The sequence below is a fragment of the Alteromonas gilva genome, from assembly GCF_028595265.1.
GTDB classification, from domain to species: domain Bacteria; phylum Pseudomonadota; class Gammaproteobacteria; order Enterobacterales; family Alteromonadaceae; genus Alteromonas; species Alteromonas gilva.
Map to the genome: position 1 here is coordinate 2,305,940 of NZ_JAQQXP010000001.1, position 115,343 is coordinate 2,421,282.

Sequence of the window (115,343 nt, forward strand, 5' to 3'; positions counted from 1 at the left end):
TCAACGATCGCCTGACAACTATCGCTCAGGATTACGCGACCCTTTTGAGTGGCCATGTTCACCTGGCGAATTGTTTTCCCGGCACACCGCTTAACATCGCCATAGAAGTACCGGAGTTTGACCCTGACGCTTACAATGCATCGGTTAAAAATCACCATCTGGAAGAAATGGAACATCACAGCAAACGATTTTCGATACCTCTGGATAATTGCCATGTGAAAGAAGGACTGCCAGAAAGAGTCATTCCGCAAATTGCCAGGGATCTGGACGCCGAGCTGGTAATTATTGGCACCGTAGGCCGGGTTGGTTTATCTGCGGCGTTAATCGGCAATACCGCCGAACACGTTATAGACGAACTCAATTGTGATGTACTGGCAGTGAAGCCAGAAGGTTTTGAAAGCCCTATCAGCTAAAAAGCATGACCAGCGGCAGTTATCCGTTGCAGGCGCGTCTTTTTTCGGTTCTTTTCTTTACTGAGGATGACGCCTGCTATGCCCTTCACGTATAATGCCGCCATTGTAATACGGGTCAGCAACTATCATGAGTTTACAGGTTAACAGCGCTTCTGCCGCCACAAAATCAAAACAAAAATACAGTTTTAACAAGCTACAGAAACGCTTGCGCCGCAATGTGGGCAAAGCCATCGAAGATTTTGCCATGATCGAAGACGGCGACAAGGTAATGGTGTGTTTGTCAGGCGGTAAAGACAGCTATACCATGCTTGATGTATTGATGTACCTGCAACGCATCGCGCCAATCAGTTTTGAAATCGTAGCGGTAAACCTCGATCAAAAACAGCCCGGTTTTCCCGAACACATTTTACCCGGGTATTTAGATAGTCTGTCCGTTGATTACAAAATCGTAGAGGAAGACACCTACTCGATTGTTAAAGATAAAATCCCCGAGGGCAAAACAACCTGTTCGCTTTGTTCGCGGTTACGTCGCGGCATTTTGTACCGCACCGCCACAGAGCTCGGCGCTACCAAAATAGCCTTGGGCCATCATCGTGACGACATGTTAGAAACCCTGTTTTTGAATATGTTTCATGGCGGAAAGCTCAAATCCATGCCACCGAAACTGGTCAGTGACGATGGTAAACATGTGGTGATTCGGCCTCTGGCTTACTGTAATGAAGCCGACATCGAAAAATACGCCTCAGCGGTTGAATTTCCTATTATTCCTTGTAACTTATGTGGTTCACAGGAAAACTTGCAGCGACAGAACATCAAAATGATGTTGCAGGACTGGAATAAGCGTTTTCCGGGCCGCATAGAGTCAATGTTCAGGGCGATGCAAAATGTCACTCCGTCACATCTTGCCGATAGCAAGCTTTACGACTTTAAAACGATTAAAGCAAGCGGCAAGCCTGAGCCAGAGGGTGATATAGCGTTCGATACTCCTGAATTTAAAGATGAAAACCGTTCTGTACAACCTGCACAGTCCATCAATATTGTAAACTTGACGGAATAGGTGTGTTATGAAAATCGGCATTGCGCTAGGTTCTGGAGCCTCCCGGGGCTGGGCACACATTGGCGTTATCCAGGCACTCGAAAAGCTCGGTGTTAAAATCGATGTCGTGGCCGGCTGTTCAATTGGCGCCTACGTTGGCTCAGCCTATGCCAGTGGCCGACTTAACGAACTGAAAGAATGGGCCTCCTCGCTCACAGAATGGCAAACCTTAAGTCTGATGGGAATAGGAATTCGCCGTGGTGGTCTCGCCAGTGGTCAGAAGGTCTTCGACAAGTTGTCGAGTGATTTTTGTGCCAGTACCTTTGAGTCAATGGAAAAGCCCTTCGCCTGCGTCGCCACTGATTTGTATTCTGGCCGCGAAGTTGTGTTTAATACCGGTGATGTGGGTAAATCAGTACAAGCGTCCTGCGCAATTCCAGCCTTGTTTTCGCCCATTGCCTACAATGATCGCTGGTTAGTTGACGGTGCGGTGGTTAATCCTGTGCCGGTAAATTTATGCCGGCAGTTAGGCGCTGATTTTGTTATTGCGGTGAATCTTAATGCAGATTTCAGGCCCCTGCGTATTGCCCGGGAAACCGCCAAGCACGCCGAAACTCAGGAGCGCAATGAACACTTTTTCAAGAAAAGTCAGGATGTTGTACGTCAGTGGTTTTCGCCAGAACCCAAAGACAACAGTAAACAAGCGCCAGGAATTTTAAGCGTGATGAGCAGTTCGCTGGAAATCCTACAGGCGCGCGTAACACGATCACGACTGGCCGGTGAGCCGCCTGATATATTAATTGAGCCACCGTTGTCAGATGTTGGTTTAATGGAGTTTCACCGCTGTGCAGAAATGTGTGAAATAGGCGAACAAGTAGTGATGCGTCTGGCCGAACAGATCCGTTATCAACTGGTGTTAGACGAGGTGTTGCCTCCCTCATCGGTAGACAACGAGCCTGAAAACCCGGACGAGCCCCCAACCAGCGAGGCGAGGATCCCTACAGAAGACTAGCCTTAGTCTTCTGCTACCGCCGTGATCCTAAGCGGAGCGGCGGGTAAATCGAGCGCGTTGCCCTGCTCCAGCCAATCGTTATCAAGAATCAACGTGCCATTGATGATGGGCGGCGCTCCCGCAAGGGTTTGGTTAAGTGATTTATCTGCAAACTGAATCTTAAGGCCACTGACCGCCGGCATCATAAAAGAAAGAAAACCGCCCATATCATCAAAAAACGTATCATATTGCGCTTTAATTAAGGCTAACTCTGCACTGCTGTACTGCTTTTTAACGTACTCAGCGGTGGTCTCAAGCTGAACAGACATATCGCACAGATTCGCAGGCTCATCCAAATCGATGACAATGGCTGCGTCTGCCAGCTTAAGCGCCTTTTCTTTAGGCACTAAAAAACGCTGCTCTGGTGACACCGCTAATGGTAAATCCACTTTCTGGGTGACAATCGTGGCACTATTAATGTGACACAATGCTTTGTTGCGAACATGCATAAAACCAAATGCAAACTGCAATGCAGAGGTACTCTCATCACCAATTTTACTCACGTGGCTATAAAAGCGCTTGTACTCAACCTCGATCTGTTCGGCCAGGGTTGAGTGACTTGCAACAAGTAACGGCAGCAGCAATAAAAAACGTTTCATTCGGTAATTAACTCTTGGTTGTAGCGGATCATACTTTGCAATTCATTAACGTAGGCGGCGCCACGTTCTGAGTAACTCATTAGCCCCTCTGCTAAGGCAAGACCGGTAACCGGCAGCTGTGCGCGGCGCAATGATGCTCTGATGTGACGCAGCTCGCGGTAAGCGCTGTGTCGATTGATATTGCGCATATAGGTATAGGTAGCAATGGATAAGTTAGGGAATTTTGCCACTTCGTGCGATGCACCGCTATTTCGACGCGAGGGTACAAACCCGCATCCTTTTTGGTAACACCAAAGCCCATAAAAGTTATAACCATCCTGGGCGAAGCGCGACGTTCCCCAGGCAGACTCGTTTGCTGCCTGCATAAGGACCAGCTCTAACGGCAGAATGTCGACCTTGTTGAGCAAATCAGATATCTGTCGCTCGGCCGGAATATCTTCATCGACACGGTATTCTTCGGCCAACCAGATAAGCCGCTCGTTATCCTCTTCAGTGAGGTGATTACCTGCGTTAAGACGCCGTTGCAGTGTTTGCAGGTAATGTCGCAAACTCAGCAGGTAATTATTTTGTTTCTCAACTTCAGGTTTGAGATAGGCAAAAAATGCCTCTTTTTTTTCTGTGGCGTCTTCGATTGCTTTAAAATTTGGTACCGGCTTTTCGGCTTGTTCGGATTCTGGTACATCAAGGATGTCCGGCTCTGTTGTACTCGTCATCCAGGCAATGATCACAACTACCGCCATAATAGCAATAGCAATTAATACAATCTTGCTGGTTTCCCGTTTATGCATCGAGTATAGAATCTCTCGCTTTAGTGTGTGTATTGGTGGGTTCACCGTAGCCAAACAGGTCAACATACAACCGCCCCATAATAAGCGAATACATTGGCCCTACCCATAATATCGCCAGGCCCATAGTAACGAATACCAGTATAAACATCAGTAGGAACACCAATAATATCAATGTAAATGGCAGTAAATATCGGTTTACAACGCGAGTCGACAACACAATAGACTGCAACAGCCCTGCACGTCGGTTAGCCAGCAGTACCACAGAAAACTGAGTCACCATATACACATAGATACCGGGCAATATAAGCAAATTCAAACCTACCTGAACCAACAAACTGATCAGTAAATTGGCGGCGACTAACACAAGGATGAAGGAAAAATACTGCCCTAATTCGCGCAGCTGAGCGCGCTGTCCTGCAGCTATTTTTACGCCGATCATGCGAAAACCTACCAGCAGTGGCGACATCAGAACTAACATAATAATGTCTAACATTCCCGCGCGGCTGCTTTGCATACTTTCAACGGATGTCACATCCAGTTCCAGCAGGTTAAAAAGTAAAAATGTTACGCCAATGCCGATTGCCATGAGAACGCCGGTAGCACGCAGCATAAGACCCAGGTTGTCTTTATAACGTGCCTGACCTTCACTAAACAAGGCCTTAAGATCGAACTTATACTGGCCCGCTAACGCACGCTGAAGATTATCAGTACTGTCTGACAATTCACGGTTAATGCTCAAGTTAATCTCTCTTTAATGTGTTCGCGGGGAGTATATCACTGTGGGATAGCTGCGCCCAGTCAGCAAGTGCGTCGCCGATGCTTCTTTATACACTTACTAACTTATGAACGTCACTCATCTATATAGTAATTAAGCGAATAGCCAACGCGATCAGCACCACACCCATTAAGCGATCGAGCCAGTAGCCCTTATCGCCGATTAAACGGGCGACCCGTGAAGTGCTCAGCAGGTAAGAAAGAAAGCAAAACCACGCTCCGGTAGCTACCGCCAGGTAAATGCCGTAGATAGCTTTCACGCCAACGGGCGTATTGACATCGATGATAGCGGTAAAAAGCGACAAAAAAAACAGCGTCGCTTTGGGGTTCAGTCCATTGGTTAAAAAACCACTCAGCAACGCTTTTCGCAGGGTTACAGGCTTATTGTTGGCAATGGTTTCTACCGTTGCTGCGGAATCAGACGGGCCACTGCGCAGTGCACCATAAGCAAGGTATAAAAAATACGCAGCAGCCAAATAGCTAATGGCTGAGTAGAGCCAGGGCGTAGTTTTGATCACTATACTCAAGCCCACAAGGGAGTATGCCACGTGCAGCAATATACCCAGCCCGACGCCCACACTGGCATACATAGCCAGGCGTCTGCCATAGCTAATGCTGTAGCGCACAACAATGGCAAAATCAGGGCCCGGACTGGCCACAGCAACTAAATGCACCAGCGCAATAGTGATAAACTCACTGAAATATTCCATCAACCAAACCTACTAACAATAATCGCGGATAAAATGTGACACAAAATCAGGTAATACTTTACCTGCCTCACCGACAATGTTCTCATCAAAAAGACTATTTTGTTGGCTGGGTTCAAGATTTATTTCGATGGTTCTGGCACCACCGTCGGCTGCCATGGCGACAAAATTAGCCGCCGGGTAAACCTGCCCTGATGTGCCAATAGCAATAAACACATCGGCTTGTGCCAGAGCGATAATAATGTCATCCATGTGCATAGGAACTTCGCCAAACCAGACGATGTCCGGGCGTACCTTTGCTCCCGGAATACAGCAGCGACACTCAGTGGTTTCATCAAAACTCTCTAACCAGCGGATAGCTTGACCAGACTGGCAGCAACGCGCCGATAGTAATTCACCATGCATGTGCAGGACTTTATTGCTGCCCGCCCGTTCGTGAAGATCATCGACATTTTGGGTGACCAGTAAAAAGTGTTCACCCAGCGCCTGCTCGAGCTCAGCAAGCGCCCGATGCGCAGCGTTTGGTTCCACACCAGGAGTCTGCAACTGAGCCCGCCGCTCGTTATAAAAGCGGTAAACCCTATCGGGATCGGCGGCAAAGCCCTCTGGGGTAGCAACATCCTCGACACGGTGATTTTCCCACAGCCCGTTGCTATCCCTGAAGGTTTTAAGCCCTGATTCTGCTGATATGCCGGCACCGGTGAGCACCACTACTCTGGGTTTATAGCCATCAGACATTAGCATTCTCCACTGGCAAATGGTGATTGCCTCCCCATTCTGACCAGGAGCCGTCATAGACAGTGACATTGGTCGCGCCTGCTTCTAAGGCCGCGATACCCACCACGCAGGCCGTGACGCCCGACCCGCACGAACAGATTATAGGCTGGCTTAAATCAATATTACGAGCGTTGAAAAACGCTTTTAATTTGTCGGCCGGCTTGAGCGCCAGCCCAACATCAAGTAAGTCGCCAAACGGGACGCTGTAAGCGCCAGGCATGTGCCCACTGCGCAGTCCCTCACGGGGCTCAGGTGCCGTGCCGTTAAAGCGTCCGGCGCTGCGGGCATCCAAAATTAGCGGACTAGCAGATTCACTAGCTTTTAACACCTTATCGCTGTTACAAAACCACGTGGGCTCTACAACGGGTTGGTAGGTCGCAGGTGAACGGCTTGTAAGCGAAGATGACACGGGATAACCGGCCGCTTTCCAGGCTGGCAGACCACCGTTAAGCACCTTTACGTTTTTATGACCAAGGCTTTTTAACATCCACCACACGCGTGGCGCGCAAAACATACCCAAATTATCGTAGATCAGAACATGACTGGTGTTTTCAATGCCCAGCCGGCCAAGCTGCGCGGCCAGCTTGTCGGGCGCAGGCAATGTATGGGGCAATGGCGAAGTGTGATCACTCCCCTCGCCGTCTAAATCAAATTTCACTGCGCCTGGCAGGAATCCATCATTGGGATCGTCGGCCTTGCCGGATACCGGATTCGTCATCGACGCAAACAGCACAACATAAGAAGATAAGTCGTCGGGAGTAATATCATTTACGGAAATGAGTCTCGGCACTGCAGTATCCTCTTGGTGTGATAACAAAATAACTGACATGCATACCAGCGGCTGCGTTAACAGCGCTGGTCGTCCGCGAGCAGCCTTAACTGACCGCGGGATTCACACGATTATGCCAAATTTACGCGTATTGGTTAAATTATTTATGTAATAACAGAAAGATATGACACTGCGCCTGATGGTAAGGCACGTCTGGATATACACTGACGCGCTCAACAATAAGCGGAAAATCACCGCTTTGCTGGTTGGTTTCGGTTAAATAGTCACTCGTTATGTAATTGGCTGCAGCCTCAACGGCACGCTCACCGCCCACCACGTTTAACCTGGCATAACGTCCGGCAGGAATGACGTCAAAGCGCATGTCTTCATCGAGTTCGACCGCTCTGGCTGGCCTTTCACAGACCACGTCAAAACAAAAATCGGCGGGATTTACCGAATGTGGATCGTTATGCCAGAAGTTAAATGTTCTGTATGTGGCCGGTGGTAATTTGTTTGCCCGACGCCAACTGATAAAACGCTGAATACTGCCCTGGAGTCTGCCAGGGTGGCCGGTATGACGCAAAGCACACACCTTAATGGGTGACAGCGACACGATTGAAACCTGTTGGTGAAATGCGTTTGATGATGTCATGGTAGGAACGTCCTGTTGCCATCGTTGTATATAAGACTGAAGTGGCGCAGGCGCTGCAAGCGACTGCGTTTTAAACTGACCTGGCGAAACGCCGGTCACGCGCTTAAACGCGCGGCTAAAACCATCCGGCGACTGATAACCACATTCGAGGGCGATATCCGTGATACTCAACCACTTGCGGTACATTAACAAATAGTAACCACGCTGAAGGCGGATCAATTCGTGTAATTTACCGGGCCCGATACCCAGCTGTTGTTGGCACAAACGCTGAAAATAAAACGGGCTGTAGCCAGCCACCTGCGCCAATTCATTAAGCGTAACGGGTTGATCGTGTTGGGTATGCAGATAATCCAGTATTTTTTGCACGTGTGTGTCCTGCTTGTCAGTGCTTTGCATTACTCTAGCAAATCAGAAATTAGCCCGCCCGACAGATCTTGCGCTTTTATTTAGCACCTGCACGCCTGGCCCGGCCGGACGGGTGAAAATGCTAGATTTATGCTTTTCTACCAGTATTTTTGAGCGACACTGCGTTTTATAGCGCTTTTTTTATATAAGTTATTCACTTGAATGACTTTTCTAAATGCCAAATATAGGCTTTACTTTAAAAGGTATGACTCGGAATTCATGGTTATTAAGCGCTACCTGAGCACGCAACTGTGTAGTTTTTCGAGTAAAGCCAATTCTGATCACAAGGACGAGTAATGAAAACACTCATTAAATTACCGGCTCTGGTATTAATCAACGCGTTTGGGCTCAAACAGGCCGCCGTGCTTGTGATAAGTATCAATCTGGCAGGCTGTATGTACTTAGCACTCGGGCCCTCACCTTACTTGTCAGTGAACCTGGGCTGTGCACTGTTGATGTCGTGGCTGGTGCTGGCATTGGTGTATTGCGTACTACAAGAGATTCTTATTATTGATGAGGTATTAGCAGATGCCACAAAAAACCATGATCAGTTGCATTTGATCACCGGCAAATCGCGTATCCTCAACAACCACTTAAAATCTGTGTTTGACCTGTCGAAAGAAATATCCCGGGATCGCGACAAACTCGAAGAATACTTCTCCGAAATGAAATATTCATCATTACAGATGATCGATTCTGCCAATAAAGTGTCAAAAAATGCCACTGAGCAGTCTGCGGCTACCGAATCTACCGCCGCTGCAGTTAATCAATTGACCGTATCACTGGGTGAAATTGTTGAAAAATTTGAACTGGTTAATGATGCTGCTGAGCGCGCCAGCGACTTTGCTCAACGAGGCGCTCAGGACATTAATCAACTCGTAACTGAGTTTGCCGCAGTACAGCGTGAAGTAGATGAAACACAGCAGGCTATTATTATCCTTGGAGAATCCATTGAAAGCGTCTCGACTCTCACCACAGCGATCCAGGGCATTGCTGAACAAACCAATTTGCTGGCATTAAACGCGTCTATAGAAGCCGCTCGGGCTGGCGATATGGGCCGGGGCTTCGCGGTTGTGGCTGACGAAGTGAGAAATCTGGCGGCAGATAGCCGTAAGACCGCAGACACGATAAATTCACATATGGGACAACTGACCAGTCAACGCATTCTCGTTGCAGACAAAATGCAAGCGGTTACGGCACATGCCGAGTCCTGTTTAAATAAAGCGCACAATGCGGCAGAAATGCTTACTCAAATAGATGCCGAATCGGCAAATTCAAAGGCACAAATTATTGAAGTGTCATCAATTACCACGCAGCAAAGCAAAGCCACCGAAGAAATATCAAAGAGCATTGAACGTGTGGTAGAAGGCGCCATAGAAAACGCCAGTATCGCGCAGCAAACGTCGACCGTTGCCGATTATTTGCGCACGCTGTCACTGCGTTAGGAGGCTCTTAATGAATATGGTTATAGCAGTTACACTTGTTATCGTTGTAGTAGTGGTAATAAAACTTAAATTAGTAAAAAACAAGCGGAGCAAGCTATTTAAACAAACCCTGTTTTTGCTTGGTTTAATTAAACATATCATTGGACTGAGCCAAAAACACCGAGGATTGATAGCCACTTACTTGCAAGGTAATCAGTCAGTAGCGGGCGATATTCACGTATTACGAGGCAAAATACTCAGTGCCACAAAAGAAGCCCGGCAAAGCTATATACTCAACGCCGAAGGCCGCTGGCAAAGTTATGTTGATCATTGGCAACGTCTAGAATCAACCAGCATGACACTCTCTCTAGCCGACAGTTTTAACCAACATACCAGCCTTATCGAAACCTTGCTGTACCTGCTACAGGATATTGCAGAACACCTTGAGTTTGCTGATGATCAACAAAAGCTGGCCGGTTCGCACTTTTTATGGAGTGAGTTTCCGCAACTTGTAGAATACATTGGCCAGGCCCGGGCCGTTGGGGTTGCCACAGCAACGAAACAACAGTCAACACAGATTGACAAGGTGAAACTCGGCTACTTATGCAACAAAATCGAGACCATGGCCAACGCCGTCTTTAATAAAATGAGCAGCCGGGCACAAGCATTTAAAGGCGATGAAATCACCCAGGCAAAACGTGCCTGCGAACATCTCGTCGAAATCATTAACGAGCAGTTAATTGTGCCTGATACCGTAACCCTCGCCGGACCGGACTATTTTGCATTAGCGAGTCAAACCATGGAGCAGTGTAATCATATTCTGGACAACGAAATGAATAAACTGACGGCAGATTACGTGTAACCATGCCGTCCGGTTTCACAATTCAGGCTGCTTAACTGCTCAACGTTAACGCGTATAATCGTGCCTGAGATCACCTGCAGACACGCATATCAAACCCGCGACAGCAGTACAGAATAAATCCTATTCAGGCGCGTCAGGATATTTTACACATTTGTTACACCAAAAAACCAATTCACTCCAGACGACTGTATTTATTAATTTTTTCTGCCATGGCCCATATCTTGCTGAAATACTAATTAATGCTATACCCATGTTGAAAGCTGTATTTTAGATAAACTTAATAATCCAAGGATATGTGGTATGAAATTGTTTAAAACGCTACCGATTCTGGCTCTCGCCGGAGCTGCAACCTTTGCAAATGCCGGTTTAGTGGTCACGCAAACGAATGATGCCAACGCATTAGTCAATTCGTTAAATAATGGCCTGGCCACTACTGGTGAGAGCACTATCGGTGCCTCCGATGCCTTCGGTACCTTTACCGGTGGCCTGAGTGCGGGTCTTGGCTTTGACGCCGGTATTATGTTATCAACAGGTAACGTCACCGCTGCAGTTGGCCCTAACACTGAAAGTGCTACAGGATCTGACTTTACCGGCGGCGGTGACAGCTACCTTGATAGCATGGTTCCGAATTACTCAACGTATGATGCCGCTATTTTGAAATTCAGCTTTACCTCCACCACAGGCAGCATGTTTTTTAACTACATCTTCGCTTCAGAAGAATATCCTGAGTTTGTTGGCCAGGGTTATAATGACGTATTCGCGTTCCTGGTTGATGGCGTTAATGTCGCCAATGTTCCGGGTACATCAACGGTTGTTGGTGTGGATACGGTTAACGCTAATGTCAACTCAACTTATTATAACGACAATAGTCCATCAGCTCCGTCCTATGATATTGCGTTTGATGGCTTTACTGACGTATTCACTGCCGGAATATCGGGTCTGACTATTGGACAGACTTACGAAATCGAAATGAAAATTGCCGATGTTGGTGATGGTATTCTTGACTCTGCAGTATTTATTGAGTCTGCAAGTTTTAGTGACATAAACCCTAACGAAGTACCTGAGCCTGCGCCATTGGCTCTTATGTTGACAGGTATTGCAGGGTTACTATTTGCTCGCCGACGCAAAGATTAAACATAACTAAGCCCTTATCTGAGGGCACCGCTGTTGTATTGCTACCTCAGCCTCATCCCCCCAAATGTTGTAAGCGCCTGAACTACAGGCGCTTTTTTTATCTTCTATTTACTCCAGTAGCACACCGTCAACGCCACCACGGGTTTAACACGAACAACAAGTGGCCACCTGGCAGCAATAACAAAAACCATTGTTAAAGACTATAGTTACTAACAGGCTATCACCCGTTTTAAGTTCAAACCGGTTAACACTTAGTTGCAAAGGAAGTCTGTTTTGGGCACTTCTGTTTTAAACAATATGTGGCGTAGTATTTTACCAGCGCAGGGAGTTGTTTTATTGGCGTTAAGTGGAGTCTGCAGTGCTAAGAGTGTAGTGCCCTACTTAAATGTCATCACTGATAGTTCCCTGGTACTTAATGGCGGCGTAAACCGGTCATTCACTAACCGTTTCCTTATCGATAGCGGTATCGCATACACCAATGATACACATACCTTATTTGCCAGTGTACAGTGGCAACAAGGCTCTGACGGCAGTAAGGCAGTTGGGGATATTCAGGTGTATTCAAACATAGATGCACAAAATTTTAGCCGCATTTACGAAGCCTACTACCGCTACGACGCAGATAACTGGTATCTGGTATTGGGTAGAACAGATGCAAACTCAACGTTTGCAGCGCCAGAGCATGCTACGGAGTTTATTAACTCCTCCATGGGGTTTAGTCCTACCATTTTTGCTTTACCAACCTACCCTACACCGGCATTTGGTGTGCTGATGGCAAAACAACTTAATGAGAGTTTACGCATGTCTGCCGGTATTTACGACGCCGCTGACAATGATTTTACTGAACAGTTTTATATCGGTGAAATAGCGTACCAACTGGATGAGGATAATCAGATAAAGCTCGGCTACTGGTATGATACAACTGCCGCTGCATCTTTCAATGCAAAACAACTTTACAAAGCAGGACGAGGGCTCTATGCCATTACTGATAGCGAGTTCAATATTGGCTCGCAATCTATTCAGTCGTACCTACAACTAGCCTACAGTGACCCACTGTACAGTGAAATAGAATGGCACCTGGGTATCGGCGCAAATATTCATTCCCCTTTTAACCAAACAAACCATATCGCCGGTGTAGCAGTCACCAGCATAAAGCTCAGCGATTACCTGACGACACAAGCACCGCACGAAACCGCATTCGAAGCGTTCTATAAAGCGCAGCTCACCAGCACAATAGCGGTGAAACCTGATCTGCAATGGATACTCAATCCATCAGGGCGTCGGGATATACATGATGCCCTGGTGTTTACCCTTCGGCTCGAACTTTCATTTAATTAATTTTTGAGTAAGGTAACTTAAAGCAGAATGCGGTTCATCTGGATGATGATGGGATAGTTAACAGAACGAGAAGAATGCTTACCACCCATTTATTGTGGGCAGAGCCAATGTTTTTTTCTGTGAAGTATTAAACAGGAATAAATGGTGCCCGGGGCCGGACTTGAACCGGCACGCTGTTACCAGCGAGGGATTTTAAATCCCTTGTGTCTACCAATTTCACCACCCGGGCTTAGGGTTGCACGTGATGTGCTGGTGCGGGCTTGGTTGCCCTGAAATTACTTAAACAAGTAATGGAGGCGGAACCCGGAGTCGAACCGAGATCCACGGATTTGCAATCCGCTGCATAGCCATTCTGCCATTCCGCCTTAGACTTGCGTTGTGACGTAGGCCGTCTTAAAGCAAACGCAAACCATTCGAAAAATTGGAGCGGGAAACGAGATTCGAACTCGCGACCCCAACCTTGGCAAGGTTGTGCTCTACCAGCTGAGCTATTCCCGCGTCATTTTTTTGCCTGATATGCTGTTTAGCTCGTTACACTTATTACCCTGGAGTAATTACGCTTTAGCGCTGTGTTTCGTTCTAGTCAGTATGTCCTGCTTCGAATGTGGGAGGCATTCTACCTGCCCCAACGAATGTGTCAACTACAAAAAATACCATTCGCCGCTATTTTCACCAAATTTGAATCGTTTGCTCATAAATCGGTCATTTTCCTGACAAAAAGTTACTTTTTAACCGCTGAAAGGTGCGGCCAGGCGGCTCTTGTGTAGCTAATCATCGACCACACCGACAGCCACGTAGCAATGTATAACAAGATATAACCCAGGCTTACCCAGTAAATAGTAACGCCCATAAAGGTTTCCAGGCCCGACAATAAGCCAATCAGGGCTAACATTTGTGCTGTGGTTTTGGCTTTACCAATAAAAGACACCTGCACGGTGTCGCGAACCCCTTGTGAGCCCATCCATTCTCTGAGCGCCGAAACATAAATTTCGCGGATTAACAGTAATATTGCCGGAATCGTGATCCACACCGAATCATAGGAATGGGTAATCATCAGCAGCGCTGCTGCGACTATGAGTTTGTCGGCCACCGGGTCGGCAAATGCGCCAAAAGGCGTCGACTGCTGCAGTTTTCTGGCCAGATAACCATCGAACCAATCTGTGATTGCCGCAAACCAAAAAATAAAGGCGGCGGCCTCGTGCGCCCAGCGCCAGTCAAGAAAATATACGCATACGAAAATGGGAATAAGAACTACCCGGATTAAGGTAATTACATTTGGGATCGTCCACATAAACTACTCGGGGTTATCCTTATTAATGCCTCTATTGTCACACGATACAGTGTATTAAGAAACTGCCAAACCTGGTTCTACTATAAAAGAATTTTTAAGCGTGTAAATGGTCATATATGGTTTCGGCCAATTCATCGCTGATCCCCGGCACACTGGCAATTTCATTTCGGCTGGCACGCTTAAGCCCCTGTAAGCCGCCCATATATTTGAGTAGCGCCTGACGACGTTTAGCGCCAATACCGGGTATAGACTCCAGCGTGCTGGTGTTTTTTACCTTCTGACGGCGGTTACGGTGACCACTGATAGCAAACCGGTGCGACTCATCACGAATATGCTGTATTAAATGCAGCGCCGGGCGATCGGAGCTAAGCGGAATGGTTTCATGGCTATCAGCCAGAATGAGTGTCTCCAAACCGGGTTTACGGGTAGTGCCTTTAGCGACGCCTATCAACAACGGTTTCTTATCGTGAGGCCAGTCGGCAAAAAAGTCCTCAGCCTGGGACAACTGCCCTTTACCACCGTCGATAAACAGAATGTCGGGGATCTTTTCCGCGTCCTGCACATTTTTATACCGCCGTTTCAGTGCCTGGGCCATGGCGGCGTAATCATCACCGGGGGTAATACCGTCGATATTGTAGCGACGGTAATCACTTTTCAGCGGCCCTTCCCGATTAAATACCACACAGGATGCCACGGTTTGCTGGCCAGAGGTATGGCTGATATCAAAGCACTCCATACGCTGGACAGGTGAGTCCCACTCCAATACCGATTCTAAATCGATGTAACGGGCAAACACGGATTTCTGTTGACCATATTGAGCATCGAGGGCGTTTTGCGCATTATTTTGAGCCAACTGCAAATACTGGCGTTTTTCTTCGCGGGCTCCCCGGTAAAAACGCACTTTGTGCCCCGCTTCCTGGTTGAGGAGATCGGCAATTGCGGCCTCATCGGACAAGGCCTGAGGCAATACAATTTGTTTGGGAATAATCTTGTTTCCGGCAAGATAAAACTGCAGTAAAAAGGCTTCGAAGATTTCGCTCTCGGAGGTGGTCGACGGAATCTTCGGGAAAAAGGCCTTACTGCCCAACAACTGACTGTCGCGAATAAACATGACCTGAATGCACGCCATCCCTGCCTTGTAAGCAAAACCAAAGATGTCCATTTCGTCTTGTGTACCCGCTACCCACTGGCGCTCCTGTACTTTACGCAGTGCAGTAATTTGATCGCGATACCGGGCTGCTGCCTCAAAATTCAGTGCCTCGCTGGCCGTTTCCATTTTATCGGCCAGAGAGTTAATGACCTGCTGGTTTTTTCCTTTCAGAAACATGCGCAGCAGTTGTACCTGCTCAGCGTACTCTTCATCGCTGACATAGCCTTCTACACAGGGCGCAGAACAACGCTGCATTTGATATTGTAAACATGGTCTGCTGCGTGCCCGGTAATAGCTGTCTTCACACTGACGCACCGGAAACAGCTTTTGCATAGAGCGCAAGCTTTCCCGCACTGCACCGGCACTGGGATACGGACCAAAATACTCGCCTTTGCGTTTTTGCGGACCACGGTGAAAATCCAGTCGCGGGTGCTCGTGGGCCGATAAAAAGATAAACGGGTAAGACTTATCGTCGCGCAACAGCACGTTATAACGCGGACGATATTTTTTAATAAAGTTGTTTTCGAGCAGAAAGGCTTCGGTTTCGCTATTTACAACGGTGACATCCATGCTGGCAATCTGACTAACCAGCGCCCGGGTTTTGGGGCTATCAACCTGTTGCTTAAAATAGCTCGACACCCGGTTTTTTAGATTTTTAGCCTTGCCGACATAAATCACTTCTTCAGCCGAGTTATACATACGGTATACACCCGGCTGATGAGTTAACGACTTCAAAAATGCGGCAGAATCAAATTCAGTCATTCAGACCAATCAGTTACTAAGACAGTTCAATGAGTTTGTGGCGCAATGCCAAATGCGTAAGTTCTACGTCGGTACTAATCTCGAGTTTGTCAAACAAGCGGTAGCGATAAGTGTTTACCGTTTTTGCTGCAATGTGCAGTTGCTGGGCAATATCAGGCACTTTTTGACCCCGGGTAATGCGGATCGCAATATCCAGTTCCCGGCCCGACAAGTCAGAAAACGGATTGTCGTTGTCGGGGTTAAGCTTGCTCATTGCAATCCGTTGCGCGATTTCAGGGCTTAAGTACTTTTGCCCGGCGGCGACTTTATAAATGGCATTGATCATTTCCTGCGGTTCAGCGTCTTTGGTTAAAAACCCGAACGCGCCGGCCTGGATAACCTGTGAAGGTATAGGATCTTCTTTTTGCATCGACAAACCAATGACTTTGGTATTCTCGCCTATGCGCAAAATTTGCCGGGTGGCTTCAAGGCCCCCGATACCTGGCATATTTAAATCCATCAGTACGACATCAGGCGCCAGTTTCCGACAGTTTTTTACCGCCGTTTCACCGTCTTTCGCTTCGCATACTACTTTGAAGTCGGCAACGTCTTCAAGAATGCGTCTGATCCCCGTTCTCACCAGGTCATGATCATCTACAAGCGCTATCTTGATCATGGCTTACTCACTTTGGCTGTTATACTCATTATGCTTATGAAAGTGTCCAATCCCCTGCTCGTCTTAAAAAGTACCAAGCCTACTGCACTGTTTCCTGTGCTGCGACTGGCCATAATAATCAATATTTAGCGTAAAGGTAAGTGTTAATCTGTATTTGCTTAATCGGTTAGGTATGAGCGTTAAAGCGACCGGCAAAATGTAAACAAAAATCACGCACATATCACGCAAATATAAAGTAAAAACAAACGCGATATTCGCGTAATGAATCAACTCAGCTACACTATAGTGCTTGAAGGTCGCATATTTTTAGGTCAACACAAAACAACATTGCGAGTACTTTATATTTGCAACAACAAACAGGTTTGCGTCGTTCTGACCGGCCAATAGTGTGTACCGTGGTCAGACGAAAACAGCTTATACTACTGTTACTTAGGTTAAAGAATAGTATCGTATCAGGATAGCCGATGAAGAATGCACCACAATTGCCGGATGAAAATGAACGAATAAAAACCCTGCAAAGTTTAAATGTGTTAGATACGCCGCCGGAAGAGCGGTTTGACCGAATTACCAGGCTGGCAGCCAAGGTGTTTCAGGTGCCAATTGCCCTGGTATCACTGATTGATTCTGAGCGGCAATGGTTTAAGTCTTCTCAGGGATTAAATGCGTGTGAAACCGGACGCGATATTTCGTTCTGCGGCCATGCTATAGAACACGACGATATTTTCGTCATCGAAAACGCCACCGAAGATTTTCGTTTTTTTGATAACCCACTGGTAACGGGCGAGCCCCACATTCGCTTTTATGCTGGCTGCCCCCTTGTGCATCCAAATGGCCAGCGGCTGGGAACCTTGTGTCTGATAGACCAAAAACCCCGAACCTTAACTGCAACCTTACGCAAAACACTCAATGATCTGGCTGCCGTTGCCCAGCTGGAGTTAGTTGAGCAGCAGACAAACCAACTCGACAGTGAAACGGGCTTACAAAATAAACAAGGATTCATCGACATTGGAAAGTTGATTTTGCCTGCCTGCGAGGAATTAAAACTGCCCGTATCAATCGCACTTTTGCAAATAAACGGCCTCGAAACTAACACGCCCCCGGCGCAATACAAGTCTGTTCTGAGCAATCTTATTGGCGCGTTTAACCAGGAATTTCGCAGTTCAGATCTGGTCGGCCGGTATAACCACAATACGTTTTGCGCACTGGTCACTAATGCAGGTGAAGAGAGCACGGCAATAAAGGCGGCTAATGTGAAAACCTTAATTAATGAGAAGTTACGTAATGCTTCACTGATTGAAGGACTTAGTGTAAACACAGCGGTTGTAGAGAAACAGCAGAAAGTAACCCTGGAGCACTTGATAAGTGTCGCATTTAAGCAGCTCAACGAACAGCCCTAGCTGAGTTTTTTGATGAGTATTGCGGCGTTACTGGCGACTAATTTTTCACCCCGGACAGTGGTTTAGCGAACCAAAGTCAATTGAGAGTTATATGGATTTAAATCATTTAAAAACCTATCACAACATTGTCTCAGACCAATTGACTTCCTTTGATAAAAAAGTAAAGCAGTTGCTGTCGCTTGGACTGCAGGTGTTAAACGCTGAAGTGGGCGTGGTAAGCAGAGTGGTAAACGACTTTTACACCATCGTTTTTGTCTCACCGAACGCTTACAAGTTGCAAGCCGGAACACGACTCGACGTGGCAAACACGCTTTGCACATTCACCTTAAAAAATAATGATATCACTTACCTGACGGCAGCAGATGCACCAAGCGATATTAACCACTTTAATATTACCAGCCTGAAACCAGAAACCTACATAGGCGCCCCTATTTATAACGGTCAGGAAACCTACGGCACCATTAATTTTATTTCATCTACCCCCCGCACAACGCCCTTTAACGATGACGACATTGAAATCATCACGCTCATCGCGCGCTGGATAGGCGCAGAACTGCAACGTAATCGAACCTATCAAATCCTGTACAGCAAAAACCAGTTGTTAGAGCGCTTAGAAGAAGTCGCCAAAATTGGCACCTGGGAGTTAGATCTGGTTAGCGAAGAGTTAAAGTGGAGCAGATACACAAAGGTAATACACGAAGTGCCGGCCAATTACCTACCGCAACTGGCCATGGCCATTAATTATTACAAGCAGGGTAAAAGTCAGAAAACCATTATCGCCGCGATCGAGCAGGCAAAGGCCGGCGGTAAACCTTTCAGCGTCGAAGCTCAGCTGATTACGGCCAAAAACAATACTATCTGGGTAGCGGCAAAAGGTCAGGCCGATTTTATAGACGGCCAGTGCGTGCGACTATTTGGTACTATTCAGGATGTCACAGAGTCTGTTGCGCAGCGTCTGGAGCTGGAAAAACAAAAACAGGCTGCCCAGCATTTACTCGGACAACGAACCAAATTGTTCGCTAAGGTGAGTCATGAACTGCGCACCCCATTAAATGGGGTCATCGGCATGCTTACCGCGGCACTGGATATGGACGATGCTGACGCTCGTAACGAAAAGCTCACCGTTGCCTTACGCTGCGGTGATTTACTGTTAGACATTATCAATGAAGTACTGGACTACTCAAAACTCACCCACGGCGATATGGGGTTAGAACCATCTGAGTTTCAATTAAATCAGATATTTCTCGATCTGGTTTCACTGTACGCGCCCCTGTGTGATACCAAGCCCGTCAAACTTACTCATAAATTGTTAATTGAAGATGACTTATGGGTTCATTTTGATTCCACCCGCCTGCGGCAAATTGTGGCAAACCTGCTCAACAATGCGGTGAAATTTACCGAAACAGGCACGGTCAAATTATGGGTGTCAGCCACACGCGACAATGATATTTGCAAGCTCATCATTAAAGTCGCGGACACCGGTGTCGGCATGTCGTCAGAGACGCTGAACGGTCTTTTTGAGCCATTCTCGCAAGGGCCTAAAGGCACCGCTCAACAATACGGTGGTACTGGTTTGGGCTTGTCTATCGTAAAAGAATTAATCACCTTAATGGAAGGGACCATTGACGTAAAAAGCGATATTGACCGGGGCTCCATGTTTACCGTCAGCCTCAGCGTACCGTTAGCGCAATCCCAACCTCAAACCGAAAATACGACTATTGAAAGCCTTGTCGATGCATCGGCATTAAACATCCTGGTGGTGGATGACAACGAGATAAATCGCTTAGTCATGGACGCGTTATTACAGGAGTTTAACGCCCAGCCAGACTTTGCTGTAGACGGCGAAAACGCCGTGTATAAATGCCGTTCGAAGTCTTATGACGTGATTTTTATGGACTGTTTTATGCCGGTTATGGATGGCTTTGAAGCCACAAGGACCTTAAAAAGTAAGGCGATTGTGGGCAAGCACTGCAAAATTATTGCGTTAACGGCAAACACTTCTGACGCTGACAAGCGAGCCTGTAAAGCAGCCGGCATGGATATGTTTTTGTCGAAACCGGTAAAAATTGAAGCGATACAAAAAGTGCTTGAGCGCATTATATAGCGGCAAAGAAATGGCGTTAAGCTAAGCCAGAGCTTACGGCAATAAAAAACCCGCAACATGTGCGGGTTTTTTAGAATGTGGCGGAGAGTGAGGGATTCGAACCCCCGGAAGGTTTAACCCTTCGTCTGATTTCAAGTCAGGTGCATTCAACCGGACTCTGCCAACTCTCCGTAAGTGCTGCGTATTCTAACGATATTTTTGGCTCTGTAAAGCGTCAAATATAAATTTCTGCCATCTTATCCTGCTAAGTGTCGACCTTTTAACCAAACCGGTTTGAAAGTAGCCATTCGCTTTGGCCAGGACGGTCACGCTATCGATTATTCTCTGTCACAATCTAAAAACTGTAAAAAGAGCAATTTGCAAACTAAAACCCATAATAATCCAGCAACGCTATTTCAACGTAGAGATTGTCATTCTGTGAGCGATATTATAAACCACTAAGGTTATGCGATTCATTGCCTGGTAACGGGTGCTCAGCGCGACAAACCAATATCACAAACGTCTTGGAGAGCATGATGTCAACATTAACACGCCGTCACTTTATACAACTCATGGGAGCGAGTACGTTGATAAGCTCCCCTCTCCTGCGTGCTGCGGTGCCTAAACGCAAAATAGGCGTTGCCTTGTTAGGACTGGGTGGTTACAGCACGGGTTTACTGGCTCCAGCGTTACAATCAACCAAACATTGTGAACTGCGCGGTATTATTACCGGCAGCCCGGAGAAGGTTCCCCAGTGGCAACAAAAATATGGCATTCCCGATACCAATGTCTACTCCTATGCCACCATGGCAGAGATCGCCAACAACCCGGATATTGATGTCATATATGTCGTCACCCCCACTGCAACCCATAAAGATTTCGCCGTGCGCGCGGCAAACACAGGAAAACATGTGTGGTGCGAAAAACCCATGGCGATGAACGAAGCTGAGTGCCAGGCCATTATTAATGCCTGCCGTAAAAATAATGTCATGCTGTCGATTGGCTATCGCATGCAGCACGAACCCAACACTCGGCGACTGGCCGGTTACGCTGCTACCTCACCGTATGGCAAAATCACCGGGCTGGAGAGCTTCGCCGGGTACGGTGGTAATGGTTTACCGCCAGACAACTGGCGCATGCAAAAAGCCATGGGCGGCGGCGCACTCTACGATATGGGTGTCTATGCAATCAATGGTGCCAGGTTTATCACCCGCCGGGAGCCGATTGCTGTAACAGGAGAGGTATTTATGGACCACCCCGCCTTTAACGAGGTCGACAACACAACCTTGTTTACCATGGATTTTGGTGATGGGCTGATGGCCGATTGCGGCACCAGCGTTGTGGAGTCGTTTAACCGTCTCAAAACAACCTGTGAAAACGGCAGTTACCAGCTTAAACCAATGCAGTCCTACTCCGGTGTGGAAGCAACAACCAGCGACGGTCGGCACTTCCCGGCGATAAAAGGGATGCAGCAAACCCTGCAAATGGATAACGATGCACTGGCCATTTTGGGCCGGGGCCCCGCTTTGGTTTCTGCCGAAGACGGCATGCGCGACATTCGTATTGTAAACGCTATACGTAAAGCCGCCGAGACCGGTAAAACCGTAACGCTGTAAAAGCTGCTCAATTAACAGTGCTGGCTTTTGTGTTTGATAGGCAATGCCAGCTATGCCAAAGCAAAAGTCTGCTATATTAGCGCTGGTAAAAGTAATAATTTTTAAGCAATAAAAAACCCGCAACATGTGCGGGTTTTTTAGAATGTGGCGGAGAGTGAGGGATTCATTCGTGCCATCCGTGGCACTCACCCTGCGGGCAGCCTAACGGCTGTGCAAATCGACGTCCTGTCGATTTGTCAAACCCCAAACGGGGGTTCTCACCCTCACAATGAGTCGTAGCATTTTATTTAGCGCAATAAAAAACCCGCAACATGTGCGGGTTTTTAGAATGTGGCGGAGAGTGAGGGATTCGAACCCCCGGAAGGTTTAACCCTTCGTCTGATTTCAAGTCAGGTGCATTCAACCGGACTCTGCCAACTCTCCTTGAGTGATGCGAATCTTAATGAAATTTTTATGACTGTAAAGTGTTAATTTAAAAAAACGGGCCCGGATGACGGAGTTTTAACCAATTCAGCTCATGGATTAACCTGTCCGGGGCTCAAATAAAATATTTCATTGCATTGATAGGCATTAGCTATTGAAAGTTGGAACTAAAACCCATACAAATGCTCTAAGCTATAGCGTATTATAGTGTTGAAACATTTTTGCCTGTCCTATTGGAGGAAACAATGGATAATCGTTCGGTGTATACTAGTGCATCAAGACCTTCGGTATTAGAAACCAATAAAGTTTTACGTAATACTTACATGCTTTTAGGCATGACACTGCTCTTTAGTGCATTGTGTGCTGGTATCACATATGCTATCGTCATTACAAAAATGACCTCATTAGTGATGACGATTGGTGCCTTTATTACTTTATTTGTGGTTCACAAAAAAGCTGATTCAGCGTCTGGTATTTACTGGATTTTCCTGTTTACCGGCTTACTTGGCGGTTCATTAGGACATATGCTCAGCTATTACGTAACAATTCCGGGTGGCCCGAAGTTAATTGCCCAGGCTCTGGGTGGTACAGCGCTAATTTTCTTTGCGTTGTCAGCTTATGTGCTAACGACCAAGAAAGACTTCTCATTTATGGGCGGTTTCTTGTTTGTAGGTATCATGGTGGTTCTGGTTGCAGCCATTGCAAATATCTTCTTTGCAGCGCCGGCAGTTCAGTTAGCCATTAGTGCGGCCATTGTGTTCTTAATGTCTGGTTTTATTTTGTTTGATACCAGTCGCATTATCCACGGCGGCGAAACCAACTACATTCGCGCAACCGTTGGCCTGTACCTGAACATCTACAACCTGTTTGTAGCCCTGCTTCAGTTATTAGGCGTATTCGGTAGCGATGACTAAGTCTTAGTTAGATTATTGAGAAAACACCCCGTAAAGGGGTGTTTTTGTTTTATGCCAAGTATTTCAGTACTCATTACCTGCTCACCCGAGTCACCCGCCCGGTGCATAAACGCGCTCGATTACTGCAAAAGCCTACTTGAGCAAGGCAGTACAATAAACCAGATCTTTTTTTATCAGGCCGGGGTTTACCACGCCAACGGGCTGGTAGACGCTGGCAGCACCAACTTAGATCTCCCTGCAAGGTGGTCAGTGTTTGCCGCTAACTTCGGCGTACCGTTACTGGTGTGTGTGGGTGCCGCCACACAGCGCGGTATTATTGATGCTGCCCAGGCCGGGCAAACCGGCAAAGCCCACCACTCTCTTTTTGCCCCTTTTGAACAAGTCGGTTTGGGCGAATTTTTTACCCGCCTGCACGATGCCAACAAGCTGGTACAATTTTAATGGCGACTATTGCAGTATTACTTACCCAACCGCCCTACGGACAACAGCGCAGCGCCGATGGTATTGAGTTTGCGTTGGCCTCCACCAATTACGGGCATGAATGCCATGTGATTTTTTGTGCTGAAGGGGTTTATCAGCTGTTAAACAATCAGGCACCAGCACAGCAAAAAAATCACTTAAAACAAACCAATGTACTGCCATTTTACGACATTGACCCCATTTACGTGTGTGAGCGTTCGATGGCCAGCCTCAGGATTGCACCAGAGGATCTGGGCGTAAATGATGTTGAGGTATTATCGGCCGACGCCATGCATACGTTAATTAGCCGCTGCGACCATACGGTGACATTTTAATGATCGTATCAATAACCCAATCACATTTAACGCCCTCGCAACTGGCTTTCCTGCAATTGTTAAACAGCGATGATGTCATTCTTTGCCGCGCTGATGGCGTGTATGCCTGTGCCGGGTTAATTCAATCGGAGGTAAGACCGCGATGCCTTGCGTTGCAGGATGACTGTCTCAGCCGTGGCATAACCAGTGCGCAATCAGTTACAATGGCAGAGCTTATTCAATTGCAAGCAACCCATCAGCAATGGATCACACTCTGATATGAGCGACACTTTTCATTTTGAATGGCAAAACCAACGCTTTGCCACTGACAAACTTGGCTATTTATTAGATTACCGCCAATGGCAGCTGGATATGGTGCCCTGTTTAGCCGAGCAAGAAGGCATCGAGCTGACCGAGGCGCACTGGGAAGTGGTGCTATTTGTGCGCGAGTTTTACCTCGAATATGAAACCAGCCCGGCGATCCGGGCGCTGGTAAAAGCCATGGCAGCCAAATACGGGCCCGACAAGGGCAATAGCCGTTACCTGCAACGCCTCTTTCCCAGAGGCCCTGCCAAGCAAGCGACCAAATTAGCCGGTTTGCCCAAGCCCAAAAAATGTTTGTAACACTGTTGTGTTTGCAAGGTATTCAAAAAACGGTAGCAAGTACCTCCGGTTTCAATTCCTCGCTATCGCCTCATTGCCAGTGTATAAACAATCAAAGCGCGCATTGATATGATGGTTACCGTTAGTATAGTTGCAATAAACTGAGTGCTCTGCCCGCTTAAACGGCAGAATAACGGCAAACTGCGTAAACCTTACCCTTTTGGAATATCGATGGTCATCTGTATATTCTGGCTAACCCATTCAGCGCTGGGGTCAGATTCCACACCAATGCCATAGGCAAGGCGGTCGATAGGAAATGACGCCACCAGTCGGCCATCTTGGTTGTTGAGGGTAAACTCCATGGCGTTGCTCTTGCCTCGAAGTGTAAGATTCCCCTTTACAACAAAACCTTGTGCGGTTTTTGTCACACTGGTGCTTGCAAACTTGCCCTGAGGATGGTTTTTTACGTCAAACCAATCACCTTCTGGCAAGGTTTCATCGTAGGTAGCATTACCGGTTTTAGCGCTCGACAAATCGAAACTGGCAGTAATAGCCCCCCCATTGCCGTTGTCAGAAGTACCAGGCAGATTAACCTGTGCCTGCCATTTTTCAAACGTACCCGAAAAACGCATGCCGACGTGCTCAGCACTAAAGTCAACCCGCGCATTGGTGTTATCAACCGCATAGCGGGCCATTACCGGATGAACGTGCAGGCAAACAACCAGCGCCAATAATCCTTTTAATATTTTCACACTTATTTACTCCACCACATACGTGTTATTAATTGAAGACCATGCCTTTTTTTATGCATGATCACTGCTGCAATATGCCCGAGAATCATCATGCCAAGCGCAATGGCAGTAAGCCAGTGAATATTACGCGCCAGGCTTTCAATGGTTTTGTTACGCTCAACGAAAGGAATATGGGGCCACTTGATCCAATCCACAAATACAAATGTGGGCAAACCAAAGGGGCTGGCAGACACCATAAGCCAACCGCTTAACGGCATGACTACAAGGGCTGTATAGAGCCCTATGTGGCCAAGCTTAGCGAGTTTTTGTTCGTGCGCTGACAGCATTGCAGGTAATGGCGGTTGCTCGCTGAATAGCCGCACAACAATGCGCAGCACAATTGCCCAGAGCATGATTACCCCGCTAGCCTTATGAATTTGAAAAAGCTGATATTGATCGGCCTTTGGCATGTCTATATTTACCATAGCAATACCGCTGGCGAGCATAAACAGTATGCCCAGCGCAATTAGCCAGTGCAGAACAATACTAATGCTGTGATATCGGGTGGTTGGATACATTTAGCTGTGTACTCGCTTTATCATCATTATACTCTCACTGGCTGATTACTCAGTTTTAACAAACTCAGCTTCAATCATAACCGTTACGCTATCGCCTATAAACGGAATATATTTTGTCATGCCCCAACGCGAACGCTCAATAACCGTGGACGCTGAAAACCCCATAGTAGGCTTGCGGGTGAACGGCTGCAACTGCATCGCGCCATTTAGCGTTACATCCAGTGAAACCGGCAGCGTGTTACCCAAAAACGTCAGATCACCCGTCATTATGGCGGTGTTCTCCCCGGTAATTGCTATATTAGTGGATACAAAATCGATGCTAGGGAACGCGCCTGCATTAAACCAGCCATCGTCGGTTGCTAACACATGATTAAAGTCTTCTTCGTCCGCGTTGGGGTAAGCGGTTTGGATGGAACGAGGGTCAATCGACACTTGCACTTCACTGTTTGCCAGATTACCCGGATCAAAATCAATCGCACCATCAAACGAAGCAAAACGCGCAACATAATCTGACAAGCCAAAGTGGGAGACTTTCCACACGACACTGGCATGGGTCAAGTCGAGTTTATAGTGGCCTTCTGGCATCTCACTGTACTGACTTTTGGCAAACACCCATGACACACAACTGAGCAGTGAAAAGCTAACCACAACAGTTAATATTTTTACGATTTTCATTCTGTTATTCCCTGTTAATAAGGCCTGGTTCAAAACAGTCAACGCTGTATAAACTGGCACACTGGCACTCGCCGGAGGCGCTGCCTGAAAAGTTCGTCATAAAAGCATTTTAGTCTTTGCCATTCCCTTTGATAAAGCGCCCTTTGACTTGAGCGTTAAAATAGAGCCCCCTGCTCTGCCTATTAGCGTTTACATGACCGTCGCGCGATTAATCCGCTTTCAGTTAAACCCATATTGGGATACCAAAGATCAACAAGCTACAAAATTTGTACACTGCTGCTCAACAACGTAGTTCATTTACCTATCACATTTATGAGCAAAATGCTTTTTATTGCACTCTCAGCAGCCTGCGTATAATCTGAGAAAAAAGCCTTAATAATTGCCTTATTTAACAGCGCAATTCAAAATACATAATGGGTACCCTACCGGTGATTACGCACATAAAAGTGGCTATTACGCTGTTAGTTTTACTACTTTGTGGTTGTCAGACAACATCTGAACCTATCGCCCCTGAGTTAATGCATGTCAGGCTGCCAGAATATCCCCCGGAGATATTTACCGAAAAAAACGTCATACAACCCGATGACGTGTTTGCTCTGTCAAACGATCAACGCCTCGAGTTTCTCAATTACTTTCATGACGCAAAAAATCAGCACATACCCGCACATATGCGCTTATATGAGTACCTTTCTGCGCTCACAGAGGGTTTTACCTATAAAGGCAGCACTTACACAGCAACCCAGGCTTATGCCTTCCAGCAGGGAAATTGTTTGTCCCTGGCCATTTTGACCACCGCATTAGCGCAAGCAGCGGGCATCGAGGTAAGTTACCAGAGGGTCAACAGCGCCCCGGTTTACTTCAAACATGATAATGTCATGAGCATCGGCTCTCACGTACGTACCTTTGTCTACGATCCGGATTTTACGCCCAAGCCCAATATGATTGTGATTCAAAAGCCTCGCATGGTAATTGACTATTTCCCTTCCACCGCCAGTACCAAAGGTAAAACTGTATCTGCGCAGGACTTTCTTGCTCTGTATTATCAAAACATGGCGGCCGAAGCCATTGTCGGTGACGATCTCGACCTCGCTCATGCTTATATCAAACAAGGCCTGCAAGTGTCGCCTTTACATCCAGAGTCACTCAATACCCTTGCCGTAATTCTTATCAAAAAATCTCAGCCCAAAATCGCTGGGGAAATTTATGCCTACCTTTACCAAACAGGTATCGGTACTGTGACTACCCTGAGTAATTTTGCCTTATTAAAAGAACGCGCCGGTGATCTGAAAGGCGCAAAGGCTCTGCTTGCCGAAGTGGATAAAATTGAAGATGATAACCCTTACGAATGGTTAGATACCGCTGATCGACAGTTACGCAAGCAACATCTGGCAATTGCCCTCAAATACTACAAAAAAGCAATTGAAGTAGCCCCCTATCTGGCTGAGGGGTACTTTGGCGTGGCCAATGTTTTGTATCGTAAAGGCAAATTTGAACAAGCGTTGCAATACTTAACACAAGCGAAAGACATGGCGTATATACCCGAAGACGAAATGCGTTACAGCGCAAAAATCGTGTCTCTGAAAACTTCTCTTCACTAATGCCAGTGCTTGACTAACACTACACTCCATAACATCACGTACGTCGATACGCCCTCACATACGCCGTCTCGATAGTGCAAGTTGAACCGCCAGACCAACACGGACTTAGAATCGCTTAAACTTATGGTTCTATTGCTAGCCGGTGGGCTCGAGACGGTTCTTAACGCTTCAACAATATCATCGGCCGCGGCCGCAACTGTATATATTTTATACTTATTATTTCTCAGAAGTTTTAAAACTCTACTATACTCAAAAATCAGATATGTACTGAGCAAAATAGGCATCGCATTATGGCAACCAGCAAAGAAAGCAGCAAGCAAGTGAGCTCAACCGCAAGGACGAGTAAGGTTGCTACCGACACTCAGGCCAGTGACGACTTTGATTTGATCCCGAGAAATCTCAAACAAACCAAAAAACCGGTGACGATAGACTGCGAGCACACGCAGTATTTTACCGAAAAAGACGTCAATAAAATTTTACGCAATTTAGATCAACTCAAAAACACTATCTATCCAGACCATATAGCCAGCGAAGACGATAAAAAACCCTCACCTAATTTTCCATCTGTGTGCTTAATAGGATTAGGACGTTGTGGCTCAAATATCGCGTTGGATGTTGCTTCCCTTGTTCATGATGCCCGTGATTATTATCTTGATCAGTATCAGCACGATCTATCGAAAATGAAAGAAGCTGAAAGTAAATCACTGAAGTGGCTGCAGCGTAGTATTCGCTTAAAAGCTGAAAAAACCTTCCGCCCGGTGTTTTTGATTGAACCGCTGGTTATGCTGGGTGATTTAGATAAAGACATAGAGGGGCGCATTCGCTTTTCGTCGAAAGGTACGCAAAACGACTTTCTGAAAACCTACAATAAGTTACGCATAATGGACTTGTCAGAGGTTCATGCCGGGGGTGCGGGTAACGCGCCTATTCTGGGTCAGTACCTGGCTAAAATAATACTCAACAAGCAAACCGAAGACTTTAATAATGCCGAATGGAAAGCCATTCATTCGTATTTGATTGATTCCTGTGGGATCAAGGCGAACCAGTCACGCCTGTATTTTTATATTTTTAGTGCCGGTGGTGGTACCGGTTCGGGTATGGCGTCTGAATTTGGCCTTGCTCAGCAGTATGCTTATTTGCGTAAAACCTTTGATACCAAGGTGTACAAGGAGTCGAACTCACAACGCCAGGGCTTTGTGTTTGAGCCTATCTTTACCAGCGGCATTTGCATTCTGCCGAATATCTCTGACCATACCGAAATGTCTGAAGCTCTGCATATTAATGCCGGGCGTTTACTGTGCAAATACCTGGCCGAGGAGTGGTGTTTTTCTTACGATATGAACAACGATACATCGCAGGAATCCACCCAGCAAAGATTGCGCCCCTGGAACGCCATGATGCTGATTTCCAATGACATTATGCGTTACGCTGAGCAAAGCGATGCCAACAGTGATATGCGCTACATTGACGTAAACTCAATGGAAAAGCATGCCAATCAGTATATCAGCCAGCAAATTTTTAATATTTTAACTGCTCAGTCGGTGACCACCGATTACGATCAGGATTACTTCAGACGCGCCGGCATTGATATTGGCGAAACGATTCGACTGGACGCCAATGATCTCTTTATGAGCCTTGCCGGGCCGGTTGCCATTGCTTATGGTGAATCGGTAGTCGAAGATACTGACGGTCTGCAAATCAGAACAGAAAAGAAAAAAGCGTTAGATATTGATAATTTATTCTTCCGCTCAATAGATCTGCCTCACTTTAATAAGCAAACCCAGGCAATTGAAGGCATAAGCCTGTTACCTATCGAGGCAGAGGCTTATAAAGCTGAACTGAAAAAGTATCAGGAGTCGGGCTATGTGTCAGACAATTTAAAAGAGCTACACTTCTTTAAGAACTGCTCGTCGGTGGTATCGATAGTCTCGTTGCCCAAAGATTACAAGTTGTCTTATATTGATTTAAATAAGCTAAAAACCCATTTAAACAATCTGTTCCCTAATACCACGCTTAAACGTTACGCTTTGGTGATTGGTGCTTCTGCCAACCTCTCGATGACCACGCTGATCGCAAAAAGCCCCTGTTTGAGCGATGATTTCCTCACCTTGCTGGTTTCCTACATTAAACGCTGCTTTGCCAAAGACAGCTGCCGTTTTGATGAGTCACTCGATACAGCAATCGTTGACTTTATTAAGGCCCCGGAATTTGATACCTCTAAGTTAGATGACATGCTGGAGGAGTTTGAAAATCCGGCGAAAATACTCGACACAAACTGGTACGCAATAAAACCCATGTACGAGAAAAAGTATCGTGAGCTGATTAACCAGCCTGACAATTTCACTTCAATTAATGATATCCGTTTGTCCGTGGACTGCGTCAAACAAGCGATACATTATTTGCGCGAAATCTATCGTCACCGGATTAGCAAGACACGGGTTATTTCATTGAGCGGCGCGAAAAAGCCCACTGAGAACAAAACCGCCGGGAGCAGCGATAACAACGTGTCAGAGTAAATGGCAACTAAGGCCTTAAACAGGGCTGTTTTACCATTAAAAAAGCCGCTAAAAGCGGCTTTTTGCAAATATTGGAGATCATCAGGCGGCAGGTTAGTCGATAACCGTAATACCGCCCATGTAACTGACTAGTGCCTCAGGTACTTTTACCGTGCCGTCGGCTTGCTGATAATTTTCTAAAATGGCAACCATTGTGCGCCCTACCGCTAAGCCCGAACCGTTGAGAGTATGCAGCAGCTCTGGCTTGTTAGTTTCAGGGTTGCGGTATCTGGCCTGCATACGACGGGCCTGAAAATCAAGCATATTCGAGCAGGAAGAAATCTCACGATAGGTATTTTGTGCCGGTAGCCACACTTCCAAATCATAAGTTTTGCACGAGCCAAAGCCCATATCACCGGTACACAGCAATACTTTGCGGTAAGCCAAACCAAGCTTTTGCAGAATCACTTCGGCATGCCCGGTGAGCTCTTCCAGGGCATCAAAACTGTCTTCGGGTTTTACCAATTGCACCATTTCGACTTTATCAAACTGGTGCTGGCGAATAAGACCACGGGTATCCCGGCCATAACTGCCAGCCTCACTCCGAAAACACGGCGTGTGAGCAGTCATCTTAATGGGTAATTCTTTGGCCGCAAAAATTTCATCGCGGGCCAGGTTAGTCAGTGGCACTTCAGCCGTTGGGATCAGCGACAACCCCTGTCCCTCTTCCGTTGCAGGTTGAGTATGGAATAAGTCCTCACCAAACTTCGGCAGTTGTCCGGTGCCCAACAGGCTGTCGGCATTCACCAGATAGGGCACATACATTTCGGTATACCCGTGCTCTGCGGTATGCACGTCTAACATAAACTGCGCCAGGGCACGGTGTAAACGGGCAAACTTGTCACGCATAACCACAAAACGGCTGCCGGTAATCTTTACCGAAGCTTCAAAGTCGATACCTTTATTGAGGTTTTCAGCAATATCCACGTGATCTTTAACTTCAAAATCGAAGTTGGGGATTTCGCCCCACTTACTGATTTCAACGTTTTCACTTTCGTCTTTGCCAGCCGGTACACTGTCGTGCGGCAGGTTCGGAATTTCCAGCATTAACGCATTCACTTCAGCGAGTATTTCTGCCAGTTCGGCCTTGGCGCTATCGAGCTGTTCGCCCAGTGACGATACTTCGGCTAACAGTGGCGCAATATCCTGGCCCTGACTTTTTGCTTTACCAATGGATTTACTTCGCGTGTTGCGCTCGTTTTGCAAATCTTGGGTTTTGATTTGTAATGCTTTTCGTTTTTCTTCTAATGCATTAAAAGCCGCGACATCCAGACTAAAACCGCGGCTAGCCAGCCGCTCAGCGGTAACGTCAATGTCGCTTCGCAAACACTTTGGATCTAACATGTTCTTTTCTTTATCCTTTGGTTAATTCCACCGCCAGCCATGCTGCAAGCAGGCAAGCACACACATTCAATAACATATTGGCCAACGCTTTTATCCATAACCCGTTCTCAAGTAAAGTGAGGGTCTCTATGGTAAAGGTTGAAAACGTCGTGAAGGCACCTAACAGGCCAACACCAATTAATGCCCTGTAGGGTTGCTCAGCCAGTTCGCCGCGCTCGATAAAGCCATACAGAGTTGCTAATAAAAACGAGCCAATAACATTGACCGCAAGTGTACCAAAGGGCAGCGCTTTTCCAAACAACGAATCAATCATCGTGGTGCAGAAATACCGTAAGCAGGCACCAACAGCTCCGCCTGTGGCAATAAATAAATAAAGCGATAGGGTTGTGTGTGTCATTAGCCGTTCCGTTTTTGTTGGCTCTGTGCGTTTAAGTTATCCAGATAATCCCGTTTTGCTTTGAGCTGTTTTTCCAGACCGCGTTCTGTAGGTACATAATAGCGCGTGTCGCTAAGTTCAGGCGGTAGATAGCATTCACCCGCCGCAAAAGCATTGGGTTCGTTGTGCGCATAGCGATATTCCTCACCATGCCCCATCTCTTTTAACAGTTTAGTGGGAGCATTGCGTAAATGCACCGGCACCGGGTAATCAGGTTTGTCTTTCGCGTCTTGCCTGGCCTGACTAAAGGCCATGTATACCGCGTTACTTTTGGCTGCCAGGGCACAATATACCGCGGCCTGTGCAATAGCTCGCTCGCCCTCGGCGGGCCCTACCCGATGATACACATCCCAGGCATTAACACATAGCTGCATGGCTCTGGGATCGGCATTACCGATATCTTCTGACACAATCGCTAACAGCCGCCGTGCGACATACAGCGCATCGCCGCCGCCATTAAGAATTCGCGCATACCAATAGAGCGCCGCATCGGGATCTGAGCCACGTACCGATTTATGAAACGCCGAAATTAAATCGTAAAAGGTGTCGCCTTGCTTATCATAGCTGGCCACCTTTTCGCCCACCGCCTGCTCAATGTCACTCAGTACAATCTGGTTGCTGTTAGTAAAGTCGCTGGCCAGTTCTAAATAAGTTAACAAGCGGCGTCCGTCACCACCGGACAAACCAATTAAGGCTTGCCTGGCATCCTCAGCCAGGCTCAGATTACGCTCTCCCAGGCCTCGCTCCGTTTCGGTCAGAGCACGATTGAGTAAGGCATCCAGGGCGTCGTCACCGATGGCCTTTAGCACATATACCCGCACCCGCGACAACAGTGCATTGTTGAGTTCAAATGAGGGGTTTTCTGTGGTCGCGCCAACAAATGTCACCACCCCTGACTCAACAAAGGGTAAAAAGGCGTCTTGCTGAGATTTATTAAAGCGATGCACTTCATCAACAAACAGCAGTGTACGCTCGCCCATGGATTGGTTTTGTTCGGCTTGCTCCATGGCCGCGCGGATGTCTTTTACGCCCGATGTCACCGCCGATAATTTAATGACCTGCGCATGGGTGTAGGTAGCGATTAACTCCGCCATGGTGGTTTTGCCGGTTCCTGGCGGCCCCCACAATACCATCGAATGGCACTGGCCGGACTCGAGCATTTTGCGCAGCGGTTTACCGGCCCCGACCAGGTGTTCCTGGCCAACATATTCATCAAGATTCGCCGGTCGCATACGGGCTGCCAGCGGCGCATAGGTCTGCTGACTAAACAAACTCATGAGCGCTGATCGTCGACCATAAACCCTTCAGGCACGTTGGCCCGAAATGTGTCGCTACTAATCGTCTGATTAAATTGACGCTGACTAAACTCAATGACACTCTGCTGGCCCTGACTATCGAGCATAACAAGGGATGCAAGGCCGCCGTCGGCAAAGGCCAGCGTCAGGGCTTTGATCTGTCCGCTGTCAGCCAGCGCACTTACCTTAAAGGTTTTATCATCGAGTTGTTCAATACTGTACTGCTGCCATACCTTTTCATCGTTGCTGGTCAGCAACACCATGGGGTTGTTTTCCACAGCCTGCTGTTGTGACATCACTGTCACCTGTTCAACCCAGTAATCGATATGCCATACCGATTCACCGTCAGCAATGAGTACGGTTTCATCCGGCTGTTGGGTTTCCCAGCGTAGTTGATTAGGACGGGCCATCATAATGGTGCCACTGGCCTGATGGACGGTTTCGCCCTGTTCATCGATGACTTGCTGGCTAAAGCCAGCCTGAAAAGACTCCAGCGACGACAAACGGGTCTTAAGCGTACCGGCATCATCAGCCATAGCATTGCCTGAAATACAGACTAATAAGATGCCTAAACGGCCAGTCAAACGCTTTAATTGGGTAATCATACTGCTTCCTGTTTTAATCTCTGGGCGGTGCTGGCGCGAGCACTTCGCGGTTACCATTGTGGCCCGCCGGGGTGACGACTCCACTGGCTTCCATCTGCTCAACTAAACGGGCAGCCCGGTTATAGCCGATACGGAATTTTCGCTGCACACCCGACACTGAGGCGCGGCGCGATTCAGTCACAAAGGCCACGGCCTCGTCGTAGAAGGCGTCAACTTCCTGATCGCCCCCTTCAGGCTGTTCACCTGGTAATAAGACCTCTGCCGAGGATTCCGGGTTCAGTATTTCGTCGATATATTCAGGCTCTCCACGCTTTTTCCAGTCTGCCACGACCGCATGAACCTCGTGATCGTCAACAAAGGCGCCGTGAACACGAGTCGGTACCGGACTACCCGGCGGCAAGTAAAGCATATCCCCCATACCCAGCAAGGTTTCGGCACCCTGTTGATCTAATATGGTACGCGAATCAATTTTGCTCGATACCTGAAAGGCTATACGGGTAGGAATGTTAGCTTTAATCAAACCGGTGATAACATCCACCGATGGCCGCTGAGTGGCCAACACTAAATGGATCCCTGCGGCCCGTGCTTTTTGCGCAATACGGGCAATCAGTTCTTCAACTTTCTTGCCTACAATCATGATCATGTCGGCAAACTCATCAACCACCACCACAATCGACGGCAGCTTCTCAAGATCAGGCGCTTCTTCCAACATGCTTTCTTCGGCCCGCCAGAGTGGATCTTTCAGTGGTTCGCCGTCTGCAATGGCCTGTTTAACCTTCGCGTTATAACCTTTTAAGTTACGTACCCCAACGGCTGACATTAGTTTATAGCGACGTTCCATTTCGCCCACACACCATCTGAGTGCGTTAGCGGCCTCTTTCATATCAGTCACTACCTCGGCCAGCAAATGGGGAATGCCTTCGTACACCGATAACTCGAGCATTTTGGGGTCGATCATGATCATCCGCACGTCTTCCGGGGTCGACTTGTACAGCAAACTGAGGATCATCACATTGACCCCTACCGATTTACCCGAGCCTGTCGTCCCGGCAACCAGCAAGTGCGGCATTTTAGCCAAATCAACCACCACCGGATCGCCGCTTATATCGGCGCCCAGGACCATGGTTAACGGTGAGCTACTTGACTGAAACGCTTCGCAGCCAATGACTTCAATCATTCTCACCATTTCACGGTGTTTATTGGGGAGTTCCAGCCCAATCACCGATTTGCCCGGAATAATTTCGACAACACGCACTGAGGTTGCCGACATTTCGCGGGCTAAATCTTTTGATAAACTGGTGATTTTGCTTACTTTAACGCCAGGGGCCAAATCAATTTCAAAGCGTGTAATAACCGGACCCGGATAAACCCCCACCACCGATGCATCGATATTAAAATTAGCCAGTTTGTCTTCAACCAGACGCGACACCATATCCAGCTCTTCCTGGGAAATGGGGTTTTCTTTTTTATTTGCACGGTCAAGTAAGTCAAACGACGGCATCGCGCCAATATCCTCGTCATCACCCTGTATGTCACTCTTAGGTGGGCGAATTGACTTAGCACCGCGGGCAATGGGCTGAGGCGCGGCCATTGGCTGGGCGTTCGGACTTTTCGGTGGTGCTGGCGGTGCAGACTCGCTATGCCCTACCCCACCGTCGTGATCATCAATATCATCGACATTAAATGGCGGTAAATCGTCGTGTTCGTCGGCGATCGAAAACACATCGTCCGGAATGGTAAATGTCGGTTCGCTGCGTTCATTGACACTGTTTGCGGTGCGCTGTTCAGCCGTTTTGCTGTGCACAGGTGGGTTGTTTTCTGCCGGGGGCTCCGCACGCATGCTGGTTATATTTACTTCTCCGTCCTGCTTGCTCTGCGCTGTCATTTTGTTGGGTAATGACAAGGAAACCGGCACATTGAGCGACAACAGTTTCTGTGGCGCCGACACTGATTTGCGCCCAAGCCACAGCGTCCCCTCACCGAGCTTGTCGATAATCAACAGCCAGGAGATCCCCGTCATCAGGGTGAATCCCACGCAGCAAAAGCTCAACAGCAACAATACGGTGCCGGCGACATTAAAATAAGGCACTAATGCTGAGCTAATCACATCACCGACTAAGCCGCCGGCACTAAAACTGAACAGATCATCAAAGTTAATGCTCGAAATACCGGTTAAACCCAGCGCTATCAGCAAGGCACCAATAACCCGCAGCCCAATCGCCAAATAATCAAGCTCGCGCCATGTTTTAACATTGTGAAAAAAGAACCAGCCTACAAAGGCACTGCAAAATGGCGTCGCATAGGCTAAATAACCAAAGGTGAAAAAAAGTAAATCAGCCGTCCAGGCGCCCGTTGGGCCCACCCAGTTATGCACATTGTTTTGCAGACCAGCCTGACTCCACCCAGGATCCCCCGGATGAAACGAAGCCAAAGCCAGTAATAAGAAAAACGCGAAGGCGCAGGCTATAATAATACCTGCTTCCCAAATTCGCTGAATGCCAGATAATCGCACCATATCCCCAAATATCTCTCTTTGCCGGTCTGTGATATTGCCGGTCATTTATTTTATATATTGCGCACTCGTTCGCCGGTTATGCCTCAACTGACACTTTTTAATGGCTCCAGACCCGCCATCATATCATCCACACCCAGAACTGCTATGGCCTTATTTTGTATTAATTCGCAGACTATTGGTACTTTTTACTTCTTCCATTACCACATAGGTCCGCGACGCGCTTACCCCCGGTAACCGTAACAGCGTGTCACCGAGTAGTTTACGGTAACTCGACATATCAGCTACACGGGCCTTCAGCAAGAAATCAAAATTGCCAGATACCAGATGACACTCTTGTATATCATCGTGTTGCTGAACCGCGGCTGAAAAGTCGGCAAATATATCAACCGACGTTTTCGACAAGGTAATCTCAACGAACACCAGCATGGCTGCACCCAGCTTATGCGGGTCTAAGTTTGCATGATAGCCCATAATATAGCCCTGCGACTCTAATCGTTTGACTCTCTCTAAACACGGGCTTGGGCTCAGGCCCACCTGTTTAGCCAGCTCCACGTTAGCAATGCGGCCATCACGTTGCAGTGCAGTAAGTATATTGCGATCGATTCTATCAAGGTGCTTGGGTGTTTTTACCAGCATATATAATGTTGCCTACCAGCTGTTTTTCCAAATATTGAACTGCATTTTTCAATAATACAGCACAATTATTTCCATATATTCCACTATACTCAGCATCTTTACAAAACTCAACAACACAGGCAGCACAGCGATGTTAGTAGGTGTACCCAAAGAAATAAAAAATCATGAATACCGCGTAGGCTTAACCCCGGCCGCGGTTAAAGAATTTGTTACCCATGGCCATAAGGTCATGGTAGAGACCAACGCTGGCAGCGCCATCGGATTTACCGATGAGATGTACACCGAAGCGGGCGCAAGCATTGCCGCCACCGCAGAGCAGGTGTTCGCCGAAGCCGAAATGATCATTAAGGTAAAAGAGCCGCAACCCAACGAGTGTAAACAGTTACGCCGCGGTCAAACGCTTTATACCTATCTGCACCTGGCCCCCGATCCTGTTCAAACCAAGTTGCTGATTGAGTCAGGCGCCACCTGTATTGCCTATGAGACCGTTACCGATAACCGCGGTGGCTTGCCATTACTGGCACCAATGAGTGAAGTGGCCGGTCGTATGTCGGTACAGGCCGGCGCACATTATCTGGAAAAAGCCCACGGCGGCAGCGGCACATTATTGGGCGGCGTGCCCGGCGTTGCGCCTGGCAAGGTACTGGTCATCGGTGGCGGTGTGGTAGGCACGAATGCTGCCAAAATGGCATTAGGCCTTGGCGCTGACGTGACCATTTTAGACCGTTCACTGCCACGTTTACGCGAGCTGGATGATATCTTCAACGGTCAGGTAAAAACGGTATATTCAACTGTTGACGCCATTGAGTATTACTCGACCACAGCCGATCTGGTGATTGGTGCGGTACTCATACCAGGTGCTGCCGCGCCTAAACTGTTAAACAAACAACATATTGCTAATATGAAAAAAGGCGCCGTTGTAGTGGATGTGGCCATTGATCAGGGCGGTTGTTTTGCGACCTCCAAAGCCACTACCCATCAGGATCCGGTGTACATTATTGATGAAGTGGTCCATTACTGCGTTGCCAACATGCCAGGTGGCGTGGCGCGCACCTCAACCATGGCCCTTAATAATGCGACCTTGCCCTTTGGTTTAGCGCTGGCTAATAAAGGCCCTAAACAAGCCATGATGGAAGACTTACATTTATTAAATGGCCTGAACGTGCACGAAGGTAAAGTTACCTATAAAGCCGTGGTTGAAGCGCTTGGTGAGGAGCTGGATATTCAGTATACCCCGCCGATGGACGCGCTGCGCTAAAACGGTAAATATTACGTCACCAAAAAAGCCCCGACACCGGGGCTTTTTTACAGGTAACGTTCAGTGCGCTGAAATCTTTGTCGGTAAGTAAGTTGCACCATTCGGGCGTTTGAAGCCGGCAATAGCGCTAGCGACAATTCAATTAGGCATTAATACTGTGGTTAATAGCTTGCAGGGTTTCCAGTGGCTTATCAGCCTGGGTAATCGGACGGCCCATGACCAGATAACTCACACCCGCGTTAATGGCGTCAACCGGTGTCATAACCCGCTTTTGATCGCCTACGTCGCTGCCAGCAGGACGTATACCAGGTGTTACTAACAAAAACTCGTCGCTGTGCTGGCCGCGCAACATTACCGCTTCTTTTGCCGAGCACACCACGCCATCAAGGCCGCTTTCTGCTGTTAGCCTGGCGAGTTTTTCCACTTGTTGGGCTGGTGTTACGTTTGGCACCATTTTATTTAGCTGTTCGTCATTCATACTCGTTAAGACGGTTACCGCTATAAGTTTGGTTTGCGGATGGCTCGATTCGGCTATCGCTTTTTTAGCCGCTTTCATCATCTCGTCACCGCCACTGGCGTGCACGTTGACCATCCACACGCCCATTTCGGCTGCGGCCTTACATGCTTTTGCAACAGTATTAGGGATATCATGAAATTTTAAATCTAAAAAGACATCAAAGCCCCGTTTTACCAGTGACTTCACAAACTCGGGTCCAAACAGCGTAAACATCTCTTTGCCAACTTTAAGCTTGCAAAGGCTGGGATCAAGCTGAGCTACCAGTTGATCAGCGGTGTCGATATTATCGAAATCCAGGGCCACGATAACGCGCGCGTCTTGAATCATTATTGTTACTCTCCGTCTAAACCTCTTATGGGATGCACCACACCCCATTTTTTACATGATGGACACAACCAGTACAATTTACGACCAGAAAAACCACAACTCTTGCAACGATAACGCGGTCGTTGGGCTATTTGGCTGGCGACCAACTCATTTAACTGCTGATAAGTTGCTTTGGCATTAGGGTCGTCACTGAGTTCGCAATACAATTGCATGAGGCGGTGAAACCCCCGCATGGTTGGCGTTTTCTGAATTTGTTCAAACAAGTAGTCGGCTGCTTGTTGGGGCTGACCTTTATTGACTAATACATCAGCCATCGCCAGATAAAGGGTCGCACTTTGTACCCAGTTTTCTTTCAATAAAGCTTCAAAATGTTGCCAGTCAGCAGTTTCTGCGGCAATTTGTTTTAGCAGTGGAATCGCCTCAATAAACCAGTTCTTATCACGGCTGGCTATCTGTGTAAGATACTCACCGGCCTCTTTTAAACGACCCTGGTCGAAGGTAACTTCGCCAAGCATCAGCCACGGACGTATTGCTTTCTCATCAACATTGACCGCTTTTTGTAATAACGCAAGTGCCTGGGGAATTTGCTCATTATCGAGCTCTGACTGAGCCTGCTCACAGTAAAAATGCGCTAAGCGGCCACGAATGTCGTCATTTTCACTGACCATTTTTTCGGCAAGTTCGATAGCCCGCGGCCATTCCTTGGTTGTTTGATAAATGGCAAATAACTGTTGCTGGGCAAATTCAAAGTGTTTGTCGGTACTGAGCAGCTTAACAAACGCTCCTTCAGCACGTTCTAAAAACCCGGCCTGCATATAATCACGGCCCAACTCTTTTAATGCCAATTCGCGCTGTGTAGCTTGAATTTCGTCGCGGCTAACGAGGTTTTGATGCACGCGTATAGCCCGATCAATTTCACCGCGATGGCGAAAGAAATTACCCATGGCAATATGGGTTTCTACCGTATCGCTGTTCACGTTGATCATCTTTATCAACGTATCAACCGCCCGATCGGGTTGATCTGACAACAGGAAATTCAGGCCACGAAAATAGTGTTTTGAAAGGATACTGGATTGCTTACGTTGCGCTTGCCTGACGCTGTTGCGTCCCATGATATAACCATAACCTGCGGCAACCGGTAACAGTAAAAACAACAGCTCCAGCATAGTCGTTATTCTTTCTGCAGTTTTTTGAGTTTAGCCTGCACTCTCACTAGTTTTACGCGCAATGTCAGCCAGCTACTGAGAATAGCCAGGACACCTACCACAACACCCAAGCCCAGTGCTATGGCGATTAATGTCGCGATGGTCATGTCGGCTTTTGCAATCAGGTAATTGACCGATATAACCGCATCATTTTGCGAGCCAACCGCGATGGCGACCACTAAAATTATGATGATACAAAGAAGAAATGCTAAGCCTTTCAAGAGAATGATCCCGTTTCATGCGACTCTACGCAGGATAACAAAATGTTGATACCGTTACAGCATACAGATACAAAAAAAGCACTGACAACAGTGCTTTCTTTTCATATATCAGACTTTACCAATCAGGCAATAGAATCGTTCACCCGATCGCGTAACTCTTTACCTGGTTTAAAGTGAGGAACGTATTTACCGTCCAACTCAACTGTTTCACCGGTTTTCGGATTACGACCGACGCGCGGAGCGCGATAATGGAGAGAAAAACTACCAAAGCCACGGATTTCGATACGGTCACCCTTTTGCAGAGTTTGCGCCATCTGCTCCAACATCTCTTTGATAGCAGTTTCTAATTCTTTTGCCGGAATGTGGCGAGCCTGATCAGCGAGCCGCTCAATTAATTCAGACTTGGTCATCTTAACCTCTTTGTCATCGTATTTATCAAACAGCTACATCGGCAGGTATACGGCATTTACCGTATACCTGCTCTTACAAAATGCTTATTCGCCTTTTGCAGCTTTGAAAGCTTCAGCCATCGCGTTAGCAAAACCACCATCATCCTGCTGGTTTACTTTCTCGATTGCTTCTTTCTCGTCAGCCTGGTCCTTAGCTTTAACAGACAAGTTAACGATGCGGTTCTTACGGTCTACACCGGTGTACTTCGCTTCAATAACATCGCCTACGCTAACAACTTCAGACGCGTCTTCAACGCGCTCACGAGCAAGGTCGGCTACACGAATATAACCTTCAACTTCTTCAGCCAGGTTTACAGTAACGCCTTTGGCATCAGCTGCTGTAACTGTACCATTAACGATAGCACCTTTCTTGTTATCTGTCAGATACTTGTTGAAAGGATCTTCTTCGATTTGCTTAACGCCTAAAGAAATACGCTCACGCTCTGGGTCGACTTGCAGTACAACCGCTGAGATTTCGTCGCCTTTCTTATAGTCACGAACCGCGTCTTCACCAGACTTGTTCCATGAAATGTCAGACAAATGAACCAGACCATCGATGCCGCCGTCAAGGCCGATAAAGATACCAAAGTCAGTGATTGACTTGATCTTACCAGACACTTTGTCACCTTTTTCGTGTGACTTAGCGAAGGTTTCCCAAGGGTTATCGATACACTGCTTAAGGCCCAGAGAAATACGACGACGCTCTTCGTCAATTTCAAGCACCATAACTTCAACAGAGTCACCCAGGTTAACAACCTTAGATGGGTGGATGTTTTTGTTAGTCCAATCCATTTCAGATACGTGAACCAGACCTTCAACACCGTCTTCGATCTCTACGAAACAGCCGTAGTCAGTCAGGTTAGTCACCTGGCCAGTGATCTTAGTGCCTTCCGGGTAACGTTGGGCAATTTCTTGCCATGGATCGTTGCCCATCTGCTTCATACCAAGAGAAACACGTTGCTTTTCTTTGTCAAACTTAAGCACTTTAACGTTGATTTCGTCACCAACGTTAACGATTTCACTTGGGTGCTTAACGCGCTTCCAAGCCATATCAGTGATGTGCAGAAGACCATCTACACCGCCTAAGTCTACGAACGCACCGTAGTCAGTCAGGTTCTTAACGATACCTTTAACTTCATGACCTTCTTCCAGGTTCGCCAGTAATGTTTCGCGCTCTGCACTGTTTTCAGCTTCGATAACAGCACGACGAGAAACAACAACGTTGTTACGCTTAGCATCTAACTTGATTACTTTGAATTCAAGCTCTTTGCCTTCCAGGTGAGTGGTATCACGTACAGGGCGTACGTCTACTAATGAACCTGGTAAGAATGCGCGTACAGTGTTCACTTCAACAGTGAAACCACCTTTAACTTTACCGTTGATAATACCCTTGATAGTGGCTTTATCATCGTAAGCTTTTTCCAGCTCAACCCATGCTTCGTGGCGCTTCGCTTTTTCACGAGACAGAATAGTTTCACCAAAGCCGTCTTCTACTGCGTCTAACGCAACGTCGACTTCGTCACCGATAGCGATTTCAAGTTCGCCTTCGGCGTTTTTAAATTGTTCAGCTGGGATAGCACTTTCTGATTTGAGACCAGCGTCAACAAGAACGATGTCTTTATCAATTGAAACTACAGTACCCTTTACAATTGAACCAGGGCGAGTTTCCAGTTCTTGTAAGCTCTCTTCAAAAAGTTGTGCAAAATTTTCAGTCATATGATTCAGTTAATTAATCTAAGTTGACATCCACATTTCAATCCGGATAACGTGGGGTTATTAAACAGAGTCGTCACCTCCTGTGACAACGTTTGCGATGGTAAAACGCCTCCGGGCTTATAACCTGGAATTGATGATTTCCATTGCACTATCAAAGACTTGGTTAATATCCAAATCCGTTGAGTCTATCATTACCGCATCTTCTGCCGGTACCAGTGGAGCAACCGAACGATTCGCATCGCGTTCGTCCCGCGCCTTGATATCGGTTAAAAGGCGCGCAATATTAACATCCAAACCTTTATCTTTCAACTGCCTGTAGCGCCGTTCTGCACGGGCTTCGGCACTGGCGGTTAAGAATAATTTAATATTGGCGTCGGGAAATACCACGGTTCCCATATCCCGGCCGTCAGCAATGAGCCCGGGGGACTGCTGAAAAGCACGCTGGCGGCGTAATAACGCTTCGCGCACACGCGCCAGTGACGCAATCTGAGACGCCGCGGCGCCTACTTCTTCAGTGCGTATGTCATCAGTGACATCTTCACCTTCCAGTACCACCCGGCGGCTGTCGATATTCGTTTCAAAACTCACATCTAAACCAGAAGCCAGAGGCACAATAGAGGTTTCATCATCTACTGGTAAATCATGATGCATAGCGGCTACAGCCAGCACGCGATAAATCGCACCACTATCTAATAGGTGCCAGCCCAGCTTTTCAGCGATGAGTGCACTCAGAGTTCCTTTCCCAGCACCGCTTGGGCCGTCTACCGTTATAACGGGTGTTGGATGCATACCTGCTCCAGTTATTTAAAAATTTGTTAATAAGACTCGAAATCGGGCGCAATTATACCCGTGTAAGCCAAATAGGCAATGTTACACGTCAATAAATAGCAGGGCGTAATACTGAAGTATGTAAACAATCGCCGCTGGCTTATCACCAGCGGTGACGACTGTATACCGTAAATCTGACTTAGCGATGACAGATTGTGGCAAACCGGGAAAAATAATCCGGAAAGGTTTTGGCGGTGCACGCCGGATCGTTAATCGTGACCGCGGTATCACTTAACGCAATCAACGAAAAGCACATAGCAATACGGTGATCGTTATAGGTATCAATGGCTGCGTGTTTGAGTGACGCCGCCGGTGTAACACGAATAAAATCGTGACCCTCTTCTACCTCGACCCCAAGCTTACGCAATTCAGTGGCCATGGCATACAAACGGTCGGTTTCTTTTACCCGCCAGTTATAAATGTTGCGAATACAGGTTTCACCTTCAGCAAACAACGCCGTGGTTGCAATGGTCATTGCGGCATCCGGAATGTGGTTCATGTCCATGTCCACCCCTTTAAGCGGCGCACCGCGAACCACCACACAATCATCAAACCAAGCTATTTTAGCGCCCATGGCTTCAAGGACATCGGCAAAGCGAATATCGCCCTGAATACTGTGTTTACCAATACCGGTAACTTTTACCGTACCGCCTTTAATCGCCCCTGCGGCCAAAAAGTACGATGCCGATGAGGCATCGCCTTCTACCATAAAGGTCGCGGGCGCAATGTAAGGCTGACCGGCTTTGATCACGAAGGTCTGGTAATTGTTATTTTCAACCGTTACACCAAACTTTGCCATGGTATCCAGCGTAATATCAATGTACGGCTTGGAGACCAACTCGCCCTTGATACTGATAGTGGTGTCCTCACTAAATAACGGCGCCGCCATTAACAGAGCAGTTAAGAACTGACTGGATACACTGCCATCTACCGACAATTGCCCGCCTTTCAGTTGGCCACCGGTGATTTTGAGCGGCGGATAGCCCGGATTTTTGAGATAGGTAATATCAGCGCCAGCATCCACTAAAGCCTCAACGAGATCGCCAATCGGGCGTTCTTCCATGCGCGGCTCACCGGTTAATTCAACGGTCACATCTGATGCTGCCAGGGCCGCACACAGCGGTCGCATGGCGGTTCCGGCGTTACCCAGAAACAGCTCCAGCGCAGCACCGCTGCTAAACGCACCGCCTAACCCCGTTACGGTACATTCAGTTTTTGATTCACTTAAGACATACTCCACACCTAACAATTTAAGCGCGTCCAGCATATGACGAATATCATCACTGTCGAGCAAATTGGTCAGGGTAGTTTGCCCTTTCGCCAGCGCCGCCAGCAATAAAGCCCGGTTAGATAAACTCTTGGAACCGGGTACATTTACTGTTCCATCAACACGGCTCACCGGCTGTAGCGTTAATTGTTCAACACTCATCCGTGGTGCTCCTCGAACTCTCGCATAAAGCTGACCAGAGCCTCGATACCTTCAATTGGCATGGCGTTGTATATGCTGGCACGCATTCCGCCCACCGAACGATGGCCTTTAAGTGCCAGTAAGCCGGCCGCCTGGGACTTCTCTAAAAACAGTTTGTCCAGCGCCGGATCGGCCAGATGAAAGGGAACGTTCATGATTGAGCGATTATCCGGATGCACATTGTTACGGTAAAACGATGAACTATCGATAGCCGCGTACAGGGTATCGGCTTTGTGCTGATTGCGGCTGGCCATGGCAGCTACCCCGCCCTGCGCTTTCAGCCACTTAAACACCAAACCTGCCAGATACCAGGAAAACGTGGGTGGCGTATTATACATGGAGTCATTATTGGCCATGAGTTCGTAATCAAAGATAGAAGGCGTGCTCTGGCGGGCTTTACCGACCAGATCTTCTCTGACAATCACCACCGACAAACCAGACGGACCAATATTTTTTTGCGCACCGGCATAAATAATACCGTACTTACTGACATCTACCGGACCAGACATAATTGTCGATGACATGTCAGCCACCAACGGCACATCGCCTGCATCAGGCAACCAGTTAAACGCGATGCCATCGACGGTTTCATTAGGACAAAAATGCAGATAGGCAGCACGTTGATCAATATCGGCAGCGGCTGGCTGAGGGACATACTGCAAACCGTTGTGCTCAACCACGTCGCCAATCACTTTGGCATTGTTATACTTGGCAGCTTCTGCCACCGCGCCACGTGACCAGGAGCCACTGACCAGGTGTAACGAAGTGTCAGTTTCGGTAGAGATATTAAGCGGTACGGCAGCAAACTGGCCACGACCGCCACCTTGCAAAAACAACACTTTATAATTATCGGGAACCTGCATCAGGTCACGCAGGTCCTGCTCTGCCTGGGCAGCAATCTCGATAAAATCGGCACCACGGTGGCTAACTTCCATTATCGAGCAACCACTGTCACCCCAGTTCACAAACTCTTGCTGTGCCTGCGCCATCACTGCTGGCGGCAGCATCGCGGGTCCCGCACTAAAATTAAATACGTTTTTCATGAGCTTCTTCAATACTGTTAGGAAGGGTTAATGGGTCGGTAGCATTTATAACTAAATCAAATGCGTTGGTAACCACATTATCCCTTTAACACGCTAAAAAAAACAAGCGGCTATCGGGGCCGCTTGTTCTGCTTGTATTATCCTTTCTCGCAGGATTATTCGTCTGTCGCGGGCTCATCGTCGCCGTCTTGTGCGGCGTTTGTAGCAATCGTTTCGCCTTCTTCTGCTTCAATCAAGTCAATCTCTTCGACTTCTTCGATCCGTTGCAGCGCCACAAGGTTTTCGTCTTCTCCGGTACGGATCAGTCTAACGCCCTGGGTATTTCGGCCTACGGTTGACACTTCACTGACGCGGGTACGCACCAGGGTGCCCATATCGCTGATCAGCATAATTTCGTCGTTTTCATCGACCTGTACAGCACCCACTACTTTACCGTTACGGTCTGATACTTTAATTGATACTACGCCTTGCGTTGCACGGCTCTTGGCCGGGTAATCTTCCAGCGGCGTACGCTTACCGTAACCGTTTTCGGTAGCGGTCAGAATGGCACCATCACCACGCGGTACAATTAACGAGACCACTTTTTGATCATCCGGCATTTTAATACCACGCACACCGGTAGCGGTTCGGCCCATAGGACGCAGCGCCAGTAGCTCTTCTCCGGTCTCCGGATCGCGTTTTACTTCACCGGTTTCAGAATCACGCAGTTTCTCGTTAAATCGTACCACTTTACCGGCATCAGAGAACAGCATTATGTCATCGTCACCGTGGGTAATCGCCACACCAATTAACTCATCACCTTCGTTAAGGTTCACAGCAATAATACCGCTGCTACGAGGGCGTGAATACATCGTCAGGCTGGTCTTCTTGACGGTACCATTGGCCGTGGCCATGAGTACGAATTTATCTTCTTCGAACTCTTTAATCGGCAGTATCGCCGTGATCCGTTCGTTTTCTTCCAATGGCAAAATGTTCACTATCGGGCGTCCACGGGCATTACGACTAGCCAGCGGCAACTGGTACACTTTTAACCAGTATAAGCGGCCACGGGTCGAGAAGCACAGGATATGATCGTGAGTATTAGCCACCAGTAAACGTTCAATAAAGTCTTCGTCTTTCATCTTGGTGGCTGACTTGCCCTTACCGCCGCGACGCTGCGCTTCATAGTCGGTCAGCTTCTGGTATTTCACATAACCTTCGCGCGAGAGTGTAACGACAACTTCTTCACGCTCAATCAGATCTTCTAAGTCGATATCGTGGCTGGCTGCGGTAATCTCGGTACGACGTTCGTCACCGAATTCATCACGCACTTTTTCAAGCTCTTCACGAATAACTTCCATTAACCGCTCAGGGCTGGCTAAGATATGCAGTAACTCGGCAATTAATTCGAGCAGTGACTTATATTCATCAAGGATCTTCTCATGCTCAAGACCGGTCAGCTTGTGTAAGCGTAAATCGAGGATCGCCTGAGCCTGCTGCTCCGTGAGGTAGTATTTACCGTCGCGAATTCCGTATTCAGGCTCCAACCAATCAGGTCGCGCTGCGTCGTTACCCGCACGGGAAAGCATTTCTGCTACATCACCCAGATCCCAGCCCTGGGCAATCAGTGCCTGTTTTGCTTCTGACGGGCTTGGCGACGCTTTAATTGCTTCAATGACCGGATCAATATTGACCAGTGCTATCGCTAAACCTTCAAGGATGTGAGCACGTTCGCGGGCTTTACGTAATTCAAATACCGTACGGCGGGTCACCACTTCACGGCGATGCAGTATAAAGGCCTGCAGAATTTCTTTTAAATTAAAGATCTTCGGTTGGCCATTATCCAGCGCCACCATATTAATACCAAATACCGTTTGTAACTGGGTATTGGAGTACAGATGGTTAAGCAGGACTTCGGCCGACTCATTACGTTTTACTTCAACCACAATGCGCATACCGTCTTTGTCAGACTCGTCGCGCAGGGCCGAAACCCCTTCGATACGTTTTTCTTTTACCAACTCGGCGATCTTCTCGATCAGGCGGGCTTTGTTCACCTGATACGGGATCTCGTTGATAATAATGGTTTCTCTGCCGTTGTCTTCGGTTTCAATCTCAGCGCGCGCACGCATGTAGATTTTACCGCGACCAGTGCGATAGGCATCAATAATGCCTTTGCGACCGCTAATTAGTGCGGCCGTCGGGAAGTCCGGGCCCGGAATGTATTCCATTAATTGATCAACATCTAACGACGGTTCATCAATCAGGGCAATACAGCCATTCACAATCTCTGTAAGGTTGTGCGGCGGAATATTGGTAGCCATACCCACGGCAATACCTGATGACCCGTTTATTAACAGTGTTGGGACTTTCGTCGGCAGGACTTCAGGGATAAATTCTGTACCGTCGTAGTTGGGGACAAAATCAACGGTTTCTTTTTCCAGATCGGCTAACAGTTCATGAGCGATCTTGGCCATACGAACTTCGGTATAACGCATTGCTGCAGCGGAGTCACCGTCGACAGAACCAAAGTTACCCTGCCCGTCTACCAGCATGTAACGCATCGAGAATGGCTGAGCCATACGTACGATCGTATCGTATACGGCTGAATCACCATGGGGGTGATACTTACCGATTACATCACCGACAACACGTGCAGACTTTTTATAGGGTTTATTAAAGTCGTTCTTAAGCTCATTCATGGCAAACAATACACGGCGGTGTACTGGTTTTAAACCATCACGTACGTCAGGCAATGCACGCCCGACGATAACGCTCATCGCATAGTCCAGATACGACGTTTTTAGCTCTTCCTCTATATTAACGGGGAGAATTTCTTTGGCGTTATCAGTCATAAACTGTTTGGTCCCTTATTATAGGTTTGTGGTAACAGCATCCAGCTCAGCGCTATCCAGCGCCTCACAACCCGGCTATCACACATTGGGGGTCTTCTAATTAATCAATGAGTTTACCACCCAAATCAGCAATTATGTAGTGAATAATACATCACATCGTCGGCAAGGCCGTTAAGCGTTTATTTTTTGCGCTATTAGGAAAAGTCTGGGTAAATAAGCGATGTGTGGATGGTTATTTTGGGTTAATGTAACGGTGTTTTTTATTACAACTACTGTAAATACCCGCTCATGTCTGATTTAAATTCTGATTTAAATAACAACGTAGATCACACCGAAATTGACAAGTTTTCACAGATTGCTGCCCACTGGTGGGATCCTGAAGGTCAGTTTAAACCGCTGCATGCCATCAACCCGTTACGCCTTTCTTATATCGAAGAACACAGCCAGGGCTTGTTCGACAAAAAGGTGCTCGACGTAGGTTGTGGCGGCGGTATTCTGGCAGAGGCTCTGGCCGGCCGTGGTGCCAGGGTCACAGGCATCGATATGGCCGACGCATCGCTGGAGATTGCCAGACTTCATAGTCTCGAAAGCGGCGTTAGCGTTGATTATCGCTGCGTGAGTGCAGAGCAACTCGCCACCGAGCAAGCCGGACAATATGACGTTGTGACATGCATGGAGATGCTTGAACATGTGCCCGACCCCGAGTCGATCATTCGCAGTTGTGCACAGTTGGTTAAACCAGGCGGTAAGGTGTTCTTTTCAACCCTGAATCGTAATGTTAAATCCTACCTTATGGGTATCGTTGCAGCTGAATACCTGCTTCAGTGGGTACCAAAAGGTACGCACCAGTACCAGCGTTTTATTAAGCCGTCCGAACTTATTCGCTCGGCTGATCGTGCGGATCTGGTCACCCGATCTGCTACTGGGTTACATTTTGACCCGTTTAACCAACAGTTTGTGTTGTCGCAGCGAAATCTGGATGTGAACTACATACTGCATTGTGAAAAGCTATAAGCAAAAACACTATATATAGTGCTAGTACATCTAACAAAGCACCATATATCGTAAATTTATAAGCAGAGAATTATCTGAATAAATTGTTTTAAGTAATCATAAAAATAAATTAAACAGCTTGCATTCAGGCAAATATTGCTTAGTTCAACCGTTAACAGTTAGTCAATACTAACCTAAAGACTGGCTTTGTTTGATCGGTGAATTAAGCACCAGATATTGGGTTGCATTAAACCCAAAACCTCACTATCTTGTGTTTGTCCCGTAGCAGTCTTGTTTAAATATTCGACTGAACAGGTAACTCACAGGCGAATTAAGCAATCACGGTACGAAGCGATCGCAGCTTGATCGTTTCGCAAGACACTATTGAATACGATACTGGCATGATATTCATGCCACAACACCAGCGCTAACTGACAAACGGCCATTAAAATGAATAACAATTTATCCGTCACCAAACGTAATGGTGAACAAGAGCCCATCGATCTTGAGAAAATCCATAAAGTCATTACCTGGGCCGCCGAAGGGTTGCAGAATGTTTCGGTTTCTCAAGTAGAAATCAAAGCCCACATACAGTTTTACGACGGGATTAAAACCGCCGAAATTCATGAAACGCTAATCAAGTCAGCGGCAGATCTGATCTCTACAGATGCGCCCGACTACCAGTATCTGGCGGCACGTTTAGCGATTTTCCACTTACGCAAAAAAGCCTTTGGCCGCTTTGAACCCCCTAAGTTGTTCAGCCACGTGGCGCGTATGGTTGATATGGGCAAATACGATACCCACCTGCTGGAAGATTACACGGCAGAAGAATTCGCCGAGATGGATAGCTATATCGATCACTGGCGTGACATGAACTTCAGTTATGCCGCCGTTAAGCAACTGGAAGGGAAATACCTGGCGCAAAACCGTGTAACCGGTGAGATTTATGAAAGTGCGCAGTTTCTTTACATTTTAGTCGCCGCTTGCCTGTTTGCTAATTACCCTAAAGATACGCGTCTTGGCTATATCCGCCGTTTTTACGATGCGACATCTACGTTTAAGCTGTCGTTACCAACGCCTATTATGTCGGGCGTACGTACCCCTACCCGTCAGTTTAGTTCATGCGTGTTAATTGAAACCGGCGACAGCCTGGATTCGATTAACGCCACCGCCAGTGCCATTGTGAAGTACGTGAGTCAGCGTGCCGGTATTGGTGTTAATGCCGGCCGTATACGTGCGCTGGGCAGCCCTATTCGTGGTGGCGAAGCCTTCCACACGGGCTGTATACCGTTTTACAAGTACTTCCAGACCGCCGTTAAAAGCTGCTCACAAGGCGGCGTGCGTGGCGGTGCCGCGACCTTGTTCTATCCGCTGTGGCACCTTGAGGTTGAGTCGTTACTGGTACTTAAAAACAACCGCGGAGTAGAAGAAAACCGCGTACGCCACCTCGATTATGGTGTGCAGTTTAACAAGTTAATGTATCAGCGCATGATGAAAGATGATTACATCACCTTGTTCAGTCCGTCGGACGTGCCGGGTCTGTATGATGCTTTCTTTGCTGATCAACCTAAGTTTGAAGAGCTCTACGTTAAGTATGAGCAGGATGAGTCGATTCGCAAAAAACGTATCAAAGCCATGGAGCTGTTCAGCCTGTTTATGCAGGAACGCGCCAGCACAGGCCGTATATACCTGCAAAACGTTGATCACTGTAATACCCACAGCCCCTTCGATCCAAAGGTTGCTCCGGTTCGTCAAAGCAACCTGTGCCTGGAAATTGCGCTACCTACTAAGCCCCTTGAGCATGTTAACGATGAAAACGGCGAAATCGCGCTGTGCACGTTATCAGCCTTTAACCTGGGCGCGATTAAATCACTGGATGAGTTTGAAGAATTGGCCGATTTAGCGGTACGTGCCCTCGATAGCCTGCTCGATTATCAGGACTATCCGGTACCGGCAGCCTATAACGCCACCATGAATCGCCGTACCCTGGGTATAGGTGTAATTAACTTTGCTTATTACCTGGCTAAGAACGGCGTAAAATATTCTGACTTTAGCGCCAACAGCCTGGTGCATAAAACCTTTGAAGCGATGCAGTATCACCTGCTCAAAGCGTCGAACAACCTGGCAAAAGAAAAAGGCGCCTGCCCTAAATTTAATGAAACCACCTACTCTCAGGGTGTGTTGCCGATTGATAGCTACAAGAAAGATCTTGATAGCGTTTGTAATGAGCCATTGCATCTTGATTGGGAAAGTCTGCGCGCGGATATTGTTGAACATGGTTTGCGTAACTCTACGCTTTCAGCATTGATGCCGTCAGAAACCTCCTCACAAATCTCTAATGCGACTAATGGTATTGAACCGCCACGTGGTCACATCAGTATTAAGTCGAGCAAGGATGGTGTGCTGAAACAGGTCGTCCCGGAGTACGAGCGTCTTAAGGATCAATACGAGTTACTTTGGGATATTCCGTCGAATGATGGCTATCTTCAGTTATGTGGCATTATGCAAAAGTTTGTTGATCAAACAATTTCTGCCAATACCAGCTACAACCCATCTAAGTACGAAAACGGTAAGGTACCAATGCGGTTACTGCTCAAAGATCTGCTAACCGCTTATAAACTGGGTGTAAAAACCTTGTACTACCATAACACCCGTGATGGTGCCTCCGATTCACCTGTGGAGTCTACACAGGCAGCACAGGCCAAACCGACAGCACAGGAAGTGGTCGTCGAAGAAGATGACGATTGTGCAGGCGGCGCCTGTAAAATCTGACGTTTGTTAATTTGCCCGGCATGTGCCGGGCGTCTTAGTCTTATTGCGCTAGTGAAGTGATATTAAAATATGAAATACACCACGTTTAATCAGCAAAATGTTAATCAGCTCGACGAACCCATGTTCTTCGGTAACCCGGTTAACGTTGCGCGCTACGACCAACAAAAGCATTCTATATTTGAGAAGCTGATCGAAAAACAAATTAGCTTTTTCTGGCGTCCGGAAGAAGTCGATGTCAGCCGCGATCAGGTTGACTTTCAAAAACTGACAGACTCAGAAAAACATATTTTCATTTCTAACTTAAAATACCAGACGCTATTGGACTCTGTTCAGGGCCGCAGTCCGAACATTGCATTTTTGCCCATCATCTCCCTGCCGGAGCTGGAAACCTGGGTAGAAACCTGGTCGTTTTTTGAGACAATTCACTCGCGCTCTTACACGCATATTTTGCGTAACCTGTTTACTGATCCCAGCAGTATTTTTGAAGATATTGTGGTTAACGAAGAAATCAAACGTCGTGCCACTGACATTTCCAAATATTATGACGATCTGATCTACGCGACACAGCTATGGCAAACCCAGGGCGAAGGTGTGTATACCAATGAGGGCGAAACCTACCCGGTCAACATGCGCGAATTAAAGAAAAAACTGTACCTGTGCATGAACTCGGTTAATGCCCTGGAAGCCATTCGCTTTTATGTATCTTTTGCCTGTACGTTTGCTTTTGCAGAACGTGAGCTGATGGAAGGTAATTCCAAAATTATTCGTCTTATTGCCCGCGACGAAAACCTGCATTTAACCTCAACCCAGCATATCCTGAATTTGTGGGCCAAAGGCAAAGACGATCCGGAAATGGCTGAGATTGCCGAAGAATGTGCCGACGAAGCCAAAGCCATATTTATGAAAGCCGTTGAGCAGGAAAAACAGTGGGCAGAGTACTTGTTTCAGCATGGTTCAATGATTGGCCTCAACAAAGAAATCCTCTGTCAGTACGTTGAGTACATCGCCAACCAGCGTATGGCGGTTATCGGCATGGGCCAGCCTTACAAGGTGGAGTCAAATCCCCTGCCATGGATGAATAACTATCTGATTTCAGACAACGTACAGGTTGCACCTCAGGAAACGGAAATCAGCTCTTACCTGGTTGGTCAAATCGACTCTTCTGTTAGTGAAGACGACTTTGCCGATTTTGAACTATAGGCAATGGCCGACGACAACACCTACCGTATCGACATTGTCGATACGGGTACGGTGACCGCATTACCCGATAAAACGCTGCTGGAAAGTCTTGAGTCTCATAAGATAGACGTGCAATACCATTGTCGCGAGGGTTTTTGCGGCGCCTGCCGCACCAGGATAATTCACGGTAACGTCGACTATGTTACCGACCCGCTGGCATTCATTGATGACGATGAAATCCTGCCCTGCTGCTGCGTAGCAACATCGGATATCAAAATCCAAATTGGCTGACAGGCCGGAATGTTGCGTGGGAATTGTCTCCCTTCGGTTAGAGACACCACACAGCGGTATCTCCACTCACCTGAATAAGTAAACTTTTTAGCGGCATTCGCAGACAAACGCTAACACGTAAATGAGCTACCGCGCTTTACTACGCACCCAAATCACCATTGCCACCCCGCCCAGAACCAGCAGCGAGCTGACTAATATACGAAAGGTCACGGCTTCATTCAAAAACAGCCATCCGCCCAGTACTGCCAGCACCGGTACCGATAACTGCAGCGTCGCCGCTTTGATAGCTGCGATATGAGGCAGAATGGTATACCACAGGGCATATCCTACACCGGATGCTAATGCGCCCGACGCGACGGCATAGGCAATACCATCAGCATCAGCGCCAGCTTCAGGCCAGCAGGCAACTAACAACAGCACGCCAAGTGGCGTTGCGCGCAAAAAATTGCCTGCGGTGGCGGCTACCGCTTGTGATGTTCCCTTACCTAACAATGAATAAATTCCCCAGGCGACCCCTGCAGATACCATTAACATTGCGCTGAAAACATTGGGTACCGCAGCATTTGGCAGCAATAACAACGCCACACCCCCAATGGCCAGGGTAAAACCCGCCCACTGCAGTAGTGTCATCCGCTCGCCCTTAACCAGCCCCCAGCTAATCATGGTCAGTTGCACCGCGCCAAACAGCAATAACGCCCCGGCTCCGGTTGTCATACTAATGTAAGCAAAGGAAAATCCCGCCGCATAAACAAATAATGCAATGGCAGATTTTACATTGCCATGAGCGGCTATTGTGAGCTTGTCAGATGACGCATTTAGGTTACGCGTAACTACTAAGGCCGACAATATCACTGTGCCGCTGGCTAAACGCCAAAGCGTAAAGCTTGCCGGGTCAATATCGGTTTCAACCAACGCCATACGACACAATATCGAGTTGGCCGCAAAGGCCAGCATCGCCATCGCCGATAACAACACGAGCTTTATCAAAGACATTTCATTACCCAACATCCCCCACAAAAACAATAGCGACAACTGTGGTTACTACGATAACCTTTTTAAGCTAAAAAAATACCCGCAAAATGCGGGTATTGATTAACAATGCAATAATTTAGGCTGGAGGTTACAGCTTTAAGCCTAACCGGTCGGCCACTTCGATATAGGTTTCGACCACAGAGCCCAGCCCCTGACGGAAGCGGTCTTTATCCATTTTGTTGCGGGTTGTTTTATCCCACAAACGGCAGCCATCCGGGGTAAATTCATCGCCCAGAATAATGTTGCCATCGCTGTCAACGCCAAACTCCAGTTTATAATCGACTAAAATCATACCGCCCTCATCGAACAGGGCTTTTAATACGTCGTTAACAGCAAAGGTAAGCTCTTTCATTCTGGCAACCTGTGCTTTGGTTGCCCAGCCAAACGACTCAATATGGTAATCGTTAACCATTGGGTCATGCAGCGCGTCGTTTTTCAGAAAAAACTCAAACAACGGCGGATCCAGCAATTTGCCTTCTTCAACGCCTAAACGTCGAACCAGTGAGCCGGCTGCCACGTTACGCACCACACACTCAACGGGGATCATATCAAGCTTTTTCACCACTGATTCGGTATCAGAAATCAGCGACTCAAGCTGCGTAGCTATGCCCGCTTCTTCCAGTTTGGTCATGATAAAGTGATTAAACTTGTTGTTTACCTCACCTTTTCGATCCAATTGTTCAATCTTTTCACCGTCAAATGCGGAAGTGTCGTTACGAAAATACAACACCAGCTTGTCACTGTCGTCGGTAAGATAAACAGTTTTCGCTTTACCACGGTAAAGCTCTTCGCGTTTTTCCATTATGAGTCTCGTATTAAATATCTAAGCCGTCTTCGGTCATTACTTGCTCGAAAGGTTCAAACAAGTCTGTAAGCATTTTAGCATCAAAGGGGGTGCTCTCTTTATCCATAAAGGTAATCGATGTTTTCGCCCCCAGATCCTTCAGTTTCAGGCGATACTCTTCGTAGTCGAGTAACTTGGCATCGTCAGATGATAGCAGATCTTTCCACCAACTCACTTGCTCATCAGTATACTGAACAAATATCAAACCATTGCGTTTATCAAGATCTTTAACGTTAAAGCCTAACTTGCGCAATACTAACTGAATTCGTGGCCAGGCAATGTCGTATTTGGCATCTAATACAAATGCCGGATTACCATCGCTGTCAAAGCCCATTTCCATCTCCAGGCCCTGGCGAATTTCGGCGATACGACGATTGGTCTCGAGCTGATTGAGGTATTCATAATGACCAATAACACGGTTTAGCATCTGCACTTCGTCGCGGCGAACTTGCATTGGATTACGATCTGCCAGCGACGTTTTACCCTCTTTGAAATCCAGTAAACTGACCGAAAGCTGCCCTGTTCTGCCATGGGGTTTAAGCTCCAGTGTGAACAAAAAGCGCCCTGTTGCCCCCTTGCTATCCTCGTCCGACGACCAGTTGAACCAGCCATCGTCGTCACCGTCCTGCTCTAAATTAATCGGTACCCAGCCGGTGATCAGGCGACCATCATCAGGCGCAAATGTCTCTACTGCTACGCCATTTTCTTCAAGATAACCAATTAATGAATTCCAAATGGTTTTATCCAGCGCCTCTGAATCTTTAATCTGATCAATAAGCACCGTTGCGCCCTGATAGCCATCCTGCACATGTGAGCCGGCGACAAGCGGAATCACCAACGACGGCGGCACCACTTCCAGATCACGACCAATATATGCGGAATTGCCGGTTTGCCTTACGGTAGGCAGTTCGTAATCATCCTCAAACTCGGGTGCGTCCAGATCGCTGGGAACTTGCAGTTTAGTACGTTGTTCAGCTTTTAAATATTCATAGCTGCCTGATGCCGTCTGCCTGTCTTGCTGTGACGCACATGCGGTAAGAACAAGGCTGGCGATACCGCTGACCAAAGCCAGTTTTTTATTCATAATTATCTCTTATTCCGTAATTAAAGCGTATTCATGCAATACCGCTTCGATACTTTTTTGGCTCTCAAGTTCCGGTAATACCATAGGAAGTCGTAAAAACGGGCTTTTCATCAGCCCCATTTTGTAAAGTGCCCATTTTGGCATCACCGGATTTGGCTCAACAAACAAGGCAGAGTGCAGTTTTTCGATGGTGCTGTCAATCTGTCGACAGCGGGCAAAATCACCTGCTAACGCGGCGTCACACATTGTTGCGATGGCTTTGGGTACCACGTTCGCGGTCACAGAAATGACGCCGTGACCACCTTCACACAAGAACTCACAGGATGTGCCATCATCGCCACTTAATATCACAAAGTCTTCAGCAACGAGTTGCTGAGTCGCTTTGAGGCGGGCAATATCGCCGGTGGCGTCTTTGATACCCACAATATTTTTATGCTTAGCAAGCTCTGCTACCGTTTCAGGCAGCATATCGGCGACGGTACGCCCCGGCACATTGTACAATATCACCGGCACATCAGTGGCATCTGCAATTGCTTCAAAATGAGCAATCATGCCTTTTTGTTGCGGTTTATTATAATAAGGAACCACACTCAAAAAGCCATCTATACCAAGACCAGCCATTTGTTCACTCAGGAAAATGGCTTCGGAGGTGGAGTTGGCACCGCTACCGGCAATAATTTTAGTGCGCCCGGCCGCCGCTTCAACGGTTTGTTTGACTACTTCGATGTGCTCGTCAAAAGGTAAAGTAGCAGACTCACCCGTTGTGCCTACGGACACAATGCCATGGGTGCCTTGCTGGATATGAAACTCTACCAACTGTCTCAGAGCAGGATAATCGATTTGGCCGTCATCATTCATTGGCGTGACTAGCGCGACATAACTACCGGTAAACATATTTTCTCCACTTTTTGCGAGCGCACATGGTAATTGGCAGCCCGGTTAAAAACAAGCATTTGAAGGCTGGTTATCAGTATTATTACCCGAAAGTCATACTTTTTATTCACCGGGCATAATCCATACGAATAATTTTACCCGATAATTAGCTTATCTCTGCAATGGCCGGGGGGCTTGTGCGGTTCGACTTTACAGGTTGCTGTGTTAGAATCTGCGCCCCAACAGATGAGTCAGATCCATGAAACAACAGTTAATCGCCGTTATTTTAGGCACAGATCAGACCGGTATCTTAAGCGATATTGCTACGCTGGTCAGCGAGTCTGAGTGCAATATTTTAGATAGCAGACATGCCATTTATGGTCAGGAGTTTTCGCTGACCATGATCATTGAAGGGTCACATAATGCCATTACCCGGGTTGAGCTCAGCATCCCCGAGTTATGCCAGCGTCGTGATCTGTTATCCATACTAAAACGTACCCGCCAACATACCAAACTAAATCTGACCCACCTCTATGATGTCGAATTTAATGGTGTAGATAATCCAGGGCAAATTCAGGCAATTACCCGTTTTTTTGCCGATCAGCAGGCCTCAATAAGCGCGTTCCGGCAGACCACCGATACTGACGAAGAAACCGGACACAAAATGATGCGTTTCAAACTGGTGGTTAACATCCCGGATGATGTGGCCATGCCTGAATTCCGTTACAACCTGAATTTGCTATGTCAGGTGCTAAACCTGACGCTCAAGATAGTTGATAAACACAAGGGATAAACGAATGAATACACTTTCTGCCGGCGTTGCCGCCCCGTTATTTAGTTTACCGGATCAGGATGGTAATCCTGTTTCGTTGGAGTCGTTGAAAGGTAAAAAGGTTTTGGTCTATTTTTATCCAAAAGCCATGACACCAGGATGTACCGTTCAGGCTCAGGGATTACGCGACATTCAAAACGAATTAGAACAGCATAATGTTGTTGTACTTGGCATAAGTCCGGATGCCGTTAAACGTTTGCCTAAATTCATCGAAAAAGAAAAGCTTAACTTCACGTTATTGTCTGACGAAGATCATGCGGTAGCAGATGCATTCGGTGTATGGGGCCCTAAAAAGTTCATGGGAAAAGAGTACGACGGCATTCACCGTTTAAGCTTTCTGATAGACGAAGAAGGCAACATTGAGCACGTATTCAATAAATTTAAAACCAAAGAACATCATCTGGTTATATTGAATTACCTTGAGGGCGATGCCGCTTAAGCATCTTTAAGCTCTTTATCATTACAAAAAAAGCCAGTATCGGTTGCCGATACTGGCTTTTTTTGTCACTGCACTCATTAAGAGTTAATAATTTCAGGGGGCGGTGGCGTAGAAGACCAGGCAGTCACAACCGCTTTTACCAGCGTTGCCAAAGGAATAGCAAAAAATACTCCCCAAAAGCCCCATAAACCGCCAAAGAATAACACCGCAATAATAATATACAGGGGGTGCAAACTCACCGCTTCAGAAAATAATATAGGCACCAGCAGATTACCATCCAACGCCTGAATAACGCCATATGCCACCATTAAATACCAAAACTGCGGTGTAATACCCCACTGAAACATGGCGACTACTGCAACCGGGATAGTGACGACTGCCGCGCCAATGTAAGGAATTAACACCGATAAACCGACTAACACGCCAAGTAACATGGCATAACGTAAATCCATAATCACAAAAGTAATACAGGAAATGGCACCGACGATGATGATTTCGATTGCCTTACCACGGATATAATTGGCGATCTGGGTATTCATTTCGTTACCCACCTGGGTAATCAGGCGACGTTCTTTGGGTAATATGCGTGAGATACTCTCGGTAAAATAGAGTTTATCTTTGAGCATAAAGAACACCATTAGTGGCACCAGTATAAAATAAATTAACAGAGCGGCGACACTGGTAATTGACCCCAGCGATGCTGACAGAGCTTGCTCGCCAAAATCCACCAAGCGCTGATTAGCGCCTTCCATCATTTCATAAATATGCGAAAACTGAACATATTCGGGGTATTTATCAGGTAATGTTAACAGCCATGTCTGGGCATTTTGCCAAATAACCGGCAGTTCCTGGGCTAAGCTGACACTCTGCTTGGTAATCACCGGTACTAAGCCTACCGTTAACATCACCATTACCATCACAAAACAAATTAACACCAGCGCCACCGCAAGAGGACGCCCTACCCCAACGCGTTTAAGTTGAGTGACCGGCCAGTCAAGTAAATAGGCAATCACCGCTGCCACAATTACCGGCATCAGCATGTTGCCCCATAACAGCAACAATGCACTGCTGATAAGAATAAGGACAAGCAGCATCGCAGCATCAGGATCTGAAAACTTACGCCTGTACCAACGCCCGAAAACACTAAACATTCACTTTTCCTTTCAACAATCAAAAATGCCAGGCAGGTTTACACCCAAACGCCCGACAACGCCCATAACACTAAGAATAAATTAAATATAACAATCAGTTAGCTAAAAAACAGAAGCTATACGATAACTTCTTATGCACCGCGCTACTATACCGACAAACTTGCTGTTTGTAACGCTTAGAACTTGCGCCACGCTCGCCCTTGTGGTGTCATTAAATGATATTGCCCTGTGGCACTGCTTTATTTACGTTATTTTACAGGTTTCAGGGAACTGATCAGCCTCAGGTTGTCGTATATATAGCAGTATTTGGCTTAATCCGAGGAATAATGAAACAATATTTGCAATCCGGCATCGTTGGTTTTTCATTAACCGTGGTAGCGTTGCTGATGCCTGTAAATGGTATAGCCCAAAGTATTGGCAGCGACAAAAATACGCTGCCGGATATTGGTGTGGTGGCGTCAGAAGCGCTCACCGTCGATAAGGAAATGTTAATCGGCGATGCCATTATGCGTCAGATGCGTGGCCAGGCCCCTATTATCGACGATCCGATATTGAGCGAATACATTCAGGATCTGGGTAACCGGCTCGTGCTGCAAGCTGAAAACACCAAGTTTCCGTTTGAATTTTTTGTCATCAACAATAGCGCCATGAACGCCTTTGCATTTTACGGCGGTCACGTGGGTGTCCATTCCGGTATTATCACCAGTGCTGATTCCGAAAGTGAACTGGCTTCAGTGCTCGCCCACGAAGTCACACACGTAACCCAGAGGCACTTAGCGCGCCGGGCGCTTTCCCAGCAACGCAGCTCACCTTTGCAGATTGCGTCCATGTTGGGCAGTATTTTACTTGCTGCAGCAAACCCTGAAGCTGGTATGGCAGCCTTGCAAACCTCATCTGCGATATCCCAGCAAATGACGATAGACTACACACGCTCTAACGAGCAGGAAGCTGACCGTATTGGCATTGACATACTGTACAACGCCGGTTTTGATCCGCGCGCTGCAGCCACGTTTTTTGGAAAAATGGCAGAAGAATACCGGTTACGCTCGCGCCCACCGGAACGGCTGCTCACTCACCCGTTAACTGAAAAACGGATTGCCGATGCCCGCAGCAGGATGGCCCGCTACCCTGAGGTCAGGTTACCGCCCAGTTTAACCTTTCATCTGGCCAAAGCCCGCCTACTCGCGCGTTATCAGTTTGACCCGGATTACGCGTTAGAGCACTACATGGCGGTCAATGAGCAAGGCAACTATTTAGTTAAAGAAGCAGCCCGTTATGGCCTGGCTATTGCTCTATTGGCCAACGACAAAGCGGCGCAGGCACAAGAGATTAACAATGAATTGCTCAAACGCGATCCAAACAATCTGTTTTATATTGATCTTGCTACCGATATTCTGATTGCGCTCAATCAGCCACAGACAGCGGTTGAAATGCTGGAAAAGGAAATATTCAATAAACCTCGCAACAGCGTTGTGGTGTTAAATTTGGCCAATACCTACCTCACAATGAAGCAATACAGCAAAACCATTGAACTGCTAAGAGACTATCTGTTAGTAAAACCGCACGATCAACTGGCCTACAGTCTGTTAAGCGAAGCTTATAAATCGGAAAAATCCTACAAAGGGATGCATCAAAGTAAAGCCGAATTGCTCGCGTTGTATGGCGCATACCCCAATGCTATCGACGAGCTGCAACACGCCTACAATTACACCGGCGATGATCATCTCGAAAAACAACGCATCAGAGCGCGAATTCAACAACTGCGCGATGCTGAAGAAAAGTTAAGAAATTTTTAGTAAGTTAAGGTGCTGAACAGGTTTAACAAAATAAGTTTATCGGTCGCTTGTTTCCGCGCACAACCACATTTGACGAGCACCTTACTGCAATCATCCTGCGGCTGTTCCTTTAATTAACGACAGTGTACAAGTGTCATTTTTGTGGGGTTTAAGACTAAAACCGTCGGCTTCAAACGCCCGGTTAGAAAAGAGGATTAAAACCCGCGTATCGCCATTAGCACTTGCTGTTCTAACGTTGACGTTGCAATTATTTAAAACGAGCTCTGTTACTAAAGACTCTTTGCTTCCATCAGAATGCTCAGTGTGCTGGGTTTGGCCTGATAAGACATAGGTTTTCGCGGCACAAGATACTAATGAAACAAATGCAAAGGCAACAATGGTTACTGGCAACAAATCGGTTTAAAATTCATTGTGCTTCATCCTTGAAGTAAGTTATCGGTATATCGACGCAAACCAAACTTGTGATCTGCTAACTAAAATTAGCAAGGGTTTGATTATTGCTAATTAAATATCGGGGCTGACATACACAAACTTAGCACAGTTTAGTGTGTTTTAAATCACTCAGTTATCTGCGCTCTGGCTTTGCGCCACTGCCTGGTTAAGCCGCTCAACCGTTACTTCACCCCTTATGGTTTTCGTTACTTCACCTGCCGGGCTAATAATGTAGGTAGTGGGTAACACAATTGGCATACTTACCGGTAACGCTGTTGCCGACTCGGTAGTAAGAACCGGAAAGCGAATGTCCCGGCGCTCAATTAATTGCTGCAGTTCCGGGAGGCTGAGTTCGTCAAAGCTAACGCCCAGCACCCTTACGTTGCCCTGCTGGTAAAATGCATTGAGTTCTGGTAACTCGCGCAGACACGGCAGACACCATTCCGCAAAATAGTTGACCACCGTCCATTGACCGCTGCGCCATTGTACTTTACTGCCGCTGACGGTTATAAACGATGAGCTTTGCATGGCACTAAACCACACACCGGTTATGAGTGCGCCAACACCCGCTAGGCACAAAACAAGCGTACGGAAAGATCCACGTTGGCGTGTAATTCGTTTATACTCTGCGACAATTTTCAATCTGTTAAGCCCGATGATAGTGTGTTCACTCCTCATCATAGCAACTCTTTTTTATCGGTAGAACATTATGGCTAATATAAAAATACTGCATAACCCGCGCTGCTCGAAAAGTCGTGAAACCCTGAAACTATTAGAAGAAAAAGATATCGCTGTTGATATCATTGAATATTTGAAAACGCCACTGACAGAACAGGAAATCCGCTCGCTCTACACAAAGCTTGACCTGGAAAATGTTACGCAGATGATGCGGGTGAAAGAGCCCGAATATAAAGCGGCGGGTCTCAATAGCGCTGATACCACCGACGATCAGCGCTTTGCTGCGATGGTGCAATATCCCAAGCTCATCGAGCGACCAGTTGTCATTAACGGTGATCAGGCTAAAATTGGCCGTCCACCAGAATCGGTACTGGATATTGTTTAACATGGGACCAGTGCTCATCCTGTATTACAGCCGCCATGGCGCCACCGCGCAACTGGCCCGAGCCATTAGCATGGGCGTTGAAGCGGCGGGTCACAGCGCCTTATTGCGCACAGTACCACCAATATCATCTGATCCAAACGCTGAACGCCCTGATGATCCAAGCCAGGGGCCGCCCTATGTGACCCTCGATGACCTGCGGGATTGCAGTGCCCTGGCACTGGGAAGCCCTACCCGATTTGGCAACATGGCCGCGCCAATGAAACACTTTATCGATTCAACCAGTGGCTTGTGGCTGGATGGTGCGCTGATAAATAAGCCTGCCTGTGTATTTACCTCGACCTCGAGTTTACACGGTGGTCAGGAAACAACCCTGCTGTCGATGGCACTGCCGCTGCTTCATCACGGCATGGTCATCGCCGGCATACCCTATTCAGAGCCGGCTCTGCATTCCACCACCAGTGGTGGTACGCCTTATGGTGTTACCCATGTTGCCCATAGCAATACCTCAACACTCACCACTGATGAAAAATCACTTTGCCTGGCACAAGGAAAGAGACTTGCGCAACTTGCCAGTGCATTACATGCTCAAGCAACCAAAGGCGATGCTTTATGACGACCCCAATGGCAAGTAAAACCCGGCAGTTTCGGTATCTGGCGTTAGTGTGCCACCTGGGATTGCTGGTTTGGATATCAGCATGGCAACTTTTATTCACAACCGGCCAATCTTATTCATTAGTATTTATCTTCCTGATGTATGTGTTACCGCTATTATTACCTTTACCGGGTGTCATCAAAGCAAAACCATACACCCATGCCTGGGCCAATTTTATAGCGCTGTATTATTTGCTACACGGATTAACGGTTTTTTATGCCGAGCCTGATGCACGCTGGTTTGCCAGCATCGAAATCCTGCTGGTCATCGGTATGTTCACCGGCTGTAGCGTATTTGCCAGACTCAGAGGGCGTGAACTGGGCTTAGGGTTAAAAAAGCTCAAAGAAGAGATGAAAGAAGAATGCGAGCATTTCACAAAGCGTTCGTAGCGCCTGTTATACTCACACTACTAAGCGCATGTGGAGGTTCTGGCGGCGACAACGGCGGCAATCCCGGCCCGGTCGTTGAGCCGCCCACTGAACAACCGCAACTGACGCCCGTTCTAAGCAGCGATAATCTCGCGTTGTACGGCCAACTCTCGGCAATTACCAATGAGTCGGTCGGCCTGGTTTTACTGAGCGCTGATGGCAGTCGCTTATCAGACATCCAGTGGCAACAAATAAGCGGTCCTGCTGTCAGCTTGTTGGCTGCGCACACGCAGGCTGTGGGATTTGACATCCCCGCAGCCGGTAATTACGAGTTCAGGGTCACTGCAATTACCCAGAGTGGTCAGCAACGCCAGCTTTCATTCACCCTGACAGCCAGTGACGACGCGACACCCGAAATAGCCAACGTGCGACTTGACCATATGGCAACAGAGCGCGGCCGAGTCTCTTTACGGGTAGACAGCCCTACGCCAAAAATTATCACCACAGTGAGTTGGGAACAAACGGCAGGCCCGCCGGCACAACCTCTCACGCAACAGGCTGATACCACTAACGGACCACTACAAAGCCTATTTTTTACTGCCCCTGAGGTAAACCAAGACAGTGTCTTGGAGTTTGTTGCAACGGTGCAGTTTGATGATGGAACCACAGCAACTGACAAAGTACTGGTTGGTATTAATAATACCGCTGTCGCCGATGACGGCATATTTACCCAAAACGACATGTTTGTGACCACCGATCTTATCGCTTACCGCGAAGATAGCCCCTACGCCGACGCCCTGCGGGAATGTGTCTACACAAACCAGTTAGTTAACAGCTGCACTTTTGCAGACTTACCTTTGATTGGTATGCAAACGGCCACACCTGATGTTGATGATATTCTCGATAAAACACTGGTCTCCCACCCCTGGATGGGCGAGCGTTTTGCTGAATTTCTGCGCCAGTCGGCAACCAGCGAGGATATGCTGAAATTGTTACGAGGGGTCACGGCGGTGGTTATTTCATACGATATCAGGCCGTCATTCTACTGGGTACGAACCGGCGCTATTTATCTGGATGCACGTAACTTTTGGCGCACACCGGCCGAGCGCGATACCCTCAACACGGCACCTGATTATCGCAGTGACTTTGGCAATGCCTTGCAATTTGGCATTTACTGGCGTTATGTCAAAAATAATCGCTATTATTTTCCTCAGCAATCGCTGGCAGCGAGTCTGCGCAATAGCCGGGATTTTAGCAAGCTGGAGGCATCACTGGCCTGGCTTATGTATCATGAACTGGCGCACGCCAATGATTTTTTCCCGCCTACAGCGTGGGCAGGTTTGCGGGATTCGCAAACACCGCTGGATCACCTTCGTAACAGCCCGCCGCAGTCTGATCAGTTGTTCGACACCTACCCACTGCAATCCGCTGTGCTGAATGAGTTGGCCAATGTATCATTTGGCGGTGCAGAGGCCACGGCTGCGCAACAGAGTTTCTCTGCCACCGACGCAGCGGATGAGTTCAGCAGTGATATAGCGCCTGCATACTATGCCTATTACACAACACGAGAAGACTACGCCACCCTGTTCGAGCAATTTATGATGCTCTACCGGCTCGGTGTCAGTGCCGACATTGGAGTGGTTGAAACGGTAAGTAACCCGCAGGCACTGATCACCTGGGGACAGCGAAACCGCATTAACCAGGATACTTTACAGGCCAGAGCTGCGTTCACGGTTGAGCGCGTTTTGCCGGAGTTAAATGTCGCTCAGCTGCAGGGCACACTGCCATCACCGGTGCAGCTTGAGCCTGGTGTATCCTGGTATGATTTTGACGCACTTATTACCAATGGCGCACTGCAGCGCAATGATTTAACCGGTGATTTAGCGGGGAATAAAAGTAATCTGTTCAGACCCCCGCTGAGGCTCAGGAGTCTTGATGGTCATCTGCGGTACTGAGTTCACGTTTTACCAGCGCTACTGATATTTTCTTCTGTTCCTGTAAAGAGCGCTGATCGAGGCGATCCAGCAATGCCATTAAGCTGGGTAAGTCACGCTGGCTATGATTTAGTAAATAATGCAGCGCCTGAACCGATAGCGACAGACCGCGCTGGCGGGCGCGGGAACTGAGAATTTTTGCCCGTTGCTCGTCATTAAGCGGTTTCAGCTGGTAGGTTAAGCCGGCACTGATACGCGAACGCAGATCGGGTAGCTTAATTGCGTCACTTTGGGCACTGACCTGCGAGGCAATAATCAGCACACCAATACGCGTTTCACTGATACGGTTAATTAAATCAAACAACGCTTCTTCCCAGGCGTCATTGCCCGTAATGGCTTCCAGATTATCCACACAGACCACAGGTAACTGTTCCAGCGCATCAAGTACTGTCGGTGACAGTGACACCACATCTTTTAAATTTACATACGCATGGGGTATCGCCCGGCCTGCCAGATGATGGCAAACGGCATACAGCAGGTGACTTTTACCACGGCCGGCACTGCCTATCAGATTAACTAACGGAATTGACGCCGCATCCAGTAAAGACAAAGCGGGTTCGCCTCGCCAGTCCGGCGAGTGGGCAGCAATGCAATGGAGTAACGCGACAAGCTGATTGTTATTGCCCGCTACAAAACTGGTAAAGGTTTCATCATCTGGGAGTGTTACCGGCAATGGCAATTGCATGGGCTACGGACTCCAAAAATAATGCATGCCTTCCAGCGGCTGGCCGAATGCATCAGTCAATGGTTGTAACTGACTGTCGAAAGACAATATCGCGCGAAAATCCTGTGCACTGCCAAGCAAACTGAGGCGGAAAGTGCTCACTGTCCCCTGCTGACTAACCAACATGACCTGATCAGTCACACTTAAATTTTGCAGATAAGACTGCACCGCAACAAACGCGTTTAAGTCCGCCAGGTTGCCAATCGTAAGCTCGATAGTCTCCGCTGAGGCTTTATCTCTGGGCAGAATGGCATACGTTTGTCCCAGATAATTCGCGTAGCGGCTAATAAATTCACTGACCAGCTCATTCACATCGTCACCAATCAAGGTATCATGAACAACACTTTGCACACTGGCGTTGGTGGCTACGTAGAGAAAATCCAACGAATACTGGCCTTTCCGCGCGCGGGCAGCAATTGTCGAGAATTCTTCCTGGGTAAATAACGGCCCGCTCTCAGCAGACTCTTCCACCCAGGACATTTGCAGCGATGCCAGCTCAATGGGTAGCGGTAACCCGATCTCACCAAATTGATTTACCGTTATCGCAGGAGCCTTCATAGGCGCGATAAAAAATGGCTTTGCCGGCGGCTCAGGCTGATTATAAACAATGGGCTCAGTTCGGTTACGGTATATCCGTCCAGCCAGCACATAGTCGACGGAATAGCGACTGGCCGCCTGGATTAACTGGCCGGGAAACAAGCCCCACACATCGTAGCCGGTTATATTGAGAGTATCGTCAAGGTCCATTAACGGCAGCGACATCGGCACGCCGCGCTTATCTGCCTGCTTTCTTATGGTCTGCGCCAACGCCCCAACACTGCTGTCTTCGACGATGCGACGACGCCCTTCTTCGTTTTCTACGACCAGCCACATTAAGGCATCAGGGCGGCGACTCCCCCAAATAGGTAAACCTTGCTCAATCAATGCATTTTCGATCAGGCGCTGGTCAAACTCGGCCACCAGATAAAGTTGCTCTTGCTCTGCTGCAAAACGATAGGCACGTAAAAACCGATCGCTGTTAGCGCGAATGGATTCGATAGTTTGATAACGGGTGATGTCTTCCTGTCCGGTTAACTTAATCAGGACCTGATCGAGCGCACTTTTTGTTGCCCCCCTGAGGGTTTGGCTGGATTTATCTTTAACCGGTACCTTGCCGCTGCTCAAATCGATAGCCGAACTTGCCTGACTGACACCAAGCCACACTACTCCCAGCAGCAGGATTATAAACTTCATCATAGACAATACATTATTACGGATCTGCGCTGGCAAGAACTTAGCAAACTCCATGTTGATATGCGATCAAAAACAACGTTTTAATTGTTATCTATTTAAACACGTTTTTCATCTCAATAGTGCTGTTATCTTTACTCAACGCATCATCCTGTTGACTGACTGATGAGTTTTTATACAGTCGGGATATCATCAAAACCGTAAAATATGCCTCTGAGCCTGCTTACACGTTGGACATCATTGCGGATGCTGGTAGAATCCGCGCATTCAAACCTGTCTAAGTAACAAGGCTTACCTGTGTCTGAGAAAAATACGTCATTAAGTTATAAAGATGCCGGTGTCGATATCGATGCTGGAAACCAATTGGTTGAGCGCATTAAATCGGTTACCAAACGTACCCATCGCCCCGAAGTTCGAGGGGGCCTGGGCGGATTCGGGGCATTGTGTTCATTACCGGAAAAGTACAAAAATCCCTTGTTAGTTTCAGGCACTGATGGAGTTGGCACAAAGCTGCGTCTGGCAATGGATTATAGCCGTCACGACAGCGTTGGTATCGATCTGGTCGCAATGTGTGTGAACGATCTCATTGTGCAGGGCGCCGAGCCTCTGTTTTTCCTTGATTACTACGCTACCGGTAAGCTTAATGTTGACACAGCCGCCGCGGTAGTCAGTGGCATTGGCACCGGTTGTGAGCAAGCAGGTTGCGCATTAATTGGTGGTGAAACGGCAGAAATGCCCGGTATGTACCACGGCGATGACTACGATATCGCCGGCTTTTGCGTTGGTGTGGTCGAAGCCGATGAAGCCATCGACGGCAGTACCGTAACTGCCGGGCAAAAACTCATTGCACTGGGTTCGTCAGGCCCCCATTCAAACGGCTACTCGCTGATCCGGAAAATCATCGAAGTAAGCGGTGCTGATGTAAGCGCCGACCTTGAAGGCAAGCCGGTTATCGACCACCTGTTAACGCCTACCCGTATTTACGTAAAGTCGGTACTTGAGCTGCTGGGCAGCGTAAAAGTAGCGGCCATCTCGCACATCACCGGCGGTGGTTTCTGGGAAAACATTCCGCGCGTGTTACCTGCCGATAAAAAAGCCGTTATCGATGCCAACAGCTGGCAATGGCCGGCAGTATTTAACTGGCTACAAGAGCACGGAAATGTAACTACCCATGAGATGTATCGCACCTTCAACTGTGGTGTCGGTTTAGTGCTGGTGGTCGATGAGCAGGACGTAGAGAGCGCTTTGTCAGTGTTAAATAATGCCGGTGAAAACGCCTGGCTGATTGGTGACATAGCCGAGCTCGACGGTGAAGAACAGGTAGAGATCAACGCTTAACATGACTACCAAGCCCAATATTTGCGTTTTGATTTCAGGTAATGGCTCTAATCTCCAGGCCATTATCGACGGCGTTAACGCAGGTAAAATTAATGCCAATATTGCCTGCGTTATTGCTAACCGGCCCGATGCCTATGGTCTTGAGCGAGCGCGTGAGGCCGGCATCGAAGCGGTTTGTCTCGACCATAAACTCTACAGTGACAGGCAAAGCTACGACATTGCTTTGCGCGAGGCGCTTGAAGCCCATCAACCCAAGTGTGTGGTGTTAGCGGGCTTCATGCGCATACTAACCAGCGAGTTTGTGGAACATTTCAGCGGGCGCTTATTGAACATTCATCCATCTTTGTTGCCAAAGTATAAAGGGTTGAATACGCATCAACGTGCCTTAGACAATAACGACGATGAACATGGCCTAAGTGTTCACTTTGTTACCCCTGAACTTGACGGCGGCCCCGTCATCATTCAATGTAAGGTACCGGTATTTGCCGATGACAATGCCGAAGCACTTGCCCAAAGGGTGCAAGAGCAAGAACGCAGTATTTACCCACTAGTGGTTCACTGGTTTTGCAGTGACCGGCTAAAAATGAACAACAATAAGGCACTATTAGATGGTAAAGTTCTTCCGGACAACGGGTACGCTAACGAATAATACATTCACCTTACTGGTATTTTCAGGGCTGCTGGCATTGGCAACCAATGCCATCGCCAGCGAGGATGAGCCGCTCATTAGCCCTTTTGAAGCGGTTTATTACGCCTATAAATGGGATGAAAATCTCGGCTCAGCAAAAATCTCCCTAGAAGAGTTAAGTGAAGGCCTCTATTCACTGACCTATCAATCCAAAGTGTCGAAGTTCTTTCTTACCGATAAACGCTTTGAACATTCCATATTTACAGTCGAAGACGGACAACTGTTGCCGCAGGAATACAACTATTCACGCAGTGGTACCGGTCCCGATACCTCACTGAAGGTGATCTTTGACACCAGCGCTGATGGCACTATTCAAATTGTCGAGGATGACGAGAAAACGTCTATGGACTGGCAGGGCGAATTTGACAACCAGCTGTATCGACTTGATGTCCCCATTCGCTTGCGACAAGGGCGCGAGACCCTTGAATATGACTTTATCAATTATCGCGGCCAGCAGCGCCATTATGGTATGGAAGTGTTAGGCAAAGAGTCTGTGACCCTGCCCTATGGCACCATCGAGGCCTATAAAGTAAAAATAGTCCGCGATTCTAAAACCCGCGTGACCTTTGCCTGGTTTGCGCCCGATCTCGATTATCAGTTGGTGCGCCTGCAGCAATTTAAAGACGGTGACGAACAGGGCGACTTGCGCTTAAAAGCATTTTCCAGCAGTAAAAAATAATCCCGTCAGCGATGTCAGCCCGTTTGATATCGCGCATCTTTCCGGTACCGCCAGCCATGGTATCGCCCACGCTGTGCAGTTAACTTTACGGCTTGCAGTCGTTCGTCGACTTACGCCGGTATTACTTGATCTTTTGCAGTGACAACGCTAGTTTTACCTAGTCTGGTCAGACCTCAACTGCAGATCACGAGGAGAAATAATGTCTGATTTAGTGTGGATTTTACTCATAATACTGACACTGTGTGTGGCAGCGTATCAACGCCTCTCCCTGACGAATGCCGTTGCATTGGCAGCAGGTGTATTGGTTATCGGTACTGTATTTGGCTCATTAGGCCTGCTTAGTTGGATAGTGTTTGCCGTTGTGACAGTTCCCCTTGTGATACCGGCTATCCGCATCCCCTATTTAACCGCACCGATGTTCAAAATGTACCGCAGGGTAATGCCTGAAATGTCATCGACCGAACAGGAAGCAATTGATGCTGGCACCGTGTGGTGGGATGGCGAAATATTTTCCGGCCGACCAGACTGGCAAAAACTACATAGTATACCCAAGGGCCGGCTCACCCCTGAAGAACAGGCTTTTCTCGACGGTCCGGTTGATAAAGTTTGCAGCATGATAGATGAGTGGCAGGTGAATCACAAAGATGCCGATTTACCACCACAAGTGTGGGCATACCTTAAAGAGCACAAGTTTTTCGCCATGATCATTAAAAAGGAATATGGCGGACTGGCGTTTTCAGCCTTTGCTCAATCACGCATTATTCAGAAACTGGCCGGTACCAGTGCCGTGTTATCCAGTACCGTTGGCGTACCTAACTCATTAGGACCCGGCGAGCTATTGCAACATTACGGCACCGAAGAACAAAAAAATCATTACTTACCGCGACTAGCCAGTGGTGAAGAAATACCTTGTTTTGCTCTCACCGGCCCCGAGGCAGGCTCCGATGCCGGTGCAATAACTGACCAGGGCATTATATGCAAAGGTGAATGGCAGGGAGAAGAAGTGCTGGGCATGCGTCTCACCTTCGACAAGCGCTATATTACTCTCGCGCCAGTGGCCACCGTTATCGGCCTGGCATTTAAATTATATGATCCGGACAAACTCCTCGGCGACAAAGCCGAACTTGGCGTTACCTGTGCGCTTATCCCCCGTGATACGGACGGACTTGATATTGGCCGCCGCCATTTTCCACTGAATACGCCGTTTCAGAATGGACCGGTTCGCGGTAAGGATATTTTTGTGCCGTTAGATTATATCATTGGCGGGTCAAAAATGGCCGGCAAAGGCTGGCGCATGCTTATGGAGTGTTTGTCAGTGGGCCGCTGTATTACCCTGCCTTCCACATCAGCTGGCGGCGCTAAATCCTGTGCCATGTCGACCGGTGCCTATGCCCGAATTCGCCGGCAGTTCAGAATACCCATTGGCTCAATGGAGGGGATTGAGGAAATGCTCGCCCGCATAGGGGGTAACGCCTATATGATGGACGCCGTAACCCGCTTCTCAACAGTCGGCGTTGATTTAGGTGAAAAGCCATCGGTCATTTCGGCCATCTGCAAATACCATCTTACCGAACGAGCCAGAACAGTGGTGAATGACGCCATGGATGTGCATGGCGGCAAAGGTATTATGCTCGGTCCGAACAATTATCTGGGTCGCGGTTACCAGGGGCTCCCCATCTCCATCACCGTTGAAGGCGCGAATATCCTGACCCGCAATATGATGATATTTGGTCAGGGCGCCATGCGCTGTCATCCGTACGTTTTAGCAGAGCTTAAAGCCGCTGCCATGACAGACAAAGACACGGCATTGCACGCTTTTGACGAGGCGGTGTTTGGTCACATTGGTTTTGCCCTGGCGAATGCACTGCGCAGTGCCTGGTTCACGCTTACCGGTGGTTACTTCTATAAGTCACCATTTAAAGACAGTACCTCCAGATACTATCAGTTATTGCAAGGCTATAGCGCAAACCTGGCCCTGCTGACCGACATTTCTATGGGTATTTTAGGCGGCACCCTGAAGCGCCGGGAGCGGTTATCCGCACGATTAGGCGATATTCTCAGTGATATCTATTTAGCCAGTGCAGTGCTAAAGCGTTTTGACGAAGAAGGCCGTCAGCATGAGGATTTGCCCCTGCTACACTGGGCAATGCAGGATTTAATTTATAATCTTGAAACGGCGCTTAGCGACTTTTTAGATAACTTCCCCATCCGCTGGTTGGGTAAAGTACTGGCATTTAAGCTTATGCCCTTTGGACATCGGGTGAGCAGACCCACGGATCAAACCGAACATGCTATTGCGCGGATCCTGCAACAGCCCGGCCAGGCAAGAAGCCGTTTGGGCGATGGTCAGTATTTAACGCGTGAACCAGGCAGCTTACCGGGTGAGTTAGAGCAGACTCTGGACGATGTCATCGCTGCAGAGCCGGTTTTCGATAAGATCTGCAAGGCCCTTAACGAAAAGCGGCCCTTTACTCAGTTAGATAAGCTGGCCGACATTGCGCTGGAGAAAAACCTCATCGACGACGACGAAGCCGATTTGCTCCGCCGAACCGAGAAAGGCCGCGCCAAAATCGTAGCGGTTGATGATTTCGATCCCGGGGAGCTCGTTGCTGCCGTGCGCTAATCTTTAGTGCGTGACCGCTCAATAATGAAAAAAAGGCGCCCTTCGGCGCCTTTTGTATTAAGTGCTGAGGCTATCTTTGGGCGGCCCTGGCAAACAACGATTGTTTGTCCGCAGCAGACAAAAATGCCTGGTTTACGCCATTAATTTGTACTTGCTTTAGCTGTTCGTCGCTGAGCTTAATGACGTCTCTGGCCACGGTGTATTCGTCAGCCAGGGTAATTGCCGAAATACCCGGATCATCGGTGTTCAGCGTTACTTCAATTCCCGCCTCTAAAAACTGTTTCATAGGGTGATTAGGCGTATCTACAACCGTGGCCGTTTGATAGTTAGACGTTGGGCAGGATTCAATGCCAATATGGTGCTCCGCCAGATAAGCCATAAGCTGTTCGTCTTCCCTGGCAGCCACGCCATGACCAATTCGGTTGGCACCCAATAATTCAATGGCATTCCAGATGCTTTGAGGTCCATCCGCCTCACCCGCATGAACCGTAATTTGCCAACCGGCATCACGAGCCTGCTTAAAATGATTCACAAACAGCGGCGCCGGAAAACCCAGTTCATCACCGGCTAAGTCCAACGCGGTAATGTGCGCTTTATGGGCTAACAGCCCATTGAGTTCCTGAGTGCAGGCTTCAGTGCCAAAGGTGCGACTGAGAATGCCGATCAGGTTGTGTTTAACGCCAAAATCACGCTCGCCGTCGGCACAGCCCTGTACGGTGGCAGCGACCACATCGGCGATATTCAGTTGATGGGTTTGTGCCATATAATATGGCGAAAATCTTAACTCAACGTAATCAAGGCCTTCTTGCTGAGCATCCTGCATGTTTTCGTAGGCAATTTGATAACAGGCATCGACATCGGCAAGCACAGAAATGCCGTAATCCAACCTGGCTAAAAAGGCCAGTAAGTCAGCGGTTTTATCCTGTATCTGGCAAAGTGGAAGGAGCGCTTCGAGGCTCCTGGCAGGCAGTGCTATATTATGTTTGGCCGCCAACGTCCAGATGGTTTCGGGGCGAATGTTGCCATCAAGATGACGATGAATGTCTACGGCAGGTAAATCCCCGAGCATAGCAGTTCCTGGCAGGTTTAATTAATTTGCAGCTTATCCATTAACAACACGGCCTGAGTACGGGTATTAATGTTAAGCTTTTTAAGCGCAGCACTGATATGCGCTTTCACCGTTGCTTCAGTAACATTCATTTCATGGGCTATTTGTTTATTCATCAGGCCGGCACGAACCAACTTGAGTACCGACACCTGTTTGGGGGTAAGTTCTTTAAACCGGTTCAACATATCATTCATATTGCCGCTGTTTTCAGTCATTTTTTCGGCTATGTCAGCAGGCAGCCACTGTTCACCGCTCAGTACAATGTCAATGGCCTCGGCAATCGAACTCGTCGGCGTCGACTTCGGCACATAACCGCTGGCGCCCAGAGTGATCGACTGAGAAATCACGTCTATATCGTCGTTGGCTGACACCATCACAATGGGTAATGCGGGAAACTTTTGTTTGATAGAGGTTAAGGTATCAAACCAGTTGGCCCCGGGCATGGATAAATCCAATAGTAACAAATCAACATGGCCGTTTTGGTTTATGAGGTCGACTAACCCCTCTGCCGAGCCGGCCTCCAACACTTCTAAGCGTTCAAATAAAGGCTTGAGCGCGGCGGATAATGCTTCCCTGAACAGCGGATGGTCATCAGCAATCACAAATTTCATTAACTAAACTGCCTTTGGCGACTGTAGTATTTATAATAAGGGTAATACTAAAGGTGTAAGTTGAGAAGTAAATAGTAGTCAAATAAGCAATTTTTTTGCCCTGAGACTTGGCTTTCTGCGTTGGCCGGGTAAAATTGCGGCGCATAAATTCAACTGTTGGAATACCCAGTGTCAAACAAAGATAACCTGTTCGCCGCCCCCCTTAGTCAAGTGAGTGATTTTAGCTTTGATGAAGCGGTCGCTGATGTGTTTCCAGACATGATTAATCGCTCTGTTCCGGGCTACCAGACAATTATTGATACCATTGGTCAGTTGGCGGCCAGTTACGTTCAACCTGCGTCAATGGTCTATGACCTGGGCTGTTCATTAGGCGCAGCGTCCCTCTCGGTATCACGCCGGTGCCCGGCGCAACATTGTGAGATTGTCGCGGTCGACAGTTCAGCGGCGATGGTGGAACGCTGCAAACGTAAGGTAGGTACATTTCAGTTACCCAATCCCATTGAAGTTCGTGAGGGCCTGGCGCAGACCGTGGCCATAAACAATGCCTCAATGGTAATCATGAATTTTACGCTGCAATTTATTCCACCGGCAGAACGCGCAGCAATATTACAAACCATTTATGACGGTTTGTTGCCCGGTGGTATTTTTGTATTATCAGAAAAAATTCGTCATAACCACGCCTCGGGTGAATCGTTGATTAACGATCTACATCTTAATTTTAAGCGGCAAAATGGTTACAGCGAACTTGAAATCAGTCAAAAGCGAGCGGCATTAGAAAATGTCATGTTAATCGATACCTTCGCAGATCATGAACAACGGCTCAGAAATGTTGGTTTCAGCGACGTCGTCATGTGGTATCGCTGTTATAATTTTATGTCTCTGGTCGCAATAAAATAAGGCGCTAACCATGACCGCATCAGCACTTTTTCATACCTGCTACCAGGATCTGTTAAACGGGCCTTTGTCACACTGGCTTAATACCCTGCCCCAGCAAATGGATAGCTGGTATCGCGACGATCTACACGGCGAATTTAAAAAATGGCAACGATTGCTCGGTAAATTGCCGCAGGTGCCACCGGGCAATATTGATTTGCGCGAGAGTGTCACGGTGGGTGATGCCAGCAGTACCGATCCGTACACCCAAAAGCAAATAGAAGGCTTGCTTCGCCAGTTTATGCCCTGGCGTAAAGGCCCGTACTTTATCCATGGGGTACACATAGACACTGAGTGGCGGTCAGACTGGAAATGGGAACGGCTAAAGTCTCACATTGAACCATTGAAAGGGAAACAGGTGCTTGATGTTGGCTGTGGTAGCGGTTATCACCTCTGGCGAATGTACGGCGAGGAGGCAGCAGGTGTTTATGGTATCGACCCCACTCAGTTGTTTTTTATCCAGTTTATGGCTGTTAAACACTTTCTTGGCGAGGCGCCGGTCCATTTTCTGCCGCTCGGCATTGAGCAAATGCAACCGCTAAAAGCCTTTGATACGGTGTTTTCCATGGGTGTACTCTATCATCGCAAAGATCCCATGGAGTTTTTAAATCAGCTCAAATCGCAACTGGTTAAAGGCGGCCAACTGGTGCTTGAAACGCTCATCGTTGATGGCGATGAACAAACCGTACTGATGGCCGGTGAACGGTATGCGCAAATGCGCAATGTATGGTTTTTACCCAGTACCAGCGCCCTTATTGTGTGGCTCAAACGCCTCGGCTTCAGTGACTGTAAAGTGGTTGATGAGTCGGTCACGTCAACGGCTGAGCAGCGCACAACCTCCTGGATGGAAAGCCATTCGTTGCAGGACTTTCTGGACCCCGACGATCACACCAAAACCATCGAAGGTTACCCCGCGCCGAAGCGCGCGGTAATTATTGCCACTAAAAATTAATGGTTATCCGGCAGCCTGAACAACCAGCGAGTTAGCCGCCAACACTGCATTTGATCGGTTTTTGTGCAATCATACGCAAGAAACTGATTTATATGCAGTGGTTAGGATCCGGGTTGAGATTTCAAGCTTCGGAATTGGCACAGATGTTGTAACTCAGTTACACAAATGCTGTGCGAATCATTAATAACTAAGGCAGCTTTATGGACATATCTACGTTTCTTGCGGCGCATCGCCTTCCGGATAGCTACCGCGACATTGCACAAAAATGGTTCATACCATTGGCTGACGAAATTTTTGAGCACCAAAGCAGTGCAAAGAAGCCTTTTTTTGTGGGCGTAAATGGTTGTCAGGGTTCTGGCAAATCAACACTTTGTGACTTTTTAGTTTACTACCTTACCGAGCATAAAAAATTAAATATCGTATCGTTGTCGGTGGACGACTTTTATCTCGATAAATCCAGCCGAAATGCGCTAGCGGTAAAAGTACATCCTTTATTGGCAACCCGGGGCGTTCCCGGAACCCACAACGTAAAACTCGCTCAGGATACCTTCGATCGCCTCAGAGGCTATGGTACGGTATCCGTGCCTCGTTTTAGTAAAGCTACGGATAACCCATTTCCGGTAGTGGAGTGGCCGGTCATCAATTCGCCACCGGATGTTGTGTTAGTTGAGGGATGGTGCTGGGGCGTCAAACCACAGAGCAGGCAACAGCTGGAGATACCGGTCAATACGCTGGAACAGGAAGAGGACCCGCTGGGTACCTGGCGTAATTACGTAAACAAACAACTGGCTGATAGTTATCAGACTCTGTTTGAACAAATGGCTTTTTGGGTCATGTTGAAAGCGCCGTCATTTGATCAGGTCTATCACTGGCGTAGAGAACAAGAACATAAACTTGCCGAAAAGGTGGGGAGTAACCAAAGTGGTGTTATGACTGATCTCGAAATTAAACGGTTTATTCAACATTACCAGCGACTCACTGAACATAGTCTGGCAACATTACCTGCCAGCTGTAATTATGTGTTCCACCTGGATAGCAGTCGTCAAATTACCCATGTAGATAAGGCAGTTTAATGGATCAGTCGAGCATTGTGATCTTTAGTGATATGGACGGCACCTTGCTGGACCATCACACATACAGTTTTGCTGCCGCACAGCCAACGCTGGATGCGTTATTTGCGCGCAGTATCCCGGTTATACCGAACACCAGTAAAACGTTTGTAGAAATGGTCGAGCTGCGTAACAAAATCGGCTTACAGGGGCCTTTCGTCATAGAAAACGGCGCGGCGCTGTTTATACCGCATGGTTTTTTTAAACAAAAACCGGCCGGTACAATCTGGCAGGACGGCTTTTGGTGTAAATCCTTTATTTCCTCCAAAGGCTACTGGTTAAAACTGTTAGAAATAGTTAAAGCTGATTTCGCAGGAGAATTTACTCATTTTAGTGAGATGAGCTTAAACGACCTCATGGCTGCCACCGGTTTAAGTGAGGCGAATGCCCGCTTAGCAGCCAAGCGCCAGTTTGGCGAACCGGTAATGTGGCTCGGCAGCGACGAGCGTAAGGCTGCATTTATTCAAGCCGTGCGTGAGCGTGGTGCCACACCGTTGGAAGGTGGACGGTTTATTCACATCTCCGGCGATTGTACAAAGGGAAAAGCACTTAACTGGTTTATGGAGGAGTATCGACGCCAGACAGCAATGACTGCCACGTCGATTGCCCTTGGTGATGGTAAGAATGACATTGCCATGATGGAAGCCGCTGATATTGCCGTGCGCATTGCGTCGCCCAGCCACCCGCCTCCACAGATAAATAAAAAAGATAATGTCTATACCAGCACACTACAAGGCCCTGAGGGCTGGACAGAAATGCTCACACAATTGCTTTCATTGAAAGATTAGGAGGACACATGGCCGATTTTTATCAAAATGGCATCGTTACAACGTTACATAACCTTGCCAGCCGGTCGACTGAAGCGCTCGAAACTGAGCTGCTGAGGTTTTCGCAAAAACGCCCGATGGCGTTAATTTTACCCTCATTGTTTTCAGAGCTTGAAGGCCCGGCCCTGTCAAACATCGTGGATGAACTGACTAACGTACCTTATTTATCTGAGATCGTCATCGGTCTGGATCGCGCCGATGCCGATCAGTATCGGCATGCGCATGGTTTTTTTAAACGCCTGCCCCAGCATCACCGTATTTTATGGAACGATGGTCCCCGGCTTAAAGCACTGGATGAAGAACTTCAGGCGCTTGGTTTGGCACCTAAGGAACTGGGCAAGGGTCGCAACGTTTGGTACTGCATGGGGTATATTCTGGCCTCAGGTAAAGCTGAGTCTGTTGCATTACACGACTGCGATATCGTTACCTATAACCGCGACCTGCTGGCACGACTGATTTATCCGGTGGCTAACCCGCAGTTTAATTATGAGTTTTGTAAGGGTTATTACGCGCGGGTGGCCGACGGTAAAATTAATGGTCGCGTCTCCAGACTGCTGGTAACGCCATTGTTAAGAGCGCTCAAACGCACCTTGGGCGACAACGAATATATCGAGTTTATGGATAGCTTTCGTTATCCATTAGCTGGCGAGTTTTCGTTCCGTCGCGATGTGTTAAATGACATCCGTATACCCAGTGACTGGGGATTGGAAATTGGCGTACTGTCTGAAATGCACCGAAATTACTCGCACAATCGCTTGTGTCAGGCCGACATTGCCGAAACCTACGATCACAAACACCAGGATCTGTCCCTCAATAATGAGCAGGGCGGCCTGTCGAAAATGTCTATCGACATCACCAAGGCACTGTTTCGTAAACTGGCCACACAGGGGGTGTCATTCAGCAATGAAATGTTCCGTTCAATTAAAGCCACCTATTTCCGCATTGCGCTGGATTTCATCGAAACCTACCACAATGATGCTGTTATGAACGGCCTGACCCTGGACATACACAGCGAAGAAAAAGCGGTCGAGATGTTTGCCAGTAATATCATGAAGGCAGGCCAGCATTTTCTGGAAAACCCCATGGAAACACCTTTTATCCCGAGCTGGAACCGGGTAACCAGCGCCGTGCCCGACATTCTTGACCGCTTACTTGAGGCAGTCGAAGCAGATACTGAAGAATTTAAAGGATAATCAATGACAAAACACTGGGATTACTTACACGAGAAGATCAGCCATCATCTTCAGTCTATTTATGCAGATGTTGTGATTCCTATGCCTGTGGGCGAGCTGGCGACGGAATTAATGAAGTGCATAGGCATTGAAGACGAAAGCGACATTGTGATCCCCCAACCACATGAGAACTACTGGGACGAACAAGATATTATCATGATCACTTATGGTGATAGTATCATCAACGAAAACGAGTCGCCGCTGGGCACCTTGTCGCGTTTTTTACACAAGTATTGTAAAAACACCATCAACAAAGTGCACATTCTGCCGTTCTTTCCCTTTAGTTCTGATGATGGCTTTTCGGTCATTAATTACTCCAGTGTCAATGAGTCACTGGGGACCTGGTCTGATATCCACAGACTGGCCGCTGATTATGGTTTGATGTTCGATTTAGTTATCAACCATTGCTCATCCCGCAGTGTCTGGTTTGATAACTTTATTAAGGGAGAGGGGCCGGGCAGTGATTTTTTCCTGACCGCTAACCCCGCTTCGGACTTATCGGATGTTACCCGGCCCCGCACCAGTCCGCTGCTGCGTGAAACTGAAACAGCGAACGGTACAAAACATGTGTGGTGTACCTTTAGTCACGACCAGGTCGACTTTGATTTCACTAACCCCAAGGTATTAATCACCTTTGTTCAGATCATTAAGCATTACATCGATAATGGGGCTAAATTGTTCCGTCTTGATGCCGTGGCATTCTTATGGAAAATCATTGGTACCAAGTGCATCAATTTGCCGCAAACTCACGAGGTCATCAGACTGCTGAGAACGTTAATTGAACATGCCGATCCAAGCATTGTAATTATTACTGAAACCAACATTCCTAACCGGGAAAATCTGACCTATTTTGGTAATGCTAACGAAGCCCATGCAATTTATAATTTTTCACTGCCACCATTGCTGGTAAATACACTGGTGACCGGTGACTGTACGTACCTGAAAAGCTGGATCATGAGTATGCCACCAGCGCAAAATGGTACCACCTACTTTAACTTTATAGCCTCGCATGATGGTATCGGCCTGCGCCCTGCCGAAGGTTTATTGAGTGATGAAGAAATTGGCACCCTGGTGCAGTCGATGCAAAACTTTGGTGGTCGCATTTCATGGCGCTCTGGTGAGCAAGGCAAGCAAAAGCCTTACGAAATTAATATTACGCTGTTCGATGCAATGCAAGGCACCACAAAAGGCCCGGACAAGTACCAGGTGGATCGCTTTTTGTGTGCACACGCCATAATGCTCGGTATGGAGGGGATCCCCGGCCTTTATATTCATAGCCTGTTAGGCACCTCAAACGACTACGAAAAAGTCGCTAACACGGGGCAAAACCGCTCAATTAACCGCAGACGCTGGGATTACGGTGAACTCGGTGCATTGCTCGATACGCCCTACTCGCAACATCACAAGGTGCTTACGCGTTTGTCGCAGTTAATCAGGATCCGTAAAGCACAGGAAGCCTTCCATCCCAACGCTGTGCAATTTACCTTACAGCTGGGTACATCACTGTTTGGCTACTGGCGGCAAAGTATTAACCGCAAACAAAGCATTTTCTGTGTCAGTAATATCACGGATGAAGAACAATCTATATTGCTGTCGGATCTTAACTTAATTAACACGGATAACTGGATTGATCTAATTACCCGTGATCAAATTGAGGATGTGCTCGGCTTTATCCAGTTAAAACCTTATCAAACGGTGTGGCTGAGCAACATGGATTATGAAGAATATCGCAAAGCCGTCGCAGAAGACTCGTAACACAAAACGAGTCAACGCATCTCATTATCTACAAGGCGCTTTTAAGCGCCTTGTTTTTTTATTACTGGCGACGCTGCTCGCGAAGATTCCATGAGTGCCTGATTTTTACCCTGTTTTTTAACCTGATACCAGTACTTGTCGGTCAGTGGCTACGCCGCATGCCTGTTATCAGCCATACCTGAACCGTCGATGCGGAGTATCTTTCGCAAGGCGTCTACACCGAGAGACTATTGGCTATTTACTGCTGTCAGTATATTATCAATAGCGGTTCACAATTAACGCTCGAGGAGCGTGATACCATGAACAACGCTACTTTTTCACCCAGCCACTATGGCGCGCTGTTAGGAAAAGTGATTCTTGCAACAATGGCACTGTTAACCATACCACTGCTGGGTAACCAGCTGAGCAATGATGTAAACTGGTCGCTGTTGGACTTTACCGTCATGGGTAGCTTAGTGTTTGTATTCGGCAGTATTGTGGCAATCGGTGTTAAGTTGACACCCGGGCGATTAAAGTTGCCCTTTGCCGTCATTATCTGCATGGCCTTTGTTTACCTTTGGGTCGAATTAGCAGTTGGTGTCTTCTTTAACCTTGGCAGTTAACCTTTAGCCTGGTCATACTGAATGCCCGGGTAGTGGCATAAATAAGACTACCCTGTCTATGACGCCGTAAGTCTGTTCCGCCACGTTATTCACTCCTTACCCGCATATATAACTCGTTACCGGTAACCTTTATAGCCAAAATGATAATGACACTGGCAAGCAAAAATACATTATTCTGATACACTTTAACGATGTGAAGTATGTGCTTCGATGCCCCAGGCGTAGCGCAAGGAAAAGCTTTTTGTGACAGATAAAAACCGTAACTTTATAAGGGAAACGAACGAAACAAGCGGAATGTGGCTTACCTGTAAGGTAATTTTTTTTACAGCTATTGGTTATGCCGCGCTGGGCTATATTGGCCAACTTGTATCAGTGCCACCCAGTTACGTTACAGTTATCTGGCCTGCTGCAGGTTTAGCCTTAGCATCTACCTTATGCTTTGGCTTCAGAGCTTTACCCGGTATATTCATCGGGTCTGTAGCGATAAACGTGTATATACGCATCGTTACTGGTGGCGGTGAAGGTTCATTTTTAACCCCACTGTTGTTGGGCTTTTGCCCGACACTACAAGCGTTAGGGGGTTACCTGCTGGTAAAACGGTTTATCGGACTGCCGGTTTCCTATCGCTCTCCAGCAGTCATTTTTCGCTTTTTGCTACTTGGCGGTGTCGTCAGCACAGTAATCAGTGCTTCACTGAGTACCACAGTTCTCTGGGCTTACAGTGCACTCAGTAATGAAATGCTATTGACCACCGGGTTAAACTGGTGGGCTGGTGACGCAATTGGTGTGGTGTTCACCCTCCCCTGGTTGCTCGCGTTGTTCCCTCGACTTGCCGGATCGCAATTCCCGGGCGGGCGGTTCGTTTTATTGTCTCTGTGTGGATTTTCAATGTCTGCGCTGGTTTTCTGCTTAATGGTGCTCAACGAAGAACGCACACAGCAAGCCAGCGAGTTTGCCAACAACGCCAACATCCAGGCGCGAAATTTAGAAACCAGCATACGCAACGTCTCCAATACCTTGTACTCTGTCGCGGGCTTCGTTAAAACACAACCTGCCTTGACACCGCAGCAGTTTGCTACCTTTAGCCAGGATATTTTGCAAGCCACCCCCGAGCTTTACGCGTTATCCTGGAATATCCGCCTGACCGGCAGTGAATTACCGCGCCTTGCACAATGGTTAACCCCACATTACCAGGCCTTGGAACGCGATTTCGCTTTCACCATTACGCAAAATGCTGAGGATGGCAAACAAGAACCGGTGCAACCAAGGCCGTTACATGTTGTTATCTCGTTTATTGCGCCGTTGGGGATCAGTGATCAGGCACTTGGCTATGATGTCTATTCTCAGTCATCCCGACAACAAGCATTAAAGCTCGCCTGGGAAGCGCAAACGCTGTACCCGACGACACCGGTTGAACTTGTTCAGGCAACCGACGACCACCTCGGGGTATTGTTGTTTCTGCCCGTCGAAGGCGAGCGCGAATTACCTTTTTCCAGTGGCTACACCACTGGCGTCATCAGCATCAGCAAGTTAATGAGCCTGGCATTCAGTAATAACCTGTTGGAAGGCAACGGCGTATTGTTAACTGACCCACAGGCAAGCAGTAACGCAATTTTGTACAGCAAAAACCTGACTCAAAGGGAGCAGCAATTGTTGCTCTCGGAAGGCACAATGCCTGCTGACAGGGATTTCTATCACTCTGCTCAGTTTCCCTTACTCGCCCAGTATCGCATCGCAATTGGGGCCCGCCACTGGACAATGACAGTGGTGAATAACACGGCCTTTATTTATCAACCCTGGGGCGTGCACCTGCTGTTAGCCAGTGCTGCGCTGTTTGCCGGTCTGTTAGGCTGGTTTATGATTGTGGTAGCTGGCAATACCAACGAAATTGAAGACAAAGTTAATCAACGTACCCGGGAGCTGTCGCTGGCCAATCAACGTCTCGTTGCGTCTGAGCGCCGCCAGAAGGAAGCGATGTTAGAGGCAGAGAAATCCAACCAGGCAAAAAGCGCCTTTCTCGCCAACATGAGCCATGAGATCCGAACCCCTATGAATGCCATATTAGGGTTAAGTCGCTTAGGCCTTAAACACGCTGACGTTCAACAGGCGCAAGACAAATTCAGTAAAATACATCAGGCTGGCGAATTGTTGTTGAGTATCCTGAACGACATTCTGGATTTTTCAAAAATAGAAGCCAACAAGCTGGAACTGGATGTGCATCCGTTTTTACTCACGGAGATCATTGGTCAGATTGATGATTTATTCCGCACACAGGCAGAAAGTAAGCACCTCGAATTGAGTATTCGCTTTGGCAAAATACACAGCCCGTATCTTCTGGGTGACTCTCTGCGGATCAGGCAAATACTGGCAAACCTGGTGAGTAACGCCATCAAATTTACGCATCAGGGTAGCATCTGCGTATTAGTGGAACAGCAACCCCTTAATGAAAGCCATGGTGAAGATCAGATCATGTTGATATGGCACGTCACTGACACGGGCATTGGTATGACCGAGTCACAACAGCAACGCTTGTTTGACGCGTTCAGTCAGGCTGATTCGTCGATCAGCCGGGTATATGGTGGCTCAGGTCTGGGTATGACCATCAGCCTGCGGCTGGCCGAGGCCATGAACGGCCAAATCAAAGTTAGCAGTGAAGTAAACAAAGGCTCTACGTTTACGTTTTCATTACCCTTAGCCACAACTGATGCTGACAATCTACACCAGCATAAACATGCTCAACAAGGAGTGAACACTTATCAGACAGCGCCCTACAAAACAGCAACGCTCTCAAAGGAGACTACTACCGCTGCGGATATCAAGGGCCATATTCTGTTAGTCGAGGACAATCCGATTAATCAGGAGATAGCAAACGAACAGCTCACCTCACTGGGCCTTAAAGTGACCCTTGCTGACAACGGTCAGCAAGCCCTGGATAAGCTGAGCCGACAATCCTTTGACCTTATTCTTATGGACGTTCAGATGCCCGTTATGGATGGGTATACGGCAACCCGCCATATCCGCGACATGGGCAACAACGTCCCTATCGTTGCATTAACGGCAGCAGCCATGATAGAAGACAAGCAAAAGGCCATTGCATCGGGCATGAATGATCACCTCAGTAAACCCTTTAAAGAATCTGAAATACTCCAGGTGCTGGCGAGCTGGCTACCTGAATCATCGGTTTAACTGGCGTAGCCGGAAAACGTTGCAAATACACTATTGTAAAATCCAAAGGCAAAGCCAACCGGCGCTGCCTTAGCCAGCGCTGTCGCACCCCGTAAAGCGGCACCGTCGTAAACTAAGCCATGTAAAAACCGACGTGATAAATGCTATACTCCGCGCAAATTTATGATCTGTGTTACTGGTATGGCAAATTCTTCCTGGCTTTCATTATCTGACGCATTACACACTATGCTGTCAGCGGCAAAACTCACCGATAAAAAAGAAACACTGGCGCTTGGCAGCGCCCTGGGCAGGGTCACCGCCACAGATATCTATGCACAGGTTAACGTCCCCCCCTGCAATAACTCAGCGATGGATGGCTATGCGCTGCGTAGCGCTGATGGTAAGTCCGGCGCCCGCCTTGCTGTAACGGCCACCGTGCTGGCCGGTGACAGCCACAATCCTGCCGTGGCAGAAGGGCAATGCGTGCGCATAATGACCGGGGCGCCAGTACCTGCCGACTGTGATGCCGTGGTAATACAGGAAAATGTCCGGCGCGACGCGGACACTATCACCTTACACTCCGATGTATCGCCACTGGATAATATTCGCCAGACCGGTAATGACATAGCACAAGGTAGTCTCATACTGGCGCGCGGCAAACGTCTTACGCCGGCCGATTTAATGCTGTTGAGTTCCATGGGCAACACCCACATTGAGGTATATCAGCAACTTAATATTGGTTTACTGGCTACCGGCGATGAATTAGTGGCACCGGGTACGCCACTTCAGGCGGGGCAAATCTACGAGTCTAACCGGTCTGGCATAGCGGCACTGCTGGCGCCATTAAACGTTCGTATTAAAGACTACGGCATCGCCCCGGATGAGCCCGAAACACTGAAAGCCCTGCTTAAACGTGCCCAGCTCGAATGCGATATTATTATATCTAGTGGCGGTGTCTCTGTGGGTGATGCCGACTTTGTTAAACCAGTGCTGGATGAACTCGGCAGTATCGGGTTCTGGAAAATTGCCATTAAACCCGGTAAACCCTTTGCGTTTGGCCAATTGGGCAATGCGTTATTTTGCGGTTTACCCGGCAACCCGGTATCGGCTTATGTTACAACCGAACAGTTAGTGGTACCGCTGCTGCGTTACAGCCAGGGGGAAAGCAACGTAGGTAATGCGCACCGCTTAACGTTACAGGCACGTATTACTCAGGATATACAGCGCCGGGCCGGCCGGCTCGACTTTCAACGCGCAGTATTTACGCAGAACGCAGACGGCACTTTGAGCGTAACGCCGCTGGCTAATCAGAGTTCAGGCGTGATGACCAGTTTTACCCGCGCCAACTGTTATATGCTGATCCCGGCCGATACGGCCACGCTCAATGCCGGCGAGTTCGTCGACATTCAACCTTTCTCTGTAACGTCAATGGTCTGACAGCAATGATAATATCGCCACGAACGGCACTGGAAAGTCGTCGCTTAATTCGCCTCGCCTGGCCCCTGTTAATTGCGCAAATTACACAGATGCTGATGGGCGTCAGTGACACCATTATCGCCGGACGCTACAGTGCACTGGACATGGCAGCGGTGGCACTGGGATTTAGTATTACTATTCCAATCATGAGCTTTATTCAGGGTATCGCCTTAGCAATACCGCCTTTAATAGCCCGGTTACATGGCGCCAAAAGCCATGATGATGTGGCTAATGCCACGCAACAAGCCGGTTATTTACTGCTGTTGGTCAGTATTATCCCTTTTATCGGGGCATTTTTTGCTGCCCCTATCGTGGCGATTTTTCCCATGGAAAAAGCCCTGGCAGACATCACAACCGATTATGTCAGCTACGTATTTTTAGCCTTCCCGGCCTTTGCTGTCTATCAGTGGTCGCGCAATTATTGTGAAGCACTGGGCCACACTAAACCCAGCATGATCATCACGGTGATTGGCCTGCTTGTGAATATCGGCGGTAACTTTTTGTTTGTTTACGGCGGCTGGGGTATACCCGCTATGGGCGGCGCGGGTTGTGGTATTGCAACCGCACTGGTGTTTGTTGCCATGGCCGTTGTTACGCTCATCTATGTCAGCTATGCACCGCGTTTACGCCGCTATCATTTATTCAGTCACTGGCATATACCGCATTTTTCGACCATCGTGTATACCTTTCGCCTGGGGCTACCCATCGCAATGACAGTGCTGTTCGAAGTGACTCTGTTCGCCGTTGTCGCCTTGTTACTGGCCCCTTTTGGGGCAAACATCGTTGCGGCTCACCAAATAGCCCTTAACTTTTCGGCACTGATGTTTATGTTTCCTTTAAGCATGGGTATGGCGATCGCGATCAGGGTGAGTTTCCGCATCGGTCAGTACCGCATTCGCCAGGCCAGAGTGGCTGTAAAAAGTGCGCTAATCATTGGCACCCTGGTATCGGTGATGACGGCGTCGTTTACGCTGCTGGCAAAGGGACTGATAATTTCGCTCTACACCAGTAACGAAGCCGTGTTTGCTATTTCATCTCAACTGTTAATTTTTGCCGCGTTGTTTCAGTTTTCAGATGCAATACAGGTGATTTCGGCCAATGCCCTGCGTGGCTATAAAGATACGACCGCTATGTTCTACATCACATTTTGCGCTTACTGGCTCATCGGTTTACCTGTGGGCGTTATACTGGGTACAACTGACTGGGTAACGCCCGCTCCATTAGCAGCAAGTGGCTTCTGGATGGGTATAATCGCTGGCCTTACCAGCGCAGCTATTATGCTTGGCTGGCGATTGTACGTTGTTCAAAAACGCCTCGAAAACTCCCCGCGCTTTATGTCGCGGGCATAACCACATTTTGCGGTCGATTTGCATCATTTGCTTAAATTAGCGATCATAGTGGCATGTAACAAAGGGAGTGTATTATGAACGACCTTAATATGCTGCGTGTATTTTTGGCAGCATTTTTTACCTTTGTCGCCCTTTTTTATACGGGGTTAATTCTTTATAAAAAACGGCGCTATCAACCTGTCACAACGATGGGCCCGACTTATAGCTGCCATTGGTGGAATCACCTGACGTTTCGCCTGTTCAGAGCCGCTATTTGGCTGGTGTGCGTGTGGCTGGTGTTTAGCCCTGCGGCCTTTGATTATCTGGTGCCTTTTACAGCACTGATGATCCCTCAGTTGATGTGGTCTGGCGCGATGTTTCTGGTTTTGGGATTCATCATTGCCATTGCGGCAAACTTTTCGCTGGGCGATCAGTGGCGCAGTGGTATCGTGCAAAATGACAACCACAGCCTTATAAAAACAGGCCTGTATAATATTAGCCGCAACCCGGGTTATATAGGCGTAGGCGTTGCGCAGATGGGCTTTTTTCTTGCGCTGCCGAGTCTGTTTAGTTTAACTTGTTTGCTGGTCGGTCTGTTTGCATTACGTAAACAAACCCTGCTTGAAGAGCAATATCTGTTAAACCGTTATCATAAACGCTATGTGGATTACCGTTCGCTGGTGCCGCGCTGGCTCTGATCCTGCTGACCGTGAGGGCGTCGCTCACCGGAGTTTTGGCTGAATGACTCACCATCGCCGGGCGCAGGCCCCTCAAAAGATGTCGCCTCCGGATAAGGCGCCTGTTTCCATAAGTCGCCGATAACAGGGTCCTCAGTATCGTTAAGTTCTTCATCTTGCCAGGCATAGCGTTTATCGGCATGCTTTGGATCGCGCCGCCAAAATAGTAGTGCCGACGCTACCCCGCCCACGGCACCAAAAAAGTGGGCTTCAAATGAGATCCCCGGATCGCGGGGAAAGATAGTCATGATCATGCCCCCATACATTAAGAACGCAATCATCATCAGTGCGGCGGAGCGCCGGTCTTTTCTCAACAAACTTACAATAAACAGAAAAAAGAACAAACCATGGCTGATGCCACTGGCACCAAGGTGCACCGATTCTCGCCCAAACAACCAGACACCAGCGCCGGATACCAGCCATACCATTAACAGTACTTTGCCGCGTGAGTTAGGATAGCCATAGCGCACCATAGCGCCTAATACCACCAGCGGTAAGGTGTTATTAAATAAGTGTTCATAAGAGCCATGCACTAACGCCGATGTCGCTACCCCATATAAACGGGCCCATTCCCGGGGGATAACGCCAAGGGTATTCAACGGCAGGTCGAATAACACACCAGCAGACTGAATAACCCACAACAGCGCAACGGCTATAACAACCGGCAACACTGCCGAAGACAACTCATAAGGGGATTTTTCAATTTTCATTTAGCAGATATTGGGCTGGACAGCGCAAATTTCAATTCAATTTATGCCAGTCTTGCGGTGTATCGATATCAATAACAGGCTCTGTGGCTACACAATGAATACGGTTTGGATACGTCTTCAGCAAACGACGCAAATGTTTGCCAGCGCCTTCGTCACCGCTGAGTTGTTGCAGCAGTGCTACCTCATGACGGGGAAAAATCACCGGCGGCGCTACGCGCTCAGCCTCGCAACAGGCGGTAATTTTACCTTGCAGCGTAAATTGATGGTTGAGCGCATTCAACAGCGACGAGTGCACACCAGCCTGATCGCCCAGACCAATGAGCAAGCCAGTATGGTAAGGCGCTAACAATGTCGTAGCGTGGCTGACGCTGGCCGACAGCCCCAATTGCCAGTCGGGCACCCTGCTTACCTCTACCTGCGCAGGCAGCGCGTTTATAACGGTTTTATGCCAATACCCCGTAAGCACCACAATGTCGTTCAGACCGGCCAGCTGGTATTGTTCGATAACGTGGCAAATCAGTGGCAGCTTGCTGACGGGATGCAGCGCGGTGAGCTTGCAACTGCCGTAGCGACTGGCCCGCCCTGCGGCCATAAGTGCAACCCGAATGGTGCTCAATTTTTGGGTAACCTGTCTGGCACAGCAACTGTTGCAGCCAAAGCCTGCTCTGCTGTTGTATCAGACTCCTCATGATTAATGAGCTGTGCAATGGGCGTTGACCCTACCGGACGGTAAAGCACCAGTGTTTCGGCTATCTTATCCTGAATGGTTTGCCGGTTTGGATCCCAGAATATCTGTAAAAAGCCCAGTAAACCGGTAGCAAAACCTGCGGTGTAGCCCCCATATCGGCCAAAGCTTTCCCACAAATTGGGCAAAGTGCCGTCTAGTTTTACCACTTTAACCCGCAGCAGTTTTTTACCAATGGTATGGCCGCCCCACCAGGCGCTTAATACGCTGTAATACAATGCCGCCCAGCCAAACCCAAGTCCGAGATCGCTGATAATGCCTTGTACCCAGCTAATCAGGCTCTGCGATCGGCTGGTATCATTCTCACTACCCAGGCCTATTTTGATTGCTGGCTCAGGGGGATTGGTAACACTTTCCTCAATGTTCGGTGCGGTACGCGATGATGGTTGCTCCTGCGACTCTGTCACCGGCATGTTTGCAGCCAGGGTGGTTGTATATATATCGAGTAAATACTCAGACTGCCCGGCGGTTAACCCTTCGTCGTCCAGAAACGATTGAAACTTTTGTGTAGCCTCTTCAGCGGTCATTTCAGTATCTGCAAACGCCTTGGCAAAACCGCTGGCGACTTCTTCGTAACAATCCATATCACCATTACAGCTTTGCCAGGCATATTTTTGCGCAACCTGGAGACCGGCCGTAATATATTGCGGTTTATCACCCAGCGGTTCACTATCGCTGTCAAAATGACTCGAATCAACTATCGTGTAGGTAACAAAAAACAGCAGTAAAGCACCGGTAAAGCGCAATGACTTGCGCGCAAAGCCGCGCTTTTTATGGCTATCAGCAAGATGCTTACCTGCCCGAAAAAACGTTACAGCAACAAACACCGCTAAAATAAGCGCGTGCGCCGTACTCAGCAGAACCACGATACTCACATCGATACATTGCGCGAATAATCGGCGCCATGGCGAGGCCAGAGGCTGGCCCAACAACTCATCGGCAACGCCAAATGCATAAGGGGTGACCCGCTCACGGGTTTCTTTGCTCGTGAGTGTTTCGGTTTCAGCAGCGTCTGGTTGAGAAGTAGTGGCTACACCTGGCATGGTATTTCATCCTTGTTACATCAGTTCACAATCGATTAGAGGCGACCTATTGACCGTATCGTTATACCGCAATACCGGATGAAAAAACAGCGCTAACGCATGCAGGCGCGCAAGCACGCCTGGTGAACCGTAACAAGGCTGGCCTGGCAGCTATTCCCACTCAATAACACTACTGCTTGCCGCAGGCACAGCAGTCGCGTAGATAAAGCAGTAGGTTGGCCTCGATAAACCGCACTGTGTAATACCGTCGTTAATAAAGGAAGAGTTTGTTAGATTACCAGCGCCAACTTGACCAGCTGTCGCAGCAGTGGATCTTGTCCAGCCCGCACAGGTCTCTAGCGTGACAGCTCCCTCACCGTTAGAACCTGTAAAGACATCCACAGGCCCGTCAGTAACACTATTATCCAACGGCGTTACATCGGCATTGAGAAGCGCAGCAAAATTACTGACAATTTGCGTGTTACCATCGCCACGACAGATGAGCTCTGCGGTGGGTATATTGAAGTTTGCTGCCATAGCACGCATTTCGTCGTCAGCATCGACACTGATAAAAGCGCGCGTCGAACTCCCGGAAACTTGGGGAGGTTATTGTTATCATCGTCACAATGCTCGTCAAAGCCTGACCACCCGCATTCCCATCAGTATGGACATCGCTGACTCATAACCCGATATTAGCGTAGGCATTCACAGCCGAGTAAGCCAGCTCAAAAACCTATAGAGCCTTAACTGTTTCATTAACTTGAAGCTTTGTAATTTGATTTTTTGATATTAACAGTAGCGATTTGTTTTTGTAAATCATTCGTGTTTTTACATTAGCAGTCTTAAAAAAGCTCTAATTCGCCAATATAATCAATATTTTGTTCTAATAAACCCAAAAAACCATATCATAAAATTTAACCTTTTCTCGAAATTAACACTATCCTTACAAGGCATAATAGTAAAATGATGACTGTGTAGCGATAAGCACGGCAATTAACACTTAACAAAGCGAAGAAGGAATACTATTTTGAAGTTTAAAACGGGTTTATTGGCTCTTACAGTTGGCACAATTTTCACCAGCCAAATCGTCCATGCGGCCATACAGGTTAACATTGAGCCTACAACACTTTATACAAACGAAGATGGCACCGCTATCACTTACCAGGTTGTATTGGATCAGGCGCCGAGCACGGGTGAAACGGTTACGGTAACACCAACGAGCGGCGATGTAACAGAGGGCACAGTAAGCGGTGCACTTAATTTTACCGATGCAAACTGGGATACACCGCAAACCGTCACTATTTCGCCTGGGGCGTCAGGTGACGGTAACGATGGTGATGTTATGTATACCATTACCCATCCAACTACCGCTTCGGGTGGCACAACCTCTTTTAACGGCGCACCATCATCGCCGGGTGACGTGACTGTGACTAACATCAATATTGAAGCCTCCACTACAATACTAATGAACCCGGCAAGTGGTACTGCCTTCTACCTTAATGAAGGTAGCTCGCAAACAGTCACGCTTTCAACAACGAGTTTACCTGCCAATGATGTTTCTGTGGATATAAGTATTGCGGGTAGTGAAGCAACAGTCTCTCTAGGCACTGTAACCCTGAATGCAGGGAATGGTTACTCGGCAACATTTGATGTTACCGCTGTTGCCGATTCAACCATCGATGCCGACCAGGCCTTTACGGTTGTCACTGCCGCGTCTTCATCTATTGATGCTAATTACAACGGCATAGATCTCAACGATATTGCCGGTAAAGCCATTAACGTAGACGTAGCCCCATCAAGCTCCAGTTCTGTAATTGAATGGTAAGAGACAACTAGTTGAAATCATACGAAACGGCCAACTTCCGGTTTGATAGCGCTGCACAGTGGAGCTATCTTTTTTATCTGGTAGTTGGCCTTATTATATTAAAATCGCAAGCCCTTAAAAGTACGGTGGACTGGTTTTGTCTTCTTTTGGCGAAACTCGCCTTTGGATTAGGCAGTGTTTTTGACAGCAGGCTTGTTCGCGAACACTCCATACTCTATGTTGAGGACTATGCCCATGGTATTGACATTACGCCGGCATGCGGTGCTCTGATTTTTTCACTGGTGCTAATCACTGGCGTGCTAACCTTTAAAAAGAAACACATTAAAGCACTGCCCCTTGCTATCGGGGCTTTTTTGGTCATACAAGCACTTAACGTACTGAGAATATTGTCACTCGTTTATGCCAGGTATTTCGATCACACTACTTTCGACATTATTCATGAAAAGATGTGGCCTGTAGTGTTCAGCCTGGTAACAGCTGCGCTCTTTTACAAGATTGTTCATGTGCGCAATTTACCCTCAACGCAAAAAAATTAAGCCTGGTAGCGCTTTTGTTTAATAACATTAAATCTCTAATTGTCTTTTGCAGCGTATTTACTCTTGTTATTGCTGCCTGGTATTACGCTGAACTCTATTTGTTTAAGCCCCTGGTACTCTCATTCGCAAATGTATTACTTGAGGTAATTCCGGATTTGCAATTATTACTTTTAGCAGAGTCTCCATCATCAACCTCCCTGCAACTTACCAGCCACGTATTTTCGCCCAAGCAAACCTATATTTTGGGCAATTATTACCCTGAAATTAAGTTAGAGCGTGTTACTGCCGCTAAGTTACCTACTCTGCTGAGTTTAACCATCGGAGTACCAGTTTATGCCTTACTGGAATACCTGACATTTCGCTCACTACCAGTAGCAGGGTTGAAGAATGTATTGAGTAATTTCGTTTGGGTTCTCGCGGGTATTGTCATTGCAATAGTGTGTTTACTTTTTTATAAAATAACGCTTATCTCACCGTCTGGCGCGGGGATGTTGCTGCAAAACGCTGACGGTATAGTTATATCACCGGTTTCTTTTCCCCCACCGCTAAGTGCTATTGCGAAAGTAGTCGCTGATTTTAGCGGTGTGATTGCCACATTTATCCTACCGGTATTTCTGTGTGCACGAAGGCTGCTAAACGTCAAACGCGTAAAAGGCTCACCAGAGACAATGCATTTATCAGAATAACCCTTCCCCAGTCGCGTTCCTAACTTTATCCAGGCATGGTAACCCGACAGGTTTAGTTATCTCATACTTTATTTATCCAACAATGCTAAGCCGGTCGGCCCATACCAACATAATTTTATGTCCCAGGGAATAAACTCAAATCACAGGCAGATAAGATAATCGGTAGCGGCTCATTTCTTTTGTAATGCCTTGATGCCGCCGGCCAGGCCATCCAGCGTTAACGGGAACATCCGTTTTTCCATCAGTTCGTTAATCAGTGCTATCGACTGATAATACGGCCAGTAATGCTCAGGTTGCGGATTCAGCCAGATACAATGACTAAAGTGATTGGTAATGCGTTGCATCCAGGTTGCCCCGGATTCTTCATTCCAATGTTCAACACTGCCGCCCGGATAGGCAATTTCGTAGGGACCCATGGTGGCATCGCCAACAAAAATCACTTTGCAATCTGGTCCATAGCGGTGAATCACATCCCATACATTCACCCTTTCGGTGTCGCGCCGGGCATTATCCTGCCACACCGATTCATACACACAGTTGTGAAAATAGTAGTAATCCAGGTACTTAAACTCAGCATGCACAGCAGAGAATAGCTCTTCAACACCTTGTATATAACTATCCATGGAGCCGCCAATATCGAAAAACATCAGCACCTTTACTGCATTATGCCGTTCAGGACGCATGTGAATATCCAACAGACCGCCCTGTTTGGCGGTGTGGGAAATGGTCGATGAAATATCCAGTTCTTCGCTGGCACCGCCACGGGCAAACTCACGCAGCTTACGCAGCGCCATTTTAAGGTTACGCGTACCCAATTCGGCATCACTGTCGAGATTTTTAAACTCGCGCTTATCCCACACTTTAGCCGCCGAGAAGCGGCGATTGCCATCCTGTCCAATACGCACCCCTTCGGGGTTGTCACCATAGGCACCAAACGGGCTGGTACCACCGGTGCCTACCCATTTATTGCCGCCGGCATGGCGTTCTTTTTGTTCATTGAGACGCTCACGGAGCGTTTTCATTAACTCGTCCAGCCCGCCCTCGCGACGCAGCTGCTCACGCTCCTTTGCCGAAAGTCGTTTTTCAAACTCTTTGCGCAACCAGTCTTCAGGAATGTCGTCACCAAACAGCTCTATCGACTCTACGCCTTCAAAATAGCTGGCAAATGCGCGATCAAACTTGTCAAACTGGGACTCGTCTTTGACCAGTATGATCCGGGCCAGATGATAAAATGACTGGGTATCGGCAAAGATAACCTCTTTTTGCAGTGCACTGAGTAAATCCAAAAGCTCTCTGAGGCTGGTTTTAACGCCGTACCGGCGCAGGGTAAAGAAAAAATCAACCAGCATCAGCGGCGCGCCATAAAGACCAGCTTTTCAAACAGGTGAATATCCTGTTCGTTTTTAAGTAATGCCCCATACAGTGGCGGAATGCTGGATTTGCCGTCTTTATCCTGTAACGCTTCGGCGGGAATATCTTCTGCCACCAGCAACTTGAGCCAGTCAATGAGTTCTGAGGTCGACGGTTTCTTTTTTAGCCCGGGCACATCGCGCACATTAAAGAAGGCTTCTAGCGCCGCTTCCAGCAAGCGCTTTTTGATATCCGGAAAGTGCACTGCCACCACCTCACGCATTTCATCCGGCGTTGGAAATTTAATGTAGTGAAAAAAGCAGCGTCGCAAAAAGGCATCCGGTAACTCTTTCTCATTGTTCGACGTGATAATGATAATTGGCCGGTTTTGCGCTTTAACCCGCTGCTGCGTTTCATACACGTAAAACTCCATTTTATCTAATTCGAGCAGCAGATCATTGGGGAACTCGATGTCGGCTTTATCAATTTCATCGATTAATAGCACAGGGCGTTGCTCGGCCTCAAACGCTTCCCAGAGCTTACCTTTGACAATGTAGTTGCCAATATCATGTACCCGCTCATCACCTAGCTGAGAGTCTCTCAGGCGCGATACCGCGTCATATTCGTAGAGCCCCTGCTGTGCTTTGGTGGTGGATTTAATATGCCATTGAATGAGCTCAACATTTAAGCTGCTTGCCAGTTCCTCGGCCAGCAGGGTTTTGCCCGTTCCCGGCTCGCCTTTAATTAACAGTGGACGCTCCAGCGTAATAGCGGCATTCACCGCGAGCTGCAGGTCAGCACTGGCAATGTATTTTTGAGTGCCTTGAAAAGCCATGAAATTCCTCAATACAATTAATCGTTAAAATAACCATAACATATAGCAAAAATCACTTTGCATTTTATAGCTTAATAACAATGATATAAGGGTAAGTAAATATGCTCCGGTTATACCGCTCGCAAAGCATAAGCCTGTGCTTAGCGCCCAGGAGCCTAAAAAAACAAAAGGAATAATCATGCAAGTATTTAACGATAACTCCCTCGCTATCGGCAACACCCCGCTGGTCAAGCTGAATCGCGTTACCGGCGGTAATGTGTACGCCAAAATGGAATCCCGTAACCCAAGCTTCAGCGTTAAGTGTCGTATCGGTGCGAACATGATTTGGGATGCGGAGAAGCGCGGTGTACTGACCGAAGGAAAAGAGATTGTTGAACCGACCAGTGGTAATACGGGTATTGCCCTGGCGTTTGTCGCTGCCTCACGCGGCTACAAACTGACCCTGACCATGCCATCGAGCATGAGTCTGGAACGTCGCAAGCTGCTTAAGGCACTGGGTGCTAACCTGGTGTTGACCGAAGCGCCTAAAGGTATGAAAGGGGCTGTCGCGGCGGCACAAGAGATTGTCGATTCTGATCCGGACAAATACGTCTTGCTACAACAATTTGAAAACCCGGCTAACCCGGCGATTCACGAAAAGACCACAGGACCTGAAATCTGGCAGGCAACCGACGGTAAAATCGATGCCTTTGTCGCGGGTGTAGGTACCGGCGGTACCATCACCGGTGTCAGCCGCTACATCAAAAACACTCAGGGCAAAGCCATTACCTCTATTGCGGTTGAACCCACTGATTCGCCGGTGATTACCCAGGCCAAAGCTGGTCAGGAGTTAACCCCCGGTCCCCATAAAATTCAGGGTATCGGCGCGGGCTTTATTCCGGGCAATTTGGATCTTGATCTGGTGGATGAAGTGGAACAGGTGTCCAACGAAGAGTGCATGGAAATGGCCCATCGCCTGATGAAAGAAGAAGGCATTCTGGCCGGTATTTCTTCTGGGGCTGCCGTTGTTGCCGCCAAGCGATTTGCCGAACGTCCAGAAAACAAAGACAAAATTGTTGTCGTGTTATTAGCCAGCGGCACTGAGCGTTATCTGTCAAGCCCGCTGTTTGCAGGCGCATTTGACGACCAGGAAGAAGTACAGTAATTGCTGCTTAGTTATTGATAGCACAACAAAACGGGGCGTTATTTAGCGCCCCGTTTTTATTTTTGTCGATTGCCAAAAGATAAACCTGACGGTACAGTTAGGGGTATGTTCACTGAGGTAATTATTATGTTTTCACGTCTGACGTCGTATGTTTTCATCATCTTTTTATTGCTATTGATTAGCGGATGCGAGAAAGAAGAAGGCATTGGTCGCTACGGCATGTTGGAAGAAAACACCCCTGAATACACGGCGGTGATGTTTATTCGGGGCATTTACGTGGATGACACTATTGACCGCGCAGTGGACCTCAGCACAGAACGAATGGCACGTGTGTTACAACGTTATCACACACAAAACAATATCCAGCGCCACCTGTTTAATCTTAAGTATGACACCGTCGAAGTCACCCCCCAGTCAGGCCAATCCATTGGCCGTACCGAATTTGCCGAAGTCGCCGTTATCACGCTGTTTTTCTCAGGCCAGTACAATGGCGATACGGTAGAAGATTTGCGTACCCTTGATCTGAAAAAGGTTGATGGTATTTGGAAAGTTGATAACGTTCAGGCAGATCCCTTTTTATAATTTCAGCCACTTCGCCAGTATTGTGCAGCCTACGCAGGCAAGTAATACATCCTATTGAATGTAAATTAAATGTTGCACAAGATTGCCGCATAATTCATCATGTGCCGCGTTATTTTACAAGGACACGCGTATGAAATTAGAATCGATAGCTCTTCACCACGGGTACACATCAGAAGCAACCACCAAAGCCGCTGCAGTGCCCATTTATCAAACCACGTCATACACATTTGATAATACGCAACATGGCGCCGATCTGTTTGATCTGAAAGTGCCCGGTAACATTTATACCCGGATCATGAATCCCACTACCGATGTACTTGAACAGCGGGTAGCGGCAATGGAAGGCGGCATCGGCGCGTTAGCCCTGGCCTCGGGGATGGCGGCAATCACTTATGCTATTCAGGCCATTTGTGAAGTCGGTAGTAACATCGTCAGCACCAGCCAGTTGTACGGTGGCACCTATAATTTATTTGCTCATTCCCTGCCTAAACAGGGTATTGAAGTAAAAATGGTGTCTCACGACGATTATGACGGCTTTGATCAGGCCATCAACGAAAACACCAAAGCGGTATTTTGTGAGTCAATTGGTAACCCCGCAGGTAACGTGGTCGATATCCAAAAGCTGGCCGACATTGCCCATAAACACGGTGTGCCTTTAATCGTCGATAACACGGTTGCCACGCCGGTATTATGCCGTCCGTTTGAGCTCGGCGCCGACATTGTTGTTCACAGCCTGACCAAGTATATCGGCGGCCATGGCACCAGTGTGGGCGGAATTATCGTCGACAGTGGTAAGTTTGACTGGGTGGCGAATAAAGACCGCTTTGCCATTCTCAATGAACCTGATCCGTCTTATCACGGTGTTGTATACACCGAAGCACTCGGCCCTGCCGCGTTTATCGGGCGTTGCCGGGTTGTTCCTTTGCGCAACACAGGCGCCGCAATTAGTCCCATGAATGCTTTTCAGATTCTGCAGGGCCTTGAAACCTTGTGCCTGCGCATGGAACGTCACTGCGAAAATGCCGAAAAGCTCGCCGACTACCTGGTTAATCACGATAAGATCAACTGGGTGAATTATGCCGGTTTAGCAGATAGCCCCTACCGTGAAACCTGCCAAAAGATTACCGGTGGAAAAGCCTCGGGTATTTTAAGCTTTGGCATTAAAGGCGGTCGTGAGGCCGGCGCGCAATTTATTGATGCGTTAGAAATGATATTGCGCCTCGTCAATATTGGCGATGCAAAATCCTTAGCGTGTCACCCGGCCACAACAACTCACCGACAGCTAAACGAGCAGGAGCTTGCCAGTGCCGGCGTGAGTGCCGATCTGGTGCGGATCTCGGTAGGGATAGAAAACATAGACGATATTATCGCCGACGTAGAACAAGCCCTGAATAAGGTTAGCGTCTAAGCGACCACAAGCGCAAAAATAAGAAGCCGCATGACGCCTGTCATGCGGCTTATACTTAAAGCACAATGCCCGGCAAGTATCTTCAGTACACAGAACTGGTTAGCTTGCAGGCCGGTCTGGTCATCTTTACTGCCCTACGGCAATTCCTTCGCGACGCGGATCGGCACCACCCACAAAGCCGTTTTCGGTGACCTGAATGCCATGTAAACCACTGTTTAAGTCTATCACTTTCACATCGTGGCCAAGCGCCTCAAGCGGCGCCTGCAAGGTTGCGATGGGGGTGCCCTTCTCCAGCGCGGTATAATCGTTACGATTGGTAATTTTCGGCAGATTAATGGCCTGCTGAATATCCAGCCCGTAATCAATCACGCCAATCAGCGTTTGCGCCACATAACTGACTATCCGACTACCACCGGGGGAGCCCAGCAATAATTCCAAATCGCCCTGCTCGTTAAATACCATGGTTGGACTCATTGCACTACGCGGGCGCTTGTGAGGCTCGACTCGGTTAGGCACCGGAAAACGATTTTTTGCCGGTAAAAACGAAAAGTCAGTCATTTGATTATTGAGTAAAAAGCCATCCACCATGATACCCGAACCAAACATAAACTCGATGCTGGTCGTCATGGATACCGCATTACCCGCTTTATCAACCACCACAAAATGGCTGGTGTTTGGCTGCTCCAATGAACTGCCAGCACTTAACTGTGTAGAAAACGGCTCACCGGCACGGGCAAAACGCCAGGGCTTGTCTGGTTTAATCGTTTCTGCACGACGAGCCAGATAACCATCATTAATTAACGCCGCGTACGGTAAATTTGTAAAGTCGCTGTCAGCGATATACTTTTCTCTGTCTGCATACGCCAGTGCGCTTGCCTGCGTATATAAATTAGCAAACTCAACGCTATCGATGGGGTAATCAGATAAATTAAACCCTTCCAGCAATTTCAGCAGCTGAAATACGTTGATGCCGCCGGAGCTGGGTGGTGCCATACCGCAGATTTGTTTACTTCGGTAATCACCGCAAATACCCTGGCGCGTAATGGCTTTGTAGCCAGCCATATCCTCTGCATTCAATACTCCCGGATTAATTTCAACGCCTTGCACCGCTTTGGCAATGCGTTCTGCCAGTTCGCCTTTGTACATATAGTCGGCACCTTGCTCGGCAATATTGCGTAACGTTTTACCCAGCATTGGATTTTTTTTGGTGACACCGGCTTTTAACGGGTTGCCGCCCGGGTAAAAATAGGTGGCGGTGCTGGGAAAGGTTTTCATGCCCTTATGATACTGGGTCGCCACTGCAACCAGCTTTTCGAGCCGTTCGGATACTTTAAATCCTTCTTCGGAGGTGACGATAGCGTCTTTAAAAAGTGTCTTCCAGGGCAGTTTGCCGAAAGTGGAATGGGCGTCTTCCAAGGCTTTTAATACACCAGGCACGCCGACTGATTTTCCGCCAACCACAGCATCGAGCCATTTCATAGGCTCGCCACCCTCTACAAACCAATAGGCATTAACTCCGGCGGGCGCCATTTCGCGGCCGTCAAAGGTATGCAGAGTTTTAGTGGTATTGTCCCAGTACAACATAAAGGCGCCGCCACCAATGCCTGAAGACTGTGGCTCGACCAGGGTTAGCATTGCCTGAATCGCCACGGCGGCATCAATGGCGTTTCCGCCCTGCTCAATGATATTTTTGCCCGCCCAGGACGCGTAAGGATTAGCAGCAACCACCATGTATTCCTTACTGGTGTGGGCTTTTTTGTCGATATATCCGGTAGCCGCCTCTGGCTCGCCCGCTTCCCTTGGCGCTACCTGTGCTTGTGAAAGAACACTTGTAGACAGGGCTAAACACCCTGTCAGAAAAAGAAAACGTAGGTGACTTCGCCTCAAAATGACTTTTCCTTTTATTTAAATTTATCCGGGTTAATGGCGCGTTTATTCAGGAAGGCATCAAATGCCTCCTGCGCAGCCTCGGTGCCCATGGCTTCTATGAAAATATCCAGTTCATAGTCCATATGCTGTTTTATTTCATTGGCCTCACTGTTAAGCAATGCTTTAGTTTGTAGCAACGCAAACGCGGGTTTGGCAGCCAGCTTACTTGCGACCGCGTTGACCGTATCACGTAATTCATTGCCACCAACGGCTTTGGTAACCAAACCAAAGTCGCATGCTTCCTCGGCGCCAAAAGGTTCGCCAAGCATGAGCCATTCACTGGCTCGTCGACGCCCGGCTAATCGCGGTAAGATATAGCTGGATGCATATTCTGGTACCAGACCTAAATTGATGAATGGTAAGATAAAACGTGCGTCAACGCTGGCATAGACCAAATCACAATGTAACAGCATGGTTGTGCCAATGCCAACTGCTAAACCCGATACTTCGGCGACTACCGTTTTTTTGCAGTTCAATAACGCGTGCATAAAGCTGACCGTTTCACCCATGTGGGGATTTTTACCATGTTCAGCAAAACCGGCAATCTCATTGCCAGCGCAAAACATGTCGCCTTCCGCCCGAATGATAACGACCTTACACTGCTCCGAGGCATCAGCCGCTTTCAGGGCATCGGCCATAGTTTGGTACATGTCGCGGGTGAGGGCATTTTTCTTTTCCGGGCGGTTTAGCACAATGTGTGTAATTGCACCGCTTGTTTCGATAAGTATATGGCTCATGGCAGTCTCCACTTTTGATTATTAAGGCCTGTCTTTATTGGTATCGCTGAACATTTTAGTTATCATAACGCCCCACCCTTTTTATCAACAATTAATATCAATGATAGTTGCGCTACCAGTTAAGCCACAGTTTTGTGTGGGTCCGATTATTTTGGCATTGACCGCCATTATCCTGTTTTTCGCCGGCACCACGATTTACGATCTTCTCGCCTACGACCGCTACGCGCTGCAAAGCATGGAAACATGGCGGTTAGTCACCGGTAGTTTAATGCACACCAATGGCTATCACCTGTTACTTAATATCGTCGGGCTGGCCTTATTGTGGGCGCTGCACGGTGAACACTACCAACCATTAAAGTTTATTAAACTGTTTATCTGGTGCAGCCTGGGAACCAGCGTGGGTATTTACTTTTATTCACCAACCTTAATCTGGTATGTCGGCTTGTCGGGTGCGTTGCACGGTATCTTTGTTTGGGGTGCTTGCATGGATTTACTCAACGGCCTGCGCACCGGTGGACTACTGCTGGCAGGCGTGACAGCAAAACTGGCGTACGAGCAATACCAGGGCAGTAGTGCCGACGTGGCCAGTTTAATTGATGCTCAGGTGGCGGTCGATGCACACCTTTATGGCGCTATCAGCGGCGGTATTTTATTTTTGTTGATGTGGCTGTTTACGAGGGCGGTCGGACGCCTGAGCGCCCGCCGCGAAACGTTATAACTCAGAGGTTCTCTTCAAATAAAGCGTAAATTCGGCGATATTCATCGAGCCAGGAGCTGGGCTGCACAAAACCGTGAGGCTCAACCGGATAAATCGCCGTTTCAAACTGCGTTTTCTCAAGTTCGATGAGTCGCTGAACTAATCGCACCACATCAACAAAGAACACGTTATTGTCGACCATCGGTGCATTGATCAACAGCGGCTTTTGCAATCCTTCAGCGTGGTAAATAGGTGAGCTTCTGCGGTAGGCGATGGGGTCCACATCGGGCGTGTTGAGGATATTAGACGTATACCCGGTATTGTAATGAGCCCAGTCAGACACTGGGCGCAGCGCCGCCCCGGCCTGATACAGATCGGGTTCGTTAAACATCGCCATAAAGGTTAAGAAACCGCCATAAGAGCCACCATAAGTACCCACACGCGCGCGGTCAACGTTAGCATTGGCCACTAACCAGTTTACGCCATCACGATTATCTTCAAGTTCCGGAGTACCCATCTGGCGATAGATAGCGGTGCGCCAATCGCGACCGTAGCCTGCCGACGCACGGTAATCCATATCCAGTACCACATAACCCTGTTTTACCAAAAAGCTGTGGAACATAAATTCCCGGAAATATCCAGACCATCCCAGGTGGGCGTTCTGCAAATATCCGGCACCGTGGTTAAATACCACTGCCCGGCGTGGTTCCCCCTGCTGGTAATTTTCAGGCAGGTATACCCGCGCATAGATTGGTTCGTCGGTATGACTCGACGGTATAGCCACAACCTGCGGGGCAACCCAGGGCTTCGCCAGGAATTCATCACTAATGGTGTGCGTTAGCTGCATGGGATGTTCGTTACCGGCCACAGATGCCGAATACAATTCAGGCGGGCGTGTAACGGTAGAATGAGTTAACAGCAGGGTTTGTTCATCCGGGCTTAATACGTAATCGGTCATACCATTGAGCTGAGTCAATGTCTCATGTTCACCACTGGCAACCGCTACACGGTAAATTTCATAAATTCCCGGGTGTTTTTTGTTTGCTTTAAAATAAAAATAATCATCGTTATCGGTCAGCGTCAGGTTGTTCACCACATATTGACCACTCGTTAACGCTTGTGGTGCAGCCCCTGGCTGCTGAATGTACAAATGACTGTAACCACTTTGTTCAGATAAATAATAAAGCGTGTGAGAGTTATTTAACCAACCAAACTGATTATGGCGGTAGTTGATCCAGGCATCATCATGCTGGCGATGCTGGTTAACCAGTTTTTTAGCGGCTAAATCAACGGTCACCAGCCAGCTGTCTTTATTGTCCCAGGCTTCCAGTAAGAGTGCCACAGCGGTGCCATCCTGATGCCAGCGTATCGAGGCGTCACGTTGTGACCAGCTGTTTAGCAAACCAATAGCCCGAGGTAAACGGTTAATGGTATATTCTTCGCCACGTGCGGCGGCGTTTTCCTGCTTTACCTCCGCCAGCACATCGTCATTGTAGCCGGGCAAACCTTTATAGGAGAGTTCGTGTTTGGTCGCCCCGGCAACGTCTATCAGCCATGAAGTTTGTTCCACCGGCTCGGCATCCGCCACACGCTGGCGCACATCAATAGCGGCGATACGGCCATCTTCCTGAATATAGTGCGGCATTATATCGGTGGCATCACGGCGACTGCCTTTGGCTGTAGTGACGATAATGGCATGCTTACCATTGGGTGCCATTTTGACCGCGACTAAACGGTCATTATCATCAAAATAAACGGGCTCAGGTGCCATCGCCGGACTTTGCTCACGCAGTTGCTGCGTTTGCATAAAGCGGTCCTCGCGATTTTGACGTTGTACTTTTATGTATTCAATGAGGTTTTGCTGCTCACGCGCAATAAAATCTTTAGGTGGCGTATTCGCGCTGGGGGCTTTAGCAAACTTCCAGCTCAGTAATACCTGCTGTTGACCGGTGGTCAGGTCAAAGGCAACGATACTATCGTTGTGACGTGCCATTAAGCGATTGTCCGTGGCAAACTGCAGATCCTCAAGTGGCAACCCCTGGGTAAGACGCACCACTTCACCACCGGGCATTTTAACGAACACACTGTCCTGGTATTTCCACGCCGTGTATCGCCCATCACGACTGGTTACCTGTTCATCGGCTTTGTACAAATGAAGTTCACCGGCAGCAATTTTAACCGATTCGCCCGACGCACTGACACGGTAGTAGTCATTTAACTGCGTATCGGCTTGTTGCCGGGCATACATCATGCTGCCATCTGGTGACCATGCCGGATTTTGCGGTTGACGACCCAGCCATTTGGGATCGGCCATAATCTGCTCCAGCGTAATGGCACTGTCGCCTTGCACTGAGCCCATATTTACCGGTTGCGCGGGTTGAATAATAGCGGGCGGCTGATTAGTTTCAACGGCCACGCTTTGCGCCGCGGTATTGTTGCTGTCGGTGGCACTACAGGCTGTCATAATGACGCCCAAACCGAGTATTACACTACTTCTTAAACCAATTTGTTGCATATTATTATTTACTTATTGATGAATTCATTGTCATTATAGCCAGCTCTTTGGCCGCCATGTAAGCCTTGGTCTTTGTTTTTGCTTATCTTGTCTATTTCGCATTGCAGGTATTAAATATTGATCCAACCATAGGCATAGATCTGTAAAGATGTATGTCGACTTAATAAAGGAATTCCGTAATGAAAAAAATCTTAGGTGCTCTTGTTTTAACCGCGCTACCTATACTGGCGCAAGCGAATACTTGTCCCGACGTGTTGAAGTTTATGAAACGTAAACTCAACTCTCAGGAAACCGTTAACATGTGTAGCGAATTCCAGGGTAAAACCTTGTTAATTGTGAACACAGCTAGCTTTTGTGGTTTTACACCACAGTTTGAAGGTCTTGAGGCGATGTATGCAGAGTTAAAAGATCAGGATTTTGCAGTACTGGGGTTCCCTTCCCACGATTTTAATCAGGAAGCTGATGATGAGGGTAAAACGGCCGAATTATGTGAGCTGACCTACGGCGTAAAATTCCCGATGTTTGAACCAACCGTTGTCAAAGGTGAAGACGCCGATCCGCTCTACCGGATGCTGGCAAAAGCGACCGGCGAAGAGCCCAGCTGGAACTTCAATAAATATCTGGTAGATAAAAACGGCAACATTCTTAAGCATTACAAGAGCTCGGTGAAACCCTCTGATGCAACGCTGCGCGCGGACGTAGAAAAAGCGCTGGCGATGTAAACTCCACATAACTGATTGCGTTAACTTTTGTTAACGCAAAAAAAAGCCCCGTATAAAACGGGGCTAATGCACACTCAACGTTTGGAACACACATACATTAGCAATCAAGCATCTAACTCTTAAACTGTATTTTGCTAACCTCACTAAGTTAGTCAGTGCAAAATGACAAAGGTTCCAAATTTTTTTACAGATTTGAATTTTTATTTAATCAGCATGCAAAATAGACCCTCTGCAGCCGTTAAATGCTAACTCAACAAGCCTTGAAAAGGCCTTATCAGTCACTCTGAAAATTCACCGCTAGTCGCTGGTTGAGCGTGATTATCGGGATGAACGCTGCAGCGCTTGCTCAAAATCGGCCACCAGATCATCGATATCTTCAATACCTACAGATAACCTAATCATGGTTTCCGTAATACCCATCCTTGCTCTTTCACGCTGCCCGTTCTCAAAAAAAATCGTCGATGCCACCGGCAAAGCCAGTGAACGGGTATCACCTAAATGCGTCGCCGACAGTACCAGCTTTAACTTGTCCAGAAATTCGCAAGGCTCAATACCCGGGATTAAATCGAAGCTCAGAACAGCGCCGTAGGTACCGAGCTGCTCACGGGCAATAAAATGCTGGGGATGATTGGCCAGGCCAGGATAGTAAACCCGCTCTATCTGCGCATGCCCCTCCAGGTAAGTAGCCAGTTTAAGCGCATTTTCGTTACTACGCGCCATGCGTAATGTCAGCGTTTCCAACCCCACCGAAATAAGGTGTGCAGACTGCGACGATAAGGTTGCGCCCATATCCCTCAGTCCTTTTTTCTTTATTTGCGTGATACCCCATAACGACTCATCAGCCACCTGATATTGTGACTTAATGTTGGCAAACTTTGTCCAGTCAAATGTGCCCATGTCGATGATAGCACCGCCCAACACATTGCCATGACCAGCAATGTATTTGGTCAGTGAACACATTACCAGTGAGGCTTTCATGGCTTTGGCATCAAAAGAGGGTGGCGGTGTCATGGTGTTATCTACCATAAACAGCAGGCTGTTTTCCTCACACCATTTACCTATCGCTCTGGCATCCGATACCTGCGTCACGGGGTTGGCAATGGTCTCGGCGTACACAGCGCGGGTATTGGGTTGTTTTGCGGCAATGACATCCCTGATAGAGGTCACATCAACAAAGGTCAGCTCTATGCCTAAATCCGCCAGCGTATCCATAAAACTGCGCGTATTACCAAACAGGTACTGACTGACGATAATATGATCACCGGCTTTAAACAACGACAGAAAAGTACTGCTAATCGCCGCCATCCCCGTGGCAAAACAGACACTGGCAATCCCGCCTTCCAAATCGGTAATAATATTTTGTAAGGCTGTCACAGAACCAGAAGATGAGCGGGAATAAACATGCCCTACTTTTTTGCCCTGAAAAACGTCGACCAAATCCTGTGTCTTATCAAATTCAAATAGCACTGAATTGGTGGTACTGGCATGCACTGCGCCATCAGTGGGATGGTTAAGCAGTCTGTCGGCATGTACATGGCGAGTGGTAAATCCCGGTTTGGTCACGCGTTAGGCTCCGTTATTGTTTGCTGGGGGTATTTGGCGGAGACGGTACGGTAAAACCCGTATACCGACTCCATTGACGCCGTTAAATCGTTAGATACGCTTAGAACCGGCCCGAACTTCAGACATTTTTGTTGATAATCAAGGCCTACGCACTGCACGGGAATTCTAGCGTTTTGTGCAATGTAAAGAAAGCCGCTTTTCCACGGATACACGGCTTTTCTCGTACCTTCCGGCGCTAAAGCGACAATCAACTGCTCGCTTTGGCCTATGCGCGCCGCCATATTCTCTACCACACCATGGGCGCGGCTGCGCTCAACGGGCAGGCCTCCGAGGCGACGCATAATGCCTTCCAGTGGCCCTTTAAACAACGTATGTTTGGCAAAAAATGATAACCTGATACCTAACGCCAGCATATACATAACGCCCAGTACGAAGTCCCAGTTTGACGTATGGGGCGCAACAATGAGAACCATCCTGGGTTCATTTGCCATGTTACCCGCAAGTGACCAGCCGCGTTTGTTAAGCCACCACTGGCAGCACCTGCCGACCACCCCAACCTGGCGTTTTGGCACCGCTGCTGGCACTTGCTGCTGGAAAGACTGCATCATCATATTACTTGAGTTAACCTACCAGATGACAGTCTACGTTACTTGTACAGCGCGACGAAAGACTAATTCACCTATCTCAAAAAACCATAACCAATGAGAGACATGTTTTGCTAGTATGTTTTGATAAGATGTTGTGCTTTTGAACGAGGTTCGAGGACACTAACCTTTCACAGGCGTTGCTATGTGCATTGTATTTATAGCGTTACAACAACACCCTGACTACCCGTTAATCATTGCCGCCAATCGCGATGAATTTTATGCGCGGCCGACTCAGAGTAGTCATTTTTGGCCGCAATCACCGACCATATTGGCCGGCAAGGATCTTAAGGCCGGTGGCAGCTGGATGGGGATAACACGCAGTGGTGATATCGCAGCGCTAACCAATATTCGTGATCCCAGCCGTGAGCAGCCAAGCGCAGGTAGTCGCGGCGCACTGGTTGCCGATTTTTTAACAAGACCCCGCGCCATTAGTGACTACTGTCGCCATTTACGCAAAACGGTAAATCAATATAACGGCTACAATTTACTGTTTGGTAATTATCAGCAGCTGGCCGTGTTCAACAGCCACACGCAATCATTACAACAGTTAGCCCCAGGCTTTCATGGTCTTTCAAATGCCCGGCTTAACACCCCATGGCCTAAAGTGACCCGCGGCACAGACGCCCTGGCAAACTACGTAAAACACAGCAACAACCTGTACGCCTCGGAAATTTTCAGATTGTTAGCGGATGACACCCCTGCGTTGCCTGATCAGCTGCCCGATACAGGCGTATCTAAAGCCTGGGAACAACGACTATCGCCTATTTTTATCCGCACGCCGGAGTATGGTACACGTAGTTCGACAATCATTATGATCAGCAAAGACGCCAACGTTGACTGGTACGAAAAGGTTTTTCCTAGTCAGGCCACTTCTGCCCGGCAAAACGTTGAAAGTCATCATTTTAGCTGGAAAATTCAGCACAAATAACCTGATAACTATTCGTATTTTGGCTGGTTGATGGCATAATGCGCAACCGCTGGTTGACTCCCGTTACCAGCGACAATCGATTGCTATTTGCTGAATTTAACAGCAAGCCCTATTTTAGGTTTGTGAAAGCACAGGACTATTCATAAACTTTGTTTACTGATTCCTGTATATTTAGAGGACATATCGTGTTTGAAGTGCTACCCCAACTATCTCCGGATCCCATTCTTGGTTTGTCAGCTGCATTTAAACAAGACACCAACCCCAATAAAATTGATTTAGGCGTTGGCGTTTATAAAGATGAACAAGGCAACACCCCTATTCTCTCTGCGGTTGCTAAAGCGCAGCAAGTACTGTTGGAACGTGAAACTTCAAAAACGTATATCACTCCCCAGGGTGTGCAAGGTTTTATCGACGGTATGTTGTCTTTAATTTTGGGTGACAAGAGCCCCGTTATGCTGGCTGACAGAGTCGCTGCAGTGCAGGCCCCCGGTGGCTGTGGCTCGCTGCGTATTTTAGCCGAGCTCTTAACCCGCGTTAATAAAGACACTAAAGTTTGGGTGAGCGACCCGACCTGGGCTAACCACATCCCACTGATCGGTAATGCCGGACTGGCTATCGAAACCTATCCCTACTTTGACAAAGCCAGCGCATCAATTCGTTTTGACGCCATGCTCGATGCACTGAAAAAAGTCGAAAAAGGCGATGTAGTATTGCTGCACGGTTGCTGTCATAACCCTACCGGCGCCGATCTGACCCACGAGCAATGGCAAGCTGTCATGGAAGTTGCTAAAGAACGTGAATTTTTGCCGTTTGTTGATATTGCCTACCAGGGCTTTGGTGACGGAATCGAGGAAGACGCCTACGGCGTGCGTTTATTGTGTGAAAACCTGCCGGAAGTCATTATTGCTGCCTCATGCAGTAAAAACTTTGGTTTGTATCGTGAGCGCGTTGGTTTGGCGGCGATTGTCACGGCAGACACTAAAACGAAATCGATTGCCCAGGCGCAAATCCAGAATGTTGCCCGTGGTATTTATTCAATGCCGCCGAGCTATGGCGGTGCGCTGGTAGATATTATTCTGTCTGACGTTGCCCTGAAACAAGAGTGGCAATCTGAAGTTAACGAAATGCGTAATCGTATGCGTACCCTGCGTAGCTTGCTCGTCGATAAGCTTAGCGAATACGGTGCACAAAAAGACTTCAGCTTTGTAAACCAGCAAAAAGGCATGTTCTCGTTTCTTTGTATCAGTCCTGAACAGGTACAAAAAATGCGCAGCGAACACAGTGTGTATTTTGTTGATTCGAGCCGCGTTAATATCGCTGGTATCAGCTTATCCAATGTCGATGATATGGCCAAAGCAATGGTCTCTGTTATAAACAGTTAATCACGCCGCTATCACTAAAAAAGCCTTTAATATTAAAGGCTTTTTTTATGAATCCTGATCAGTCATAGCAGCATGATATTGACAAAACAGTGACTGCGGTAGCGGGCCGGCTTATATGAGCGCGCTATCAACGCCTGTACAACACAACAGTGCCACTATCCTAATACCGGTGTGTTAAATCAAAGCGCAAAAGCGTGCTTGCCTGTCGAATGTCACGCTTTCCCTCTGATGTTGGGGGATGTCTCAGGCTATTCGGTGAGTCGCTCAAACAAAAACTGTTTAAATACCACACCAACCGCTTTCAACGAGTGGTTGAGGCGATGATCGCCGGGAATAAGATGCAGGGTCGCATTTTGCTTTTTCGCAAAAGCCAGAACGTTTTCGGCAGGGATAATCTCATCTTGCCAGCCATGCACACATGTTACCGGACACGCTACCGGGAAGTCCTGTACCTTATAACCCGGCATGCCTACCGCCGGAGCAAGCAAAAATATCCCCTTTACCGGTTGCTCTAGCGCAGCGACCAAAGACACATAGCCGCCCATACTTGAGCCCACTAATAACACCTCCGGATCATCCTGTGGCATTGTGGTTAGCAAGTGTTTGACGCGTAATTCAGGATCGACCGTATCAGTGTAATCGATGCTGTCTACCTGACAGCCCATTGCTTCGGCAATGCCCGCCAGGTATTTTATTTTGGATCCCCAGGGCCCGCTTTCTTTGCCATGCGAAAAAATCACTCTCACATACATCTCCTTTTTTGTGTGTGATTATCCGCGTTCTAAACTAAATAACAATGACATTTGTCTTACTGTATACGATTTTTAAAGTACAACATTGAGTTATATGCCAGCAAACCATGTTTAAGCAGCGCTTACCTGTTTATGGCAATAGACGTGCTGAACAAGCGACTGCAACTTTTTACACGCCTTCACGTATTTACTGTCTCTTTGATAATAAACCTGTTCAATCACCTGCCCTCGTTCATCAATTAAAAAGCTCGCCAGGCGTGCTTTGCGGTGCGGCAAATAAAACTGGTGCAGTGTAATCATGCGGCTTTTGGGTAGATGGGCCAGCTTGTGGTAAAAGCAAAACGGCAATTTAAGCGCTACCGCTCGCTTGTCTCCCCCATGTAAACACAACACATTCTGAAACGCATCGTGTGTTTCACCCGCACAAATGCCGAAACGCTCAATTAAACTGTCTATGGTTTTTAATCCTGTTTGCATAACAATACCCTCAAATACTGTACACCCAAACAGTACTGTATAATTTATCAGCATTCAAGGTTTTTTGTGATTTATTTTAAACCGGTTTATTTAAAGCCTGACATTTTGGGCATCGACTCACAGATTACGGCCTCGCTATTTTGTATTTGCTGACCTATCGTCCCCTGGCATCGCGCTCAAGGTTTTAATGTCAGTATTTAAAAGTGACGACTGCTCTGTCATTTGTGCAATGAATTGCATCCGGGTGGCTATCTGCGGGTAATTTAACGGGGATGTCCTGTGGGTCAGCGCACCGCTGGCCCACAGGTTAAATGTAATGGGTTAATTGACTAACCGCTCGCTGCTCCGGGCTATTTTGAAATCACCTGCGACTGACTGTCAGATGCCAGGCCTGCCGATTTTTTATTGGTTGTCAGGCCCCGTTTAATATCATCAAGGATCACGTACAACGCGGGCACTAACAACAAGGTGATTACGGTAGCAAACAAAATACCAAAGGCTAACGAAATCGCCATGGGGATCACGACCTGCGCTTGTAAACTACGCTCAAACATAATGGGCACCAAGCCCATAAAGGTAGTCAGTGAGGTTAATACAATTGCCCTGAAACGCTGGGTACCGGCACTAATTGCTGCATCCAGCATACGGTGCCCCTCTTCCCGGGCGCGATTAACAAAGTCCACCATGATCAGGCTGTCATTTACCACAACACCAGATAACGCAATAATCCCGCAAATCGACAATACACTTACCGCGTGACCAAGCACCAGGTGGCCTACTATGGCGCCAACAATACCAAATGGAATAACCGACATAATAATCAAAGGCTGAGTGTACGAGCGCAGCGGTATGGCTAACAATGCATAAATAGCAAACAGCGCAAACAACAGCCCTTGCGCCAGCGATGTCATCGCTTCCATCTGCTCACGGGAGTTCCCCTGTAGTTTAAACTCAACCCGCGGGTACTTTTGGATAATCTCAGGAATTACCCGGCTGATCATTTCCATAGTTACCTGGTTCGGCTCCACTAAGTCTTTATTTACCGCCGCAGAAATGGTCACCGAGCGCTGCCCATCCACTCGAATAATCGAGTCATAACCTTCGCCCAGGGTAATATCAGCAACCTGCTCAAAAGGTACGTCCTGACCACTGGGTGAACGCACCCGCATGGTCTCTAGGTGACCTACTGAATTGCGCTCTTCACGGGGGTAACGCACCATAACTTTAATTTCTTCATCGTCACGCTGTACCCGCTGTACTTCGGCACCATAAAAGCCGTAGCGCACCTGCTGACCGAGTTGTTGCAAGGTAATGCCAAGCGCTTCAGCCTGCGGTTTGAGTGCCAGCTGAATTTCATCGGCACCACCTGAAAACGTATCGTTAATGTCCGAAACACCATTATATTCAGCTAGCGCCGCTTTCACTTCTGCACTGATGCTTTCCAGTGCGCCAATATCTGATGAACTAAATTCAAAACTCAGATCTGAGCCACCACCAGGACCACCCGGCGCTACAAAACTCAGGGTTTTCACACCCGGGATTTCCGGCATTAATGCGCGCCAGCGATCCTGTATTTCAGTATCAGTGACAGTTCGGGATTCACCTTTGCTGAGTTCGGCAAGTACCATGCCGCCTAACGCTCCCTGATCAAATGCAACGGCATGACTAATCACACCGGCGCCAGTCTCACGCTCTAACTGCTCGTTCATCTGGTACATGGCATTCAGTAAGGTGTCCAGAGCTTTATCGCGCTGGCTTAACGACGAGCCAGGTTCAAGTTCAAGCGAAGCCTGAACAAAATCACTGGGTATCGTCGGGAAAAACACAAACCTGACCCAATCCCCCTTAAACATGCCAAAGGTGAGAATGAGCATACTCACAAAAGCCGCTAAGGTGACATACCGGAACTTCACTGCCTTGGCTAAAAACGGCGCATAAACATTGCTGATAAAGGTTTTAATACCCTCACTAAAATAATCTCTGAACCGTTGCAATTTATTGGCTTTGGCAGG

106 protein-coding genes and 5 tRNA genes (2 of these 111 running past the window's edge) are annotated in these 115,343 nt (G+C 47.9%); 54 read left to right on the top strand and 57 right to left on the bottom strand.

The annotated features are described in order from the left end of the window. From uspE to rssA, 3 genes are all read left to right on the top strand, one after another. Positions 1-413, top strand: the end of a protein-coding gene (uspE, locus tag OIK42_RS10060; protein ID WP_273640207.1) for a universal stress protein UspE. The gene continues 505 nt to the left of window position 1, outside the view; 413 of the gene's 918 nt are visible here — the last part of the coding sequence; the start codon falls outside the window, past its left edge; the stop codon is at positions 411-413. Between the two features lie 127 nt (positions 414-540). Continuing rightward, complete coding sequence (ttcA, locus tag OIK42_RS10065) at positions 541-1,470, top strand: tRNA 2-thiocytidine(32) synthetase TtcA (RefSeq protein ID WP_273640208.1); 930 nt, start codon at positions 541-543, stop codon at positions 1,468-1,470. A gap of 7 nt (positions 1,471-1,477) precedes the next feature. Continuing rightward, positions 1,478-2,461, top strand: a complete 984-nt coding sequence (gene rssA / locus OIK42_RS10070; RefSeq protein WP_273640210.1) for a patatin-like phospholipase RssA — start codon at positions 1,478-1,480, stop codon at positions 2,459-2,461. 2 nt (positions 2,462-2,463) lie between these two features. Here the strand turns inward: rssA and OIK42_RS10075 are convergent, their stop codons facing one another. The 7 genes from OIK42_RS10075 to OIK42_RS10105 form a co-directional block, all read right to left on the bottom strand. Continuing rightward, the gene (locus tag OIK42_RS10075) at positions 2,464-3,099 is read right to left on the bottom strand and encodes a DUF2987 domain-containing protein (RefSeq protein WP_273640211.1); all 636 of its coding nucleotides are present in this window, start codon (positions 3,097-3,099) and stop codon (positions 2,464-2,466) included. Further along, positions 3,096-3,887, bottom strand: a complete 792-nt coding sequence (locus tag OIK42_RS10080; protein ID WP_273640212.1) for a glucosaminidase domain-containing protein — start codon at positions 3,885-3,887, stop codon at positions 3,096-3,098. The genes OIK42_RS10075 and OIK42_RS10080 overlap by 4 nt, the downstream gene beginning before the upstream one ends. Next, a complete protein-coding gene (locus OIK42_RS10085; RefSeq protein ID WP_273640214.1) occupies positions 3,880-4,626 on the bottom strand; it encodes a YciC family protein in 747 nt (248 codons plus the stop codon). The genes OIK42_RS10080 and OIK42_RS10085 overlap by 8 nt, the downstream gene beginning before the upstream one ends. A 118-nt stretch (positions 4,627-4,744) precedes the next feature. Beyond that, on the bottom strand, positions 4,745-5,371 hold the full coding sequence (locus OIK42_RS10090) for a LysE family translocator (RefSeq protein ID WP_273640216.1): 627 nt from the start codon (positions 5,369-5,371) through the stop codon (positions 4,745-4,747). A 12-nt stretch (positions 5,372-5,383) separates the two neighbouring features. Next, on the bottom strand, positions 5,384-6,112 hold the full coding sequence (gene cobB, locus OIK42_RS10095) for a Sir2 family NAD+-dependent deacetylase (protein WP_374211850.1): 729 nt from the start codon (positions 6,110-6,112) through the stop codon (positions 5,384-5,386). Then, positions 6,099-6,935, bottom strand: coding sequence for a sulfurtransferase (locus OIK42_RS10100; protein ID WP_273640219.1), 837 nt, complete (start codon positions 6,933-6,935; stop codon positions 6,099-6,101). Before OIK42_RS10100 ends, cobB begins: the two co-directional genes overlap by 14 nt. Positions 6,936-7,074: 139 nt before the next feature. After that, a complete protein-coding gene (locus tag OIK42_RS10105; RefSeq protein WP_273640221.1) occupies positions 7,075-7,932 on the bottom strand; it encodes an AraC family transcriptional regulator in 858 nt (285 codons plus the stop codon). Between the two features lie 335 nt (positions 7,933-8,267). Here OIK42_RS10105 and OIK42_RS10110 point away from each other — a divergent pair, with 335 nt between their 5' ends. The 4 genes from OIK42_RS10110 to OIK42_RS10125 all read left to right on the top strand — a co-directional run bounded on the left by OIK42_RS10110 (position 8,268) and on the right by OIK42_RS10125 (position 12,729). After that, positions 8,268-9,416 (top strand): methyl-accepting chemotaxis protein, encoded by a 1,149-nt coding sequence (locus OIK42_RS10110; protein WP_273640223.1) that lies wholly within the window; start codon positions 8,268-8,270, stop codon positions 9,414-9,416. Between the two features lie 10 nt (positions 9,417-9,426). Further along, the gene (locus OIK42_RS10115; RefSeq protein ID WP_273640225.1) at positions 9,427-10,257 is read left to right on the top strand and encodes a nitrate- and nitrite sensing domain-containing protein; all 831 of its coding nucleotides are present in this window, start codon (positions 9,427-9,429) and stop codon (positions 10,255-10,257) included. Positions 10,258-10,557: 300 nt separating this feature from the next. Beyond that, positions 10,558-11,391, top strand: a complete 834-nt coding sequence (locus OIK42_RS10120) for a choice-of-anchor L family PEP-CTERM protein (RefSeq protein WP_273640227.1) — start codon at positions 10,558-10,560, stop codon at positions 11,389-11,391. 336 nt (positions 11,392-11,727) lie between these two features. Then, on the top strand, positions 11,728-12,729 hold the full coding sequence (locus tag OIK42_RS10125; RefSeq protein ID WP_273640228.1) for a carbohydrate porin: 1,002 nt from the start codon (positions 11,728-11,730) through the stop codon (positions 12,727-12,729). A gap of 142 nt (positions 12,730-12,871) precedes the next feature. Here the strand turns inward: OIK42_RS10125 and OIK42_RS10130 are convergent. The 6 genes from OIK42_RS10130 to uvrY form a co-directional block, all read right to left on the bottom strand. Then, positions 12,872-12,958 (bottom strand) — tRNA-Leu (locus OIK42_RS10130). A gap of 62 nt (positions 12,959-13,020) precedes the next feature. After that, positions 13,021-13,094: transfer RNA gene (locus OIK42_RS10135), tRNA-Cys, on the bottom strand. 57 nt (positions 13,095-13,151) lie between these two features. Beyond that, positions 13,152-13,227: transfer RNA gene (locus OIK42_RS10140), tRNA-Gly, on the bottom strand. A 223-nt stretch (positions 13,228-13,450) separates the two neighbouring features. Continuing rightward, complete coding sequence (gene pgsA, locus OIK42_RS10145; protein WP_273640230.1) at positions 13,451-14,020, bottom strand: CDP-diacylglycerol--glycerol-3-phosphate 3-phosphatidyltransferase; 570 nt, start codon at positions 14,018-14,020, stop codon at positions 13,451-13,453. A gap of 94 nt (positions 14,021-14,114) precedes the next feature. After that, a complete protein-coding gene (gene uvrC / locus OIK42_RS10150; RefSeq protein WP_273640233.1) occupies positions 14,115-15,932 on the bottom strand; it encodes an excinuclease ABC subunit UvrC in 1,818 nt (605 codons plus the stop codon). 16 nt (positions 15,933-15,948) lie between these two features. After that, entirely contained in the window at positions 15,949-16,587 is a 639-nt protein-coding gene (gene uvrY / locus OIK42_RS10155; protein ID WP_273640235.1) for a UvrY/SirA/GacA family response regulator transcription factor, read from the bottom strand. Between the two features lie 464 nt (positions 16,588-17,051). On the opposite strand from uvrY, the gene OIK42_RS10160 reads away from it, so the two are divergent. Further along, positions 17,052-17,984 (top strand): sensor domain-containing diguanylate cyclase, encoded by a 933-nt coding sequence (locus OIK42_RS10160; protein ID WP_273640237.1) that lies wholly within the window; start codon positions 17,052-17,054, stop codon positions 17,982-17,984. A 91-nt stretch (positions 17,985-18,075) separates the two neighbouring features. Then, entirely contained in the window at positions 18,076-20,088 is a 2,013-nt protein-coding gene (locus OIK42_RS10165) for a GAF domain-containing hybrid sensor histidine kinase/response regulator (RefSeq protein WP_273640239.1), read from the top strand. Positions 20,089-20,166: 78 nt separating this feature from the next. Here OIK42_RS10165 and OIK42_RS10170 read toward each other — a convergent pair. Further along, positions 20,167-20,258, bottom strand: a tRNA-Ser gene (locus tag OIK42_RS10170). Positions 20,259-20,603: 345 nt separating this feature from the next. On the opposite strand from OIK42_RS10170, the gene OIK42_RS10175 reads away from it, so the two are divergent. Beyond that, entirely contained in the window at positions 20,604-21,683 is a 1,080-nt protein-coding gene (locus tag OIK42_RS10175; protein WP_273641486.1) for a Gfo/Idh/MocA family protein, read from the top strand. Positions 21,684-22,014: 331 nt separating this feature from the next. Here the strand turns inward: OIK42_RS10175 and OIK42_RS10180 are convergent. Beyond that, positions 22,015-22,106: transfer RNA gene (locus OIK42_RS10180), tRNA-Ser, on the bottom strand. Positions 22,107-22,351: 245 nt separating this feature from the next. Between OIK42_RS10180 and OIK42_RS10185 the strand changes: the two genes are divergently transcribed. The 5 genes from OIK42_RS10185 to OIK42_RS10205 are packed head-to-tail and all read left to right on the top strand — an operon-like array spanning position 22,352 to position 24,417. Continuing rightward, the gene (locus OIK42_RS10185) at positions 22,352-23,020 is read left to right on the top strand and encodes a Bax inhibitor-1/YccA family protein (protein ID WP_273640241.1); all 669 of its coding nucleotides are present in this window, start codon (positions 22,352-22,354) and stop codon (positions 23,018-23,020) included. 51 nt (positions 23,021-23,071) lie between these two features. Continuing rightward, positions 23,072-23,461 carry a sulfurtransferase complex subunit TusD gene (gene tusD, locus OIK42_RS10190; protein WP_273640243.1) on the top strand — a complete coding sequence of 130 codons (390 nt, stop codon included), beginning with the start codon at positions 23,072-23,074 and terminating at the stop codon, positions 23,459-23,461. Then, positions 23,461-23,814, top strand: coding sequence for a DsrE family protein (locus tag OIK42_RS10195; RefSeq protein ID WP_273640245.1), 354 nt, complete (start codon positions 23,461-23,463; stop codon positions 23,812-23,814). Before tusD ends, OIK42_RS10195 begins: the two co-directional genes overlap by 1 nt. Beyond that, a complete protein-coding gene (locus OIK42_RS10200; protein WP_273640247.1) occupies positions 23,814-24,071 on the top strand; it encodes a DsrH/TusB family sulfur metabolism protein in 258 nt (85 codons plus the stop codon). The genes OIK42_RS10195 and OIK42_RS10200 overlap by 1 nt, the downstream gene beginning before the upstream one ends. Before the next feature lies 1 nt (position 24,072). Next, positions 24,073-24,417 (top strand): TusE/DsrC/DsvC family sulfur relay protein, encoded by a 345-nt coding sequence (locus OIK42_RS10205; RefSeq protein WP_273640249.1) that lies wholly within the window; start codon positions 24,073-24,075, stop codon positions 24,415-24,417. 191 nt (positions 24,418-24,608) lie between these two features. Here OIK42_RS10205 and OIK42_RS10210 read toward each other — a convergent pair whose 3' ends face one another. From OIK42_RS10210 to OIK42_RS10220, 3 genes are read right to left on the bottom strand one after another with little or no spacing between them, the layout of a single operon-like run. Next, a complete protein-coding gene (locus tag OIK42_RS10210) occupies positions 24,609-25,148 on the bottom strand; it encodes a YceI family protein (protein ID WP_273640251.1) in 540 nt (179 codons plus the stop codon). Positions 25,149-25,150: 2 nt separating this feature from the next. Then, positions 25,151-25,705, bottom strand: a complete 555-nt coding sequence (locus OIK42_RS10215) for a cytochrome b (protein WP_273640253.1) — start codon at positions 25,703-25,705, stop codon at positions 25,151-25,153. A gap of 45 nt (positions 25,706-25,750) precedes the next feature. Beyond that, on the bottom strand, positions 25,751-26,380 hold the full coding sequence (locus OIK42_RS10220; RefSeq protein ID WP_273640255.1) for a YceI family protein: 630 nt from the start codon (positions 26,378-26,380) through the stop codon (positions 25,751-25,753). A gap of 428 nt (positions 26,381-26,808) precedes the next feature. Between OIK42_RS10220 and OIK42_RS10225 the strand changes: the two genes are divergently transcribed. Both OIK42_RS10225 and OIK42_RS10230 read left to right on the top strand, forming a co-directional pair. Then, the gene (locus OIK42_RS10225) at positions 26,809-27,978 is read left to right on the top strand and encodes a hypothetical protein (RefSeq protein ID WP_273640257.1); all 1,170 of its coding nucleotides are present in this window, start codon (positions 26,809-26,811) and stop codon (positions 27,976-27,978) included. A 290-nt stretch (positions 27,979-28,268) separates the two neighbouring features. Beyond that, positions 28,269-30,494: a hypothetical protein gene (locus OIK42_RS10230; RefSeq protein WP_273640258.1), complete on the top strand. Its 2,226-nt coding sequence runs from the start codon at positions 28,269-28,271 to the stop codon at positions 30,492-30,494. A gap of 93 nt (positions 30,495-30,587) precedes the next feature. Here OIK42_RS10230 and serS read toward each other — a convergent pair whose 3' ends face one another. From serS to lrp, 6 genes are all read right to left on the bottom strand, one after another. Continuing rightward, positions 30,588-31,877, bottom strand: coding sequence for a serine--tRNA ligase (gene serS / locus OIK42_RS10235; protein WP_273640260.1), 1,290 nt, complete (start codon positions 31,875-31,877; stop codon positions 30,588-30,590). Between the two features lie 10 nt (positions 31,878-31,887). Next, positions 31,888-32,274, bottom strand: a complete 387-nt coding sequence (gene crcB, locus OIK42_RS10240) for a fluoride efflux transporter CrcB (protein ID WP_273640262.1) — start codon at positions 32,272-32,274, stop codon at positions 31,888-31,890. Beyond that, positions 32,274-33,590 carry a replication-associated recombination protein A gene (locus tag OIK42_RS10245; protein ID WP_273640264.1) on the bottom strand — a complete coding sequence of 439 codons (1,317 nt, stop codon included), beginning with the start codon at positions 33,588-33,590 and terminating at the stop codon, positions 32,274-32,276. Before OIK42_RS10245 ends, crcB begins: the two co-directional genes overlap by 1 nt. Beyond that, on the bottom strand, positions 33,587-34,213 hold the full coding sequence (lolA, locus tag OIK42_RS10250; protein ID WP_273640266.1) for an outer membrane lipoprotein periplasmic chaperone LolA: 627 nt from the start codon (positions 34,211-34,213) through the stop codon (positions 33,587-33,589). Before lolA ends, OIK42_RS10245 begins: the two co-directional genes overlap by 4 nt. Before the next feature lie 13 nt (positions 34,214-34,226). Next, the gene (locus OIK42_RS10255; RefSeq protein WP_273640267.1) at positions 34,227-36,728 is read right to left on the bottom strand and encodes a DNA translocase FtsK; all 2,502 of its coding nucleotides are present in this window, start codon (positions 36,726-36,728) and stop codon (positions 34,227-34,229) included. 150 nt (positions 36,729-36,878) lie between these two features. Then, positions 36,879-37,364, bottom strand: coding sequence for a leucine-responsive transcriptional regulator Lrp (lrp, locus tag OIK42_RS10260; protein WP_273640270.1), 486 nt, complete (start codon positions 37,362-37,364; stop codon positions 36,879-36,881). Between the two features lie 130 nt (positions 37,365-37,494). Between lrp and ald the strand changes: the two genes are divergently transcribed. Continuing rightward, positions 37,495-38,622 (top strand): alanine dehydrogenase, encoded by a 1,128-nt coding sequence (gene ald / locus OIK42_RS10265; RefSeq protein ID WP_273640271.1) that lies wholly within the window; start codon positions 37,495-37,497, stop codon positions 38,620-38,622. Positions 38,623-38,764: 142 nt separating this feature from the next. Here ald and pyrF read toward each other — a convergent pair whose 3' ends face one another. The 9 genes from pyrF to gyrA form a co-directional block, all read right to left on the bottom strand. Then, positions 38,765-39,463, bottom strand: a complete 699-nt coding sequence (pyrF, locus tag OIK42_RS10270) for an orotidine-5'-phosphate decarboxylase (RefSeq protein ID WP_273641488.1) — start codon at positions 39,461-39,463, stop codon at positions 38,765-38,767. A gap of 8 nt (positions 39,464-39,471) precedes the next feature. Then, entirely contained in the window at positions 39,472-40,632 is a 1,161-nt protein-coding gene (gene lapB / locus OIK42_RS10275) for a lipopolysaccharide assembly protein LapB (RefSeq protein ID WP_273640272.1), read from the bottom strand. Positions 40,633-40,637: 5 nt separating this feature from the next. Next, complete coding sequence (locus OIK42_RS10280) at positions 40,638-40,892, bottom strand: lipopolysaccharide assembly protein LapA domain-containing protein (protein WP_273640273.1); 255 nt, start codon at positions 40,890-40,892, stop codon at positions 40,638-40,640. A gap of 122 nt (positions 40,893-41,014) precedes the next feature. Next, complete coding sequence (ihfB, locus tag OIK42_RS10285; RefSeq protein ID WP_273640274.1) at positions 41,015-41,302, bottom strand: integration host factor subunit beta; 288 nt, start codon at positions 41,300-41,302, stop codon at positions 41,015-41,017. A gap of 84 nt (positions 41,303-41,386) precedes the next feature. Then, entirely contained in the window at positions 41,387-43,057 is a 1,671-nt protein-coding gene (gene rpsA, locus OIK42_RS10290) for a 30S ribosomal protein S1 (RefSeq protein ID WP_273640275.1), read from the bottom strand. Positions 43,058-43,174: 117 nt separating this feature from the next. After that, positions 43,175-43,846, bottom strand: coding sequence for a (d)CMP kinase (cmk, locus tag OIK42_RS10295; protein WP_273640276.1), 672 nt, complete (start codon positions 43,844-43,846; stop codon positions 43,175-43,177). Between the two features lie 178 nt (positions 43,847-44,024). Then, entirely contained in the window at positions 44,025-45,314 is a 1,290-nt protein-coding gene (gene aroA / locus OIK42_RS10300; protein WP_273640278.1) for a 3-phosphoshikimate 1-carboxyvinyltransferase, read from the bottom strand. Then, entirely contained in the window at positions 45,311-46,396 is a 1,086-nt protein-coding gene (gene serC / locus OIK42_RS10305) for a 3-phosphoserine/phosphohydroxythreonine transaminase (protein WP_273640280.1), read from the bottom strand. Before serC ends, aroA begins: the two co-directional genes overlap by 4 nt. 155 nt (positions 46,397-46,551) lie before the next feature. Beyond that, positions 46,552-49,227, bottom strand: a complete 2,676-nt coding sequence (gyrA, locus tag OIK42_RS10310; RefSeq protein WP_273640282.1) for a DNA topoisomerase (ATP-hydrolyzing) subunit A — start codon at positions 49,225-49,227, stop codon at positions 46,552-46,554. Positions 49,228-49,515: 288 nt separating this feature from the next. On the opposite strand from gyrA, the gene ubiG reads away from it, so the two are divergent. The 4 genes from ubiG (at position 49,516) to yfaE (ending at position 54,462) form a co-directional block, all read left to right on the top strand. After that, positions 49,516-50,241 (top strand): bifunctional 2-polyprenyl-6-hydroxyphenol methylase/3-demethylubiquinol 3-O-methyltransferase UbiG, encoded by a 726-nt coding sequence (gene ubiG, locus OIK42_RS10315; RefSeq protein WP_273640284.1) that lies wholly within the window; start codon positions 49,516-49,518, stop codon positions 50,239-50,241. A gap of 429 nt (positions 50,242-50,670) precedes the next feature. Continuing rightward, positions 50,671-52,992, top strand: a complete 2,322-nt coding sequence (gene nrdA / locus OIK42_RS10320) for a class 1a ribonucleoside-diphosphate reductase subunit alpha (RefSeq protein WP_273640285.1) — start codon at positions 50,671-50,673, stop codon at positions 52,990-52,992. 69 nt (positions 52,993-53,061) lie between these two features. Next, a complete protein-coding gene (gene nrdB, locus OIK42_RS10325; protein ID WP_273640287.1) occupies positions 53,062-54,192 on the top strand; it encodes a class Ia ribonucleoside-diphosphate reductase subunit beta in 1,131 nt (376 codons plus the stop codon). A 3-nt stretch (positions 54,193-54,195) separates the two neighbouring features. Beyond that, positions 54,196-54,462 (top strand): class I ribonucleotide reductase maintenance protein YfaE, encoded by a 267-nt coding sequence (yfaE, locus tag OIK42_RS10330; protein WP_273640289.1) that lies wholly within the window; start codon positions 54,196-54,198, stop codon positions 54,460-54,462. 126 nt (positions 54,463-54,588) lie between these two features. On the opposite strand, the gene OIK42_RS10335 is transcribed toward yfaE, so the two are convergent. The 4 genes from OIK42_RS10335 to dapA form a co-directional block, all read right to left on the bottom strand. Beyond that, entirely contained in the window at positions 54,589-55,455 is an 867-nt protein-coding gene (locus tag OIK42_RS10335; protein WP_309568760.1) for a DMT family transporter, read from the bottom strand. A 127-nt stretch (positions 55,456-55,582) separates the two neighbouring features. Continuing rightward, positions 55,583-56,296: a phosphoribosylaminoimidazolesuccinocarboxamide synthase gene (purC, locus tag OIK42_RS10340; protein WP_273640291.1), complete on the bottom strand. Its 714-nt coding sequence runs from the start codon at positions 56,294-56,296 to the stop codon at positions 55,583-55,585. Between the two features lie 13 nt (positions 56,297-56,309). Further along, complete coding sequence (bamC, locus tag OIK42_RS10345; protein ID WP_273640293.1) at positions 56,310-57,422, bottom strand: NlpB/DapX family lipoprotein; 1,113 nt, start codon at positions 57,420-57,422, stop codon at positions 56,310-56,312. Between the two features lie 9 nt (positions 57,423-57,431). Then, on the bottom strand, positions 57,432-58,316 hold the full coding sequence (gene dapA / locus OIK42_RS10350; RefSeq protein ID WP_273640295.1) for a 4-hydroxy-tetrahydrodipicolinate synthase: 885 nt from the start codon (positions 58,314-58,316) through the stop codon (positions 57,432-57,434). A gap of 238 nt (positions 58,317-58,554) precedes the next feature. Here dapA and OIK42_RS10355 point away from each other — a divergent pair, with 238 nt between their 5' ends. Both OIK42_RS10355 and bcp read left to right on the top strand, forming a co-directional pair. Beyond that, positions 58,555-59,088 carry a glycine cleavage system transcriptional repressor gene (locus tag OIK42_RS10355; protein WP_273640296.1) on the top strand — a complete coding sequence of 178 codons (534 nt, stop codon included), beginning with the start codon at positions 58,555-58,557 and terminating at the stop codon, positions 59,086-59,088. A 4-nt stretch (positions 59,089-59,092) separates the two neighbouring features. Beyond that, positions 59,093-59,566, top strand: coding sequence for a thioredoxin-dependent thiol peroxidase (gene bcp, locus OIK42_RS10360; protein WP_273640298.1), 474 nt, complete (start codon positions 59,093-59,095; stop codon positions 59,564-59,566). A 77-nt stretch (positions 59,567-59,643) separates the two neighbouring features. Here the strand turns inward: bcp and OIK42_RS10365 are convergent, their stop codons facing one another. After that, positions 59,644-60,717 carry an AI-2E family transporter gene (locus OIK42_RS10365; RefSeq protein WP_273640300.1) on the bottom strand — a complete coding sequence of 358 codons (1,074 nt, stop codon included), beginning with the start codon at positions 60,715-60,717 and terminating at the stop codon, positions 59,644-59,646. A gap of 326 nt (positions 60,718-61,043) precedes the next feature. Between OIK42_RS10365 and bepA the strand changes: the two genes are divergently transcribed. Next, complete coding sequence (bepA, locus tag OIK42_RS10370; RefSeq protein WP_273640302.1) at positions 61,044-62,513, top strand: beta-barrel assembly-enhancing protease; 1,470 nt, start codon at positions 61,044-61,046, stop codon at positions 62,511-62,513. A 561-nt stretch (positions 62,514-63,074) separates the two neighbouring features. Here the strand turns inward: bepA and OIK42_RS10375 are convergent. Next, positions 63,075-63,473: a TlpA family protein disulfide reductase gene (locus tag OIK42_RS10375; RefSeq protein WP_273640304.1), complete on the bottom strand. Its 399-nt coding sequence runs from the start codon at positions 63,471-63,473 to the stop codon at positions 63,075-63,077. Between the two features lie 181 nt (positions 63,474-63,654). Here OIK42_RS10375 and arsC point away from each other — a divergent pair, with 181 nt between their 5' ends. From arsC to OIK42_RS10395, 4 genes are read left to right on the top strand one after another with little or no spacing between them, the layout of a single operon-like run. After that, a complete protein-coding gene (gene arsC / locus OIK42_RS10380) occupies positions 63,655-64,008 on the top strand; it encodes an arsenate reductase (glutaredoxin) (protein WP_273640306.1) in 354 nt (117 codons plus the stop codon). 1 nt (position 64,009) lies between these two features. Continuing rightward, positions 64,010-64,621 carry an NAD(P)H:quinone oxidoreductase gene (gene wrbA, locus OIK42_RS10385; protein WP_273640308.1) on the top strand — a complete coding sequence of 204 codons (612 nt, stop codon included), beginning with the start codon at positions 64,010-64,012 and terminating at the stop codon, positions 64,619-64,621. Positions 64,622-64,629: 8 nt separating this feature from the next. Next, the gene (locus tag OIK42_RS10390) at positions 64,630-65,049 is read left to right on the top strand and encodes a DUF2069 domain-containing protein (protein ID WP_273641492.1); all 420 of its coding nucleotides are present in this window, start codon (positions 64,630-64,632) and stop codon (positions 65,047-65,049) included. Continuing rightward, on the top strand, positions 65,022-66,983 hold the full coding sequence (locus tag OIK42_RS10395; RefSeq protein WP_273640310.1) for a hypothetical protein: 1,962 nt from the start codon (positions 65,022-65,024) through the stop codon (positions 66,981-66,983). Before OIK42_RS10390 ends, OIK42_RS10395 begins: the two co-directional genes overlap by 28 nt. Here OIK42_RS10395 and hda read toward each other — a convergent pair. Continuing rightward, positions 66,952-67,707 (bottom strand): DnaA regulatory inactivator Hda, encoded by a 756-nt coding sequence (gene hda, locus OIK42_RS10400; RefSeq protein WP_273640312.1) that lies wholly within the window; start codon positions 67,705-67,707, stop codon positions 66,952-66,954. The genes OIK42_RS10395 and hda overlap by 32 nt on opposite strands. Before the next feature lie 3 nt (positions 67,708-67,710). Beyond that, on the bottom strand, positions 67,711-68,982 hold the full coding sequence (locus OIK42_RS10405) for a DUF2066 domain-containing protein (RefSeq protein WP_273640313.1): 1,272 nt from the start codon (positions 68,980-68,982) through the stop codon (positions 67,711-67,713). A 291-nt stretch (positions 68,983-69,273) separates the two neighbouring features. On the opposite strand from OIK42_RS10405, the gene purM reads away from it, so the two are divergent. From purM to fadE, 4 genes are all read left to right on the top strand, one after another. Then, positions 69,274-70,314, top strand: coding sequence for a phosphoribosylformylglycinamidine cyclo-ligase (purM, locus tag OIK42_RS10410; RefSeq protein ID WP_273640314.1), 1,041 nt, complete (start codon positions 69,274-69,276; stop codon positions 70,312-70,314). Position 70,315: 1 nt separating this feature from the next. Beyond that, entirely contained in the window at positions 70,316-70,963 is a 648-nt protein-coding gene (gene purN, locus OIK42_RS10415; protein ID WP_273640316.1) for a phosphoribosylglycinamide formyltransferase, read from the top strand. Further along, entirely contained in the window at positions 70,923-71,681 is a 759-nt protein-coding gene (locus OIK42_RS10420) for a DUF3108 domain-containing protein (protein ID WP_273640318.1), read from the top strand. Before purN ends, OIK42_RS10420 begins: the two co-directional genes overlap by 41 nt. 199 nt (positions 71,682-71,880) lie before the next feature. Beyond that, the gene (fadE, locus tag OIK42_RS10425; RefSeq protein ID WP_273640320.1) at positions 71,881-74,304 is read left to right on the top strand and encodes an acyl-CoA dehydrogenase FadE; all 2,424 of its coding nucleotides are present in this window, start codon (positions 71,881-71,883) and stop codon (positions 74,302-74,304) included. Positions 74,305-74,374: 70 nt separating this feature from the next. Here fadE and add read toward each other — a convergent pair whose 3' ends face one another. Together add and OIK42_RS10435 are read right to left on the bottom strand one after the other, a co-directional pair. Then, complete coding sequence (gene add / locus OIK42_RS10430; RefSeq protein ID WP_273640322.1) at positions 74,375-75,373, bottom strand: adenosine deaminase; 999 nt, start codon at positions 75,371-75,373, stop codon at positions 74,375-74,377. A 17-nt stretch (positions 75,374-75,390) separates the two neighbouring features. Beyond that, on the bottom strand, positions 75,391-76,023 hold the full coding sequence (locus OIK42_RS10435; RefSeq protein ID WP_273640324.1) for a response regulator transcription factor: 633 nt from the start codon (positions 76,021-76,023) through the stop codon (positions 75,391-75,393). Positions 76,024-76,191: 168 nt separating this feature from the next. Between OIK42_RS10435 and cmoA the strand changes: the two genes are divergently transcribed. From cmoA to OIK42_RS10490, 11 genes are all read left to right on the top strand, one after another. Beyond that, positions 76,192-76,920 (top strand): carboxy-S-adenosyl-L-methionine synthase CmoA, encoded by a 729-nt coding sequence (gene cmoA, locus OIK42_RS10440; protein WP_273640326.1) that lies wholly within the window; start codon positions 76,192-76,194, stop codon positions 76,918-76,920. A gap of 10 nt (positions 76,921-76,930) precedes the next feature. After that, positions 76,931-77,908: a tRNA 5-methoxyuridine(34)/uridine 5-oxyacetic acid(34) synthase CmoB gene (cmoB, locus tag OIK42_RS10445; RefSeq protein ID WP_273640328.1), complete on the top strand. Its 978-nt coding sequence runs from the start codon at positions 76,931-76,933 to the stop codon at positions 77,906-77,908. Between the two features lie 200 nt (positions 77,909-78,108). Further along, positions 78,109-78,981: a kinase gene (locus OIK42_RS10450; protein WP_273640330.1), complete on the top strand. Its 873-nt coding sequence runs from the start codon at positions 78,109-78,111 to the stop codon at positions 78,979-78,981. Continuing rightward, positions 78,981-79,805 carry an HAD-IIB family hydrolase gene (locus OIK42_RS10455; RefSeq protein WP_273640332.1) on the top strand — a complete coding sequence of 275 codons (825 nt, stop codon included), beginning with the start codon at positions 78,981-78,983 and terminating at the stop codon, positions 79,803-79,805. Before OIK42_RS10450 ends, OIK42_RS10455 begins: the two co-directional genes overlap by 1 nt. 8 nt (positions 79,806-79,813) lie before the next feature. Further along, positions 79,814-81,037, top strand: coding sequence for a glycosyltransferase family protein (locus tag OIK42_RS10460; RefSeq protein ID WP_273640333.1), 1,224 nt, complete (start codon positions 79,814-79,816; stop codon positions 81,035-81,037). A 3-nt stretch (positions 81,038-81,040) separates the two neighbouring features. Further along, positions 81,041-82,831, top strand: coding sequence for a sugar phosphorylase (locus OIK42_RS10465; protein WP_273640335.1), 1,791 nt, complete (start codon positions 81,041-81,043; stop codon positions 82,829-82,831). A 299-nt stretch (positions 82,832-83,130) separates the two neighbouring features. Further along, complete coding sequence (locus OIK42_RS10470; protein ID WP_273640337.1) at positions 83,131-83,433, top strand: hypothetical protein; 303 nt, start codon at positions 83,131-83,133, stop codon at positions 83,431-83,433. A gap of 243 nt (positions 83,434-83,676) precedes the next feature. Then, on the top strand, positions 83,677-86,619 hold the full coding sequence (locus tag OIK42_RS10475) for a response regulator (RefSeq protein WP_273640338.1): 2,943 nt from the start codon (positions 83,677-83,679) through the stop codon (positions 86,617-86,619). A 180-nt stretch (positions 86,620-86,799) separates the two neighbouring features. Then, positions 86,800-88,035: a molybdopterin molybdotransferase MoeA gene (gene moeA, locus OIK42_RS10480; protein ID WP_273640340.1), complete on the top strand. Its 1,236-nt coding sequence runs from the start codon at positions 86,800-86,802 to the stop codon at positions 88,033-88,035. A gap of 5 nt (positions 88,036-88,040) precedes the next feature. After that, positions 88,041-89,423 (top strand): MATE family efflux transporter, encoded by a 1,383-nt coding sequence (locus OIK42_RS10485; RefSeq protein ID WP_273640341.1) that lies wholly within the window; start codon positions 88,041-88,043, stop codon positions 89,421-89,423. A gap of 74 nt (positions 89,424-89,497) precedes the next feature. Then, complete coding sequence (locus tag OIK42_RS10490) at positions 89,498-90,100, top strand: methyltransferase family protein (protein WP_273640343.1); 603 nt, start codon at positions 89,498-89,500, stop codon at positions 90,098-90,100. Here OIK42_RS10490 and OIK42_RS10495 read toward each other — a convergent pair. The 4 genes from OIK42_RS10495 to OIK42_RS10510 all read right to left on the bottom strand — a co-directional run bounded on the left by OIK42_RS10495 (position 90,070) and on the right by OIK42_RS10510 (position 93,153). Further along, positions 90,070-90,849, bottom strand: a complete 780-nt coding sequence (locus OIK42_RS10495) for a rhomboid family intramembrane serine protease (RefSeq protein ID WP_273640344.1) — start codon at positions 90,847-90,849, stop codon at positions 90,070-90,072. The genes OIK42_RS10490 and OIK42_RS10495 overlap by 31 nt on opposite strands. Before the next feature lie 31 nt (positions 90,850-90,880). After that, on the bottom strand, positions 90,881-91,465 hold the full coding sequence (locus tag OIK42_RS10500; RefSeq protein WP_273640346.1) for a nucleotidyltransferase family protein: 585 nt from the start codon (positions 91,463-91,465) through the stop codon (positions 90,881-90,883). Next, positions 91,462-92,637 (bottom strand): RDD family protein, encoded by a 1,176-nt coding sequence (locus OIK42_RS10505; RefSeq protein ID WP_273640347.1) that lies wholly within the window; start codon positions 92,635-92,637, stop codon positions 91,462-91,464. The genes OIK42_RS10500 and OIK42_RS10505 overlap by 4 nt, the downstream gene beginning before the upstream one ends. A gap of 150 nt (positions 92,638-92,787) precedes the next feature. After that, positions 92,788-93,153 carry a hypothetical protein gene (locus OIK42_RS10510; RefSeq protein WP_273640348.1) on the bottom strand — a complete coding sequence of 122 codons (366 nt, stop codon included), beginning with the start codon at positions 93,151-93,153 and terminating at the stop codon, positions 92,788-92,790. 490 nt (positions 93,154-93,643) lie between these two features. On the opposite strand from OIK42_RS10510, the gene OIK42_RS10515 reads away from it, so the two are divergent. The 3 genes from OIK42_RS10515 to OIK42_RS10525 all read left to right on the top strand — a co-directional run bounded on the left by OIK42_RS10515 (position 93,644) and on the right by OIK42_RS10525 (position 95,663). Continuing rightward, positions 93,644-94,441 (top strand): hypothetical protein, encoded by a 798-nt coding sequence (locus tag OIK42_RS10515; protein ID WP_273640350.1) that lies wholly within the window; start codon positions 93,644-93,646, stop codon positions 94,439-94,441. A gap of 11 nt (positions 94,442-94,452) precedes the next feature. Continuing rightward, positions 94,453-94,977 carry an exosortase/archaeosortase family protein gene (locus tag OIK42_RS10520; RefSeq protein WP_273640352.1) on the top strand — a complete coding sequence of 175 codons (525 nt, stop codon included), beginning with the start codon at positions 94,453-94,455 and terminating at the stop codon, positions 94,975-94,977. 155 nt (positions 94,978-95,132) lie between these two features. Next, entirely contained in the window at positions 95,133-95,663 is a 531-nt protein-coding gene (locus tag OIK42_RS10525; RefSeq protein ID WP_273640353.1) for a hypothetical protein, read from the top strand. A gap of 170 nt (positions 95,664-95,833) precedes the next feature. On the opposite strand, the gene OIK42_RS10530 is transcribed toward OIK42_RS10525, so the two are convergent. Beyond that, a complete protein-coding gene (locus OIK42_RS10530) occupies positions 95,834-97,012 on the bottom strand; it encodes a vWA domain-containing protein (RefSeq protein ID WP_273640355.1) in 1,179 nt (392 codons plus the stop codon). Next, positions 97,012-97,848, bottom strand: coding sequence for an AAA family ATPase (locus OIK42_RS10535; protein ID WP_273640356.1), 837 nt, complete (start codon positions 97,846-97,848; stop codon positions 97,012-97,014). The genes OIK42_RS10530 and OIK42_RS10535 overlap by 1 nt, the downstream gene beginning before the upstream one ends. Before the next feature lie 178 nt (positions 97,849-98,026). Here OIK42_RS10535 and cysK point away from each other — a divergent pair, with 178 nt between their 5' ends. From cysK to OIK42_RS10550, 3 genes are all read left to right on the top strand, one after another. Next, on the top strand, positions 98,027-98,992 hold the full coding sequence (gene cysK / locus OIK42_RS10540; RefSeq protein WP_273640357.1) for a cysteine synthase A: 966 nt from the start codon (positions 98,027-98,029) through the stop codon (positions 98,990-98,992). Between the two features lie 126 nt (positions 98,993-99,118). Then, entirely contained in the window at positions 99,119-99,574 is a 456-nt protein-coding gene (locus OIK42_RS10545; RefSeq protein ID WP_273640358.1) for a hypothetical protein, read from the top strand. A gap of 130 nt (positions 99,575-99,704) precedes the next feature. Beyond that, positions 99,705-100,982 carry an O-acetylhomoserine aminocarboxypropyltransferase/cysteine synthase family protein gene (locus tag OIK42_RS10550; RefSeq protein ID WP_273640360.1) on the top strand — a complete coding sequence of 426 codons (1,278 nt, stop codon included), beginning with the start codon at positions 99,705-99,707 and terminating at the stop codon, positions 100,980-100,982. A gap of 126 nt (positions 100,983-101,108) precedes the next feature. Here OIK42_RS10550 and ggt read toward each other — a convergent pair whose 3' ends face one another. Beyond that, positions 101,109-102,869: a gamma-glutamyltransferase gene (ggt, locus tag OIK42_RS10555; RefSeq protein WP_374211851.1), complete on the bottom strand. Its 1,761-nt coding sequence runs from the start codon at positions 102,867-102,869 to the stop codon at positions 101,109-101,111. Positions 102,870-102,883: 14 nt separating this feature from the next. Continuing rightward, positions 102,884-103,648, bottom strand: a complete 765-nt coding sequence (locus tag OIK42_RS10560; RefSeq protein WP_273640362.1) for an enoyl-CoA hydratase — start codon at positions 103,646-103,648, stop codon at positions 102,884-102,886. A 100-nt stretch (positions 103,649-103,748) separates the two neighbouring features. Between OIK42_RS10560 and rrtA the strand changes: the two genes are divergently transcribed. Further along, the gene (gene rrtA / locus OIK42_RS10565; protein ID WP_309568761.1) at positions 103,749-104,366 is read left to right on the top strand and encodes a rhombosortase; all 618 of its coding nucleotides are present in this window, start codon (positions 103,749-103,751) and stop codon (positions 104,364-104,366) included. Between the two features lies 1 nt (position 104,367). Here rrtA and OIK42_RS10570 read toward each other — a convergent pair whose 3' ends face one another. Next, positions 104,368-106,860, bottom strand: coding sequence for a S9 family peptidase (locus tag OIK42_RS10570; RefSeq protein WP_273640364.1), 2,493 nt, complete (start codon positions 106,858-106,860; stop codon positions 104,368-104,370). Between the two features lie 179 nt (positions 106,861-107,039). Here OIK42_RS10570 and OIK42_RS10575 point away from each other — a divergent pair, with 179 nt between their 5' ends. Then, entirely contained in the window at positions 107,040-107,582 is a 543-nt protein-coding gene (locus OIK42_RS10575; protein ID WP_273640366.1) for a glutathione peroxidase, read from the top strand. 318 nt (positions 107,583-107,900) lie between these two features. Here the strand turns inward: OIK42_RS10575 and OIK42_RS10580 are convergent, their stop codons facing one another. Next, positions 107,901-109,145, bottom strand: coding sequence for a cystathionine gamma-synthase family protein (locus OIK42_RS10580; protein ID WP_273640367.1), 1,245 nt, complete (start codon positions 109,143-109,145; stop codon positions 107,901-107,903). Next, positions 109,142-109,756 carry a 1-acyl-sn-glycerol-3-phosphate acyltransferase gene (locus tag OIK42_RS10585; protein ID WP_273640369.1) on the bottom strand — a complete coding sequence of 205 codons (615 nt, stop codon included), beginning with the start codon at positions 109,754-109,756 and terminating at the stop codon, positions 109,142-109,144. Before OIK42_RS10585 ends, OIK42_RS10580 begins: the two co-directional genes overlap by 4 nt. Before the next feature lie 178 nt (positions 109,757-109,934). Between OIK42_RS10585 and OIK42_RS10590 the strand changes: the two genes are divergently transcribed. Together OIK42_RS10590 and OIK42_RS10595 are read left to right on the top strand one after the other, a co-directional pair. Further along, complete coding sequence (locus OIK42_RS10590; RefSeq protein WP_273640371.1) at positions 109,935-110,720, top strand: NRDE family protein; 786 nt, start codon at positions 109,935-109,937, stop codon at positions 110,718-110,720. A 185-nt stretch (positions 110,721-110,905) separates the two neighbouring features. After that, positions 110,906-112,102 carry an amino acid aminotransferase gene (locus tag OIK42_RS10595; RefSeq protein WP_273640372.1) on the top strand — a complete coding sequence of 399 codons (1,197 nt, stop codon included), beginning with the start codon at positions 110,906-110,908 and terminating at the stop codon, positions 112,100-112,102. Positions 112,103-112,350: 248 nt separating this feature from the next. Here OIK42_RS10595 and OIK42_RS10600 read toward each other — a convergent pair whose 3' ends face one another. From OIK42_RS10600 to OIK42_RS10610, 3 genes are all read right to left on the bottom strand, one after another. Then, positions 112,351-112,848: a YqiA/YcfP family alpha/beta fold hydrolase gene (locus OIK42_RS10600; RefSeq protein ID WP_273640373.1), complete on the bottom strand. Its 498-nt coding sequence runs from the start codon at positions 112,846-112,848 to the stop codon at positions 112,351-112,353. A 117-nt stretch (positions 112,849-112,965) separates the two neighbouring features. Further along, on the bottom strand, positions 112,966-113,331 hold the full coding sequence (locus OIK42_RS10605; RefSeq protein WP_273640375.1) for a hypothetical protein: 366 nt from the start codon (positions 113,329-113,331) through the stop codon (positions 112,966-112,968). Positions 113,332-113,681: 350 nt separating this feature from the next. Continuing rightward, positions 113,682-115,343, bottom strand: the 3' portion of a protein-coding gene (locus OIK42_RS10610) for an efflux RND transporter permease subunit (RefSeq protein WP_273640376.1). It continues 1,497 nt past the right edge of the window; only the last 1,662 of its 3,159 coding nucleotides appear in the window; the start codon falls outside the window, past its right edge — the gene reads right to left on this strand; its stop codon occupies positions 113,682-113,684.

Excerpts from the sequence above, each read along its gene's own strand:
- OIK42_RS10245 (WP_273640264.1), bottom strand. The coding sequence starts at position 33,590 with ATGAGTTTGTTTAGTCAGCAGACCTATGCGCCGCTGGCAGCCCGTATG.
- ttcA (WP_273640208.1), top strand. The coding sequence starts at position 541 with ATGAGTTTACAGGTTAACAGCGCTTCTGCCGCCACAAAATCAAAACAA.
- OIK42_RS10435 (WP_273640324.1), bottom strand. The coding sequence starts at position 76,023 with ATGAAATTTGTGATTGCTGATGACCATCCGCTGTTCAGGGAAGCATTA.
- arsC (WP_273640306.1), top strand. The coding sequence starts at position 63,655 with ATGGCTAATATAAAAATACTGCATAACCCGCGCTGCTCGAAAAGTCGT.
- rpsA (WP_273640275.1), bottom strand. The coding sequence starts at position 43,057 with ATGACTGAAAATTTTGCACAACTTTTTGAAGAGAGCTTACAAGAACTG.
- ald (WP_273640271.1), top strand. The coding sequence starts at position 37,495 with ATGTTAGTAGGTGTACCCAAAGAAATAAAAAATCATGAATACCGCGTA.
- OIK42_RS10200 (WP_273640247.1), top strand. The coding sequence starts at position 23,814 with ATGATCGTATCAATAACCCAATCACATTTAACGCCCTCGCAACTGGCT.
- OIK42_RS10165 (WP_273640239.1), top strand. The coding sequence starts at position 18,076 with ATGGATTTAAATCATTTAAAAACCTATCACAACATTGTCTCAGACCAA.
- cobB (WP_374211850.1), bottom strand. The coding sequence starts at position 6,112 with ATGCTAATGTCTGATGGCTATAAACCCAGAGTAGTGGTGCTCACCGGT.
- OIK42_RS10455 (WP_273640332.1), top strand. The coding sequence starts at position 78,981 with ATGGATCAGTCGAGCATTGTGATCTTTAGTGATATGGACGGCACCTTG.
- cmk (WP_273640276.1), bottom strand. The coding sequence starts at position 43,846 with ATGCATCCAACACCCGTTATAACGGTAGACGGCCCAAGCGGTGCTGGG.
- OIK42_RS10215 (WP_273640253.1), bottom strand. The coding sequence starts at position 25,705 with ATGTATCCAACCACCCGATATCACAGCATTAGTATTGTTCTGCACTGG.
- OIK42_RS10220 (WP_273640255.1), bottom strand. The coding sequence starts at position 26,380 with ATGAAAATCGTAAAAATATTAACTGTTGTGGTTAGCTTTTCACTGCTC.
- dapA (WP_273640295.1), bottom strand. The coding sequence starts at position 58,316 with ATGTTTACCGGTAGTTATGTCGCGCTAGTCACGCCAATGAATGATGAC.
- OIK42_RS10530 (WP_273640355.1), bottom strand. The coding sequence starts at position 97,012 with ATGCTGGTTGATTTTTTCTTTACCCTGCGCCGGTACGGCGTTAAAACC.
- OIK42_RS10205 (WP_273640249.1), top strand. The coding sequence starts at position 24,073 with ATGAGCGACACTTTTCATTTTGAATGGCAAAACCAACGCTTTGCCACT.
- OIK42_RS10590 (WP_273640371.1), top strand. The coding sequence starts at position 109,935 with ATGTGCATTGTATTTATAGCGTTACAACAACACCCTGACTACCCGTTA.
- OIK42_RS10545 (WP_273640358.1), top strand. The coding sequence starts at position 99,119 with ATGTTTTCACGTCTGACGTCGTATGTTTTCATCATCTTTTTATTGCTA.
- OIK42_RS10585 (WP_273640369.1), bottom strand. The coding sequence starts at position 109,756 with ATGATGATGCAGTCTTTCCAGCAGCAAGTGCCAGCAGCGGTGCCAAAA.
- tusD (WP_273640243.1), top strand. The coding sequence starts at position 23,072 with ATGCCAAGTATTTCAGTACTCATTACCTGCTCACCCGAGTCACCCGCC.
- OIK42_RS10090 (WP_273640216.1), bottom strand. The coding sequence starts at position 5,371 with ATGGAATATTTCAGTGAGTTTATCACTATTGCGCTGGTGCATTTAGTT.
- moeA (WP_273640340.1), top strand. The coding sequence starts at position 86,800 with ATGGCAAATTCTTCCTGGCTTTCATTATCTGACGCATTACACACTATG.
- OIK42_RS10365 (WP_273640300.1), bottom strand. The coding sequence starts at position 60,717 with ATGTTTAGTGTTTTCGGGCGTTGGTACAGGCGTAAGTTTTCAGATCCT.
- bamC (WP_273640293.1), bottom strand. The coding sequence starts at position 57,422 with ATGAATAAAAAACTGGCTTTGGTCAGCGGTATCGCCAGCCTTGTTCTT.
- OIK42_RS10175 (WP_273641486.1), top strand. The coding sequence starts at position 20,604 with ATGTCAACATTAACACGCCGTCACTTTATACAACTCATGGGAGCGAGT.
- OIK42_RS10255 (WP_273640267.1), bottom strand. The coding sequence starts at position 36,728 with ATGGTGCGATTATCTGGCATTCAGCGAATTTGGGAAGCAGGTATTATT.
- OIK42_RS10195 (WP_273640245.1), top strand. The coding sequence starts at position 23,461 with ATGGCGACTATTGCAGTATTACTTACCCAACCGCCCTACGGACAACAG.
- wrbA (WP_273640308.1), top strand. The coding sequence starts at position 64,010 with ATGGGACCAGTGCTCATCCTGTATTACAGCCGCCATGGCGCCACCGCG.
- rssA (WP_273640210.1), top strand. The coding sequence starts at position 1,478 with ATGAAAATCGGCATTGCGCTAGGTTCTGGAGCCTCCCGGGGCTGGGCA.
- gyrA (WP_273640282.1), bottom strand. The coding sequence starts at position 49,227 with ATGACTGATAACGCCAAAGAAATTCTCCCCGTTAATATAGAGGAAGAG.
- OIK42_RS10075 (WP_273640211.1), bottom strand. The coding sequence starts at position 3,099 with ATGAAACGTTTTTTATTGCTGCTGCCGTTACTTGTTGCAAGTCACTCA.
- lapB (WP_273640272.1), bottom strand. The coding sequence starts at position 40,632 with ATGCTGGAGCTGTTGTTTTTACTGTTACCGGTTGCCGCAGGTTATGGT.
- OIK42_RS10405 (WP_273640313.1), bottom strand. The coding sequence starts at position 68,982 with ATGATGAAGTTTATAATCCTGCTGCTGGGAGTAGTGTGGCTTGGTGTC.
- OIK42_RS10185 (WP_273640241.1), top strand. The coding sequence starts at position 22,352 with ATGGATAATCGTTCGGTGTATACTAGTGCATCAAGACCTTCGGTATTA.
- serS (WP_273640260.1), bottom strand. The coding sequence starts at position 31,877 with ATGTTAGATCCAAAGTGTTTGCGAAGCGACATTGACGTTACCGCTGAG.
- OIK42_RS10535 (WP_273640356.1), bottom strand. The coding sequence starts at position 97,848 with ATGGCTTTTCAAGGCACTCAAAAATACATTGCCAGTGCTGACCTGCAG.
- nrdB (WP_273640287.1), top strand. The coding sequence starts at position 53,062 with ATGAAATACACCACGTTTAATCAGCAAAATGTTAATCAGCTCGACGAA.
- OIK42_RS10080 (WP_273640212.1), bottom strand. The coding sequence starts at position 3,887 with ATGCATAAACGGGAAACCAGCAAGATTGTATTAATTGCTATTGCTATT.
- ihfB (WP_273640274.1), bottom strand. The coding sequence starts at position 41,302 with ATGACCAAGTCTGAATTAATTGAGCGGCTCGCTGATCAGGCTCGCCAC.
- serC (WP_273640280.1), bottom strand. The coding sequence starts at position 46,396 with ATGAAAAACGTATTTAATTTTAGTGCGGGACCCGCGATGCTGCCGCCA.
- OIK42_RS10420 (WP_273640318.1), top strand. The coding sequence starts at position 70,923 with ATGGTAAAGTTCTTCCGGACAACGGGTACGCTAACGAATAATACATTC.
- OIK42_RS10460 (WP_273640333.1), top strand. The coding sequence starts at position 79,814 with ATGGCCGATTTTTATCAAAATGGCATCGTTACAACGTTACATAACCTT.
- purN (WP_273640316.1), top strand. The coding sequence starts at position 70,316 with ATGACTACCAAGCCCAATATTTGCGTTTTGATTTCAGGTAATGGCTCT.
- rrtA (WP_309568761.1), top strand. The coding sequence starts at position 103,749 with ATGATAGTTGCGCTACCAGTTAAGCCACAGTTTTGTGTGGGTCCGATT.
- OIK42_RS10560 (WP_273640362.1), bottom strand. The coding sequence starts at position 103,648 with ATGAGCCATATACTTATCGAAACAAGCGGTGCAATTACACACATTGTG.
- aroA (WP_273640278.1), bottom strand. The coding sequence starts at position 45,314 with ATGAGTGTTGAACAATTAACGCTACAGCCGGTGAGCCGTGTTGATGGA.
- OIK42_RS10605 (WP_273640375.1), bottom strand. The coding sequence starts at position 113,331 with ATGCAAACAGGATTAAAAACCATAGACAGTTTAATTGAGCGTTTCGGC.
- OIK42_RS10390 (WP_273641492.1), top strand. The coding sequence starts at position 64,630 with ATGGCAAGTAAAACCCGGCAGTTTCGGTATCTGGCGTTAGTGTGCCAC.
- hda (WP_273640312.1), bottom strand. The coding sequence starts at position 67,707 with ATGCAATTGCCATTGCCGGTAACACTCCCAGATGATGAAACCTTTACC.
- nrdA (WP_273640285.1), top strand. The coding sequence starts at position 50,671 with ATGAATAACAATTTATCCGTCACCAAACGTAATGGTGAACAAGAGCCC.
- OIK42_RS10115 (WP_273640225.1), top strand. The coding sequence starts at position 9,427 with ATGAATATGGTTATAGCAGTTACACTTGTTATCGTTGTAGTAGTGGTA.
- cysK (WP_273640357.1), top strand. The coding sequence starts at position 98,027 with ATGCAAGTATTTAACGATAACTCCCTCGCTATCGGCAACACCCCGCTG.
- ubiG (WP_273640284.1), top strand. The coding sequence starts at position 49,516 with ATGTCTGATTTAAATTCTGATTTAAATAACAACGTAGATCACACCGAA.
- OIK42_RS10490 (WP_273640343.1), top strand. The coding sequence starts at position 89,498 with ATGAACGACCTTAATATGCTGCGTGTATTTTTGGCAGCATTTTTTACC.
- yfaE (WP_273640289.1), top strand. The coding sequence starts at position 54,196 with ATGGCCGACGACAACACCTACCGTATCGACATTGTCGATACGGGTACG.
- add (WP_273640322.1), bottom strand. The coding sequence starts at position 75,373 with ATGCTCGGGGATTTACCTGCCGTAGACATTCATCGTCATCTTGATGGC.
- OIK42_RS10575 (WP_273640366.1), top strand. The coding sequence starts at position 107,040 with ATGAAAAAAATCTTAGGTGCTCTTGTTTTAACCGCGCTACCTATACTG.
- OIK42_RS10550 (WP_273640360.1), top strand. The coding sequence starts at position 99,705 with ATGAAATTAGAATCGATAGCTCTTCACCACGGGTACACATCAGAAGCA.
- OIK42_RS10335 (WP_309568760.1), bottom strand. The coding sequence starts at position 55,455 with ATGTCTTTGATAAAGCTCGTGTTGTTATCGGCGATGGCGATGCTGGCC.
- OIK42_RS10510 (WP_273640348.1), bottom strand. The coding sequence starts at position 93,153 with ATGGCAGCAAACTTCAATATACCCACCGCAGAGCTCATCTGTCGTGGC.
- pgsA (WP_273640230.1), bottom strand. The coding sequence starts at position 14,020 with ATGTGGACGATCCCAAATGTAATTACCTTAATCCGGGTAGTTCTTATT.
- bepA (WP_273640302.1), top strand. The coding sequence starts at position 61,044 with ATGAAACAATATTTGCAATCCGGCATCGTTGGTTTTTCATTAACCGTG.
- OIK42_RS10355 (WP_273640296.1), top strand. The coding sequence starts at position 58,555 with ATGAAACAACAGTTAATCGCCGTTATTTTAGGCACAGATCAGACCGGT.
- OIK42_RS10230 (WP_273640258.1), top strand. The coding sequence starts at position 28,269 with ATGGCAACCAGCAAAGAAAGCAGCAAGCAAGTGAGCTCAACCGCAAGG.
- fadE (WP_273640320.1), top strand. The coding sequence starts at position 71,881 with ATGTCTGATTTAGTGTGGATTTTACTCATAATACTGACACTGTGTGTG.
- crcB (WP_273640262.1), bottom strand. The coding sequence starts at position 32,274 with ATGACACACACAACCCTATCGCTTTATTTATTTATTGCCACAGGCGGA.
- purC (WP_273640291.1), bottom strand. The coding sequence starts at position 56,296 with ATGGAAAAACGCGAAGAGCTTTACCGTGGTAAAGCGAAAACTGTTTAT.
- bcp (WP_273640298.1), top strand. The coding sequence starts at position 59,093 with ATGAATACACTTTCTGCCGGCGTTGCCGCCCCGTTATTTAGTTTACCG.
- OIK42_RS10375 (WP_273640304.1), bottom strand. The coding sequence starts at position 63,473 with ATGCAAAGCTCATCGTTTATAACCGTCAGCGGCAGTAAAGTACAATGG.
- lolA (WP_273640266.1), bottom strand. The coding sequence starts at position 34,213 with ATGATTACCCAATTAAAGCGTTTGACTGGCCGTTTAGGCATCTTATTA.
- OIK42_RS10110 (WP_273640223.1), top strand. The coding sequence starts at position 8,268 with ATGAAAACACTCATTAAATTACCGGCTCTGGTATTAATCAACGCGTTT.
- OIK42_RS10495 (WP_273640344.1), bottom strand. The coding sequence starts at position 90,849 with ATGAAAATTGAAAAATCCCCTTATGAGTTGTCTTCGGCAGTGTTGCCG.
- lrp (WP_273640270.1), bottom strand. The coding sequence starts at position 37,364 with ATGCTGGTAAAAACACCCAAGCACCTTGATAGAATCGATCGCAATATA.
- OIK42_RS10465 (WP_273640335.1), top strand. The coding sequence starts at position 81,041 with ATGACAAAACACTGGGATTACTTACACGAGAAGATCAGCCATCATCTT.
- OIK42_RS10450 (WP_273640330.1), top strand. The coding sequence starts at position 78,109 with ATGGACATATCTACGTTTCTTGCGGCGCATCGCCTTCCGGATAGCTAC.
- OIK42_RS10120 (WP_273640227.1), top strand. The coding sequence starts at position 10,558 with ATGAAATTGTTTAAAACGCTACCGATTCTGGCTCTCGCCGGAGCTGCA.
- OIK42_RS10505 (WP_273640347.1), bottom strand. The coding sequence starts at position 92,637 with ATGCCAGGTGTAGCCACTACTTCTCAACCAGACGCTGCTGAAACCGAA.
- uvrY (WP_273640235.1), bottom strand. The coding sequence starts at position 16,587 with ATGATCAAGATAGCGCTTGTAGATGATCATGACCTGGTGAGAACGGGG.
- OIK42_RS10395 (WP_273640310.1), top strand. The coding sequence starts at position 65,022 with ATGCGAGCATTTCACAAAGCGTTCGTAGCGCCTGTTATACTCACACTA.
- uvrC (WP_273640233.1), bottom strand. The coding sequence starts at position 15,932 with ATGACTGAATTTGATTCTGCCGCATTTTTGAAGTCGTTAACTCATCAG.
- OIK42_RS10570 (WP_273640364.1), bottom strand. The coding sequence starts at position 106,860 with ATGCAACAAATTGGTTTAAGAAGTAGTGTAATACTCGGTTTGGGCGTC.
- OIK42_RS10485 (WP_273640341.1), top strand. The coding sequence starts at position 88,041 with ATGATAATATCGCCACGAACGGCACTGGAAAGTCGTCGCTTAATTCGC.
- OIK42_RS10470 (WP_273640337.1), top strand. The coding sequence starts at position 83,131 with ATGAACAACGCTACTTTTTCACCCAGCCACTATGGCGCGCTGTTAGGA.
- OIK42_RS10160 (WP_273640237.1), top strand. The coding sequence starts at position 17,052 with ATGAAGAATGCACCACAATTGCCGGATGAAAATGAACGAATAAAAACC.
- cmoB (WP_273640328.1), top strand. The coding sequence starts at position 76,931 with ATGACCGCATCAGCACTTTTTCATACCTGCTACCAGGATCTGTTAAAC.